This window comes from Candidatus Accumulibacter sp. ACC012 (assembly GCF_907163155.1).
GTDB lineage: Bacteria > Pseudomonadota > Gammaproteobacteria > Burkholderiales > Rhodocyclaceae > Accumulibacter > Accumulibacter delftensis.
Map to the genome: position 1 here is coordinate 742,415 of NZ_CAJQUC010000003.1, position 112,475 is coordinate 854,889.

The window sequence follows — 112,475 nt, forward strand, 5'->3', positions numbered from 1 at the left end:
CGCTGGCGGCCTGTTGCCGACCCGCTGCGGGCAGCGCGGGTGGCGCGCCTGTGCCCGCTGACTGGCGCAAGCGATTGGGCGAGCCTGCAGCAGGAAGCCACGTATCAGGCTGGCGTCAAGGCAGCGCGACAGCTGTCGGCCTGACGCTGAAGCGAAAACAGGTAGCCGCAGCCGAAGCGAGTTGCCGGCTGCCGAATGCTGGTTACGGCTAGCGGACGCGCGAGCGGTACTCGTTGCTGCGAGTGTCAATTTCGATCTTGTCGCCGATCTCGACAAAGGCCGGGACCGGCAGCTCGAAACCGGTCGCCAGGCGGGCCGGTTTCATCACCTTGCCCGAAGTGTCGCCTTTTACCGCCGGCTCGGTATACACCACTTCGCGAACGACGCTGCTCGGCAGGTCGACCGAGATTGCCTTGTTGTTGTAGAACACCGCCTCGCACGGCATGCCGTCTTCGAGATAGTTGAGCGCGTCGCTCAGGCAGTCGGCTTCGATTTCGTACGGGTTGTACTCGGCGTCCATGAAAACGTAGAGCGGATCGGCAAAGTACGAGTAGCTGACTTCCTTGCGCTCGAGCTGGATGACGTCGAACTTGTCGTCGGCGCGATAGACGGTCTCGCTGGGGGAGTCGGTGAGCAGATTTTTCATCTTCATCTTGACTACCGACGCGTTGCGGCCGGATTTGACGTAGTCGGACTTCAATACCACCATTGGGTCATTGCCGACCATGAAGACGTTGCCGGTGCGAAGCTCTTGTGCGGTTTTCATTGGACGTTCCAGAAAACTGTTGGGGGAAACCCGAAATTATAGACTGGAACGGGCAAAGCGCAGCAGACGAGTGCTCAAATCATCCTCACTGGCGAGTCCTTCCTGCCAGCGCTTTGCGTGCTCGCGCAAGGTCGGCAGACAAGACGCGAAGCGCCACCAGTGGGCGGCGTCGACGTGCCCCGCGCTCCATGCATGCCAGAATTCGCGCACTGCGCTGGCGCTCGCTGTCGGCAGGTCGGTGCAGTAGAGGTCCAGGAAAGCGTCGAGCTTGGCGATGTGCGCCGCCGCCTGCTGCGGGTAGATGTGCCAGACCATTGGCCGTGCCGCCCACTGCGCACGCAGGAAAGAATCTTCACCGCGGACGAAATTGAGGTCGCAGAGCCACAGCAGGCGGTCGTAAAGGTCTTGTTCGAGGAACGGCAGGATGCGGATTTCAAGCGCGCCACGCCGCAGCAACGCGCCGGCCTTGAGTGGCTGGCCGGCGTAGCTTTCGATGGCCGGCAGCGCGCGCGATAGTGACGCCAGGCAGCAGACAGGCATCGGCGCCTCTTGCCAGAGCAGCAAGAGGTCCTTGATGGCTGGATTCTCGTAGGCGAACAGCGAGACCAGCAGACTGCCGACGGGTGGCGGCGCGCCGCCCGTCTGGCGCCAGAGTGCGGCCTGCTGCTCGGCGCTGGCGGCGAACTGCTGCCGGCGAGCCAGCAGGTCGCGCTCGCGCAGCAGACCGCCGGTATCACGGGAGAAGCCCGGAAAGAAGAAGGACTTGTTGAGCGGCAGGCGCGGGTGGGGCGAGGGCAGTGTGTGAAAGCCAGGCACCCAGGCTTCCGCGCTCAGATAGTCGAGGTTGATCCATACCGGCCTTGGTGATTGCTGCGCCATGGCGGCGATGAAGGCTTCGGGAATTCGGCAGGCGAAAGTTTCCAGTACCGCGTGCGCGGGGAGCGGGGTGACGAACGGCGTCTCCCAGCGGCGGATTTCGACGCCTTGCAGCTCCTGCATCGACAGCCCTGGGTCCACTTCCGGGCGCAGTGCCCGGAAAACCTCCAGTTCATCGACCCACAAGCGCACGTGCAACTGCCGCTCGCTGCGCAACTGCCTGGCCAGACGCCAGCAGATGCCAATATCGCCAAAATTGTCGATGACCTGGCAGAAGATGTCCCAGTCGGGTCGAGAGGATGTGTTTGGCATGGCGGCAAGTGCTGCGAGTGGTACGAGTGTTAGGGGCGGAGCGGCCCCCCATGAGGCGCAAGGGTGGCGGCTGTGGGGGCAGGGCCGGCGCGCGTGATAACATCGAAAAGGCCCCCCGTTCGTCACCCCTCGTCACCCCTCGCCATCCTACTCCTAAGCCAGCCGGCGGCTGCCGCGAATGCCAATGCAAGCCCCTTTCGACGCAAAATCTCTGCTCGCCACCTTGACCGAACTGCCCGGCGTCTATCGGATGATCGACCTGGCCGGTGTCGTACTCTATGTCGGCAAGGCAAAAAACCTCAAGAAGCGCGTCGCGTCTTATTTTCGTGATCATCACCCGAGTCCGCGCATCGCGCTGATGGTCGCGCAAATTGCCGCTGTCGAGACGACGGTGACGCGATCGGAGGCGGAAGCGCTGCTCCTCGAAAACAATCTCATCAAGAGCCTGGCGCCGCGCTACAACATTCTTTTTCGGGACGACAAGTCCTACCCCTACATCGTTCTGACGCGCGACCGCTACCAGCGCCTGGGCTTTTACCGTGGCGCAACCGACAAGCGGGCCGACTATTTCGGTCCCTTTCCTTCGTCGCAAGCGGTGCGTCAGAGCATCCACCTCTTGCAGAAAATGTTTCGCCTGCGCACTTGCGAAAACCCGGTGTTCAACAACCGCTCACGGCCCTGCCTGCTCTATCAGATCAAGCGCTGTTCGGGGCCCTGCGTCGGCCTGATAGCGCCTGAGCGCTATGCCGCAGACGTCGAGATGGCGACGATGTTCCTGCAGGGCCGCCAGCAGGACGTCATCGGGCGCCTGTCGGCAGCCATGGATCAGGCGGCAGAAAGTCTGGCGTTCGAACAGGCGGCGATCTGTCGCGATCAGATCCAGGCCTTGCGGCAGGTGCAGGACAAACAGTATGTCGACAGCGGCAAGGGTGGCGATGTGGACGTCGTCGTCGCCGTTGCAGAGGGCGGCATGCTGTGCGTCAATCTGGCGATGGTGCGTGCCGGGCGCCATCTCGGCGACCGGCCTCAATTTCCCAGCAACGCAGCCGATTCGTCGCCGCGCGAAGCGCTGAGTGCTTTTCTCGCGCAGCACTACGTCGCCCACCCCGTTCCGTCGCGCCTTCTGGTCAACCTGCCGCCGGCTGATGAGGAGCTTGCCGACTGGCTCGGTGAAATGGCTGGCCGGCCGGTCAGAGTCATGCAGCCGCGGCTGACGATGCAGCGCATCTGGATAGAAATGGCCGAGCAGAACGCACGCCTGGCCATTACCGCACGCCGTAGTGCGCTGTCGCGGCAGGGCGAACGCCTGGAAGCGCTCCGCGCGGCGCTGGGTCTCGAAGTCGAGGCGGGCAAGGAAGCGCGTATCGAGTGCTTCGACATCAGTCATACGCAGGGCGAGTCGACGGTCGCCGCCTGCGTCGTCTATCAGGGAGGCGGTATGCGCAAGTCGGACTATCGTCGCTTCAATATCCAGGACATCCAGCCCGGCGACGACTACGCGGCCATCCGTCAGGCGGTATCACGTCGCTACGCCAAGCTTCTGACCAGTGACGGCGCCGTCCCGACATTGATTCTGATCGACGGCGGCAGCGGTCAGGTCAGTTCGGCAGTTTCGGCACTTGCCGAGCTTGGCCTGACCCATCTTCCGCTGCTGGGCGTCGCCAAGGGAGAGGCGCGCAAGCCGGGACTCGAAACGCTAATTTTCGCAGATGGCCGCGAGCCGTTACAATTGCCCGCTGAACATCCCGCACTGCATCTGATCCAGGAAGTCCGCGACGAGGCACATCGTTTCGCCGTCTCCGGCCACCGCGCCAGGCGCGGCAAGGCGGCGCACTCTTCGCGACTCGAAGACATTGGCGGCATCGGGCCGAAGCGTCGCAAAGGCTTGATTTCCCGTTTTGGCGGCTTGCAAGGCATTTCTGATGCCGGGATTGACCAACTTACCGCCGTTCCAGGGATCAGCCGGGAACTCGCCGAGAAAATCTACGCAGCGTTGCACTGATGCCACTCAACATACCGATTCTATTGACCTGGCTGCGGATCATCCTGATCCCGCTGCTTATCGCCATCTACTACGTGCCCGAGTCGTGGGTGCAGTTTGTCGGGCGCGATCTGGCCGCGACAGTGGTGTTCCTGGTCGCCGCGGTAACCGACTGGCTCGACGGCTATCTGGCGCGTCGTTGGCAGCAGACCTCGGCTTTCGGCGCCTTTCTCGACCCGGTCGCCGATAAACTGATGGTCGCCGCGGCGCTGATTGTGCTGGTGCAACTGGGCCGCCTCGACGCCATCCTGGCGGCGATCATCATCGGTCGCGAAATTACCATCTCCGCCTTGCGCGAATGGATGGCGCAGATCGGCGCCCATCGCAGTATCGCGGTTTCGATGATCGGCAAGATCAAGACCACCGCGCAGATGATGGCCATCCCATTTCTGCTCTATTACGCGCCCCTCGACGGCTTCGACGTCTTCCAGGCCGGCACCTGGCTGATCTACATCGCTGCCGTGCTCACCCTGTGGTCGATGGGTTATTATATGCGCATGGCCTGGCCGCACCTGATCGAAGAGGACAAAAAGCGCTAGCCGCGAGGCCGACTGCGGCGCCAACACGCCGGCGACGAGCAGCAGATTGTGCGCCAGGCATTGACAGGTTCAGGTAGGCCTTTATAATGCGCCTTCGCTTCATGCGGGAGTAGCTCAGTTGGTAGAGCGATACCTTGCCAAGGTATAGGTCGAGAGTTCGAGACTCTTCTCCCGCTCCACATTTTCTGCCGAGTGGCCTGTTTTTTCGCCCTCAACGGCAGTTCCTGCCATCAGGCAGGCACGGCGCGATAGCAAAGCGGTTATGCACCGGATTGCAAATCCGTTCAGCCCGGTTCGACTCCGGGTCGCGCCTCCATAGAAAGCTATCAAAATCAATCGGTTAAAACCCGGCACCAGGGAGGAATTGGTGCCGCGATTGATTCAAATGGGCTGGTAGCTGCTTCATGCTACCTCGCCTGGGTAGCGCTGCGACCCTAAAACGATTGTGCAGGGCGTGTAGCTCAGTGTAATTGCCCTCATGAACTGACGGCGCGGTCACGCGAGCCTGAACGCCGAGGGCAGGCGTCGGACAAGCCTTAACCTCAGAGGTCATTCACCTCGCCGCGTCGATCCGCGCGAACGACCGGCAGCATCGTGGGGGAGTCGTCGAACCGGTCACGAAAAGACACGAATCCACCGTGAACGTCCGGAACGGTTCGTATAAACCACCGCTCAGACCTTTCTACCCACCGACAGCCCGCGAGAGATCGGCGACGTCCAAGCGGTATTGGGAGAGCATTGATCGTCGAACTGGCGTCAACTCGGGTAGCTGAAGAGACGATGGAACGTCTCCAGAAAAAACTGGCTTCCCCAGGCTGCTGCATCACCGTCGCAGGCCGTCGGCAAAGAGAATTTCTTGATTGACTTCGGCCATGGCGGTTAAGGATACTTCCGGACGTGACTTTGGCGTACGCTTTGTCAGGTCATCATTCAACCAACGGTCAAGGGGCCATGAACATGCCAGAGGAAAACGGGTCGTCGCTTCACGACGATCATCTTTCGGAGAAACACGACGACCCATTGATACGGGGATTGCATCGAGTCATCCGTCAAGCGATTCGCTTGCTGGCCGTCCTGATGACGATGGTAATCCTGTGGTGCGTTGCCGATGTGGTGCTGGAGCTCTACAAGGGGTTGTCAAGCCCGCCGGTGCTGCTTCTTGACCTCAACGATATTTTCGTCGTCTTTGCGGCCTTTCTGGCAGTGCTGATCGCCATCGAAATCCTGGTCAATATCACCCTCTATCTACGCGACGACGTCATCCACGTCCAGCTTGTCGTAGCGACTGCACTGATGGCCATCGCCCGTAAGGTGATCGTGCTTGACCTGAGCACCTTGCAGGCCGAATATCTCTACGGCATGGCAGCTATCCTGCTGGCGCTCGGTGTTACCTACTGGCTGGTTTCTTCGCAGCCCAAGAAGTGAGAGCACGGGGGCAAGTGCTTCGCGACGGCTAACGGACGGTCGCGGATGGTGCCGACTTACTGGATGCGGGCGGACATCGCGCAGGTGTTTTACCGGCTGCGCAGGCACAGGCGCCACTCGCCAGACCACCGCAACTGCCACGCGGTGGCGGACCGCCGAAGAACATGCCGAGTGAAAGCCCCAGTCCGGCCAGTACAATCACGGCCAGCGTCGCGGCCATGATCGGCCAAAAGGTATTGAGAAGCGTCATGTTGCTCCCTTGCGGCGCCTGTGGCGCTGCTCAGCCACCGAAATCGTCGAGCAGGATGCTTTCGCGTGCGACGCCGAGATCGGTCAGCATCCTTGTCACCGCACTGTTCATCATCGGCGGACCACAAAGGTAGTACTCGCAGTCCTCCGGCGCCGGATGGTTGTTCAGGTAATCGTCGAGCAAGACTTGATGGATGAAGCCAGTGCGGCCCTGCCAATGGTCGCTCGGCAGCGGATCCGATAGCGCCAGGTGCCAAGTGAAATTGCTGTTGTCGCGGCTCAATTGCTCGAACTCCTCGACGTAGAATGCTTCGCGCAGGGACCGTGCGCCATACCAGAAGGCGATTCGGCGCTTGCTCCCTCGGCGCTTGAGCAGGTCGAAAATGTGCGAGCGTAGCGGTGCCATGCCGGCACCGCCGCCGATGTAGATCATCTCGGCGTCGGTCTCGCGGGCGTGGAATTCTCCGAAGGGGCCGTAGAGCGTCACCCTATCGCCGGGTTTGCGGCCGAATACCCAGGACGACATCTTGCCCGGCGGAATGTCGTTTCTGCCGGGCGGTGGCGTGGCGATACGGATGTTGAATTTGATTAGCCCCTTCTCTTGCGGATAGTTGGCCATCGAATAGGCGCGTATCGTCGATTCGCCTACGTGCGAAACATAGCGCCAGAGATCCAGGCGATCCCAGTCTTCGCGGTATTCCGGGGCGACATCGATGTCGGCGTAGCGTTGCTCGTGCGGGGGGCATTCGAGCTGCATGTAGCTGCCGGCGCGAAAGCTCACCGCCTCGCCGTCGGGCATGGCCAGGGTCAGTTCCTTGATGAAGGTGGCTACGTTGTCGTTGGCGATCACCCGACAGTCCCAGCGCCGAACACCGAAGACCGACTCCGGAACTCGGATGCTCATATCCTGGCGAACGGGCAACTGGCACGAGAGACGCCAGCCCTCGCGTTCCTGCCGACGAGTGAAATGCCCGCGCTCGGTCGGCGTCATGTCTCCGCCACCGGCCTCGACCAGGCATTTGCACTGGGCACAGGTGCCACCGCCGCCACAGGCCGACGAGAGGAAGAGATTCTGGCTGGCCAGCGTCTGCAAGAGCTTGCCGCCGACCGGGACGAGCAAGGTACGCTGGCCATTGACCTCCAGCCGCACGTCGCCGCTGGGGACCAGTCGCTGCCGTGCCAGCAGGATGACCGCCACCAGAAGGAGCACGGTGCCGGTGAAGACAGTGATGGCCAGCGTGATTTCGGCAAGCATGGAGGGCAGTCCTCAAAGCTTGATGCCGGCAAAGGACATGAAGCCCAGCGACATCAATCCAATGGTGATGAAAGTAATGCCGAGACCAGAGAGACCGGCGGGCGGATCGCTGTACTTGAGCTTTTCGCGAATACCGGCGAGCAGTGCGATGGCCAGCGCCCAGGAAAACCCCGAAGCGAGTCCATAGACCGCGCTCTCGGCAAAATCGTAATCGCGCTCGACCATGAATAGCGTGCCGCCGAGGATTGCGCAATTGACGGTGATCAGCGGCAGGAAAACGCCGAGCGCGTTGTAGAGTGCCGGCACATAGCGGTCGAGCAGCATTTCGAGGATTTGTACCAATGCGGCGATGACGCCGATGTAGGTCAGCAGGCCGAGGAAGGCAAGATCGCTTTCGGGCAGGCCAACCCAGGCCAGGGCGCCTTCGCGGAGCACGTGCGTGTAGATCAGGTTGTTAACCGGCACAGTGATCGTCTGGACGAGCATCACTGCGATCCCGAGTCCGATTGCCGTCTCGACCTTCTTCGAGATGGCTATGAAGGTGCACATGCCGAGAAAGAAGGCCAGCGCCATGTTTTCGACGAAAACCGCGCGGACAAAGAGAGCCAGTAGATGTTCCATCTCAGCGGACCCTGGAATTGCTGTTCGGGAGGCTCATGGTTCTTGTTCGCGCACCTGTGGTGCCATACGGAAGGCCGGCGATTCGACCTGCTCCGGCTTCCAGCTGCGCAGTGCCCAGATAAACAAACCGATCAGGAAAAAGGCGGAGGGTGGCAAAAGGAGCAGGCCGTTCGGCAAATACCAGCCACCGTCGGCGACGGTAGGCAGTACCCGGTAACCGATCAGCGTGCCGCTGCCAAAGAGCTCGCGGGTGATACCCAGGGCAATGAGTAGCGCGCTGTAACCCAGCCCGTTGCCGATGCCATCCAGGAAAGACGGCCATGGCGGGTTCTGCATGGCAAAGGCTTCGGCGCGGCCCATGACGATGCAGTTGGTGATGATCAGCCCGACGAACACGGACAGCTGCTTGGCCAACTCGAAGGCGACCGCACGCAGTACCTGATCGACGACGATGACCAGAGAGGCAATGATGACCACCTGCACGATCATGCGGATAGCCCCGGGGATCTGGTGGCGGAGCAGCGAGATGAAGAGGTTCGCGAAGGCGGTCACCAGCGTCAGGGCCACGGACATGACGAGCGCCGTCTTGAGGTTCGCCGTCACCGCCAGCGCCGAGCAAATGCCGAGGATCTGCAAGGCAATTGGGTTGTTGTCGAAGACCGGGGCGAAAAGTACGGTGAGCGCACGCGGTTTCGTTGCCGAAGTGCCGGTATTCACGATTCAACTCCCTCTTGTCGCAGACGTTTCAGATAGGGGCCGTAGCCCTGCGGACCGAGCCAGAAGCGAATCATGTTGTTGACGCCATTGCTGGTAAGCGTCGCGCCAGCCAGCGCGTCGACGCGCCATCTCGAATCCTGGTTGTCGCCACTGGCCTTGCCGACGCGCAGCCGCAGCTGCCCGTCGCTATCGAAAAGGCGCTTGCCTGGCCAAAGCGCCTTCCAGCGCGGGTTGTCGACTTCTCCGCCCAAGCCCGGCGTTTCAGCGTGCTGATAAAAACGCAGCCCGAGGACGGTATTGAGGTCGGCGTCGACGGCGAGAAAGCCGTACAGGGTCGACCACAGGCCATAGCCGCGCACGGGCAGGATCAGCGCCTCGACGCGCTCGCCCTTCATCAGCTTATAGACCACTGCGTAGCGCTCGCGCCGCTGGATGCCGGCGATGTCCTCGCTACGCGACAGTGCTCGTGAGAGCGCCGGATCGGTGGCGGCGCGGGCGCCCTCCCAGGTCAGTGGGTCGAAATTGTCGTGGCCTGGTGGGGAAGCGATGTAGGCGCCGGTGTTCAGATCGACGAGGCGCGGCGTGATGCGTTCGCGAAAGCGTTCGCCGACCTCGGTGGCCGACAGCGCACGATCGTGCAGACCGACGATCGCCAGCAGGTGACGCTCGCGGTCGACGCGGCGATTTTCCAGCTGCATCGACTTCAAGCCCACCGCCGTCCCGGCGACGACCATTGAACAAACCAGGCTGACCAGCAGCGCGATGCGCAGAACGGCGAGCGGCGTTTCCCTAAGGGCAGGCATCACGTTGCTCCCGGCGACGAATGTTGGCGCGCACGACGGCGTAGTCGATCAGCGGCGCACACAGGTTGGCGAACAGGATGGCGAGCATGATTCCCTCCGGAAAGGCGGGATTGACGACCCGTATCAGGACCGCCATCACGCCGATCAGGGCACCGAAGATCCACTTGCCGGCGTTGGTCATGGCTGCGGAAACCGGGTCCGTGGCCATGAAGAACATGCCGAAAGCGAAGCCGCCAATCACCAGATGCCAGTACCAGGGCATGGCGAACATCGGGTTGTCGGACGAGCCAACAAGGTTGAGCAGCGAACTCATCGCCACCATGCCCAGGAAGACACCGAGCACGATGCAACGCCGCTGGCGACGAGCAGGCCACCGCCCACGAGAATCAGCAGCGTGCTGGTTTCGCCGATTGAACCGGGAATGACCCCGAGGAAGGCAGCCGACCAGCTGTAGCCAGCTGCACCGATGCCGTCGGCACCGGACTGCGCGGCGATGGCCAGTGGCGTGGCGCCGGTGTAAGCATCGATCACCGTCCACACCGCGTCGCCGGACGACTGTGCCGGGTAGGCGAAGTACAGAAAGGCGCGCCCGGTGAGCGCCGGATTGAGGAAGTTCTTGCCGGTACCGCCGAAGACCTCTTTTCCGATGACTACGCCGAAGCTGATGCCCAGCGCCACCTGCCAGAGTGGGATCGACGGCGGTAGGGTCAGCGCGAAGAGCACCGAGGTGACGAAGAAACCCTCGTTGACCTCGTGCCGGCGGATGCTCGCAAAGAGCACCTCCCAGAAGCCGCCGACAATAAAAGTGACTGCGTAGATCGGGAGAAAGCACGCCGCACCGTAGACCAGATTGTCCCATGCCGACGACGGGTCGAAGCCGGCCATCAGTCCGATCAGCGACAGCCGCCACCCGTCTTGCGCCGATAGCAGCGCTGGCTGTGCCGCCAGGATTTGGTTGGCCTGGAAACCGATGTTCCACATACCGAAGAAAAGTGCCGGCAGGGTGCACGCCCAGGTCATGATCATGATGCGCTTGAGGTCGATGCCGTCGCGCACGTGGGCCGTGGTGCGGGTCACCGAAGCCGGCCGGTAGAAGAAGGTATCGACGGCCTCGTAGAGCGCGTACCACTTTTCGTGGCGCGCGCCGGGCGCGACATGTGGTTCGATGCGGTCGAGCAGTTCGCGCAGTCCCATCACTCAGCCCTCCTTGGCGATACGCGTCAGCACATCACGCAGGATGGGACCGTATTCATACTTGCCAGGGCAGACGTAGGTGCACAAGGCGAGGTCCTCTTCGTCGAGTTCCAGGCAGCCGAGACTCTGTGCCATTTCCGTATCGCCGACGATCAGCGCGCGCAGCAGTTGCGTGGGCAGGATGTCCAGCGGCATGACCGCCTCGTAACTGCCGACCGGCACCATTGCCCGTGGACTGCCCTGGGTACTCGTGGTCAAGGCCAGCGGGCGACGGCCAAACAGGCTGGAGGTGAACACGCGCAGTGCCGAATGCTTGTTCACCCCGGCTCGCAGATAGTGCATGAACTCGCGGTCGTCGCCCTCCGGCAGCACGCTGACCTGCAGATGCAGGCCGCCGAGGAAGGTGTTCGGCGCACTGACCGTGCGCCCACCGAGCAGTGAACCCGAGACGATGCGCTGGCGACCGGGGTGGAGCGAGCCGGCCGTCAGCGCCAGCAGGTCGGCGCCGGGTAGGGTACGCAACAGGCGTGGTGAAACGACCCCTGGTCCGGCCAGCGAGACGATTCGTTCGTACCACGGGCGACCGCTGGCAAACAGGCGGCCAATGGCAATGCAGCTCTGGTAATGCAGATGCCAGACCGTGCGCGTGGCACTTGCCGGATCGAGATAATGGATGTGGGTTCCAGGCAGCCCTGCCGGATGTGGGCCAGCAAAAGCCGCGCAGTGCACATTGGTGAGTCCGGCCGCGGCGTCGGCGGCTGGCGAACGCCCATCGCCAGCCGCCGGAACGGCGACGAAAACCCGTGCCAGCCGCGACAAGGCGATGATGCCGCGGCGGAAATCGTCGGCATATGCGGCAATGATCAATGCCGGATCGGCTGCCAGCGGGTGGGTGTCGAGCGCGGTCACGAAGATGGAACGTGGCGTCGCGTCTGCCGCCGGCAACAGGCTGTAGGGGCGCGTCCGCAGGGCTGTCCATAGCCCCGAGGTCAAGAGCTGAGCGCGCACGACCGTCGCATCGAGCACGGCCAGTTCGGCGTCTTCGCGCGCTGGTCCCAACGCCGGACCCTCGCTTGCGCGGGCATCGGTTTCCAGCACCAAGGCCTGAAAGACACGTTGTGCGCCGCGCCGGATCTCCGCTACGGTGGCCGCGCATGGTGCGGTGAACACCACTCCCGGGCGATCCTTGCCCGAGAACAGCACCTGCCCGGCTTCGACCCGCTCACCCTCGCGAACGGCAAGGGAAGGTCGAAGGCCGTGGCAATCGGCACCAAGCAAAGCCACTGCAGGCGGAAAGAAAACAGCACCGGGGATTTGCTGCGCTGGCTCGCCCGCGACAGGTATTTCCAGTCCTCGCCGAATTTTCGTGATCGCTTGATCGAAGCCGTGACCGGCGTCTTTCTTGCCCATTGTGCTGTTCAGTCAATCAGGCTTCAGCCACCTGAGCCGGCGCTGGAACGAGCGGCGACAAGTGCTTCGCCTCGCGTACCTCGATGTGTGTCACCCGCTGCAGCTCGAGCCCCCAGCGACTCATGGCCTGCGATATCAGAATGGCTTCTCCGGAGTTGAGGCTGCCGTCCGCATTGACGATGTCGACGATCGCGGTCAAGGCCTTCTTTTGCAGTTCAGGCGACTGAATGTCATCCAGCAGGTGATCAACCAACTGTAAATCGAGCTCGATCTGTCCGATATTCGGCGCGCGGGCAGTTTGCATGAGGTCATTACAGAATTCATGTATTACTCGCTCAAGGGTTTCGGCGGGGAGGCCGAGATTCTCGCGCAGTTCGTGTTTTTCGAGTGCCGCGACTTCGCTGTGGTCGAGCGCGCCGTCAGCGAGCAGGGCCAGGGCGACGATCCGTGCCATGGCTTCCGCACTATCGATGGGATAATTCCGCATTCTTTTCTCCTTGTTGGAACGGTCAAAGGGTTTTTTTTTGGCCGGTAAAAGACTTCTCGGCCAGAACAAAGTTCCGTTGTGCATGACAGCGACTTGCGCCACTGCACAAGCGGTCACGGCTGGCTGGCGTAGCGTCAAATGGTCATGAAAGCCTCCGGGCGATTGAGAAAAACCTCACTGGAGCTTCAACCAGATCTCGTTGCGGCGCAGGAACCACGGCATGAAAGGAGGGTTGTAGCGCGCCAGGACAGGCTCTCCGAGCCAGCCCACGTTTGCCGTACGCAAGACGGTTTCGAGTTCGGCGAGGTGCTCATCGTAATTGGCCTGGGTCCAGAAGCCCGAGTAGCGAATCACCGCGACGGTGCTTGCTGGCACTTCGCGCAGTTGCACCCGCGCATCGTCCGGTTCTGGCGCCAGGTCGAGCGTCACCTCGCTGGGCAATACGAACTGTACGCGATAGCCACCCGGGGCAGCGGCCTGGGTCACCGGTGCGGTCATTTCGAGTCGCATAGGCTCTGGTGCCTGGGTCACCGGTGCGGTCATGGCGAACTTCGTCGAGCCCTTGTTCTTGCCGAAGATATAGCCGGCAAGGATGGGGAACGCTTCACTGCCTGCGTCTTCGGCCGGCGTGTTGATGATCACCTCCGCTACAACATACGGCGCGTAGCGCCGGATCTCTATTTCGCCGATCTTTCGCTCGACTTCATAAGAGGGTTCCTCGATGGCGCTCGACAGGCTCGGTACGGCTGCGATGGCCAGGGAAAGCAAGAGCTTGCGCATGGTAGTCAGTCCAGCAGGGGTAGCGACCGGGCGCCGAGCGGCTGACCCGGAACACGCCCGCGTTGATTGTTGATAGGTCCGCATCGCCTCGCAGCTCATCGCAGCGGTCGCGCAGACCGCGACAGACCATGGCTTCGGCGCCGGTAGGCCTTCTCCAGTTCCATCGCCAGATAGATCGTCAGTCCGACAGCAATGATCGGTAACCAGTCGAAAGCCGCAATCGGCGCGGTGTGGAACAGGCGGTTGAACAGTGGCAGGTAGGTGAATGCGAGCTGGGCGAGCATCATGGTGCTGATGCCGGCCCAGATCCACGGGTTGCTCAGCAAGCCGAGGTGGAACATCGACCAGCGCAGCGAGCGGCAGTTGAGCAGGTAGAAGGACTGCCCGACGGCAAACACGTTGACCGCGATGGTGCGCGCCTGATCTTCACTGGCGCCGCGGAGCAGGGACCACTCGAACAGCCCGAAGGCGCCGACCAGAAGCATCACGCCGACCATCGCGATACGCAGCGCCAGTTCGCCATTCAGGATCGGCGAGCCGGGAGCGCGCGGCGGACGGCTCATGAGATGCGGTTCCTTCGGCTCGAAGGCCAGTGCCAGCCCGAGGAAGACCGCCGTAGTCATGTTGATCCACAGCGCCTGCACGGGCAGGACCGGCAGCGGTTGGGCGAGCAGCACGGCGACGACGATTACCAGTCCCTGGCCGGCGTTGGTCGCCAGGATCCAGGTGATGAACTTGGTCAGATTGTCGAAGACCCCTCGTCCTTCTTCGACGGCGGCGGCGATGGTGGCGAAGTTGTCGTCGGTGAGCACCATGTCCGCGGCTTCCTTGGCCACCTCCGTGCCGGTGATTCCCATCGCCACGCCGATGTTTGCCCGACGCAGGGCGGGTGCGTCATTGACCCCGTCGCCGGTCATCGCCACCACCTCGCCGCGCGTTTGCAGCGCCTGCACGAGGCGCAGCTTCTGCTCGGGAGTGACGCGCGCGAACACCGCCGTATCGTTCGCCGCAGCGGTCAATTCGCTGTCGGAGAGGGTCGCCAGTTGGGTGCCGGTCAGCGCCGCCGGAGCAGTGCCCGGAGTGGCGCGCTGATCGAGGCCAATCTGGCCGGCGATGGCGGCTGCGGTGACTGCATGGTCGCCGGTGATCATCTTGACGCGAATGCCGGCGTCGCGACACGCAGCGACTGCCCTGATCGCTTCCTCGCGTGGCGGGTCGATCATTCCCTGCAGGCCGACGAAGGTCATTTCCTCGGCCAGGTCCGGATGGTCGAGCGTCTCCTGATCCTTGCTCGCCGGCCGCTGGGCGAAAGCGAGCACGCGCAGCCCGGCCGCGGCCATTGCCTCCACCTGTGCGAGCACCACCTCGGGCTCGAGCGGCACCGTCTGTGCCCCGCCGTCCAGCGCGCCGTTGCAGCGCGCCAGCACGCTCTCCACCGAGCCCTTCATGTAAATCATTCGCGACCCGCCGGCGTGCAGGCTGGCCATGTACTGATGCTGCGATTCGAACGGCACTGCATCGAGGCGAGGCGCGCCGGCCAGGGCCTCCTGGGTATCCAGGCCGGCCTTGCGCGCCGCTACCAGCAGCGCACCCTCGGTGGGGTCGCCCTCGACCTGCCAGTGGCCATCCTTTTCCCGTAGCAGCGAGTCGTTGCAGAGCAGGCCGGCGCGTAGCAGCGCCAGCAGGGCGGGATGATTGCCGGGTTCGACGGCCAGCCCGTTCTGCTGCAGGCTGCCTTCAGGGCCGTAGCCCACGCCGCTCAGGTCGAATTGAGCGCCCCCCGCAAACAGCTTCTGTACGGTCATCTCGTTGCGTGTCAGGGTGCCGGTCTTGTCCGAACAGATCACGGTCGTGCTGCCCAGTGTCTCAACCGCGGGCAGGCGGCGGATGATCGCGTGCCGTTGCGCCATGCGCCCGACGCCGATGGCCAGGGTGATGGTGAGCACCGCCGGCAGACCCTCCGGGATCATCGCCACCGCCAGTGCGACGGTCGCCATGAACATCGCTACCCAGGATTCCCCATGCATGAGTCCGACCACGAAGGTCAAGGCTGCCAGGGCGAGGATGACGTAGAGCAGGTAGTGGCTGAAGCGCCCGACCTGTCGCGTCAGCGGCGTATCGAGCTGCTGCGTGCCGGCAATCAGACCCGAGATGTTGCCGATCTCGGTGTCGTCGCCAATGGCGGTCACCACTCCGGTCGCCGTGCCGTAGGTCACCAATGTCGACGTGTAGGCCATGTTGCGGCGATCGGCAAGCGCCGTGTCGTTCGCCAGTTCGCCAGCCTGCTTGGCGACCGGCACCGATTCGCCGGTCAGAGCGGACTCGTCGACCTGCAGGTCGCGGACCTGCAACAGGCGCAGGTCTGCCGGAACCTTGTCGCCGGAAACCAGCATGACCAGATCGCCCGGAACGAGGTCGCGAGCGTTGATCCGCTGTTTGTTCCCGGCGCGCAGGACCGTAGCCTCGGTGGTCAGCGCGCGCGAAAGCGCTGCAAGGGCGTTCAAGGCCTTGTTTTCCTGAGCGAAGCCAAGAACTGCGTTGAGCAGGACCACGGCGAAGATCACAGCCGCATCGACATAACCGCCCAGAGCCAGCTTGACCACGATCGCAGCCACCAAAATGTACACCAGCGCCTGGTTGAACTGTTGGAGAAAGCGCTGCAGAGGGCTCTTGCCCTTGGCTGGGGTCAGGGCGTTGGCGCCGAATCGTTCCTGGCGCCCGGCGACTTCGAATTGATCGAGCCCGCCTTCGCCACTGGTATCGAGCAGGTCGATCACCTCGCTTGCCGGCAGATGGTGCCAGTGTTTCTCCAAGAGGTCTTGCACTGCTTTTACTCCTGTACGATTGGTTTTGCAGTCGCGCGTACGAGCTGAGCTCCTGGAAGCACAGCCACGCACAGGATGCGCCCATGATTGGAAGTAGGATTTTTTATTTTATATGTCTAGGACAAAGAATAGACAAAAAGTTCAGAAGTCGCAAGTGAAGGCGGTTTTTGGTGCTGGTCGAGCGCTTGAAGGCTCGACAGGCATCGGAATGGAACTTCAGGACGCATGCTCGCTTTGCGTCACCAGATCAAGCAGGCGCGAACGATGCCTTGTGCGCCGCTTCGCGCTCGGCGCTATCAAATGCCAGGCTGCTGGAGTGAAGACGACAAGCCAAAACTGGGAACCCGGATCAGGGGGGGCGCCGCTATGGCGACAATTCACGTAGCAGTTGGCCGGCTCGCTCATTCGCCGACCCAGGTCAGCAAGGCTGCCCAAGCTTTCTCCCGCGGCTTGCGTGATGCTGCTGTGGTTCCTCGTACGCCTTGCTCTTGGCCCTCCGCCGGCTCCCTCGCTTTCCGACTCGTCATCGGGGTTCGGGTAGCAATGGAACAGCCGACCGAGTTGAGAGCTGGGCAGGCGCGTCGAATGGCGGTCATGCTCAAGAACCCTCTCTTTCCTCGCTGGGGATGACGCCAAGCCATACTGGCGTCTGGGATTCATTTGTCTGAAAGACGCTGCCGCCACCGGAAGGCGGCGCTGCCTCGGTGAAGGCGTTGATCACGACTTGATGAGTGACCAGAATCACCGGCTGGCCATCGACGGGCAAGCTGGCGAGAAACGCTCGCAAGGCGTCGAGAGTTTTTCGGCGATCGTCCGGCCGTGCAAAAAAGGAATTCAACGCCGGCAAGGACTCTACCGGCCCAAGGTTCAGTAGGCGGGCCGTTTCCAGCGCGCGGCACCACTGGCTTGAAAAGATCCTCGCATTGGTCAGGCCGACCGCCCGCAGACGGGCGCCCAACTGTCGTGCCTGAGCCCGGCCACTGGCATCGAGATTGCGTTGGGTGGAACAATCGCCGATGACGAAATTTGGCGGATCGCCGAACCCCGGCGCGTTGGCATGCCGCAGCATGAGCGCACGGCCCGGCTTGGCAAGTTCGTCGAGCGGCACTGCAGGGTCATCGCCCCGCGCCGCAAAGGACCAAGACATGAACACAAGCGACAGGACGAGCAGCGTGCGCATTCTCCTCCTTCCTTCAGTCGACAGGTTCGATAGCGCGTAGATCGAGCTTGAACGGAGGGACCCATCTGTCGATCGGCGATCAGACGGCCGACTTGACCATCCGGTGTTTCGCTGCCGGTTCATGGCGGCACCTGCCTCGACGCGTAATGCAGGAACAAGGCGCGAATATCCACTCGTGCCTTCAGCTTTGCCGCCAGCAGATAAAGACCGCCTGCCTTGCGGTGCAAGAACAGGGCGTCCGCCGGTGGCGTATGCCAGGAATCCCTTTCAGCGCTCAATGCCAGAGCGGCGTCGCGGATTCGCGCTGGCAGATCCGAGTTACCGAAATCGTAGGCACCGGCGTAGCGCAAGGGTTCGCAGGCGTGCATGAAGACATCCAGGACGAGGTGCCGCTGCCGTTCCCCGATATCGGCCCGGAAATACCCGATGGCGCTGGCGGCCACGCTCATTTCCTGCCGGTTTCCGCCGACGGCACCCTCCAGCAGCCGGCGATAGGCGTCAACGATGGCTGCTGGGTAGGGGCGGGTGGCGCCAAAGTCGAGCAGAATCAATTGCCGGGTGGCGTTGTTGTAGCGGTAATTGGCGAAATTGGGGTCGGTCTGGATCAATCGGAATTCGAAAATTTCCCGGAAAAGAAGCCTGAACAGCAGTCCTGCCACACGATCTCGCTCTGCTTGCGGGGCATGCAGCAGAGATTCGACCGGCACGCCGCCCATGCCAGACATGACCAGGACGCTCTCCGTCGTCAGGTCAGCGTGCACCTCGGGCAGCATGAACTCGGGCGCGTCGGCAAGCAGTCCGGCGTAGCGGCCGAGCAAGGCCGCCTCGCCGAGATAATCCGCTTCGGCGTGCAACTGACGTTTCGCCTCCAGTAGCAGTGGCCCGATCTCGATGCCGCGCGGCAGCAGGCCCGAAACGCGCAGCAAGGTCGCGACATTGTCGATATCGCTGTCGATACTTCGGCGAACACCGGGGTACTGGACTTTTATGGCCAGGCGTCGCCCGTCCTTCGTTTCCGCCAGGTGGACCTGTCCGATCGATGCTGCCGCCACCGGAGTGAAGGAGAACCGCCGGAATCGACGGTCCCAGCCCATTCCCCAGTTGGCATCGAGTACACTCACCAGCTGGCTCATCGGCATGGCTTTGGCGTCCGAGCGCAAGCTGGCGAGGATATCGCCAAACTCGGGCGGCAACAGCTCGCCTGCATCCATGGACAACAATTGCCCAAGCTTCATCGCTGCACCGCGCAAGCGGGCAAGCTGATCGGCAATACGGTAGGCGTTCTCAGGCGTCAGCAGCAAGTCGCCAATGCGCGGACGCTTGCCCTGGGCTAACTGCCGCGTCCCTTCTGCCAGCATACTGCCGGCAACACCGCTGGCGAGAACACCCAGCCGGGCAAGCCTGGACCACCGTCCGCCGGGAACGGCCGAGGTGCTTGCGTCGCGTTTGCTTCGCTCATCGTCGAGCATGTGGCCTCGCTTTCCATCTGATCCGACAGTTGCCCGGAACACTTGGCGAACAATTCTTCAGAACGAAGCCGGCTGCCGGCAACCGGGAGAATCCGGGGTTTCCGAATCCTCAAGGGGATAGGCGTCCGCCACATAAGCGGGACCTTTCATCACCATGACGATGAATGCAGCAATCGCTACCGTGAGCACCGCCGTCCAGTGCAGGACGACGATACCGAGCGCAAGAATGTCGACCATCTGGAGGCCAGTCGAGGCTTCCACCGCATCCCATTCGCCGAGAAAAATTCTCGCCGCAAGCGACGGCAGGGACAGAAGCAGCGTGCCAAAAACGAGCACCCGGGGTAATAGGCGGAGCACGTCGCGCTCCCGACCAGCAGGCGTCTGCACGAATCCCGGAAGTCGGTCGAAGGCGTTCATCGTGGCTCCTTTGCTCGATGGGTTTTGAACGATTACCAGGTTTCAGCGAAAGCACCTGCGGTCAGGCAAAGGCAGGCCACGCTAGTCAGCCGGAAGCGCAACGGCAGGTACCAGGCCGGCAAATGGCTGCTGGCGATCAGAAATCTATCCTGCCAGTAGTGGGACAGAAACCCGGTCACCAAAAGAATGCTAGCCAGCATCGGCGAGAACAGAAACGCCGACCAGGCGATAAGCGCCGGGACGACACTCCAGACGAAGCACCACGTCCGCTGACTTGCGCTGAGATCGGTCAAAGTCATGGCGAATCCCCAATGCAGGGCACCGACGAAGGTCAGGATCACCGCGCCGTAGGCAATCAGCGCATCGCTCCAGAGCTTTGCGTGGTGCGGGTCGACGAGGCTGGCGGGGGCCAGGACGAGAAACGGCAGCAGTCCTCCGTAAGCGAGCCAGGCAACGCCGCGCGGCATGGGATTGGGCAGTGAGTGGTCCATCGCGTCCTACCGGACCAACGGTCGAATGCTGGAAAAGCCGGCATCCATCGACCACACCTGGCCGGTCACCCGGGCAGCCTTGTCCGAGAGCAGCCAGACCATCAGTTCGGCCAGTTCGTCGGGGGAACCAATACCCGGTAAGGGGTACTGGCGAGCCGCCGCGTCGCGGCCCATCGCGGTACCGAGAATGGCGGTGGAGGCTGGCGTGTCCATGATGCCGGGGGCGACGGCATTGATGCGGATGCCATTGCTTTCGTAGGTCGCCGCCGCGCTGCGTACCAGTCCTTCGACGCCGGCTTTCGCTGCCGCAACCGCCTCGTGATTCGGAGTGCCAATCCGCGCTGCAGCCGACGAGACCAGCACCGCCGCTCCGGGGCCCTTGGCATCGCGCAAGGCGCCGACAAAGGCGGCCAGCGTATGGAAGGCGCTGATCAGATTGGCGTTGAGGCAGGCAGCGAAGTCGACCTCGGACATGCGATGCAGCGCGCCCAAGCGGATGTTGCCGACGCAGTGCGCGAATGCCGTGGGCAGCATTTGATGTGCTTTGGCGACCTCGAAAATGTGGCGCGATCCGGCAACGCTGGAGCAATCAGCGACCACCTGAACGTGGCTGTCCCCGTAGCTGCGGGTCAAGCGCTCACCCTCCCGGCTGGTCACCAGCAGTTTCCAGCCTGCCTCTGACAGTCTGGTCGCCACCGATTGACCCAGTCCGCCTGACGCTCCAGTAATCAGGGCTACTTTTTCCATGGTATCTCTTCTCCAGTTTCACCGGCTTTTTGGGAGGCGACTCCCCTGAGCGCCGCCGAGAGCATCCGTTTGAGCGATCGAAAGATATTTTGTGTTAGACAAAAAAGAAAAATGTAGATCACAAATCCCCGTCGTTTAGCGTATATTACGCATCAGACTTTCGGTTGTCCAGGACAAAAATGAAAAAGGCAGTGAAACCATCTTCCGCACCCGGATCCGAGGTGCAGGCGTTTGCTTCACAGGCTGCTCGCCGCCTCAACCCGAAGAAACTGCGGCTCAGCAAGTGGACGGCTGCTTCCCCGTATGGCAAGGAAAGGCACTTCATGGTTACCGAGGTGATTCAGCCCGGGCAGCCGGCTACCCGCATTGAAACCATCGTTCTGGAAGCCGTGTATTCTGGGCGATTGTTTTCGCTATCCTGGCGTGATCTAAGCGATGGCCGGCAGTGGCTGCAAGGCTGGCAATGACTTGTGCCGGGAAGAATCCACGCACCGGCTCGTCCGACCGATGATTGACAAAAAAACATGCGTCCGACTGTCCATCTTGCGCTGATCGGTGCCGGTATCGCCGGCCTGGCCTGCGCCACAGCACTTCAACGGGCTGGCCTCGAAGTCAGTCTGTTCGACAAGAGTCGCGGCCCCGGTGGGCGCATGAGCACCCGTCGGGGCGCCGACTGGCAATGCGATCACGGTGCCCAGTATTTCACTGCTCGCGACCCCGCCTTCCGCGCCGAAGTGGCGCGCTGGCAGCGCGCCGGGGTCGCAGGCGTCTGGGAACCAAGGCTGGGGACGTTTGATGGAGCTTCGCCGCAAGGACGCGAGTCGACCGTCGAGCGCTTTGTCGGTGTGCCTGCCATGACGGCGCCTGCCCGTTATCTGGCCAGCGCACTGGCCGTGCACGCACTAACGAACATTGAGCAACTGAGGCAGCAGACGCACGGCTGGCAGATCCTTTCGGCTGAGCAAGGCTGGCTGGAGACGCGCTTCACTGCCGTTCTGCTGGCCGTACCTGCGCCGCAGGCGGTACCGCTATTGCAGCAGGCGGCCCCCGAGCTGGCGGCACTGGCCGGCAGCGCTGTGATGCGCGGTTGTTGGGCACTGATGCTGCGTTTTGCTGCGCCGGTCGACCTGCCCTTCGATGCCGCCTTCGTCAATCAGGGCCCACTGCGCTGGATCGCCCGCAACAGCAGCAAGCCGAGCCGCCGCGGCGAGGAAACCTGGCTCCTGCACGCATGCGCAGACTGGACTGAGGCGCATCTGGAGGAAGGTTCCGAGAGCGTCGCCGCAGCCCTGCTGTCTGCCTTTGGCCAACTCGGCGGTCCGGCGCCACAGGATTGGACTGTGCACCGCTGGCGTTACGCCGACACCGAACCGGCTCTCCACGAGGTTTGCGCCTGGCGTCCGGACATTGGACTGGGCCTTTGCGGAGACTGGCTCAACGGCGGCAAAGTGGAGGGTGCCTGGCTCAGTGGCCAGGCGCTGGCCGAACAGGCGTTGCGGTCGTTCGCTCGATGCTGACGGCCGGACCTGGTCAGATGCGGCCTGGCACGATGACCAGTCGATCATGTTGACGCCCCAGGACCTATGCCAGGGCAGCCGGCTTTGGCAGGAAATTGCATGAGTCCCGGCACAACCCTTCGGCTGATTCTCGGGGACCAGCTCAATCCACAGCACACTTGGTTCGAGCAACAGCGCGACGACGTGCTGTACGTCTTCATGGAAATGCGCCAGGAAACCGACTACGTGCTGCACCACGCGCAAAAAATCATCGCCATCTTTGCCGCGATGCGCGACCTGGCCCGTCAGTTGCGTGCGGCCGGACACTGCGTGCACTACCTGGCGATCGATGATCCGCACAACCGGCAAGCGCTGCCGGACAACCTAGATGCGCTGATGGTTCGGTTCCGCGTTCGGGCCTTCGAATACCAGGCCCCCGACGAATGGCGACTCGACGCGCAACTGGCCGACTATGGGCGGCGTCAATCCATCCCCACCAGAATGGTGGAAAGCGAGCACTTTTATACTCTTCGCGACGAGGCAGCGCGGCTATTTCCGGGACGTAAGCAATGGCTGATGGAGCGCTTTTACCGCCACATGCGGGTGCAACATCGCATACTGATCGATGGTGATAGCCGACCCGTCGGCGGTCAATGGAACTTCGACCACGACAACCGCAAGCCCTGGCCAGGGCTACCGTCCGAACCCGCAGACTTGCGGGCGTCTCACGACCATTCAGCGCTCTGGCAGACGATCGTCGCCGCAGGCGTCAGCAGCTTCGGCGAGGCCAACGCGGCACAGTTGGCCTGGCCGCTCAATCGCGCCGAAGCCTTGCAGCAACTTGACGCCTTCATCGCGAGGGCGCTGCCGCACTTCGGCGACTTTCAGGACGCGATGAGCCATCGCGCCTGGCGAATGTTTCACTCGCTCTTGTCATTTGCACTCAACACCAAGATGCTCGGCCCGCGCGAGGTCGTTGCCAGGGTAGACGCCTCCTGGCGCGCGGGGCGGGTATCACTGGCAACTGCCGAGGGCTTCATCCGGCAGATCATCGGCTGGCGCGAGTACATTCGTGGCTTCTACTGGGCGCACATGCCGGAGTATGTCGAGAACAACATATTCGGCCACGTCCGGTCGCTGCCGGAATGGTTCTGGGACGGTCAGACCAGGATGCGCTGTCTTGCACTCGCCATTGGCCAGTCTCTCGAACAGGCCTACGCCCACCACATCCAGCGACTGATGGTGATCGGCAACTTTGCGCTGCTGGCCGGCCTCGACCCCTCTGGCGTGCATCGTTGGTATCTCGGTGTCTATGTCGACGCTTTCGAATGGGTCGAACTCCCCAACACCATCGGCATGAGCCAGTTCGCCGACGGCGGACTCCTGGCCACCAAGCCGTACGTATCCAGCGCCGCCTACATCGATCGCATGAGTGACTACTGCAAGGGCTGTCATTACGACAAGAAGCTGCGTACCGGCGAGCGAGCCTGCCCCTACAACTCGCTCTACTGGGACTTCTTTGCGCGCAACGCTGGAAAACTCTCGACAAATCCGCGTCTCGGCATGGTCTATCGGCAGTTGGCGAAGATGGATGAGGCGACGCGAGGTTCGTTACAGGAGCATGCAGACGAGCTACGCCGCTCGCTGGATCGCCTGTGATCTTTCATCCCGATGGCTGGCGACCACGGCAAGGAGATCCCGCAACGCTCCGATCTTCGCGGCACCGGGCCTGGCGTCGTGATTCCCGAGTTGCGGGCCGGACCTTCCTTGTCATGCCATGCCATACTGGCCCACTTCTAACTTTGGGGAAGGCCTTGCGAATCGTTCGAAAAAACACCGGATTTTTGATTGCGAGCCTGGCGATACTGCTCAGTGGATGTGCCTCGGATGCGCCGAAGCCCCACGCCAGCGATGCTTCCGACAGCATCGCTCCGCACCTGGCCTGCACGCTCTCCAGCAACTGTGCCAACTCTCTGGGCACTGGCAGCCTGGTGCCGCTGCGCTATACAGGCACCCCCGCGCAGGCCATGGCAATGCTGCAAGCCACGCTGAAAACCTTCCCCGAGGCAACAATCGTGCACAGTGAAAATCTTGCGCTGGAAGTGATCTTCACCACGCCCGTTGGCTTCAGGGACCAGGTCAATTTCAGGATCGACGCGGCGATGCAGCGCATTGACTTTCGATCACGGTCGTTGTTCGGGTTTTTCGATTGGGGTAAAAACCGTTCGCGGATGCAGGAATTCGCTGTTCGCTTCGAGCGTGCGAGCGAGCGCTGATGGCCCGCTATTCGAAACCGGCGTCGAACCCGGCTTTTTTTACGGAATGGAAGCGATGAGCACAGATGTCGAGATGCAGAGGGTTCTGACGGACCTGTTTCAGGCGCAACGTTTCGCGGTGTTGGCGACCGATGACCACGGGCAGCCTTTCACCAGCCTGATGGCGTTTGTGGCCTCCGCCGATTTGCAGCAACTGGTCGTTCTGAGCGATAGGACGACGTGCAAGTTCGCCAACCTTGCGGCCAATTGTCGGGTCGCCATGCTGATCGACAACCGTGAGAACAAGGGCTCTGATACCAGGGATTCCGTGGCGGTAACCGCCATCGGAAAGGCACAGGAAGCGGGCCCTGGTGAACGCGCTCCTCTGCTCGAGTTGTTCCTCGCCTGCCACCCCTATCTGGCCGAGTTTGCAGCCTCTCCGACTTGTGCTGTTGTCCGGGTGAAGGTCGATTCGTACCTTCTTGTTTCCAGTTTTCAGAAGGTTGTCGAATGGCGCACCGGAGACTGATACCGTCGGTCGACTCGCGGCAGATTCGCAACTTCGGGGCAAGGCAACGGTCGATTGGAGTCGTCAAACCACCTTTGTTGGCCGTGAGGTCCCGCCATGAAATCTCTCAAGCTTCACATGCCAGCTGTCGCAACTGACAACGCGACACCCGCATCCAGCAGGCCGTTGATCAGAATCACAGCCGCCGCCGGTACCGCACTGTTGGTGCTCGTCCTGGCGTCGCCTCACCTCGCGGCCCAGGTGGTAGAGGTGCCGGTGGCCGTGCCCGCCGTTAACGCGTTGACGGAGAGTGCAGCTGAAGCGGGCACTACGAAGATCGTTACCCGTGATTTCGACTGGTTCGATAGGGCTCGCAACCGCGCCGTTCCGGTTCGCTTGTATCTTCCGGCCCAGACGGCGCCGGCGCAGAGACTGCCTCTGGTGGTTTTCTCGCACGGCATGGGCGGATCGCGGCGGGGCTACAGTTACCTTGGCGCGTACTGGGCCAGTCACGGCTATGCCAGTCTGCATCTGCAGCATGTTGGCAGCGACCGTTCGCTGTGGAGCGGTAACATCTTCGGCCTCGTCGGACGCCTGCAGGGGGCGGCCCAGGAAGAGGAGGCGATCGCTCGCGTCGAGGACCTGCGTTTCGCGCTGGACCAGGTTCTCGCCGATCAAGAACTGGGCTCGAGAATCGACGCCAAGCGCATAGTTGGCGCCGGCCATTCGTACGGCGCCAATACCGTTATGCTGGCCCTGGGTGCGCGCATCCTGCGCCAGGATCGCATCATTGACCTTTTCGAGCCGCGTCTCAGCGCGGCCGTTCTGCTTTCAGCACCGCCCTTCTACGGTGAAAGCAACATGGCTGGAATTCTCGCCGAGATCAGTGTGCCGACACTGCACATTACGGCGACTGAAGACATCATCCGCATTCCGGGCTACTACTCGGGGGTTGCGGACAGGATCGCTGTTTTCGACGCCATGCCTGGCGCCCACAAGGTTCTTGCCGTATTCGACGGCGGATCGCACAGCATGTTCACCGATCGTAATCGCACCGGCGGCGTCGCTCTCAATTCGTTGGTGAAGGCCGCGACAAGGGAGCTGTCGGTCGCTTTCTTCGAGAGTGCGCTGGGCGGCAGCAATGTGGCGCTGCGCAACTGGCCTGCACGCCACGACAGTATTCTCGCCAAGTTCCTTACCCCGGGCTACTAGGCCTTGCGTCGACGTGCTATCCCCTCTTGCTGACCGGATGCCGTGTGCCTCGCTTCGAATTCGAGCGTGTCAACCGCATCCCGATCGTCGCGCTCAATTGCGATGCCAAACAGACCCACGCCATTGGCGTTAGGCGCCAGAGGCCGCTCAAAAGCGCGAGCGTGAAGGCTTCGGCCTGGCGGCGCCGACTGGCGAGGCTCGGCAGCACTGCGAACACGGGCTGAGCAATAGCCGTGCACAATCGAGTCTATGATTATAATTGATTGGAACAATGCCCCAGGCCGTCCTAGACTTGGATCGTCTGGTGGACATACGGGTGATTCTGCAGGCAGACCCGTTGGCTGCGCTTCGTTTGTTGATCGGTGCCCAAACTCCAGATTGAATCGGGTAGTCAATTTCAAACATCCAAAGGAGAGAACCATGTCAACCGAAGCAAAGTGCCCGTTCGCGGGCGGCGCTGGCAGCCACACTGTCTCCGGAACATCGACCAACGCAGGCTGGTGGCCCAAGCAACTGAACCTCAAGATGCTGCACCAGCAGTCGTCAAAGTCCAATCCCATGGGCGAGGCGTTCAATTACGCCGAGGAATTCAAGAGCCTTGATCTGGATGCCGTCGTCAAGGATCTCCATGCGTTGATGTCCGATTCGCAGGACTGGTGGCCGGCGGACTATGGCCACTACGGGCCGTTCTTCGTCCGCATGACCTGGCATGCTGCGGGCACCTACCGCATCGCGGACGGTCGCGGCGGTGCAGGCACCGGCGCGCAGCGCTTCGCCCCGCTCAACAGTTGGCCGGACAACGGCAACCTCGACAAGGCGCGCCGCCTGCTCTGGCCGATCAAGCAAAAGTATGGCCGCAAGCTGTCCTGGGCCGACCTGATCGTCCTCACCGGCAACGTGGCGATGGATTCGATGGGCTTCAAGACCTTCGGTTTCGGCGCTGGTCGACCGGACATCTGGGAACCGGAGGACCATATCTACTGGGGCCCGGAAACCACCTGGCTGGGGGACGAGCGCTACACGGGCGACCGTGAGCTTGACAGGCCGCTTGGCGCCGTTCAGATGGGCCTGATCTACGTCAATCCCGAAGGCCCGAACGGCAGGCCGGATCCTCTTGCCTCGGCGCGCGACATCCGGGAGACCTTTGCCAGAATGGCGATGGACGACTACGAGACCGTTGCGCTCACCGCCGGCGGTCACACCTTCGGCAAGGCCCACGGTGCCGGCGACGCCGCCCACGTCGGTCGCGAACCGGAAGGCGCAGGCATTGAGGAGCAGGGCCTGGGCTGGACAAGCAGCTTCGGCTCCGGCAAGGGCGGGGACGCGATCACGAGCGGTATCGAAGGCGCCTGGACCCCCAACCCGATCCAGTGGGATGGCGGTTACTTCGAGACCCTGTTCGGCTACGAATGGGAGCTGACCAAGAGCCCGGCTGGCGCCCACCAGTGGCAGCCCAGGGACCCGGCTGCGGCGACCACCGTGCCGGATGCCCATGATCCGGCCAAACGGCACGCGCCGATGATGACCACTGCGGACATGGCGATGCGCATGGACCCGGCCTACGAGAAGATCTCGCGCCACTTCATGCAGAACCCGGAGGAGTTCGCCGATGCCTTCGCCCGCGCCTGGTTCAAGCTGACCCACCGCGACATGGGCCCGCGCGCGCGCTACCTCGGCAAGCTGGTGCCGAAGGAAGCGTTGATCTGGCAGGACCCGATCCCTGCCGTCGACCATGCGCTGGTCGATGAGCAGGACATTGCGGCGCTGAAGGCCAGGATCCTCGCCTGCGGTCTGTCCATTTCCCAACTGGTCACGACCGCCTGGGCGTCGGCGTCCAGCTTCCGCGGCAGCGACAAGCGTGGCGGCGCCAACGGCGCGCGCATCCGCCTCGCGCCACAGAAAGATTGGGAGGTCAACCAGCCCGCTGATCTGGCGAAGGTGCTGCCGTCGCTAGAGGCCATCCAGAAAGCGTTCAACGGCGCGCAGTCCGGCGGCAAGAAGATCTCGCTGGCCGACCTTATTGTGCTTGGCGGCTGCGCAGCCATCGAGGCGGCAGCGACGAAAGCCGGCCACGAAGTAAAGGTTCCCTTCTCGCCGGGGCGCATGGACGCGTCTCAGGAGCAGACCGATGCAGACTCGTTCGCCATACTGGAGCCGACCGCAGACGGGTTCCGCAACTACGTCCGCAATGGGCACGAGGGATCGGCGGCCGAGTTGCTGGTGGATCGGGCAAACCTGCTGACACTGACCGCTCCGGAGATGACGGTTCTCGTCGGCGGCATGCGCGCGCTGGGTGCAAACGCCGGGAAGTCCAAACACGGTGTCTTCACCAAACGCCCCGAAGCCTTGACCAATGACTTCTTCGTCAATCTCCTCGACATGAACACCAAGTGGCAGAAGTCCGCCACCTCTGAAGGCGTCTTGGAGGGGCGTGATCGGGCGACGGGCGACCTGAAATGGACGGGCACGATCGTTGATCTCGTCTTCGGTTCGAACTCCCAGCTCCGGGCCCTCGCAGAAGTCTATGCGTGCAGCGATTCGCAGCCGGCGTTCATGGGTGATTTTGTGGCAGCCTGGAACAAGGTGATGAACCTCGATCGCTTCGACCTTGCATGACTTCAGAGAACAGATCCCGGACGTTCTCTGCCGCGCAGCCACGACCTGGAATCGGGCTATCCCGGACCGGGTAGAGGCCGCGCGAATGCCAGCCGGGGACTGTTCAAGGAAAAGAGATGCAATGGCACTCTCGTGAGTAGATAGGCTCCCATCACGCGGCGTCCTTTGCAAACTTTTTGCATGAACCCCATGAAACTCATCTGAAATCCGCTTCGTTCAGCAGCGGTGTTTGCCCCACGATGGGCAATGACAACTCTTCTTACCTTGACCCGCCCTAGCAGCCTGTCGGACTAACGGTCATGACATGGCGAGATACCCCGGATCATGAAAGTCATGACCGTTTTCCTCTCTTCCCCGACCCTTCTGCCGCGAGGGGAGAAGGGAGATTCGTGAGTCGCTTGCGCGACTTTCACATTAACAATGAATCGCGCCAGGTGATCCTGGTTCAGCCAGTCGTCTACCGACGGCGGTAGCAAGCAGATGGTCGGTCTGGCGGTCAGCGACGATAAACTTGGCCATGTGACGACTCGGTTGCTCGAAGAGATATGATTATATCATGCACGGATCTGGCGCCGGGAAAGTCCGACAGGCTGCTAGAGACGGCGCTACGCGGGCGAGTAGCGTTTCGCTTCATCAGTCGAAACGACCTACGGCGCGACGTCAGCTTCGTGGAACTCGCACGCCAGACCAACCGCTTCGCCAACGTCCTGCAGCGACTCGGCGTCGGCAAGGGCGAGCGCCTGTTCATTCTGGCCGGTCGGGTGCCGGACCTGTACACAGCGCTGATCGGCGCGCTGAACAACGGCAGCGTGGTCTCGCCGCTGTTCTCCGCCTTTGGTCCCGAGCCGATACGCACGCGCATGGCCATCGGCGAGGGCAGGGTGCTGCTGACCAGCGAGTCCCTGTTTCGGCGCAAGGTGGCCGGCATTCTCGGCCAACTGCCGGCGCTCGAGCACATTCTGCTGATCGGCGACGATGGCGGCCGGACCGACGTTCCCGGAGCCCTCGATCTGGCGACACTGATGGAGCAGGCCACGGATGACTGCGCGTCGTTCCAACCTCGGGCGAGGACATGGCCTTGCTGCATTTCACCAGCGGCACCACTGGCGCACCCAAGGCCGCGATACATGTCCACGCGGCGGCAATTGCCCACTATGCGACTAGCAAGTCGGGCATCGATGCCCGCCTGATGCGCAGGCGCGCAGGCGGCGGCATCGAAGAGGCCATTGCTGACGACGTCGAGGGAGAGCTTGCCCTGCGGGTCGGCTGGCCGTCGATGTTCCGCGGCTATCTCGGGCAGGAGGAGCGCTACCGCAAGTGCTTTTCCGGCGACCATTACCTGACCGGCGATCTGGTCAGGCGAGACGCAGAGGGCTGCTTCTGGTTCGTCGGCCGCGTCGATGACCTGATCAAGTTGGCCGGACACCTGATCGGCCCATTCGAGGTCGAGAGCGTCCTGATGGAGCATCCGGCCGTTGCCGAAGCCGGAGTCATTCGCAAGCCCGATCCGATGGCCGGCGCCGTGGTCAGGGCCTTCGTCTTGCTCAACCCGGCATTCGGCGAGAGCGAGTCCTTGCGCATGGAACTGCTCGGCCACGCATGCAGGCGCCTGGGCGCCGTCGTGGCGCCGAAGGAGATCGCGTTTTTGTCGACCCTGCCGCGTACGCGCAGCGGCAAGATCCTGCGCCGCCTCCTGAAGACGCGCGAGCTTGGACTGCCCGAGGGCGACACCTCGGCGCTGGGCGACTCGGGGTGAGCGCGCTTCGGGCAAGTCCGGCGCAATCCAGTGCGCACGACGTCAATCCGCACGCGCCACTTTGAAGCCGGCGAAGGACTGATTCACGGGCATCAGCTCAAGGCGGTTGATGTTTAGGTGCGGTGGCAACTCAGCGACCCACAGCATCGCGGCTGCGATATCGTCACCCGTCATTGGCGCGGCGCCATGGTAGAGCGCGTCTGACGCGGCCTGGTTTCCACCCGTACGCACCAGGGTGAACTCTGTTTCGACCATGCCAGGCTCTATGGAAGTCACACGAACGCCTGTGCCGTGTAGGTCGCAACGCAGCCCAAGTGAAAACTGCTCGACGAAAGCCTTGGTGCCACCATAGACGTTCCCGCCGGGATAGGGATAGGTGGCCGCGACTGACGACAGGTTGATGATGGCGCCCCGCCGGGAGACCAAACCAGGAAGCAGCTTATGGGTCAGCGATGCGAGCGCGGTCACGTTGGTGTCGATCATGGTCTTCCACTGCGCGAAATCTGCCTGCTGAGCAGGCGACGTCCCAAGCGCGAGGCCCGCATTGTTGATCAGCAGATCAATGTCGCGAAAGCCCTCGGGTAGCCTCGCGAGCGCCGCGTCGCGCGCGATTTCGTCGCAAACGTCGAAGACGGCAGGATGCAGCCTGTCGGCCCCGAGTGCGGCCAGAAGCGCATCAAGCCGCTCCACGCGGCGGCCCGTCGCGACGACACGCCAGCCCGCGGCGACGAACGCGACCGCAGCGGACTTGCCAATTCCGGCGCTTGCACCGGTTATGAGAACGGTTTTGGTCATGATATTCCTTTCCCCGGCGACGCCAAAGGGCGCGCGCTGAGTGGTTTGAAGGCTTGCTACTGAGATACGGTAACCGCAGTCTGCCTCTGCAAGAGGCACTTCACGGCGGTATCGATCATTCTGTCCCACGCGTAGACACGCAGCTTTGGTACGGGCGCGATCGTCATCCGTTCTTCCTTGTTGATCTTGACGCTTATCCAACCGAACGCGCTCCTGGCGCGTTTGACCACGATTTCTCGATCTCCAGCAGAGTCCGCTAGGGCTCTGCCGTGCTGCGGGCGCCGAGAATTACGTGATGCCGGCAACGATCTCACCAAAACGGCGTCGACGCCCGCTTCGGTATCTTCATCTTCCGCTCGCGAAGTCACTGAATTTTACGCCGCCCTTGGAAGGCTGAATTTCGGGGACGTTGCTGGTCAGAATATAGGCGATGCATTTCTTGATGTTGGAGAAAATGGTGCGCCCCTCCTCGATGGCTTGCACGATGGTCGCAAAGTTGTCGTCCATCGGCGCCATGTCCGCCGCCTCTTTCGCCACCTCGCTACCGGATACGCCGCCGTTCAGCGCTGGAGAACTGGCGGCGGCGCGCCGTCGCCACGCACCTGCTTGAGGTTGGCACCAATGTTCGTACCATACAACTTTTTCTCGGGCACCGCCGTCTGGCCATCACCTCGCGGTACCTGAAGGTGACCCGCAGCACGGTTTGCGCCACGACCAATCCCTTTGACCCGTTGCCCAAGGTGGCGGAGCTTCCACCCCTGACACCGACGCCGCCGGCTCATTTCTGAGGCCGGCGTTGCGCGCCACCGGGCTCGAACTGGCGGACATCTTTCGTCAGGCCGGGCCCCGCTATCGCGAGGACCACGCTGGCACACTCAGCCGTGGGCAGCATCGCGTCATGAGCGCGATCGAGCGTTGCCGCACGGCCGCTCTCGGCGGACATGTCAAACGGTGTGACGCCTGCGGTCACCTGCCCATTTCCCTCAACGAATGTATGCCACGCCCCATCGACTCAAGGGATCGCCGCGAGCGTTGGCGAACACCTCCGGCGTTGAGAGGGCACCTCGCACCGCCAACCATTCCGGTAGTGCGGCGGCGGCTGGTTTCCATAACGGCAATGCTCGCTCTCGACGGCCCTTGCCAAGCACACGGACACTGGCCGACTGCGCGCCCACATCGGCAATGTGCAGGCCCGTCAACTCTGACGCCCACAGGCCAGCACACACCCCCAGATGCAGCATTGCCCGATCCCGCACTCCGTCGCGGGTAGTCGGGTCAGGCGCATCGAGCAAGGCCTGAACCTCCTCTTTGTCGAAATGCGCAACCAGCCGTGTATCGGTCCGCTTGAACGGTATCGCAAGGACGCGGCGGACTTGTTCGAGCGCTGCCGGTTCGCGATGTTGGAGGAAGCGGAAGAATGATCGAATGGCCGCCAAGCGGACATTGCGCGTCTGCGCCGTGTTGCCGCGGTCGACCTCCAGGTGCCCCAAAAAAGCTGCGATCAACGCCGCGTCGAGTTGGTCCAGCCGAAGGGCCGACGGCGCAACCTTGAGCTTGAACGCGGCAAACTCGAACAAGGCCTGGAAACTGCAGGCGTAGGAGTCACAGGTGTGTTCGCTCGCGCCGCGCTGCTTACTCAGGTGATCGCGCAAGAACGCTTCGATGTGCGGGGCGATCAGCTCATCGCTGCTCCCCCGACAAGAACCTCTCACCGGCGGCAGCAATATCCACGAGCAACTCGGCAGTCGCCTGCAAGTACCAGTACGTCGCATCGATGTTCACGTGCCCGAGATAAGTCGCCAACGCCACCATCTGCTGTCCGATGCCTTGACGACCCGCTGGCGCTGACTCCAACGCTCTGACGGCGAACGTGTGCCTCAGCTCCTGCAGCCTCGGTCGGTGCCGGCGAGCTGCGTTTCTTTAATGTGAAAGTCGCGCAAGCGACTCACGAAACTCCCTTCTCCCCTTGCGGGAGAAGGGGCAGGGGAAGAGGGAAACGGTCATGACTTTCATGATTTGGGGTGTCTCCACGTGTCATGACCGTTAAAGCACTCGAACCGCTTCGGGTTCCGCGTGCGTTTGTCCGCTATCTGGCTCCGGTGCGACAGGCCGAGTGGGTGGTCTACGCCAAGCCGCCGTTTGGCGGCCCCGAGAACGTCCTCGAGTATCTCGGTCGCTTTACCCACCGGGTGGCCATCGCCAATAATCGGCTGACCGACTTTGCCGATGGCATGGTCTGCTTTCGCTGGGAGGATTACCGCCACGAGTCGCGGCAGAAGGTGAGGCGTCTCGACGAACAGGAGTTCATCCGCCGTTTCTTGCTGCATGTGCTACCCGACGGATTTCAACGGATCCGGCATTACGGCCTCTTGGCCAATCGCCATCGGGCCATCAAACCGGCCCGCTGCCGGCAGCTGCTCGCTGAACCTGCGCCGGTGTTCGAGAAGCCCGATACGCCGCTCGACTACCGCGACCGTTATCAGCTGCTTACGGGGAAGTCGCTGCGTTGACTGCCCGAAGTGCGGATGTGGACACATGCTTTGCATTGAAACCTTCCAACCGGGCACTTTGCCACGGGGAGCGCCCCACCAAGGCCGGCCCCAAAAGTCGGGCTTTTGCTTTCCGGCTTCCGGAAATCGCCTGCTAAGCAGCTGAGCGCAATCCAAAATCAGCGCCGCCAAAAAAACTCCGCGCGGTGCCGGGCCGGCTCTGCCCTGTCTGCCGCTGGTTCGGGATCAGAACATCACACCCCTGGCGACGATGCCATTGACGCCCTGACGCCAAGGACCTAGCATGGCCGGCCGGTTGCTTCCGGCGATGATTCTTCCGGAGACGCCCATGGATGTGGCGACAAACGATGCTGACCAGCGGGTCCGCCATTTCCGGCAGATCCTGATGTGGCCTTTGCAACTGATGCCGCTGGCCGAGGGCGGACCTTTCCAGAACCATAGTCAGCTGCTCGATCGGACCGATGCCGGCAACCCGTGGCGGGAACTGGCCGACGAGTTCAGCGGCGACCCCGAACAGTTTCACGAGCGCCATTACAGCGAGTTCGTGACCTTCCTGCCTTACGTCCAGCGCTTTCTCTACGGCGAAGGCGATGGCCAGAAAGGGAGCAATGCGCGCGACGGCGAATCGCCGATCCGCATCTTCCGTCGCCACGACGTGGCCAAAGTGCGCATGTACTACAAGGACCGCGACGAGCCGATCGATTTCGACATCGCGCACCTCGACCTCTATTTCTTCTACGACATCGAGGTGCTCATCCTGGTCGTCGAGATTTTCGCCGACGACCTCGAACTACGGCAGGTGCACGACACCCTGTACCGCTTCGGGCGGGCCTATCCGCCGTCCTGGGATGACGATGGCAGCGGTAGCCACTGCCTGAAGCGCAGCGAATGGATGGCGCCGGATGGCCGGGTGCTGGCCGCTTCAGACTACGAAAAACGCAGCAAGTACCTCACTTTCGTCTCGCGCTTTCGCGTTCCGTGCATCTCGTCCCATTGGGAGTTCCTGCTCCGGCCACTGGTGCTGCATCACTCCGACGAGGAAGGCCTGGTGCGCTACCGGCAGCTCGAGTATCACCGCATGCCGCTCCTCGCCTACCTGGCGATGGACGACCCGCGCGCCCTCAGCCGTGACGACTTTGCCCGTCTGGTGTTGGTCACCGGACCGGGGAAAATTGGCGCGCCGCCTGCTTCCGAGCTGCCGCTTGACGGTTTCGAAGCACGCTACTGCTACGACCGCTACTGGCACCCGCAAGCCGAGCAGCCAGGGAGCCGCCAGCTCTCCTGCGGGCACGCGGTAGTCATGGTCGGCAGTGCCCGCGACGCCTACTTCTGCGGCCTGGAGGACGGCCTGCTTGGGCAGTTTCGCCACCAGTTCTTCCTGCTGGCCTTGATTCCGCACTTTCACAAGGCTGCCTTGCTGATGCTCTCCGATCGCCTGGTGACAGCGCTCAATCACCTCCGCATCGGCCAGGCCGAGTCGGTCAAGGAATTCAAGCGTGCCATTCGGCAGATCCTCGAAGTCTTTCTGCGCTTCACCCATCGCTACTGGTTCTACGAGATTTCCGACCAGGCCCAGGCTCGCTCGATGTTCAGGCTGACCAGAAAACACCTGGGCACCGAGCGCCTGTATACCGAATTACGCGAGGAAATTCATGACATGAGCCAGTACCTCGACAGCGACAGCCTGCGCCGGCAGTCCAATACGGTCGTCCGCCTGACCGTGGTGACCACCGCCGGCCTGATCGCGACGATCACCACCGGCGTTCTTGGAATGAACCTGCTCGACGCCACGCACGTCCCCTTCGCCGACCGCCTGGCGCTGTTTGCGCTGGTCGCCGTGCCGTCGGCGCTACTCACCGGTTTTGCCATCGCCAAGTCGAAGGCACTCTCGGAGTTTCTCGAAGCGCTGTCCGACGAACGTCTCTCGCCGCGCGCCAAACTCGCCACGCTGACGGCCGTCTGGCGACGGCCGCGCCCACCCGCCGGCGGCTGAGCGGCGGGCTCTCGTCGGTCACGGCCAGGTTCGAACAATCGCTGCAACCCTCAGTCGGCGTGGTAGGTGGCGTTGATGGGAGTGCGCCCGTCGGGTCAGTTGCGTGATCTTGCGCTGTGCACCCTCTCCCGCTAGGGAAGTGGGGCTATTGGTGCTGTCGAGGGGAGTGCTGCGCTTCGTCGAAGCTGCGAGTCGCGCTGAAGAGGTGATGGCAGCCGGCGAGTCCGGCGTGTACCGTGGTATTTGGCGAACGCGTAGAATCACATTTGCACGAACGACATTGTCGGGTTCGCGCCCGCGTGAGGGAGTAGCCTGCGCCGTGGCAACGCTGAATGGGCGCAGGCAGAAATAGAGAGAGGTCTTGATGAATGATTTGTCACGTTCGCTGATTGCCGGTGTGGTCCTCGTGGGCCTCGCCGGAAGTGCTTACCTGTGGTGGCAGCAACGGCAAGAAGGACAAGCCGCAGCGCTGGCTCCGCTGGTGGCGCCAAATACACGCGCGGTGGAAGCGGTGGCGCCGGAGCCAGCGCCCGTACCGCTTCACCATGCCATCGAAGAGATCACGCCGCCGCTTGCGGAGCCTCTGCCGCCCTTGACGGATAGCGGCAGTGAAGTGAGTGACGCGCTGGTGGCCCTGCTGGGCCGCGAGCAGGTGCTGTCTTTCGTGGACGCCAGCGGTTTTGCGCAGCGCGTGGTGGCGACGGTCGATAGCCTGGCCCGTGGCCATGCGGCCTCACGCCTGTGGCCGGTGCATCCCGCACCCGGACGTTTTCAGGTCGTCGAGCGTGACGGCGCGACCTACATTGCCGACGACAACCGCGAGCGTTATAAAGCTTTCGTGCGTTTCGCATCGGCCATCGATACCGAGGCTGCGGTGGCCTTGTACCTGCGCATCTACCCCTTGCTGCAAAAGGCGTATGAAGACCTCGGCTATCCGGGCAAGTACTTCAACAACCGGCTGATCGAAGTGATCGACCAGTTGCTGGCGACTCCTGATCTGCTGAAGCCAGTTCGCCTGAGCCTGGTCGAAGTGAAGGGGCCGGGCGAGACGCCGTCGCCCTGGTTGCGATACGAATACGCGGACCCGGCGCTTGAGGCGCTCCCTGCGGGCCAGAAAATCCTGCTGCGCATGGGGCCGGGGAATGCTGGCGAGTTGAAGGCCAAGTTGCGCCAGTTCCGTCAGCGCGTTGCCAGCAGCGGCGTGACCGGCTAACGGTCATGACATGTCGAGACACCCCTGATGATGAAAGCCATGACCATTTTCCCTCCACTTGCAGTGCGCATTCCGGCTTGCACGCCGGAATCGTTCGCCGAGCGGGGAGTATGCTCCCCGAATTCCCCGCCTCACCCCCCGGCCCTTCTCCCGCGAGGGGCGAAGGGAGTTTCGTGAGTCGCTTGCGCGACTTTCACATTAACGCGCGGTAGCGGTTCAGGTCACTCTGCGGCCGGCCGGTCGGCAATCGGCGAGAAGGCGATTCCTTTGCCGGGCTTGAATCCCAGGCCCGTGGCAAGCGGCAGCAGCAGGTGACCATTGACGATCAGCGGTGGCGCGCCGGTATCTGCCGCTAACCATTGCGAGGTCGCCAGACCATGCGCCAGCTGATTGCCAATGGCGGCTGCGAGATGCGCGGCCGCCGTTACCCCGCAGGCGCTTTCCACGCTGCTGGTGACGACGCAATCCAGACCCGCAGCGAGCGCGCGCTGCGCGAGCCGGAACGCGGGCAGCAGGCCGCCGCAACGTGTCGGTTTGATCACCAGCCGGCGTACGGCTGACCTGCCCAGGAGGTGCTCGGCGTCGAGCAGCTCTGCCGATTCGTCGATGGCGATGGCGATCTTCGTTTGCGCTTGCAGGCTTAGCAGTCGCTCCAGGCTCGGCTCGGCGAGGGGTTCTTCGAGCATCTCGATCGGCATGTCGGCGCAGTGGCGCAGGAAGCGTTCGGCAGCCGTGCTGCTCCACGCGCGATTGGCGTCGAGTCGCAACTGAATGCCCGGCGGCAGGAGCGCGGTGACGCGTCGCAGGTGTTCGATTTCGTGGTCGATCGAGGCCACGCCGACCTTGAGCTTGAGTACACCGAAACCCGCGTTGCACGCGCTGCGTACGCTTTCGTCGGCAAGCCGGTCGATGCTGCCCAGCGCGGCGTTCACCGCCACCGCGGCGACTGCGGTAGCCGTTTCGAAGCCTTGCTGAGTGGTGCGCAGGTAGGTGGCGAGTGACAGTCCGGCGGCCTGGGCGGCGAGGTCGAGCAGCGCCATTTCGACCCCCAGGCGCGCAGCCGGCGCGTCACCGGGGGCGGGGCCGATGGCCTGGAGAGCGTCGCTTGCCTGCATGCCGAGCACGCGTCGTGCCTGCGCACATAGCCGCGATGCGGCGGCAGCGAGGGTTTCCGCAGCGCCTCCCGGTAGCGGCGCACAATCGCCGTAGCCACTCGCGCCGCTGGCGCTATCGAGGCGCAGCAGCCAGCCTTCGCGCTCGCTGAAGCCGCCGGCCGCGGTCTGCCAGCTGGCGCGCAAGGGCAGTCGATAGTGGTGGACGGCGGCGCTAGTGATCTTCATCGCTTGAAAGAAACGTTCAGCAACAGCAGAAGCTGCCACTGGACGCCGCATCGCGCTACGGGCGTTGCCGATATTTCGAGAAGTCCGGCGCCCGTTTTTCGAGCCAGGCGTTACGTCCTTCCTGGCCTTCCTCGGTCATGTAGAACAGGCCGGTGGCGTTGCCGGCGAGTTCCTGGATTCCCGCCAGGCCGTCGGTGTCGGCGTTGAAGCCGGCCTTGATCATGCGCAGCGCCATCGGCGACAGCTTGAGCATGTCGCGGCACCAGCGCACGGTCTCTTCCTCGAGTTCGGCGAGCGGCACGACGGTATTCACCAAGCCCATGGCCAGCGCCGCCGCGGCGTCGTACTGGCGGCAGAGCAGCCAGATTTCCTTGGCCCGTTTCATGCCGATGGTGCGCGCCATGAGGCCGGCGCCGAGGCCAGCGTCGAAACTGCCGACGCGCGGGCCGGTCTGCCCGAAGCGGGCATTGTCGGCGGCAATCGTCAGGTCGCAGACCAGGTGCAGGACGTGCCCGCCGCCGATGGCGTAACCGGCAACCATTGCCACCACCGGTTTCGGGCAACGGCGAATCTGCATCTGCAGGTCGAGGACGTTGAGATGCGGCATGCCCGCCTCATCATGGTAGCCGCCGTCGTCGCCGCGTACGGTCTGATCGCCGCCCGCGCAGAAAGCTTCGTGTCCGGCACCGCTCAGGATGATCACCCCGACCTGCGGATCGAACTGCGCCTGGTGGGTGGCGTCGATCAGTTGGGAGACTGTTTCCGGTCGAAAGGCATTGCGTCGTTCGGGCCGATTGATGACAATGCTGGCGATGCCTTCGGCGAATTCGTAGCGAATATCGGAGTAGGCCTTGCTGGCGGCACGTGGCTGCCAGTCGAGAGCGGGGCGGATCATGGGGACAATTTCCTCGGCAAGGGGGACGGCGGGCAGTATAGCCGCTGCCAAATAGCAAATAGCAAATAGCAAATAGCAATTGCCACCTACCCAATCACGATGGAGCGTTGGCAGGTTAATGTGTAAGTCGCGCAAGCGACTCACGAAACTCCCTTCTCCCCTCGCGGGAGAAGGGTCTGGGGAAGAGGGGGAACGGTCATGGCTTTCATGATTCGGGGTATCTCGACATGTCATGACCGTTAGCACGCGGCGCCGCCTGGCAAGCTGAGCGCTTCCGGGGCCCATCTTTTTCGCGGCGGGAGAGAGAGATGCATCGCAGGATACTGGCAGGTGATCGACTGATCGCGGCTTTCCTCATCGGCTGCGTGCTGTTCAATTATCCCCTACTGTCGCTGTTCGACCGGCCGAGCGAGATCTTCGGCATTCCGCTGGTTTATGCCTACATTTTTGCTGCCTGGGCGCTGGTCATTGCCTTGATGGCCTGGGCCGTCGAACGGCGCTTCAAGTAGGCGGCGGCGATGCTCGAAGCGCCGGTACTGATTACTGTCTCGCTGCTCTATCTGGGGCTGCTGTTTGCGGTGGCCTGGTGGGGCGACAAGCGCGCCGATCAGGGACGCTCGCTGATCGCCAGTCCGACCATCTACGCCCTGTCGATGGCCGTTTACTGCACGACCTGGACTTTCTACGGCAGTGTCGGGCGTGCTGCCGTTTCGGGAATCGGCTTTCTGCCCGTTTACCTGGGGCCGACGCTGGTCATGGGGCTCGGCTGGATCGTGCTGCTGAAAATGATTCGCATCGTCAAGGCAAACCGCATCACCTCGATTGCCGATTTCATTTCCTCCCGTTATGGCAAGAGTCATGGGCTCGGCGGCCTGGTGACGATCATCGCCGTGGTGGGCATCATTCCCTACATCTCGCTGCAGCTCAAGGCGGTCTCGAACACCGTCAGCCTGCTCTTCAGCTATCCGGAAATCGTCATGCCGCACCGCAGTGCGACGATGTCCGTAGGGGCAGACATCAGCTTCTACATTGCCTTGATCCTGGCCGCCTTTACCATCGTCTTCGGTACCCGCCATCTCGACGCTACCGAACGCCACGAAGGAATGGTGGCGGCGATTGCTCTGGAATCGGTGGTCAAGCTGGTCGCCTTCCTGGCCGTCGGAGTATTCGTGACCTACGGCGTTTTCGACGGTTTCGGCGATATTTTTGACCGCGTCGCGGAGCAGCAGGAACTGCAAAAGCTGATGACTGCGATTCCCTCCGGGGCGGGTTATAGCGGCTGGTTTTCGCTGGTCGTGCTGTCCGGTCTGGCGTTTCTCTTCCTGCCGCGCCAGTTCCAGGTCGCCGTCGTCGAGAACGTCAATGAGGCGCACCTGAAGCGGGCGGCATGGTTGTTTCCCCTATACCTGCTGTTGATCAATATTTTCGTATTGCCGATCGCGCTGGGCGGCCTGCTGCACTTCGCCGGACAAGGGGTTGACGCCGATACCTTGGTGCTCACCTTCCCGATGTCACAGCGCCAGGAAGGGCTGACGCTGCTGGCCTTCATTGGCGGCCTGTCATCGGCCACCGGCATGGTCATCGTCGAAACCATCGCCTTGTCGACCATGGTCTGCAACGACCTGGTGATGCCGATGCTGCTGCGCCACAAGCGGGCCGCGCTGGTCGAGTCGAAAGACCTCTCGGGCTTGCTGCTCGCCATCCGGCGTGGCGCCATCGTGGTCATCCTGCTGCTCGGTTACCTCTACTTTCGGCTGGCAGGCGAGGCTTATGCGCTGGTCGCCATCGGCCTCATCAGTTTTGCGGCGGTGGCGCAGTTTGCGCCGGCGCTGATCGGCGGCATGTACTGGCGCGGCGGTACGCGCGGTGGCGCGCTGGCCGGTCTGACGGCCGGTTTTCTGGTCTGGGCCTACACTTTGCTGTTGCCGTCGTTTGCGAAATCCGGTTGGCTTCCAGGTGATTTTCTCGCGCAAGGATTTTTCGGGATCGAGCTCTTGCGGCCGCAGCAGTTGTTTGGTCTCACCGGGATCGACGAAATCTCGCACTGCCTGTTCTGGAGTTTTTTCGCGAATATTGGTGCCTACGTCGCGGTATCCTTGCTGCGCCCGCCGATGGTCGCCGAGGCGACACAGGCGACCCTGTTCGTCGATGCGCTATCGGAAACCGGGCAGGGTGGGGCCGTGCTCTGGCGTGGCCGGGCGCAGGTCAGTGATCTGCAGGAGCTGGTCGGGCGCTTTCTTGGCCCAAGTCGTGCGCAATCGGCTTTTGCCGGTTTCGCGCGCCGCAACGGTCGCGACGGCGACTCAAAGCCCGAGGCCGATGCCAGGCTGGTGCAGTTCGCCGAATCCCTGTTGGCCGGCGCGATTGGCAGTGCTTCGGCGCGGGTGATGGTCGCCTCGGTGGCCAAGGAAGAGCCGCTGAGTATCGAGGAAGTGATGCATATCCTCGACGAAGCGTCACAGTTGCGCACCTACAGTCGTGAACTCGAGCGCAAGTCACGCGAGCTGACGGCGGCGACGCTGGAGTTGCGGGAGGCGAACGAGCGCCTGCAGGAGCTCGACCGTGTCAAGGACGACATCATGTCGTCGGTAACCCACGAACTGCGCACGCCGCTGACGTCGATCCGTGCTTTCTCGGAACTCTTGCGCGACGATCCGAAGATGCATCTCGCCGATCGCGTGCGCTTCCTGGGCTTGATCGTCAGCGAGGCCGAGCGTTTGACGCGGCTGATCAACCAGACGCTCGACCTGGCGAAAATCGAGTCCGGGCGAGCCGACTGGAACGGCTGCGAACTCGATCTGAAAGAGGTCGTCGAACAGTCGATCGCTGCTACCAGTCAGCTGGTGCACGAGAAAGAGGCGCACATCGAGGTCGATCTGCCCGATAATCTACCGCTGATTCTTGCCGATCGGGATCGATTGATCCAGGTGATGCTGAATCTGCTTTCCAATGCGGTGAAGTTCCTGACGCCGGGCAGTGGCCTGATTCGCGTGACCCTGAGTCGGCGGGACGATGGCCTGCAAGTCAGCGTTGCCGACAACGGACCGGGGATTCGCCCGGAAGATCAGCAACTGGTTTTCGAAAAGTTTCGTCAGGTCGGCGATACGATGACCGCCAAGCCATCGGGCACCGGCCTTGGGCTACCGATCAGCCGGCGTATCGTGGAACACTTCGGTGGCGAGCTGTGGGTTGAAAGCGTCCCGGGCGAGGGTGCCACATTTCGTTTCACCTTGCCTTTTGCACCTGTGCAGCCGCCAGCGGCGGCACCAGCAGAGTAGTCCATTAATCTAAAAGTCGCGCCAGCGTCGCACGAATCTCCCTCCTCCCCGCGCGGGAGAGGGGTCGGGGAAGAGGGGGGAACGGTCATGACTTTCATGATCGGGGGTATCTCGACAAGTCATGACCGTTAGCGTAGTTATTTATGAGCGGAGTGTTGATGAGCACGAAAATACTGATTGCCGACGACGAGCAAAACATTGTCATTTCGATCGAGTTTCTGCTGCGCCGGGAGGGTTTCGAGGTGCTGGTCGCCGGCGACGGCGAAGAGGCTCTGGCGAAAGTGCGTGCCGAGAAGCCCGATCTCGTTCTGCTCGACGTCATGATGCCCAAGATGAATGGCTTCGACGTCTGCCAGGCCTTGCGCGCTGACCCCGAGCTCAGCGCTACGCGCATTCTGATGCTCACTGCCAAAGGGCGCGACACGGAAGTCAGCAAAGGCCTCGGACTTGGCGCCGACGGCTACATGACCAAGCCCTTCTCGACCAAAGAGTTGCTCGCCGAGGTGCGCAAGCTCCTGGAGACGTAGATGAAGGCCACGCGCCAGCTGTGCAGGGCCGCGCTGTTGGCCGGTCTGTTCGTGCTTGCCGTGGTGCTCGCGGCGGCGACCCTGATGTGGGTCACCGAAGCCGATGGCCGCGCTGGCGGCTGGTCCGCCGAAGGCAGGATCTTCGTCCTGCTCTTGCTGACCCTGGCCGGGGCGGGGGGCGCCTACCTGGTGATCGCCGGCTGGTATGCACGCTACGTCAATGGGCCACTGCGCATGGCCGAGGACTTGGCGGCGGTGGCTACCCACAGTGGCCTGCGTTTGCCCGAGCAGGTAACGCCCGAATTGCGCACTCTGGGGCAGGCGGCAAATCAACTGCTGGCCGCACGCGACGCGCTCGAGCGCGATGTCGCCGAGCGCGTGCGCGAAGCACGCGCTTCGCTCGAGGAGGAGCGCAGCCGTCTGGCTGCGCTGATGGCCGATCTGAGCCAGAGCGTTGTGGTCTGCAATCTGGATGGCCGCGTGCTGCTCTACAACCAACGCGCCAAGCAGGAGCTTTCTGCCGGGCCTGACGGCAGTAATGGCGAATTGCTTGGCCTGGGGCGTTCGATTTACACGGTTTTCGATCGGGCGCTGATCGAGCATGCGCTGGAACGTTTGCAGTCGGCCAGTCGCGATGCGGGCGGCGAGGCCGGTGTGGACCGCAAGAAACTCCTCGGCTCGGCGCAGTTCGTTACCGCCACCCGTGCCGGACGCTTGCTTCGCGCGCACATGTCGCCGGTCCTGGGTAGCGACGGACAGCCCGGCGCGCAGGTCGCCGGCCTGTCGATTACCGGCTTCGTGCTCGTTCTCGACGACGTGACGAGCACCAACGAGCGGCATGCGCGCCGCGACGCCCTGATCCAGTCACTGATCGAAGGCGGGCGCGGGCCCCTGGGGAGCTTGCGCGCGGCAGCCGAAATGCTCTCCGATTTTTCCGATATGCCAGCCCAGCAGCGTGATCGCTTTCTCGGCGTGATTCGCGACGAGGCCAGTGTGCTGTCGACGCAGTTCGAGACAGCGGCGGCAGCTTTTTCGAACGATCTGCGCGAGCGCTGGCTGCTTGAGGAAATCCTCGGCGCCGAGCTCGTCGAAGTCGCTGCACGCCGCATCGCCGAGCGCGGCAACGCCGGGCAGCACAAGCTGGCGGTCAAGTCCGAGCAAATCGATGACGGCCTGTGGCTACGCGTAGACAGCTTCGGACTCCTGCAAGCCCTGAGCTATCTGGCCCTGCGTTTGCAGGACGAGTACGAGGTGCGCGAAGTGCGCCTGTCCTTGCAACGCAGCGGTCACCTCGCCCAGCTCGATTTGTACTGGACCGGCACCTTCCTGAACAATGAAGCGGCCATGATCTGGTTGCAGGACCCGATGAATATCGGTAGCGAAAGCTCGCCGCTGAGCGTCGTCGATGTCATCGAGCGCTGTAACGGCGAGATCTGGTTCCAGCGCGAGCGTGTCTCGCATCGGGCTTTCTTCCGGACCATGCTGCCGGCGGCGGAGGCGCCCAAGGATCTGCCGCGGGCGATCATTTCCGCGGCCGAAGGCGAACGTCCCGAGTTTTATGACTTCGATATCTTCCACTGGTCGGGAGGCAGCCACGAACTCGACGATCGACCGCTGGCGGAGCTTTCGTACACCGTTTTCGATACCGAAACGACCGGTCTGGAGCCTTCTGCCGGCGACGAGATCATCCAGATCGGTGCGACGCGCATCGTCAATCGTCGCCTCCTGCGTCACGAGTGCTTCGATCAACTGGTCGACCCGAAGCGCCCGTTGTCGCAACAATCCGTCAAGGTGCACGGCATCACCCGCGAAATGCTCACCGGACAGCCGGTGATCGCGACCGTCCTGCCGACCTTCCATGCTTTTTGTGCCGACACCGTCCTGGTCGGTCACAACGCCGCTTTCGACATGCGTTTCCTGCAATTGAAGGAGCGGCAAAGCGGCGTGCGCTTCGATCACCCGGTGCTCGATACCTTGCTGCTTTCGGCGGTCTTGCAGCCCAACCAGAACACGCACCGCCTGGAGGCAATCGCCGAGCGCCTTGGCGTCTCGGTGTTCGGACGCCATACCGCGCTCGGCGATGCAATGGTGACCGGCGAAGTCTTTCTGAAGATGTTGCCCTTGCTTGCTGAAATGGGCATCACGACGCTGCGCCAAGCGCGCGAAGCCAGTGAGAGAACCTACCATGCCCGACTCCGCTACTGAGCAGACGGCACGCGTCACCCCGTTTTCGCCGTATGTCGGACTGCGCCATCTGGTGCGCAGTCAGCCCTTGATGGTCGGCCCGTCGACCAGCGTGCGCGAGACGCTACAGCTACTCGACAAGACGCACGGCGATGCGGTGGTAGTGGTCGACGAGGGCAGCCGGGTAGCGCTGGGCATCATCACCCTGCACGACGTCGTGCGCCGCGTGGCCATTGAAGCCTGCGATCTGAATGCGCCGATCGCGGCGGTGATGACCGGCGGCCTGATTACCGTGCCGGCGGACAGCACGGCCCACCAGGCCAGCGTGGTCATGGTGCGGCGCGGGGTGCACCATTTGGTGCTTACCGAGGCGGACGGCAGCTACTTCAACCTCGTTTCGCAGACCGATCTGTACACTCTGCCGGGCGCGCAGGGCACCGATCTCGTCAAAGCAATTCTGGCGGCACGCGACCTGCCGACGCTGGTCCACCTGGCTGCCGAGATCCGCGCACTGGTCGGGCGTCTGGTCGCCGAGCGGGTCAGCGCCGATGCGCTCTGCAATCGCCTCTCGTCGCTCAACGATCTGCTCACCCTGCAGGTCATCGAACTGGTCGCCGGGAAGCACGAGCTGCCCTACGTCCAATGGTGCTGGCTGGTTTTTGGTTCCGAGGGGCGGCTCGAGCAGACCCTGGCTACCGACCAGGACAATGGCCTGATCTTCGCCGCCGACTCGGACGAGCAGGCGGCGCATCTGCGCAACGCTTTCCTGCCTTTCGCCCGGGCGGTGAACGAGGCCCTCGACGCCTGTGGTTTTCCGCTATGCAAGGGCGATATCATGGCCAGTAACCGGCAGTGGTGTTTGTCTGCCGACGAATGGCGAACAGCCTTTTCAGGCTGGCTGGAAAGCCCGCAACCGGAGGCTTTGCTCAATGCGAGCATCTTCTTCGATTTGCGCGGCCTGTATGGGCAGGAGTCGCTGGCCAACGACTTGCGTAGCTGGCTGCTGGCGCGGGCGCACAGTTACCCGATTTTCCTGCGCGCGATGGTCGAGAACACGCTCAACTGGGAGTCGCCGCTGAACTGGTGGAAGGGGTTCCGAACCGATCTTGACAAGGAGTTCCCGAACACCATCGATCTCAAGAAGCATGGTTCACGCCCCTTGGTGGACGCCGCGCGGGTTTACGCGTTGGCCCGCCAGATTCCTGATACCAACACTGCCGAGCGCCTGCGCGTGACCGGCGAGCAGATCGGCGCTGGTGTCCACGAAATGGCGGCGCTGATCGACGCCTTTCAGCACATCCAGCGTCTCCGGCTCCAGCAGCAGGTCAGTGGCGCCGCCGACGCCGTTTCCAATCGTGTCGTGCCCGACGAACTGCACGAACTGGATCGCCTGATCCTCAAGGAAGCGCTCAAGCAGATCGGCTATTTGCAGAAGCGCTTGGTGCGCGAGTACGCCCCGGAATAGAGGCTGGCGGCAGCGCTTGCGCCGGAGCAGATGGGCTGCTGGAAAGGATGCGGGCGGGGAAACGCGGCCGCCGAGCGTTCAGGCTTGCGTGCGGGCGCGGAAGTTGGCCGGTACCGGCGCCACTTTGCGGGCCGCATAGTCGAAGAAGACGATTCCGGTCTTGCCGCGCGCGACTTCACGTTGGCTGAGTTTCTCATGCATGCGCCACAGCAGGTCGCAGCCCTTGCTGCCAAAATCGCCGGCGCTCATGCCAACGACCATCACTTCACCGTGAAAGGCTTCGGACTTGTACTGCACGGCCGCGTCGGCGACGACGATGCCCACCCCCTCGACGTTCAGCTCGGTATAGTCCAGAGACATGAAAAACCGCGCGCGGGCCTCGGAAACCAGGGACAACAACAAGGCATTGTCGAGGTGGCCGGCATAGTTCATGTGGCTGAGATAGAGCGTGATCTCGGTCGAGTACGCGAAATGCTCGGGGATGTCGATCTTGATTCTGGGCATGGTGGGGTCCGTCGTGGCTGGTTGGTTCCGGAGGCCGATCGTACGTCAATCCGCCGGCTCCTGTCACCGCTGGCCGCGGCCAGCGGTGAAGAGGGGAAGAGCTGAGCCCCCAAGCAGGTGCCTGCCTAAATCCCGAACCGTCGCCCCACCAAAAGCCAAACTCCCCTCCCCCCTCGCGGGGGAGGGGTTGGGGGAGAGGGGGCTCAGAGGGGACGCAGAGAGCAGGTTCGCTTGGCCAGCTTCAGAAGCCAGCCCTGGCATCCACCCGGAGTGTGTTCACAAACTTCTCGAATCCTCTTGCTGTCGCATCGAGCACTTTGTCGGCGAAGGTGGCGATGAAGTCGGAGAGGGCGGCATTGCGTTCCCGGGTGGCACGTTCGACGATCATCGTCATCTGTTCGTGGCTGAGGGGGGTTTTCATTTTACTTTCTGTTCCTGTACTGTTTTGGACTATCGTGAGTCTGGTATAAGAGCGGTGTAAGGTTTTGTCTGCGCTTGCCTGGCGGCCAAAAATCAAACGAAGGCCGACGTATCGAAACCCTTGGGATGGCTGCCTTCGCTGCTCAGGTGGTAGCCACTCTGCTTCGGCGCGGTCGTTTGCGGGGTGTCCTGCTTGCCTTTTTCCAGCCAGTCGAGCAGCCTGTGCATGGCGGTGGCGATGTGTCTGCCAACGGCGAGACTACGTTCCTTGCGTGCGCGTTCAATGATCACTGCGATCTGGTCATGGTTGAGGTTGGTTTTCATTTGGGGTTCCTTCTGTCCTTGCGTTGTTCCCGGTTTCCGAGAGTTCGCCGTAACTTTATTTGTTGGCGGCTGCGCCGGCAAACGATCAAATGTCAGCCGATGCGTGAAAAAATCTCACCTATATGACTTACCGCCTGCCACCCCTGAGTTCGCTGCGCGCTTTCGAAGCGGCGGCTCGCCACCTCAGTTTCAAAGACGCGGCCGCCGAGCTGTCGGTGACGCCGACGGCGATCAGCCACCAGATCCGTGGTCTCGAGGAATACCTGGACTGTCTGCTCTTCAAGCGGCTGACGCGCGCCCTGGAACTGACGCGCGAAGGTCGGGCGATGCTCCCCAAGGTGCGCGAGGGACTGGAGTGCTTCGCCGCCGCGATCGAGAGCACACATCAGGTGGTTTTCGGCGGACGCCTGGTGGTGACTTCACCGCCGGCTTTTGCGGCGCGTTGGCTGCTCCGTCATCTGCCCGAATTCACTGCCGGGCATCCCGAGATCAAGCTGCGCATGGCGACCTCGCTGGATACTATCGACACCGGTGAGGCCTCGCATCTCTCGGGCCTTGCCAGTGTCGATGTGCGTGACGACAAGACCGAAACCTTTATCCGCTATGGCAATGGGCACTATGACGGCTGCCGCGTCGACCGGCTCTTTGCGCCGGCGTACACCGCCGTCTGTAGCCCGTTGCTGCTGAAGGGAATGCGGCCTTTGAACGTACCGGCCGACCTGCGCCGTCACAATCTTCTCCACCACGAAGATGAAGCTCACCTGGATCTCGACCAGCCCGCCCTGGCGACCTGGGACCAATGGTTGCAGGTCGCCGGCGTCACTGGCATCGATTCCGACGGCGGTACGCAGATCAGTGACCCCGGGCTGCTCCTCTCGGCAGCGATCGACGGCGTTGGCGTTGCGCTGGCGTCCAAGCAGCTCATCGAGGCAGAAGTGGCTGCCGGCCGTCTGGTGATGCCTTTCGACATCGTCATCCGCCCGGCACAGGCCTATTACCTGGTCGTCCCTGAAGCGGTCGCCGAGCGCACGGTGGTTACTGCCTTCCGGAAATGGCTGCTCAAGGAGGCGGCGAAGGTGCGCGAGGGATAGAGCTCAAGAAGCGCTGAGCATCATTGGCGCGTCGTCCGCTACGGTCGCCTCGGCTGCCGGCAGTGCGACTGTGGTGGCGGCCGCTTTGCTGCCTGGCTTGGTGCTTGCCGCGGCTTTCTTTGCCGTCGGCGCGTCACCGCTGCCGGTCAGCTTGCGCACTTCGGTGGACAGCTGAGTGAGCCCTTCCGCAAGCTGTTCGACATCGCCCTTGCTGGCCAGGAGCATGGAATGCAGAGGCCGTAGCAGTCGATCTCTGAGCAGCTGTTCGCCACGGTCGATGCTTTCCGTGGCCGTGCTGACCAATTCGGCCGAGCTTTCCTTGATCTGCCGACGTGCTTTGGGTCGCAATGCCTTGCCTTCTTCGAGCAGCGTTTCGAAGGCCTGGGCACCGGTCCTGGTAGCCAGGGAATAGGCGCCAAGGCCAAAAAGCCAGAACTTGCGCACAGATTCCTGGGCGCTGCTAATCCGTTGCGCGTTGCCACCTTGATCAACCAAGGTTGTCTTTGTCTTGCTCATTTTGTTTCTCCTTTATCCAACTGGAACTGAGAGTTTCTGCAACTGCCCGTGCAGCTGACGAAATGAAGTCTAGCGACGATCACTAGAGCACACACACTAAATGCCTGGGTGTTTTCTTCTAAAGTGCAGGCCTTTCGATGTTGTATCCTTGGCAGTCGACGTGGTTGCAGCCGGTCGCAGCCGGCCACCGCTGACCGTCGGGACCCGCTCGCCGCTGGCCGCAAGCTGCCGATCGCAGCTGCGCGCTCTCGCCGCTACGGATTCTCATCTCGCCGCATAGAGCACGAACAAAGAAAGGTGTCTCGATGAACAAACTCTCCTTGCTCGATCTCGCTTTCTTTGTCGCCGAGTCGGAGGCCAGCCCGAAACACGTCGGCGGGCTGATGATCTACAAGCGACCGGCCAGGTCGCCGGCCAGCTTTGTCGCCGATCTTTATCAGGAACTGCTCGCTTTCGACGACGTCCAGCCGCCGTTCAACCGCATCATCCATTTCTCGCTGACCGGCATGCCGACCTGGCAGGAAAGCGAGGCCGTCGACCTCCAGCAACACCTCTTCTTCCACAAGCTGCGCCGGGGCAAGAACGGCCGGCAGGAGCTTTATCAGCTCGTTTCCGAACTGCATCAGCCGATGCTCGAGCGCTCGCGGCCGCTATGGGAACTACATCTCATCGAGGGCTTGAGCGAACGGCGTTTTGCCATCTACGTCAAGATGCATCATGCCAGTGCGGATGGCGTGACCATGGTGCGCTGGGCCGCGGATTCGCTGGCCTCGTCGGCGAGTGATCGCGAACTGCGGCCGCTGTGGTCGACTCCCCGTGGCCCGGCCGACAAGAAACAGAAGCGGCTTAAAGAGAAGATGACGCAGTCCCTGCTCGGCGACCTCTCGGGTGCTGGCACGCGCCTGCTGGGAATCGCTCGTCTGGCCGCGATGCTGGCGCTGGAAGGGGTCAAGCTGACCAAGAACGCCATTTCCTTGCCTTTCGTCGCCGACGGCAACACGCCGCTGACCGGGCAGGTGACCGCGGGTCGGCAGTTTGCGACGGCCAGCGTGAGCATGGTGCGCGTCAAGGAAGTCTGTGCCCGGACGCGGTCGACGCTGAACCACGTCGCCCTGACCTGTCTCGATGGCGCTTTGCACCGCTATCTACACGATGAGGGCGTCGAGCTGAAGAGGCCAATCACCACTCAGATGCCGGTCAACCTGCGCAAGGAAGGGGAGAGTGGTACCGGCAACAAGATCGGCATCATCCCGGTCGAGCTTTCGCCGCCAACCGACGACCCTTACGTTCGCCTGCGCAACATCGGTTTTTCCTTGCGCAATGTGCGTTCGATGATCGACAGCGTCACGCCTGACGCGATCGAGTCCTACACGCTGATCACCGGCGTCGTCGCGCAGCTGGCCGAGATGCTGGGGCTCAGCAAGCGCCTGCCACCGATCGGCAATACCCTGGTCTCCAACATCCCCGGGCCGCCCGAGTTTCTGTACCTCAAGGGCGCTAGAATGGAAGAGCTGCATCCGATCAGTACGCTGCCGGCCGGAAATCTGCTCAACATCACCCTCTTCAGCTATGCCGGACAGCTTTTCTTCGGCCTGATTGCCAGCGACGAATTGCCGAACCTCGAGCGTTTGGGTCGCTACGTCGGCGAAGCATTCAGCGAACTCGAACAATCGGTTTTCGACGCCCATCAGACGCTTTCCTGAGGGGGGCTGGCCGCATCGCTGACTGCTCTCCCGCCCTCGCCAACGCAGCGCCGCGCCTTGGGCGCTTTTCGACAGCTTGGCGCAGGAAATCAGGGCGAAAAAAGACCGGGCATTGCACCCGGTCAAAAGCTCGGCTTCCGCCTTGCTGCGGGGCCAGAATCGGCCCTCACCATGCCCTTGCTACGTCGCAGTAGACCAGTTGATACGCGATTCCGAGCATGACACCACGGATGTGGAGTCGTTTATTGACCACTGGAAAAGCTACGTAGAAATACCGAAGCCTGTTTGCCCAGAGCCGCCAGTTCCGCCTCGAATTCTTCGTATGGCAGGTCCGTCAGTTCCGGTAAGCGGCGCTCGGCCTTGTGCCGCCGCTCTGCCACTTTTTCTGGCGGGCCGACGTCGCGCATGCGGCGGTCGCTTGCACTGCGAGTTCTCTGTTTTCTCATTGACTGAATGCCTGCTGTTCGTGTTCGGGAAGTGATGGACGAAAGATAGCGCTGGCTCGCTACCGGGTGTGTGAGCAATTTCACGGCCTCAACAAATCAGTGCCCTTGAGCGGCCGCCTGGGTGCGGCGAGCGGGATCCGGAAAAGCTGCTAGCATGCGAGCGTCGCCAGCATCGGCGCCGCACCGACCTCCATCTCCAGCACTGACGCAAGCCCGTGAATGACGTGAAAGAGAAATGAACGACCTGTTTGCCGAGCATCATTCCGACGCGCCGCTCGCCGAGCGCTTGCGTCCACGCAGCTTGTCGGAGGTGATCGGACAGGCGCATCTGCTCGCTGCCGGCAAGCCGCTGGAGATGGCTTTCCGTTCCCGGCAGTTGCACAGCATGATCCTCTGGGGCCCGCCCGGGGTCGGCAAGACGACCCTGGCGCGGCTGATGGCGGACGCTTTCGACGCTGACTTCATGGCCCTGTCCGCGGTCTTCTCGGGGGTCAAGGAAATTCGTGAGGCCGTCGCGCGCGCCGAGTTGACGCGCGCCCGCAACGGACGCCGCACGATCCTCTTCGTCGATGAAGTCCACCGTTTCAACAAGGCGCAGCAGGACGCTTTCCTGCCCTACGTGGAAGGCGGGCTGTTGACTTTTGTCGGCGCGACCACTGAAAACCCGTCCTTCGAGGTGAACTCGGCGTTGCTCTCGCGCGCCGCGGTCTATGTGCTGCAACCGCTCTCGGCCGAGGAGATCGGGCAACTCCTCGAACGCGCGCGCGCGCAGGTGCTGCCCGATCACGAGTTTGACGACGACGCCCGCGCACGCCTGGTCGGTCTCGCCGACGGTGACGCGCGACGCCTGCTCAACCACCTCGAACAGATTGCCACTGCCGCGTCGACTGCCGGGGTGACGACGATCGATGGCGCTTTCGTCGACACCACCGTGGCGCAGAGCTTGCGTCGTTTCGACAAGGGAGGCGACGCTTTCTACGATCAGATTTCGGCGCTGCACAAGGCCGTGCGCGGTTCGTCTCCCGACGCCGCGCTGTACTGGTTCTGCCGCATGCTCGACGGTGGCGCCGACCCGCGCTACCTGGCGCGGCGCATTGTGCGCATGGCCTGGGAAGACATCGGCCTGGCCGATCCGCGCGCGGCGCGCATCGCACTCGACGCCGCCGAGACTTTCGAGCGCCTCGGCTCCCCGGAAGGCGAGCTGGCGCTTGCCGAAGCGCTGCTCTACCTGGCGATGGCGGCCAAGTCGAACGCTGCCTACCTCGCGTATAATGCGGCGCGGAGTTTCATCGCCGCTGACGGGTCCCGGCCGGTGCCGGTGCATCTGCGCAACGCGCCGACGCGACTGATGAAGAATCTCGGCTACGGCAAGGACTACCGCTACGCCCACGACCAGACCGACGCCTACGCCGCCGGCGAGAATTATTTTCCGGACGGCATGCCGGCGGTCGAGTGGTACCGACCGGTCGAGCGTGGCCTCGAGATCCGGATCGGCGAGAAGCTGGCACAGCTGCGCGAGCTCGACCGCCGGGCGAAAGAAAAGCAGCACACGAAACAAAAGCAGGAAAAGAACGACCAGCACGACCAGCACGACCAGCACGACAAGCACGAAAAGTAGGACCAGGCCGACCGGCCGACCACAACATCGTTCCGCTCGCGCGCAGCCGTCCGCCGGACCTGCGGTAGCAGTGGAAGAGGGCGGATCGCGCCGCGCGATCGCCAAGCTGAGGACTGAGCATGCTCGACATCCAACACCTGCGCAGCGACATCGATGCCCTTGCCGAACGCCTGGCAAGGCGCGGTTTCGTACTCGACAAAGCGACTTTCCAGAACCTCGAAAGTGAGCGCAAGACCCTGCAGACCCGCACCCAGGACTTGCAGGCCAGCCGCAACAGCCTCTCCAAGCAGGTCGGTATGCTCAAGGGCCGCGGTGAAGACGCCGCGCCGGTGATGGCGCAGGTGGCGGCGCTGAAGAGCGAACTGGACGCCAACGAAGTCCGCCTCGGCGAGCTGCTCAAGGAACTCGATGCCTTCCTGGCGCTGCTGCCCAACCTGCCCGACGAGAGCGTGCCGATCGGAAAATCCGAAGCCGACAACGTCGAAGTCAAATGCTGGGGGGCGCCACGGGCCTTTGACTTTGTCGTCAAGGATCACGTCGACCTCGGCGAAGCGCTCGGCCAGCTGGACTTCGCCACCGCCGCGAAAATCGCTGGCACGCGCTTTTCCCTGATGCGCGGACAGCTGGCCCGTCTGCACCGCGCACTCGCCCAGTTCATGCTCGATACGCATACCATCGAGCATGATTACGTTGAAGTGTACGCGCCGTACCTGGTCAACGCCGCCAGCCTGCTCGGCACCGGACAGTTGCCGAAATTCGAAGAAGATCTATTCAAGATCCTGCGCGCCGACGCCGAGCCGCTGTACCTCATCCCGACCGCCGAAGTGCCGGTCACCAACATCGTGCGTGGCGAAATCCTCGCCGCCGACGCACTGCCGCTCAAGCTCGTCTGCCATACGCCGTGTTTTCGCTCCGAAGCCGGTTCCTACGGTCGCGACACGCGCGGCATGATTCGCCAACACCAGTTCGACAAGGTCGAGCTGGTGCAGATCGTCGCTCCCGAAGCCTCGCTGGCGGCGCACGAAGAGCTCACCGGCCACGCCGAAACGATCCTCGAACTGCTCGATCTACCGTACCGGCGCGTCACCTTGTGCAGCGGCGACATGGGCTTTTCGGCGACCAAGACCTACGACCTGGAAGTCTGGTTGCCGGCGCAGAACGCCTATCGCGAGATCTCCTCGTGCTCCAACTTCGGCGCCTTCCAGGCCCGCCGCATGCAGGCCCGCTACCGCAATGAGCGCAACCGGACCGAACTGGTGCACACCCTCAACGGCTCGGGTCTGGCCGTCGGACGGACGTTGGTGGCGATCATGGAAAACTTCCAGCATGCCGACGGCAGCATCAGCGTTCCGGCCGTCCTGCGCTCCTACATGGGCGGACTGGAGCGCATCGGCGCGACGTGATCGGGCCAGGCGGCGAGCGCCAATAGCGCGTTTCCCGTGGTGTGCAAGAATATTGCCCTTGGCGCGTCATCCAGCACTTCTTGTGCTAACATTGCGCCCCGTCGGAGAGGTGGCAGAGTGGCCGAATGTACCTGACTCGAAATCAGGCGTAGGTGTGAGCCTACCGAGGGTTCGAATCCCTCCCTCTCCGCCAGTAAATGGCTGATTAAGATTGTGTTTTGTATTTGTGGTTGCTAGTTTTCGTCATACGAAAATCTCGCATTTTCCGCAACTTGCGGAAACGATTTCCGCAACCCAGGCTACCTCGTTGGCCGCACGCGCTTGCCAACACGTTGGTAGACGACCTTCGTAATCTGCTTGTCGGTGTGCCCGAGCAAGTCACTGGCGTGATCCAGAGCCATCTCGCTTGCGGCCTTCGGGCGCGCATCGCGGAACTGGAACTGTCGGATACGAGCAGCGAGGCGTTGGTCACCAGATTCTTCGACCTGGACCGCCGCGGCGTTTCGAGCCGCGGTGAACCGCAAGCGCAGCATCCCCGGTGTGAGCCTCTTTCCATCCGGCGTTGCCAATAACCATAGGCTGCGTACCGTGCGCGCTCCGATACGATCCAAGAGCCGCCCCAGCTCCGTTCGGGTACCGGTATCCTGGTCTGTCAACATGATCGCCAAGCGCTTTGAGGTTTTTCCCTGCTGAACGGTGAGTGCGTCTTCCACGATGTCCCGCCGGGTGAAGCGCAGCACGTCGCCAGGGCGCTGTCCGCTGAGATAAGCAAGGTCCATGGCATCCTGCAGTTCGATGGCGGCGCGGTTTCGCACCGCTTTCCAGACTTCATCGTCAGCGTAGAAGTCGCGCGGTGCTTCCTTGTTCTTTGCCACACCCGCGCAGGGATTCGTCTTCGCTGTATATCCCCATTCGCGCGCCTTGTTGAAGATGTGGGAGAACAGTGCAAGCTCACGGTTTGCGGCGACCGTCGCGGGCTTGGCTGGGACGACTGTGCCGTTCTTGAGCGTCCTCGCCCGTGTCATTCGGGCGTCCCTGTACTGTGCGATATGCTGTGGAGTGATGGCGTCAATCGGGGCAGTGTCGAAAACCGAACGTAACTTTGCGAGTTCGAGCTGGTTGCTCGCTTGGGTTTTCGGTGCCTTGTCGGGGATGACTTCCCGTGCGTATCGGTCGAAGGCAATGCGCATTATTCCAGTTTCAACCGGGGCTGGACGGCACTCCAGCTCCGCCCACTTGCGCTTCGCCTCATTGATTTCGGTGCCGAGGGGGATTTCCTTGCGGTTCCCCGCGTCATCCCGTCCGTCGTAGTAGTACCCTTCCCACCGTTTACCGCTCGCCAGCGTCCGCACTCTACGGAGCATGCGGGGTGGCAGGTCTCGGGCTGAGGATTTCGGGCGCATTAGAATAGAATACTCGGACTACCGGATACTTGAGAAGTCCGGCAGCCATCCCCCTGTCGTAGCCAAGGTCGCGGGGCTGATCCCGGTGAGCTTCAGCCTAGTGTACAAGCGCCCGACAATGGGATTGCCGGCCTTTGTTTTGTGGAAAGTCCATGCGTTGTCGGTAAGCCACTGAATCTGGTCCGATCGTCGTCCGCAGCCGGTTATCTCGGCTACTTCACCCGGGCTCAGAACTTCGCTAGAAAGAGGCATCTCGAAAACGGCGGCCATCGGTCGATTGCTATGTCAGTCTGGGTTCGACGTTGCTGCAGTCGCGGGATCCGACGTGGGGGGGCGTGCGGACGATTCGGCTGCGGTACGCCAAGTTGCTGCCGAGTTTCAGTACCCATCTATTGCGCACTGAGGCAGTCGGAAGCTTCCTCAAGTTCTCAACGCCCCTAGTAATACAAGGGTTCATTTGCTCAGCGTCGATTAGCGCAATGCGCGGGCGAGCGTTGTACAGAGCACTCGGGATGTGTTGGGGGTACGCACCACGGCTGAGGTCACCGCGAAGAACAAATTGCAGTGAGTGACAACGGTATGGCAATGGTCGGTCAGTCAGTGGGAGCGCCATGTCGTCAATCAGAACCGAGTTTTTGCGGGGCTGACGAGAACCAATACCCCGCTCGAACCGCACGCGATAACCGCGTGTCCGTGAAACCGCCGGTACTGCACCTAGTCGTCCTCCGGTGGGTTTTTACCCGCGACTTCCGCCGCCAGATCGCGATCCTGCCCAACTCTGGCCGTGCCCGACTCATCCGCCATCTCCCCCGTCTCCTTCCGCCGTGCCGCCAGCACCGCACGCGTAGCGAGCTGCCGGATCTGTCCGGCCAGCCGCAAAATCCGCCGCTTCCATTCATAGACACCGCGCGCGTATTGGCTGTCGGTGATGACGCATGACAGCCAGAGCGCATCCAGGTGGGCCATCATTGCGTCAAACTCGCGGATGATCGCCAGGTACTTGATCGCGCGCGGCGAGGTGATCTGCACATCGATGGTCTTGGCACTGGTGTAGCCGATCGCAGTCTCGATGCCATTGCCCTCGGCCACTTCCTTCAGCCGCAGCGACTCCTTGCGAATCTCCTCCAGGGTCTGGTCGATCTGAGTATCGACCAGGGCATCGACTTCCTGCGCCTGCTCTTCGCTCCCGATGAATCGCAAGACCACACTCAACGAGAACAGCGCGTTGGCGCACATCTCGTAGCCACGGTCGAAGATCTGCTGCGCGTGCAGCGAATTGAGCAAGGTCTTCTGCGTCAGGTAGGGCCGGCTGTTGTCCTGCCGGACCGACGGAATGTGCGTCGAATCGTTCCTCTGTCGCTGTGCCATCTGCCGTCTCCCGGAGTGTCGATCAACGCCAGCGTATCGCTTGCTCCGCGATGGCGACCTTCGAAAAGCGCCCAGAAGCGACGCATTTCAAACTCCTGCGAGGACCGTGGCGGCAGAGAATTCAGCCATCTCTCGTTCCGTCTATGACGATCGAAGTGAAGGTAGCTGGCCTTCTTCATAAACAGCATTCTCTCCAACCCCCGGCGGGGTAGCCCCGTCAGGATACGGCGGCGTCCCTGCCTTCCTTGTCAGGAGGCCATATGCCCTCGTTGAACAGAGTCACCCTCATCGGCCATCTCGGCGCCGACCCCGAGGTTCGCTACACCCAGAACCGAGAAGCGATCGCCACGATCCGGATCGCGACCACAGAGATCAGCAAGGACAAGTCGTCCGGTGAACGCAAGGAAACCACCGAATGGCACCGCGTGGTCTTCTTCAACCGTACGGCCGAAGTCGTCGGCGAGTACCTCAGGAAGGGCTCCCCGATCTACGTCGAAGGTCGCATCCAGACCCGAAAGTGGCAGGACAGCGCAGGTCAGGATCGCTACGTCGTCGAGATCATCGCCAGCGAAATGCAGATGCTCGGTGCTCGTCCATCGGCGAAGGACGTCAAGGCATCGGGTTCCGTCCCTCGTCGCGCCGACACGGGCTCGTCTGATGAGCCAAGCAGTACAGCTGTCGACGAGTTGCCGGTCATGGATCCGTTCTGAGCAGATCGTGACTTCTTTCCCCCACCGGGCGGTCATTGTCCCGGACCGGGAGCCGACTGCCCTCCACCTCAGGAGGTTTGCTCATGGAACGTGTCATTCTCGTCCTCGCCATGCTGGCAGGGCTTCACTTGCTTCTGTCGTTTCTCCGTTGCTCGGCACAAGGCCTCAAGAGCTTCTTGAACCGTAAACCCGAAGCGACGGCAGCGTCCGAGCCGGTGAAGGTCACCAGCACCCATTGGCAGCAATACGACCGACCGGCTTACCAGCGCCGGACCGGGATCGACATCGATTCCGCCAAGAGCGGTGAGGCTTCGTTTGAAGTGATCGCCTGAACGCTCATTCCCCTGCGGGGCATCGCCTCCGCGTCAGGGGAGGGATGCCTTTTTTTCTTTCTAGGAGGCATCTCATGGCACTCGTTCTTCTTTCTTGCTGCATCACCGGCTGGATCATCAGCCGCCCGATTGTTCGCGCGCTGGGGCTCTGACCATGGCTTCCGACCCTGCGCACGATCACGTCGTGCAATCCAATCCGCTTCTCGTTCGGCTTTTTGCGGCGCTCTCGATGAATCGTGCCTGCGATCTCCACCAGAGACTCCAGGCAGGACGCACCGACCCGGAAACCCGCCAGATGCTCCGACGGGCTCTGATCCTCTCGAGTCAAGAACAAGCAGCGAACTGAACCACGCCCCGGCTTGCCGGGGCTTTCCCGAGTGCGTTTGCAAAGCGCCCTCCGGAAAGCAGCCTTTGATCGAGCGATTCTTCGCCCGAGCAAGTCGCGGTAGCTGGCCGCACGAAACAAACAGCATTTTCATCCACCCAGCCGGGGGCGTCATCTCCGGAAGGGGCTGGTGACTCCGGCATTTTTCTTCTGGAGGCACCATGGACGTCAGCCATCCTGGCCTGCTGCGCATGCCGGCCAAGCAATACCACGCGGATCAATCGATCGGCCATTCGGGAATCATCAAACTGCTCAAGAGCCCAGCGCATTTGCGCGAAGCCCTCGATCATCCGTCGCCACCCACGCCGGCGATGGCGTTTGGCACCGCGGTTCACACCCACGTCCTCGAACCGGATCGTTTTTTCGAAGAGTTTGCGGTGGTCGAGAAGTTTGATCGCCGCACCAAGGAAGGCAAGGAAGCCGCCGCCCGCTTCGAACAGGAGAATCAGGGCAAAACCCTGATCACTTCCGACGACCTGGCGAATCTAACCCGACTGCGCGCCGCCGTTCACGCGCACGAGGGGAGCGGCCCGCCTCTTCTCGAAGGGAGAAGCCGAGTTGTCGGCGTTCTGGACAGACTCGCTCACCGGATCTCCTGTCGCTGTCGTCCGGACTGGTTCAACGGGACGGCCGTGGCGGATCTCAAGAGCTGTGTCGATGCCAGCAGCCGCGGCTTTTCTCGCGCCATCGCCAACCTCGGCTACGACATTCAAGCGGCGTTCTACGTCGATGGAATGAAAGCCGTGACCGGCACTGGAGCTGCCCTTTCTCTTCGTCGCCGTCGAGAAAGGAGGCTCCCCATGCCGTAGCGCTTTACCGGGCTGACCCGAAATCATCGAGGTCGGTCGCAAGAAGTATCGGGCAGCACTACAGCTTCTGAAGTGGTGCCAGGATGCCGGAAGCTGGCCGGCTTACCAGCCCGGGGGTGAGATCGAATTGATCTCGCTCCCGCGTTGGGCAGCCAACACCGACGCTTTCGAGTTCGACGCCGCCTGATCGGCGGCCATTCTTAGTTTATCGACCCCGGCGGGGAGACCAGTCCCCGCTCCGGGAGGCATGGTGTCTCCGCCATTTGTATTTGGAGGAAACCATGTCTCAAACCTTGCAGTAACATCCACAGCGCCCGTCAGGGGAATACCGACCAGCGTGGTGTCTTTTCCAGCGATGCTGGAGCGATTCAAGGGCGAAATCGCCCGTGCGCTGCCCAAGCATCTGAGCGCCGAGCGCATGGCGCGGATCGCACTGACTGCATTTCGCATGAATCCGAAGCTGTCTGAAGTGGATCCACGCAGTGTCGTCGCGGCGGTCATCCAGTCTTGCCAGCTCGGTCTGCAAATCGGCCTGATGGGCGAAGCGCATCTCGTCGTGTTCGGTAGCCAGTGCCAGTTGATTCCCGGCTATCAGGGGCTCGTGAAACTCGCGCGCAACAGCGGCAGCGTGCAGGACATCTATGCGCACGAAGTGCGGATCAACGACAAGTTCGACATCGTCCTGGGCCTCAACCGTTCCTTGATACACGAGCCGTTGAAGAAGAACGGCTTCCCGGCGTCCGACGACGAGCGTGGAGCGATCGCCGGTTTCTATGCCGTGGCGGTGTTCAATGGATGGCTCACGCACCTTCCACGCCTTGTCGAAGGAGCAGGTCGAGTGGGTACGTGACCACTCCCGCGGCTACCAGATGGCGAAGAAGAACCGAAAGGAGAGTCCGTGGGACACGCATTTCGTCCCGATGGGCCTCAAGACGGCCATTCGCCGCCTGTGCAATCTGCTGCCGAAATCGCCCGAGCTGGCCATGGCACTGGCCATGGACGAACTCAACGAACGTGGTAAGACCCAGAACATCGGGATGGCCGAGGCGATCGACGGCTCCTGGGCTCCGGTCATCGACGACGAGTCGAGTGAATCGAAGGCTAAGGAGACGGGGCGGGCGACCAGAAGTCCGGTCGTGAAGGTGGCAAACCGCCGCTCGATGTGCTCCTCACCAGCATCAGCCAGGCCGCATCCGTTGATGACCTCGACGAACGCTACGCCCAGGCCGAAGATGCCGCCGACGACGGCGATCTTGAGCAGTTGCTTCGTGCCTATCGCAGTCGTAAGGCGGCGTTGACGGATACGGCTTCGCCGGCCAGTGCGATTGTCGGTGTAGCGAAATAGGCGCCCCGCGAGGAAGTGATCGCGCTGTCTCTATCCATAGCTGATGGACTGCGACTAGCACGACGGGCGTCGGTTCGCACCGAGCGAGCAGCAACACTTTGCGAAGGAGTCCCGTGGGCTGACGATGACCTCGTCAGGCTCCACAGGCGCCTGCTGCACAAGTCGCTGCGCGCTCTATTCGATTCGAGGGTCTGCGCCGCCACACAGGTGGAGATCCTCGACTGGCTGCTGTCCCCGAAGGATTGCTCGAACGCCTTCTCGTACCACGCGTGCTGCGCGCTTTCTGGCCTCGATCCCGAAGTGATTCGGGATCGGGTGCTGGAACGCTACCGGCGACGCGATGCCCGATAAACCCCCGGCGGAAGCGCCGGGCTTTCCGCAGAGGGTTGATGCAGCCTTTTGCAGAAAGCGGATTCTGGACCCATCCGTCGGACGGGACCTGAAAGGCGGTAGCTGGCCGCTACAAACAAACAGCATTCCTACCACCCCACGCGGGGGCGCGAGCCTCCAGCGAGGCATGGCGTCTTTCGCACGATTCACGGAGGCGTCATGACAAAAGTACCCCGGAGTGCCGTCTATCGGTCCTTCATCAACCCGGACGAGCGCGGCAGCTTCTCCGCCGACGTCCGTAACCCGCGTAAACGAACCATTTTCGAGATCCACGGATTTCAGATCTTCGAGGACGGTTGGATGCGGCACCGCCGCGACCTCGACGGACTGAAGCAGTACCTCGTCGATCTGGGACTCATGAACCGCGACGACGACCTCGCAATGGGTCAATAGCGCACGCGCGAGGTGTCGCGAGGCTGCAAGTTTGCAGCGAAGCCGTGGCGCCTGGCGAGAGTCGGCGCGCCATGACCCATGTTGTTGATTCCACCCTTCCGGGGACACCCCCCGGAAGGGGTACGTGTCTCCGGCTTTTCAAGGAGACCCACGTGAAACTCACTCAACTCGCCCAGACCACTCTGTGGCTGCCGGGCTTTACTCCTCAAGATTCGCAAGCAGTACTCGCTGCATGTCCGACGGCGGAGATCATCGCTTTTCCGTTCGTCGAACCAACGTGCTCTTCGGCACCGGCAACGGGGCCGGCTCGCAGTCCCTGGGACCCACTCGACCCTACGCTGCATGCGAGTCTTCGTGGTGACGTCGCCAAGTTCGAAGCGAACCTGGCGGCCATCGCGCTCCTCTCTCGCCTGGCCGCAGAGAACCGCGCTGCCCACGACGACGAGCGCGCCATCCTCAACCGGTTCACCGGATGGGGCGGCATTCCCAAGGCGTTCAATCCCGATCAGGACGATCGGGCGTGGAAGGCGAGAGCCCAATCCCTGCCCGATGTGTTGGGCGAAGATTACGAAAGCGCCAAGGCGAGTGTCGTCAACGCCCACTTCACGGAAGTCTTCGTGATCGAGGCGATGTGGCGCGCCGTTCGCCGGTTGGGTTTTCGGGGCGGTCGTGTGCTGGAACCCTCTGCGGGCGTCGGCTACTTCATCGGGGCGATGCCAAGAGATTTGGCCGCCACCTCGGAAGTGACGGCTGTCGAGATCGATCGCGTGTCGTCGCGCATCCTGTCGAGCCTGTATGCTCCTCATGGCGTGCGGACCTTCGCGGTCGGTTTCGAGAAAGCGCGTTTGCCGAAGGACTGGTACGACCTCGTGATCTCGAACGTTCCCTTCGGGAACTACCCGGTGCCCGAGGACCGCAATGTGCCGTATGCCAACTTCCTCATCCACGACTACTTCTTTGCTCGCGCTCTGGAGGTGACTCGCCCCGGTGGACTGGTGGCTTTCATCACCTCGGCCGGGACGCTCGACAAGGGCGATGACCGGGCACGGCGCCATATCAGTGACCGGGCCCGATTCCTCGGCGCGATTCGTTTACCGTCCGGCACGTTCTCGCAGATTGCCAACACGGACGTCACGACCGATATCGTCTTCCTCCAGAAACTGGCGGAGGGTGAGCAGGCCGCCGGCGACTGGATCGGCGTCAGCGAAGCCCCGCCGTCGATGTGTGACACGGATCGACGCCTGTTCATCTCGAGTTGGTATGTCGACCATCCGGACCTGCTGATCGGTCGCATGGGGCTCAAGTCGAATGGCTTCGGTCCGGCCAATGCGGCGATCTTTGACGGTGATGTGAGCAGCGCATTGACAGAACGCGTTGCCCGCTTGCCCGAGGACGTGTATCTCCCTCGTGCCGTCGAGAACCTGTTGTCGATGCCGCGGGAGCACCTTGTCGTTGCACCGGAGTTCGTCAAGCCCGGCGCGTACTGCCTGACCCCGGATGGCCGCCTGGCCATCTCGGAAGGCGATGCGTTGCGGGTCATCGACGCGACGGTATCAACCGCCCGGCGGATTCGTGGCTTGATGGCGATTCGCGATGCGGCACGCCGGCTCTTGCACCTACAGCCCGTCACGGCGGACGATGGTCGACTCGGCGAACACCGGGCCGCCCTGAACACCGCCTACGATACCTTCGTGGCGCAACACGGCATTCTCCACGCGATGGTCAACAAGCGGGCGTTCAAGGGGGATCCGGATCTGCCGCTGCTGCTCTCGCTCGAAGACTTCGATCGGGAAAGCGGCACGGCCGTGAAGGCGGACCTCTTCTCCCGCAGAACGGTGGGCGCGGTCCGCAAGGTGGAGCGCTGTTCGTCAGCCGACGAAGCGCTGCTGGTCTCCCTGCACGAAGCCGGACGCGTCGATCCGACGCGGATGGCGTCCTTGCTGGGGCTGGCGGTCGAGCAGTTTCTCCCGGACCTGGCGGGTCGTGGCCTGATCTTTCTCGATCCGCAATCCGGCGACTGGGAAACCGCCGATGCCTATCTCTCCGGCAACGTGCGTAACAAGCTGGCGATGGCGGAAACGGCCGGGGAAGCCTATCTCCCCAACGTCGAAGCCCTGCAGGCGGTCATCCCGACGGACCTGGGGCCGGGTGAAATCGATGCCCGGATTGGCTCGACCTGGATCCCCTCGCGTGACTACGGCGCATTCCTCGAGCATCTCCTGGAATGCGAGGGTTGCACGGTGGAGTTCAGCGCCGAGGCCGGTGCGTGGAACATCAACGTGCCATGGCCAGGCGAACGCTCGGTCGCCTCGACGCAAACCTACGGCACCCGGCGCATGACGGCGGGTGAGCTGTTCCTGATCAGCCTGAACCAGACGGTTCCGACCATTCGGGACCGGGATCCGGTCACCGAGCGGTCTGTCGTGAACCCGCAGGAAACCCTCGTCGCCAGGGAAAAGCAGCAGGCACTCAAGGAGCAGTTCCGATCCTGGGTGTTCGCCGATCCCGAGCGGTGCGAGCGGCTGGTCAGGCGCTACAACGACCAGTTCAACGCGGTGCGATTGCGGGCGTTCGACGGTTCAGGGCTCTCTTTACCGGGGTTCTCCGAGGTGTACGCGCTTCATCGGCACCAGAAGGACGCCATCTGGCGAATCGTCTCCAGCGGGGTGAGTACTCTGCTGGCGCACGTCGTCGGTGCCGGCAAGACCCTGACCATGGTCTGCGCCGGCATGGAGTTGCGCCGCCTCGGCCGGGCCAGCAAGCCGTGCTACGTGGTGCCCAACCACATGCTGGAGCAGTTCGCGACGGAGTTCTTGCGCGCCTATCCGGGGGCCAACCTCCTGATGGCCAGCAAGGACGACCTGGCCGGTGACCAACGCCGGACGCTACTTTCCCGGATTGCCACCGGCGACTGGGATGCCGTGCTGATTACCCATGCCTCTTTCGAGAGGATCAAGATGAGCGACGCCGCGATGGCGTCGTTCATCAAAGCGCGTGTCCACGAAATCGAGCGTGCCATCCGGGCCTCGACATCGGAGCAGCGGGGGAATCGGATCGTCAAGGAGTTGGAGCGGGCCAAGAAGGTCTGGCTCGCCAGGCTGGAGAAGCTGTCGGCTCGTTCGAAAAAGGATGACCTGCTCACGTTCGAGGAACTGGGCATCGACTACCTGTTTGTCGACGAGGCTCACTACTTCAAGAACCTGTACCGCTTCACCAAAATGACGCGGGTTGCCGGTTTGCCAAACAGCCACTCCGAGCGTGCCTTCGATCTGTTCGTGAAGACGCGCCATGTGATGGGCGAGCAGGGTGGCCGTTCGGGGGTGGTATTCGCGACCGGGACACCGGTTTCGAACTCGATGGCCGAGATGTGGACCATGCAACGCTACTTGCAGCCGGCGACGCTGGACGCCCATCAGCTGTCGCAGTTCGACACCTGGGCGGGCAACTTCGGGGAATCGGTTACGGCGCTGGAGTTGTCGCCGGATGGGAGTGGCTATCGCATGAACACGCGTTTCGCGCGCTTCGTCAATTTACCGGAGCTGATGACCCTGTTCCGGGAAGTGGCCGATATCCGCACCGCCGAAATGCTGCAGCTGCCGGTACCCAGGCACCATCTGGAAACCATCGCCGCCAAGCCCAGCGCGGAACTGAAGGCCTTCGTGACGACGCTGGTCACGCGGGCGAAAGCGATCCGCAACGGCCAGGTCATGCCCAGCGAAGACAACATGCTGGCGGTGACCAACGACAGCCGCAAGGCTGCGTTGGACATGCGACTGGTCGATCCTGCCAGCCGGGAAGATCCGGACAGCAAGCTCAATCAGTGTGCGGACAGGGTCCATGCGATATGGCGGGAAACCGCAGCGTTCCGCGGTACACAGGTGGTCTTCTGCGATCTCGGCACGCCGACGGACGATGGACGGTTCAGTGTCTATCCCGTCATTCGGGCCAAGCTCGTCGAGCGGGGGGTCCCGTCAGAGGAGGTGGCCTTCATCCACGACTATGACAGCGATGCCGCCAAGGCAGAACTGTTCCAGTCGGTGAGGAAAGGGCGGGTTCGTATCCTCCTGGGCAGCACCCTGAAGATGGGGGTGGGCACCAACGTCCAGACCCGACTGGCGGCCTTGCACCACCTGGACGCCCCTTGGCGACCGGCCGATGTGGAACAGCGGGAGGGACGCATCATTCGCCAGGGCAACCTGAACGAAGAAGTGCGGATCGTTCGCTATGTCACCGAGGCCTCGTTCGACGCCTACCTCTGGCAGACCCTCGAAACCAAGGCACGTTTTATCGCCCAGGTGATGCGCGGGGACACCGGGATGCGCAGTGCGGAGGACGTAGAACTGGCGGCGCTATCCTATGCCGAGGTGAAAGCCCTGGCATCGGGCAACCCGCTGGTGATGGAGAAGGCAGGCATCGATGCCGAAGTGACGAAGCTTGGTTTTCTGAAATCCCAATGGGACAACCAGCGATGGTCGAACCAGCAGGAGTCGGCGACCTTGCCCGGCAGAATCGCGAAGATCCGGGAACGGATCGGATCGATCGAAGCGGACCTCGCAGATCGGATCGATGTACGGGGTAAGCACTTCAGCATGGTGATCGACGGCCAGCACTATACCGATCGAACAGCGGCGGGAGAGGCACTCCAACGGCACTACCTCGAAGCCAGAAGCCGAAATGTCGGCTGGAAGGCTGTGCGAGAAGAGCGGTCGGTGGGGCAGTTTGCCGGTTTCGATCTCGATCTCTCGATTCCTGCAGCATCGGACGATAGTCCTTGTTTCGTCCTGAAAGGCCGACGCGCCTATGCGGCTCATCATTCCGACACCCCGCAAGGGATGCTCAGGGTGATCGAGAACGTGGCCAACAGTCTGGCAGGACGACTGTCTGACGCGAACGACGATTTGGCCCGAGCAGAAAAGCGCTTGGCGGACATCCTCATAGAGTTGGCGAAGCCCTTTGACAAGGCGGCGCGGCTGACGAGTTTGCGGTTGCGTCAACGCGAGATCAATGCCGCTCTCGATCTCGACAAGGGACACGCCGGCGGGATGGAAGCCGAAGCCGCCGTTTGACGGGAACGTCCATCAACCCCCCGGGAATCCCCTGCCAGTTTCGGCAGCGGGTTCCCGGTTTTTTTTGTTGGCATTGACGAGCGCTGGCGTGATCGCCGCCGACCTTTCACCTGATCGGATGGATTTCCCCACTGCAACTTCATCAGCGCGCGGACTGCCTGGCCCGTTCCCGCCCGTGCGCAAGCACTTTGTCGTATCTCTACAAGTGACAAGCCTTGCCGTCTCGACCGCACTGGGGGGCGCGTAGGCGGAGCAGGGCCGCGAGCTTGATTTCGCGGACGAGCGTCGGGTTGTCACCCGAAGCGGACAATCGGAAAAAGGTACCCTTCGTCTGCTCATCGGCCAAAGCGGCCGTTGGCGCCGCATGGCGCGGACGGCCGGAATAGCGCCTTGACCGGACGTACAGGGAATACATTGCGCCGAACGGCTGCTTCGACTTTTCGGCCGTCATCAACGCGGTATCGCGCAGCCAGGTTGCCTATCTATTCGAGCTGGCCAGCGATCTGGATGAGCAGGTTTCCCACATGATGGCCAATCTGGAAGAGGTACAGGCAACGCTATCGCAATTGACGGCGCTGTACCCAGACAGCTTGTGCCATGGAGGCCTGGACGGCGACGAATGATGGCTGGCCGCCCCTACTCTGGCCCATCAAGCGTCAGGTCGCCACGGCGGATCGCATCGCCAACCACAAGGGACGCAATCCGCAGGAACGCGCCTCCCTGAAAAAGCGCCTGCTGCGCAAGCGGATGAGCAAATGAAGCTCCCGCTTACTCCAAGGTGGAGGCCGGTGTGGTGACACAACTGCTTGTTCTGCCCCAGATTGACGGAATTTTCTGGGGTTCCGGCTTACAACCTCGACATGCACGCGTGACGGATCGCCGCTGGAGGCGCGACTACGGCGCTCGGTAGCGTGGTCTGCGTGGCGCTGTCAGAGGGCTGAAGGGTTGTCGGATGCCTGTCCTGAACTTCATTCCAGTTTCCATGGCTTTGATTCTTGTAGATCAGTTGATGAAGTTGGCGCGTCGATTAGCGCATATTGAAGAGCTCCTGATGAAAGTCCCTCGTCGCAAGACCATGTGCGATCAGGTCTGCACGCACGGACTGACCGAAGGCCGCCGGGCCGCAGAACCAGAAACTGGCGGATTTCCAGCTGGGAAACATCTCGCGCAGACGGTCGCCACTCAGCCGCCGGTCCTTCTCGTCGACCAGAACATGTAGATTGACGTTGGCAGCATTGGCGTCCGCTTCCAGCAATTCCAGCGCTTCCGGTTCAAGTTCCTTGACGCAATGGATGAGGTCGATCGATTTCGTGCCAGGAGTCATGGCCAGTTCCTTCATCCGCGCGATGAAGGGCGTGATGCCAATGCCACCACCGATCCACACTTGGCGACGCTTCCCGTCCTCGAACGTGAACCGACCGTAGGGACCTTCCACCGTCACGGCGTCGCCCGCCTTGATCCGCTTGGGCAGGATGTCGGTGTAGTCGCCGAGACCCTTGCTGATGATCATCAACTTGCGCGTTGCAGGATCCCAGGCCGAGGCCAGGGTGAAAGGGTGTTTGCCTTCCCGGCGGTCGAAGCTGACGAAGGCGAACTGGCCGCCGTCATGTCCCTTCCAGCCGTCGTCCAGTTGGATGTGGATTTCCGTGACGCCCATTGCCGGGAACGTTCGCACTGCTTCGATCGTGCCGGACACTCTGCGGCTGCGCCCGATCTGGCGGGTCAGGGCGAGGACTGCTGAAACGACTCCCCCGATCATCAAGAGCAAGGTCACCATGCCGACCGGTTGCAGCCATGCGTCGAAGCGCATCAGCACCATGCCGTGGAACACCAGGACCAGATAGGCGATGGCGATCAGCGTGTGGGTGGTTACGAAAAACTTGTACGGGAAGCGCTTGATCAGCGCAATCGCGATCAGCACCACCGCAGCGTAGAACGCCCACTCGCCAATCGTCTCAGCCAATTCACGTTGGCTGTTGAAGAAGGTCTGGATGGCGCCCAGATCCACCTCACCAGCGGGCGGCTTGCTCCGGCTGCGACGCTCCATCAAGCCAAGACCGACCATCCATTTCGGCCCGTTGGCTGCCACCCAGTGGAGCACCGAAGTGACCAAGGCGGCGATGCCCAACCATTTATGCAGCCTGTAGGACTTGTCGAGGCCATCCAGCCACGACTCCAGCCATTTGGCGCGGGTCGCCAGGATCATCGCCACGCTCATGGCGCCGATGCTGAGAACGCCCGAATACTGGACGAGCAGATTGCGCACCGCAATGAAGGTCAAGCTGTCTGGCAAGTCGGCATTCGTCAGCGCCCACAGGAGCGTCAGCCCGATCAGTATGGACCAGAGAGATATCTTGATGTTTTTCATGGTTTTTCCACCAATTGATTCGTCCGCTCCTCGAATAGAGGTTGATCGCGGATACTGGAGGTTTGAGCCGTCATGCGGCGCGTCGTGTCCATGGAGCACCGCACCCGGTGCCGGGCAGGCCATTCCCTTGCTGTCGTCAAGACAGCGGGGTTGTGCCGTCTCGGGGACAGGCAATGGCGTCTGAGCAAGCGCTGTGCTGGCGGCGGGAAAAGACGGTATGAAGCTGAGCACGCGTCGTACTTTCATGATCGGTTGGCGCATCAGTTGCTTTCACAACACGGTTAGTTAGAATCGTGATAGTATCAATCAGAACTATTCATGTAAAGGGGCAGTGGTGATTCGTAATCCGGCAAAAATCCATCCTTTCCTGCACGCGGCGACTCTGATGGAGAAGCGGGTGACTGCATTGCTGAGAGCGTCCGGCGTGCGCCATCGTCAGGGCCTGATCCTGGACGCCTTGCATCGCATCGGGCCGACATCGCAAAGGCATCTGGCGAAGGAATTCGATATTTCACCGGGAAGCATGAGTTCCATGACGGATCGGCTGCTTGCCTTGGGGTTCATCACACGAAACACGAACGTGGATGATCGACGCAGTGACGTTCTGGAGCTGACACCGAATGGCCTGGCGATGCTGACGGTTGTTCTGGATGTCTGGCAGGGCGCTGACGAGAGTATTGAAACGGCGCTAGGCCCGACGAAAGCCGCGCAGTTCTTCGCACTCGCTGCCGAACTCTGTAATGCTCAGGGTGGCCGGGCGCCCCAACATGAAGACGCCTGAAGTCGCCGAGTGCTGATGAACCTTGCCTGTCTGCCTGTGGGTGACGGCCGCGCTCGGCTGCAAGGCGAACTGCAGCCACCATCCCCGCCGCATGGCCTCAGCAGCCAACCCATCCGTACCGTGACACCGCCCCCTCGCCAACAAGAAGTAGTGCTCCCATGACATCTCCGATCTTGGCCCGAGACCCACTCGCTCCTTGCCTGCTCTCCGCCCTGGCGTCGCTTGCCATGGTGGCTTGCGGAGGCACTGATGACCGCCGCACGCTACCGGCTGCGCGAACCATCTGGGGCACGACGGCAGGCGATGCAAGTGTCAGCATCGCCTGATTGCGCAAGCGCTGGCTCGCCGCCGGCCGCCGCGTCGCCGTCGACTACGGCCACGACAAGCTGGCCGCCGATGCCAAGCTTCATCAATGGCATTCACGCTGTCGATCTAACGGCGGCAAGTACTGGTCATGACCCGTTCGACGATTCGCACGATCGCCGCGACGGCCTGGCTGTTGACGGCGGCCGGTTGCGCCTCGGTGGCACCGATCGCAGCACCGCCGCAGGCGGTCGAGGTGCCCGCGCAGTGGGCCGCCGGCATCGACGCCACGGCGGCCACGCCCGGCCCGCTCGCGCAATGGTGGCAGCGGTTTGGCGATGCGCAGCTGTCGCGCCTCGTGGAGCGCGCGCTGCAGGCCAACACCAGCGTGAACAGCGCCCAGGCCGCGCTGCGCCAGGCGCGCGCGCTGCGCGATGTCACCGCGGCCGGCCTGTTGCCGACGCTCGACGGTTCGGCCAGCGCGCAGCGCATCCGGCACCGGCTCGGGCAGCACCAAGAGCACGGTCCAATACCTTTCTAGCGGGGCTCGACGCGAGCTGGGAGCTCGACGTCTTCGGCGGCCAGCGCAGCGCCCTGCAGGCCGACGAGGCCAGCGCGCTGGCCAGCGCCGCCAGCCTGGGCGACGTGCAGGTGTCCGTCGCCGCCGAGGTCGCGCTCGACTACATCGCGCTGCGCAACGCTCAGGCGCTCCTGGCCATCGCACGAGAGAACCTGGCGAGCCAGCGCGAGACGCTGCAGATCACGCAGTGGCGCCTGCAGGCTGGACTCGTCACCTCGCTCGACGTCGAACAGGCGCGCACCTCGGCCGAGCAGACGGCCGCGCTGTTGCCTGCCTTGCAGAAGACCGTGGACCAGACGTCGCACGCGCTGTCGGTTTTGGTCGGGCAGGCGCCGTCCGCCTTGTCGGCCGAGCTCGGCTGCCGCCAGCCCGGTGCCGGCCGCGCCCGACGACCTGGCGCTCGCTTTTCCGGCCGAGACCCTGCGCCAGCGCGCCGATGTCCGCGCCGCCGAATTTGAGTGGAGTGCGGCGCGCGCCCGCGTCAGCCAGGCCGAAGCCGCGCGCTGGCCGAGCTTTTCGCTCGGCGGCTCACTGGGCTTGGTCTCGCTCACGCTCGGATCGCTGGTCGACGGCAGCTCGCTCGTGAGCAGCGTGCTGGGCAGCGTCAGCGGGTCGCTGTTCGACGGCGGCGCAGCGCGCGCGCAGGTCGGCGCGCAGCAAGCCGCGCTCGAGCAGTCGCTGCAGGATTACCGCTCCGTCGTGCTCGTTGCCCTGAAGGATGTCGAAGATGCGCTGGTCGCCCTGCGCAGCGACCGCGAGCGGCTGGCGCACCTGAAGGATGCCGCCGACGCGGCCACCAATGCGGCGACGCTGGCGCGCCAGCAGTACGCCAGCGGGCTGGTCGATTTTCAGACCGTTCTGCAGACGCAGCGCACGCAGCTCGGCGCCCAGGGCGACGTGGCCAGCAGCCAGCGCCGACGTCAGCAGCGACCACGTGCGCCTGTACAAGGCCCTGGGCGGCGGCTGGACGCCCGATAGTGCGATCCGTCGCCGCCGTCGCCACCACGCAAGCGACGGTCCGCCAGGCGACCTCCTCCGCTGCGCACTGACACCCGCGGCCACTCTCTACGATCACTTCACACCGACCCGCCATGAGCCAGAAGAACGCCACCCCTCCCGCCGACCTGCAAACCCTGCTGGGTGAGGACCATCCGCCGCGCTGGTGGCAGCGCGGCTCGCTCTGGTTCGCTCTTGGCGCCCTGCTGGATCGTGGCCGGCGGTGTCTATTACTGGCAGGCGCAAAGCGCCGGCAAGGCCGCGCCCACCTACGTGACCGCCGAACTGCGCATGGGCAGTCCTCACGCTTAGCGTGTCGGCCAACGGCACGCTACAGCCGACGCGCTCGGTCAACGTCGGCAGTGAACTGTCGGGCACGGTCGAGCGCGTGCTGGTGGACGTGAACGACCAGGTCAAGGCCGGCCAGGTGATGGTGGAGCTGGACGCGTCGAAGTTCAGCGATCAGGTGACCCGCTCGCGCGCCTCGCTTGCCGCCGCGCGGGCACTGGTCGCGCAAAGCAAAGCCACCGTCGCCGAATCGCGCGCCAGCCTTGCGCGCCTGGACGGACGTCTTCAAGCTCTCGGGCGGCAAGGTGCCTTCGGCCAGCGAGCTCGACAGTGCGCGCGCCGGCGCTGGCCCGCGCCGTGGCCACCGAATCGAGTGCTGCCGCCAACGTCGGCGTGGCCAAAGCCACCCTCTCAACGGATGAAACCAACCTCGCCAAAGCCTCGATCCGCTCGCCCCTCGACGGGGTGGTGCTCAGCCGCTCGGTGGATCCGGGCAACGCGGTGGCCGCCTCGCTGCAGGCCGTCACTCTGTTTGCCGTGGCCGAGGACCTGACCCAGTTGCAGCTCGAAGCCAGCGTGGACGAGGCCGACGTGGGCGCTGTGAAGGTGGGGCAAAAAGCCAGCTTCACCGTCAGCGCCTACCCCTCGCGCCGTTTCCCGGCCACGATCCGCCGCGTGGCCTATGGCTCGACCACCACCAACAACGTGGTGACCTATGTGGCCACGCTCGATGTGAACAACAGCGACCTCAGTCTGCGCCCCGGCATGACGGCCGTGGCCACCATCGTGGCCACCGAGCGCGATGGCGTGCTTCTCGTGCCCAACACTGCGCTGCGCTTCTCGCCCACCGCAGCAGCCGCAGCGAGCAAGTCCTCCGGGAGTAGCAGCATCCTGTCCAAGATAATGCCGCGCCCGCCGAGGAGTAGCAGCACCAAAGTGGCCGGCAGCGAGAGCAAGGCCCCTGGCACGCGCCAGATCTGGGTGCTGCAGGGAGGCCAGCCGGTTGCCATGCAGGTGCAGAACTGGCATCAGCGACGGCCGCATGACCGAGGTCAGCGGCGAGAGCCTCACAGCCCGGCATGGCCGTCATCACCGACCAGCGCAGCGCAAGCGCCGCACCATGAATCAGCCGGCCACTCCAGCCACGGGGCAGCCGGGGCCTGCTCCGCTAATCCGTCTGCGCGGGATCACCAAGGTCTACGGCACAGGCCAAACGGCGTTCCAGGCGCTCAAAGGCGTGGATCTGGACATCCAGAAGGGTGACTTTGTGGCCATCATGGGCCCAGCGGTTCGGGCAAGTCCACGGCCATGAACACGCTGGGCTGCCTGGACACACCCACCACCGGCACCTATGAGTTCGAGGGCGTGCAGGTGCAATCGCTCAGCCGCGACGAGCGGGCCCGCTTGCGCCGGCGCTACCTCGGCTTCGTGTTCCAGGGCTTCAATCTGCTGGCCCGCACCTCGGCACAGGAAAACGTCGAGCTGCCACTGATCTACCGCGGCGAGCCCGCCGCGCAGCGCCATGCCATGGCCGCGCGCGCGCTCGAACAGGTCGGCCTCAAAGGGTGGGAACACCACACGCCGGGAGAACTCTCGGGCGGGCAGCAGCAGCGCGTGGCGATCGCGCGCGCCATCGTCACGGAGCCCGCCGTGCTGCTCGCCGACGAGCCCACCGGCAACCTCGACACCGCCCGCAGCAAGGAGATCATGGAGCTACTCTGGCACCTGAACGCCGACCAGGGCATCACCGTGCTGATGGTGACGCACGAGGCCGAGATGGCCGCCTACGCGCGGCGCATCGTGCGCTTCGTGGACGGCAGTGGTGTAAAGCGACGAGCGCAACCCTGACCCGGTCGGGCTCCAGGCGGGACACGTTGCGACGGTCATGGGAGCCGGCTGACCATGTGGCTCAACACCCTCCTGCTCGCGCTGCGTTCGATCCGGCGCAACCTGATGCGCTCGTTCCTCACCATCCTGGGCATCGTGATCGGCGTGAGCGCGGTGATCACGATGGTCACGGTGGGCAATGGCGCCACCGTGTCCGTGCAAAACCAGATCTCGGGGCTGGGCACCAACCTCTTGCAGATTCGACCGGGCCAGCGCATGGGTCCGGGCAGCGGTGGTTCCAGCGCGCCCTTCTTCAAGGACAGCGACTGCCGAGGCCATCGCCACCCAGATCGGTGGCGTCGCGGCCGCTGCCCCCCAATCGCGCTCGTCGGGCACGCTGGTGGCCAATGGCCGCAACTGGAGCAGCACGATCACCGGCAGCACGAACGAGTGGCTCACCATCGGCAACTGGACCCTGGCCCAGGGGCGCGAGTTTTCCGACGCCGAGCAGCGCGCCGGTGCGGCGGTCTGCATGATCGGCGAAACCGTACGGCGAGAACTGTTCGGCAGCAGCCCCGCGCTGGGCGAGTCGCTGCGCGTGAAGCTGATCAGCTGCGAGGTCATCGCCGTGCTCGGCTCCAAGGGCCAGGGCTCGTTCGGCAACGACCAGGACGACCTGGTCTTCATCCCGATCAAGACCCTGCAGCGCCGCATCACCGGCAATACCCAGGTCAACGACTTGCTCGTGTCCATGGCCGATGGCAGCGACACCGACACGCGTCAAGGCCAGCATGACCCAGTTGCTTCGCGAGCGTCGCAAGCTCGCTGACACCGATGAAGATAACTTCAACGTGCTCGACACCAAACAGCTGGCCGACACACTCTCGGGCACCACCAAGGTGATGACCACGCTTCTGGGTGCCGTGGCCGCGGTGAGCCTGCTGGTGGGCGGCATCGGCATCATGAACATCATGCTGGTGAGCGTGACAGAGCGCACCAGGGAAATCGGCTTGCGCCTGGCCATCGGCGCGCTGGAGCGCGAGGTGCTGCTGCAGTTCCTGATCGAGGCCGTGGTGCTTGCCGCGCTGGGCGGGGCGATCGGCATCGTGCTGGCCATCGGTGCCTCGATCGGTCTTTCGGATTTGATGAATGTGCCCTACGTGTTCAACCCCGGGGTCAACCTGCTGAGCTTCGTCTTCTCGGCCGGCATCGGCGTGCTGTTCGGCTACTTCCCAGGCCCGCCGGGCGGCACGGCTGAACCCGATCGATGCGCTGCGGCATGAATGAGCTTTCTGAAAGCCCACATGAAGCCGATCCAACTGAGTTGTACCCGAAGGGTAGCGATCCTCGTGAGGCACTGAAGGCCTGGCATTTCATGCTGGGCTTATCTGTTTTTGTTCTGGTCTGGCTGCGCCTGCTGGTGGCGCGCATGGCTGGATCCGACCCCCTAACTGAGCCGGATCTTCCGAAGTGGCAGAAGTCATCGGCCAAGTTTATGCACTTTGCGCTGTACTTCTTGATGATTGGTATGCCGCTGGGAGGATGGCTACTTCTCGGCGCAGCAGGAAAGCCGATCCCGTTCTTCGGTCTGGAGCTGCCAGCGCTCGTCGGCGAAAGCAAAAGCCTGGCAACGCTGATCAAGGAGATACATGAGGTCGGCGGCACGGTGGGTTACTTCCTCATCGGCTTCCATGCCGCTGCTACTTTGCTTCACCACTACGTTCTTCGGGATAACACGCTACGGCGGATAGTTCCGAACCAGAATTGAGCCGCTACCCGAGACAGATTAGTCCGCGCCCCCGCCCGTGGTTTTGCCGACCACTAGCTGCGATGACGCAGGCTTCCGCGGAAGCGCGCCAAGCATGTGCGTGATCTCGCATCACTCGCCATTCCTTCATAAACGGCCCCGAAAAAGTCAAACTACTACTGCCACTCCGGCAGAACCGGGAGATTTCCAGAAAGGGTTTAACCCTGCATTTCGCTGACGGTCTGGCGAAAACGTAGCAGCGCAGCGCTGAAGAACAGGGCTCCGATGGCCGCGGTGGCGACGAATTCTTTCCACACGATGGAAAAACCTGCATCTCTGAAAAGAATGGCCTGGGCCAGACTGACGAAATGCGTCGATGGTGAAAAGAACATCACTCTCTGGATCAGCGCCGGCATGCTCTCAAAGGGCGTGTTGCTGCCCGAGAGCAGATTCATGGCGATGAAAACGGGCATTGCCAGGAGTGCGAACTGCGGCATCGAGCGCGCCAGCGTCGCGAGAAAGATCCCCAGAGAAGTCACCGAGAAGAGGTAAATAACTTCCCCAACGACGAACAGCGGTATCGACCCGGTGATCGGCACCTGCAGCACACCCTGCACCATCAGCCACAGCGACAGGCTGGCGGCGACAGCGACCACCAGAGCATTCGCCCAGATCTTGGCGAGCATGATCTCGGTGGGACCGAGCGGCATCACCAGCAGGTGTTCGATGGTCCCGTGTTCGCGTTCGCGGATCAGTGCGGCGCCGCTGAGAAAGATCGCCAGCAGGGTCGTGTTATTGACCACCTGCATGACTGCGACGAACCACGGCGACTCGCGATTGGGGTTGAACTTGGAGCGCGTAACCAGCGTGATTGACTCGGCGGCGGACGATGTCGCGAAGCCGGCGAGTTCCTGGCGCAGAACATTCTGGATGTGATTGGCACCGCTACCGGCCTGGATCATCGCCGTCGCATCGACGTTGACCTGGACCGTCGGCCGTCGACCGCGCTCCAGATCCGCCTGGAAGCGCGGCGGGATGTCAATGACGAAGGTGTAGGTCCCGCTATCCATGGCGGTGTCGATCTGCTGCACGCTGATTGCTACCGGCGGCAGGAAGTAAGGCGGAAGCAGCGCATCCTGGACACGCCTCGAGAGCGGCGAGCCGTCTTCGTCGACTACCGCCACCGAGGCGTTGATCAAGTCCATTTGCGTCCCCTTTGACGGGGCGTAGACCGCGTAGGTGAAGAAGTAGATGATCAGGGCCACCAGGACGAAGTCATAGCGCAGGCTAATCAGTTCCTTGAGACCCAGGCGGTAGATGTTTTCGAGATGGCGGCGCATCGTCAATCGTCCTGTGTTTTCAGGAAGATCAGGCTGAGCAGAAGGTAAGCAAGGACGATCATCGCCAAGGCAACGAAATTGACCGCGAGATCGCCGAAGCTCAGTCCCTTGGTGAAGGTGCCGATGCTGATGCGCTGGAAATAGGTGCTTGGAAAGAGCATCCCCATGATCCTGGCGCCACCCGACAGCGACGACACCGGTGTGAACAGCCCCGAGAACTGGATCACCGGCAGCATGATCAGCACGGCTGTACCGAACAAGGCAGCGATCTGAGTCTTGACGAACGACGAGATCAGGACGCCGAAGCCGGTGGTGGCCATGACATAGAGCAGCGCACCGGCGGTCAACGCGATGGCGCTGCCCTTGACCGGTACCTGGAAGAGCAGCAGCGCCAGAAGCAGCAGGCTGAGATAACTGACAAAGCCGATCACCGCGTACGGCAACTGCTTGCCGAGGAGAAATTCCAGGCCGCTGACCGGGGTGGCGTAGAGATTGGTGATCGAGCCCATCTCTTTTTCGCGCACCACGCCGACCGCAGTCATCATTGCCGGAATCAAGGCGAGCATCATCATGATCATTCCGGGCACCATCGCATAGACGCTCTTGAAGTCCTGGTTGTACCGGAAACGCGTCTCGACGTTGGCCGGCAGGAAGTCCGGTATCACGCCGGTCGTGCGTTGCCCCAGTCGCCCGAGGTAGGCGAGATGCACGCCCTCGACGTAGCCGCGAACGGTTTCGGCGGTGAAGGGCGCGGCGCCATCAATCCATATCCCGACCTCGACCGGGCGACCACGCAAGATGCTCTCGCCGAATTCCGGCGGGATCTCGATGGCCACCCGCAGTTTGCCGCTTCGCATGCGCTGCTCCAGATCCGCATGGTCTGTGAGGGCGGGCAACTCGCGAAAGTAGCGCGATCCGGAATAGTTCTCGAGATAGGCACGACTCTCGGGGGTCCGATCCTGGTCGAGGACCGCATACGACTGGTTTTCAACGTCAAACGAGATGCCATAGCCGAAGGCAATCATGAGCACGATTGGTCCGAGCAAGGCGAAAGCGAGGCGAATCGGATCACGCCAGATCTCCGTCGCTTCACGACGCGCATAAGCCCACCAGCGACGCGAACTGAACACAGGAATCCGGCTTGCCGCGGGTGGCGCCGGCTTGTTCTCGATCGCTGCCGGCGCTGGAATCACAGCAGCGGACTTCGTGCCAGCCGCTTCTTCGAGGTAGGCGATGAACGCCTCCTCCAGCGTGCCGGCATTGCGGGCGCGGGTGATCTCCTCGGGAGATCCCTGTGCCAGGACCCGCCCGGCATGCATCAGCGAAATGCGATCGCAGCGCTGCGCCTCGTTCATGAAATGCGTGGAGATGAAAATCGTCACCCCTTCCTGGCGCGACAGCTCGACCAGCAAGCGCCAGAAAGCGTCGCGCGCCACCGGATCAACCCCCGAAGTCGGTTCGTCGAGAATCAGCATCTCGGGGCCGTGAATGACCGCCACCGCCAGCGACAGGCGCTGGCGTATGCCCAGCGGCAGACCCTCGGTGCGCTGCTCGACGTAATCGTGCAAGCCGAAGCGGTCGACCATCTCCGCTACCCGCGAAGCGATGCGCGCTTTCGGCAAGTGAAACAGTCGCGCGTGCAGCTCGAGGTTTTGACGGACCGTGAGCTCGGTGTACAGTGAAAAGGCCTGCGACATGTAGCCGACGCGCTTGCGGGTGTCGGTATCTTTGGCATCGACCGGGCGTCCGAACAGCAGGGCCTTGCCTTCGGTGGCCGGCAGGAGCCCGGTGAGCATCTTCATGGTCGTCGTCTTGCCACAACCGTTGGAGCCGAGAAAGCCGAAGATCTCGCCGCGCTCGATACGGAAGCCCACGTGGTCGACGGCGGTGAATTCGCCGAATCGCCGCGTCAACTGCTCGGCCTCGATCGCCGGAAGGGCATCGCCAGGTGGTCGCGGTGGAATCACCAGGGCCCGATGATCGCGGCGCTTTTCCTCCGGCAGCAGCGAGACGAAAGCGTCCTCGAGGGTCCCAGTGACGGTAGCTGCCTTGAGCTCTGCCGGGCTGCCGGTGGCCAGGACGGTGCCGGCGTCCATCGCTACCAGCCAGTCGAAGGCTTCCGCCTCATCCATGTAGGCGGTTGCCACAAGCACGCTCATCGCCGGTCGCCGCGCCCGGATATGTTCGATCAGCTGCCAGAACTGACGCCGAGAGAGTGGATCGACGCCGGTCGTCGGCTCGTCCAGAATCAGCAACTCGGGGTCGTGAATCAGCGCGCAACAGAGCCCCAGTTTCTGCTTCATGCCGCCGGAGAGCTTACCGGCGGGGCGGTCGGCAAACGCTGCCAGGCCGGTGCTGTTCAACAATTCGTCGATCCGCCAGGCGCGTTCGTCTGCCGACTGACCAAACAGACGGCCGAAGAAATCGACGTTTTCGAACACCGACAGCGTCGCGTAGAGGTTCTTTCCCAGACCCTGCGGCATGTAGGCAATGCGAGGACAGAGCCGGCGGCGGTGACGCCGATCGGCGATGTCGCAACCCAGCACTTCGACGCTGCCGGACTGGATCTTGCGCGTCCCCGAGAGCAGCGCCAGGAGACTCGACTTGCCGACGCCGTCGGGGCCGATGAAACCGACCATGCGTGCCGCCGGGATCGCCAAGTCAATCACGTCGAGTGCCAGAACGCTGCCGTGGCGATAACTGAGGGCCGACAGCAGCGCCACCGAGGGGGGCGCCGGGGTCATTGCGGCAACTTCACCTGCAGCTGTTCGGGCCATTGCGCGGCGGCGTCGAGAGTCACGTAAGCGACCCCAGGGAGGCCCGTCTTGACCTGCGTGCGGTACTTCCGGAGTACTTCCTGATCGATCTGTGCCTTGCAGCGGAAGACCAGTTTCTGGCGCTCGCTACTCGTCTCCACGGCCTTGGGCGTGAACTGCGCTGCACTATCGACAAAGCTGATCTTCGCCGGGATCACGTATTGCGGTATGGCGTCGAGCACCAGCCGGACCTCGGCGCCGATAGCCACCTTGCCGGCGACGGTCGTCGGCAGGAAGAAGCTCATGTACACGTCGGAGAGGTCGAGCACAGTCAGCACCTTGCCGCCGGCCGGCAACACTTCACCGGGCTCGGCTGTCCGGTACTGGACGCGGCCACCGCGCGGCGTTTTGAGCGTGGCGTCGTCGATGTCGGTGCGGATTTTGTCGGCGGCTGCTTTCGCCGCCTCTATTGAAGCTCTTGATTCCGCCACCTGCGATTGCGACGCGGCGATCGCCGACTGCGTCTCCAGGGTCTGCGACTGGGCGGCCTCGATTGCCGCCTCGGCCTCGGCGACCTTGGAACGTGCCGCATCGAGTGCCGCCCTGGCTACCTGCAACCGGGTCTTGTCCGCGGACAGCCGTTGTGCGCTGATGAAACCCTTGGCCACCAGTTCTTCGGAGCGCTTCAGCTCACCCTCGGCAAAGACCACTTCACTTTCACTCTGCGCCACCATCGCCAGGGCGGTGAGTCTCGCCTGACGCCGTTGCGCGACCAGCGCGGTTGCGCTGCCCTTGGCTTCGTGCTTTTGCGCGGCGATCGCCAGCGCCGTCGAACTGGCACTTTCCGCCTGCTTCACCTTGGCTAGCAATTGGTGGAGTTCGGCCTCCAACGCCTGTGTATCCATGCGCGCGACGACCTCTCCGGGCTCGACGAAATCACCTTCCTTGACCAGCACTTCCTGTAATCGTCCAGCGGAGCGGGTCGCGATGTCCACTTCCGTGGCCTCAATTCGCCCATTGCCAGCCACGAAGCCTTCCGGCAGAGCGGCCGGCTCGAGTCGCTGCCAGAAGTAGGTAGCGACGACGATGACGATCACGACAAGACCAAGAGAAAGGAGTCCGCGCCGAAGCTTGCTGTTCATGACTGGATATTCCGGGGGGTGATCAGTGAAATGGGGGACTGGGGGTGATCAGTGCACGGGCTGTTGGGCGGCGATGCAGGCCAAGTTGGACGCCAGAAACGGCCGCCAGGCGATGCCCGTCCAAGGCGCATTTTAACGCCGCGAGACCAACCAGCGTCGTTTCCGGGTTCGCAGGAGCGACGTGCTGGGAAAGTCGCAGCGCAACTGCGGGTGGAAAGGGGCGTTTTCGTGCGGAGCAACCGCCGCATGATCGAACGCGATTGGATGTGCACTCGTTGCCACCAGCGCGGTTCCCGGGTGATGAGCGTCGTCATCGAGCGGCTCCTCAAGAACGCCTCTCTATTCGATCTGGTGCGAGACAAGTCGGCGGGTCAGGTCTCGGCCAATACCGGACGGTCGGCCAGTAGCGTCGCATGCGTGCGAATCCCCCTTTGCCGTACCATGGCCCAAGGTCAGCTCTCGGCCAGGAGGATAGGGCGAGGGAGCGATGATCACCATCCTCTCCATCTATCCGCTCGGCCTATGCCGCCGTTGTCAAGACCGATGGCGATAGCCGGTTTCATGGTTCTGGCGTTCCCGTGTCTTGGTTGCCAAGTTCAAGCTCACTCCTGGCAGCCGCGGCAAGCGCTTGGTACTTGGCGCGGAATGCGTCAAGCGTGTCCTCTTCGATCTCCTCCAGATCGAGTAGCGCATTGTGTGCGCCCTTGGTCGCTCTGATCAGTTCGTCGAGCTTCACCTGAATGGCTTCCGTGTCCCTGTTCTGCGTGTTTTGGATCAAGAACACCATTAAGAACGTGATGATGGTCGTGCCCGTGTTGATCACCAGTTGCCACGTATCACTGAACCTGAACATAGGGCCCGTGACTACCCAAACGGCAATGACTCCCACCGCAAGTGTGAAGACTCGCGGGCGCCCGCAGAAGTGAGAAGCGCCTTTTGCAAACTTCGTGTACCAAGAAGCTCTAGCCATGGAACGGACCTCGTTTCAGGTGTTGTTACTGCGAACGGTCAAGTCTTGGTTGCGGCTGGGCAATGCGATGTAGGTCAGCGGCTGGGAATCCCCTCCCGGTAGCCATTGACCACAGGCCAGCTATCGAGTCATGCTGGCGTGACCGTCCTCGCCCGCCCGGCTACTCATGGCATCGCCAGAAACGCAAGCTACCGGCGCAGTTCGCCTGCCGCATCGGGGTTTGACGCTTCAACACGATTCGGGATCGCGCGTTGTGAAGCGTCCTACAGGGGCCGCGCGACATGCACCGTATCCGGCTCGTCCCAGTCACGATGCGGGGTGAAACCCAACTGCCGCGCGAATTTCAGCATCCGGTGATTGGTCGCCAGGATGATTCCCTCCATGCTCGTCAGGCCACGTGCGCGAGCCGTATCCATCAGCGTCGCCATGAGGATTCCCGCGACCCCCGAACCCTGCCAGGCGTCGTCGACGGCGACGGCGAACTCGCAACTCGCGCCATTCGGATCGACGATGTAGCGGGCCACGCCGATTTCCGTCTCCTTCCCATCCTGCGGCAGCGTTGCTACGAAGGCCATGTGCTTGTCGTAATCGACATCGGTCAGGTAACGCAGCTTGGTCGTCGGCAGTTCGTTCAATGTCACCATGAAGCGCGAGTAGCGCGACTCGGGCGACAGATGGCGCACGAAGTCGGCCTCGATCGACGCGTCGTCCGCGTTGATCGGGCGAATCGTCACTTCGCTGCCGTCGAACAGGTAGCGTTTACGAACCAACTCGGCGGGATATCTGGCCATGGTCATCGTCAGCCGGGCGAATGCGGTGCGGGTCTGGCGCCGAGGTAGGCCACGATCGCGTTCAAGGTTTGCACCTTGCCGTAGTCGGACTCCGGGATATCGACGCGAAACTTTTCGCGCAATGCGAGGATGACGTTGAGCCAGTCCATGGAATCGAGATCGATCTGGTTGCGCAGGGGTTTGTCCGCCTCGATGCGCTCGGCATCAAGCTCGGGGGCGATGGTGCGCACGACGGAGAGTACGGCGGCGCGAAGTTCCTGGTCATTCATGGTGCTTACGCTCCAGTAAACACTGCTCGGCGACCGGCCGCACGGTACAACATCGGAAATCCTGAGCGGCGCTCAGAGACTGAGTCGCGCCCAAAATGCAGTTTGTTACCGCTGCCAGTCGCAGCGGTCCTCGAAAATGGCGTTGGCGGTTTTTCTCGCCTTGCTGGTCATCGTTACGGCAGACAGCCCATCGACGCCTGGTGGCACGGCGCCTTCGGTGGCATGCTTCAGCCATACTACACAAGCATTCCCCCTGCGCAAACTGTCGCGCGTCTAAACTGACGCTGTAGCCATCATCGACGGAGCCGTTCGCCAAGATGCACCCAGAATTCATCCGCAAGTCGCCACAGGAATGGCGTGTGCCGCCGCATCTCGCGGATTGGCAACGCGAGCACGCGTGTTTCTCGTGGCCGGCTGTGCGCCAGGAACTCACCGGCGCGGCGCAGGGCGAACTCAATATCGGCCGTCTGGCGGTGGATCGGCACCTGGCGACGGCGGTACGCGGGCGAGTAGCGTTTCGCTTCATCAGTCGAAACGACGTACGGCGCGACGTCAGCTTCGAGGAACTCGCACGCCAGACCAACCGCTTTGCCAACGTGCTGCAGCGACTCGGCGTCGGCAAGGGCGAGCGCCTGTTCATTCTGGCAGGTCGGGTGCCGGACCTGTACACGGCGCTGATCGGCGCACTGAAGAACGGCAGCGTGGTCTCGCCGCTGTTCTCCGCCTTTGGTCCCGAGCCGATACGCACGCGCATGGCCATCGGCGAAGGCAAGGTGCTGCTGACCAGCGAGTCCCTGTTTCGTCGCAAGGTGGCCGGCATTCTCGGCCAACTGCCGGCGCTCGAGCACATCCTGCTGATTGGCGACGATGGTGGCCGGACCAACGTCCCCGGAACCCTCGATCTGGCGACACTGATGGAGCAGGCCACGGATGATTTCGCGGCCGTTCCCACCTCGGGCGAGGACATGGCCTTGCTGCATTTCACCAGCGGCACCACGGGCGCACCCAAGGCCGCGATTCATGTCCACGCGGCGGCCATTGCCCACTATGCGACCAGCAAGTACGCGCTCGATCTGCATGAACAGGACTTGTTCTGGTGTACCGCCGATCCGGGATGGGTCACCGGCACTTCATACGGCATCATCGCGCCGCTGCTGCACGGCGTGACGAGCCTGGTCGACGAGGCCGACTTCGACGCCGGGCGCTGGTACCGCTTGCTGCAGGAGCACCGGGTCAGCGTCTGGTACACGGCGCCGACGGCGATCCGCATGCTGATGAAGGGCGGCGCGGAACTCGCCCGGCAGTACCGCTACCCGGAGCTGCGTTTTATCGCCAGCGTCGGCGAGCCGCTCAATCCGGAGGCCGTGTGGTGGGAGCAGCAGGTGCTGGGGCTGCCAATCCACGACAACTGGTGGCAGACCGAGACCGGCGCCATCATGATCGCCAACGTCCTGGCCATGGACATCAAGCCCGGCTCGATGGGCAAACCCTTGCCGGGCATCGATGCCCGCCTGATGCGTAGGCACGCAGGTGGCGGCATCGAAGAGGTCATTGCTGACGACGTCGAGGGAGAGCTAGCGCTTCGGGTCGGCTGGCCGTCGATGTTCCGCGGCTATCTCGGGCAGGAGGAGCGCTACCGCAAGTGCTTTGCCGGCGACTATTACCTGACCGGTGACCTGGTCAGGCGAGACGCGGAGGGCTACTTCTGGTTCGTCGGCCGCGTCGATGACCTGATCAAGTCGGCCGGACACCTGATCGGGCCATTCGAGGTCGAGAGCGTCCTGATGGAGCATCCGGCCGTTGCCGAAGCCGGGGTCATCGGCAAGCCCGATCCCGTGGCCGGCGAGGTGGTCAAGGCCTTCGTCTTGCTCAAACCGGGTTTCGGCGAGAGCGAGTCGCTGCGCATGGAACTGCTCGGCCACGCACGCAAACGCCTGGGCGCCGTCGTGGCGCCGAAGGAGATCGCGTTTGTGTCGACCCTGCCGCGTACGCGCAGCGGCAAGATCCTGCGCCGCCTCCTGAAGACGCGCGAGCTTGGACTGCCCGAGGGCGACAGCTCGGTGCTGGACGACTCGGGGTGAGCGCGCTTCGGCGCAGACCCGCTTTCTCGGTCAGCCCGGCAGCGCAGCACGCGAGCGCGATCAGCGAGTCGATCCTCTCCTGCGTGCGAGCCACCCGCGCGGCGAGTTTGGCGTGTTTTCTGGCGTCTTCGGGAAAGCGTTTACGCCGACAGAGCAGGCGTCCCTGCTCCGAATGCGAGCCTTTCGCATGACTTCCTGACGTCAGTAATGGCTCAGGGAGCCGACGTTCAGGGCAGCCAGAGAGCTGTCGAAAGCTCTGCATAAGGGTCGAAAGGGTGAGTAGCGTTCTTCAGGAAGCGGTCGCCCAGGGTCGCCGGTCCAGACTATTTTGGCGAAGGCTGTCGAACGGCGGCAATGCGAAGTACACCATGACACTCATGGCGCATTACCCCAACGACCGCTCTGGCCGATCAGCGACCACAGAACCGACAGGGCTGCGGTCTTCTTTGAAGCCGAGACCTGCCGTTCAAAACCCTCCGTTCTGCGCTGGTGCAATGGCGGGGGTCGTAGTGGAGGCTACGCAAGGAGACCATGACTTGCGCGGGGTCGCCCTCGTGCCGCGTCTAGCGCTATTCCCGCCATTTCTTCCGGTTGTGCCTGTGCCGCGGCTTTGTGGCTGGCGGCCTGGATGCGCTGGGGGAAATGAGCAGTCGTTCTGTTTCCTGGACGACAAACTCGGCGTATCTTCACCACATTGCAGGAAGCATTTGTGTTCGCCAGGCGTGAAAAGTGCGCTTTCGACGGCAGCCGCGCGATGACGCAGCGGCGGTGGTCTTGTTCGTCGCCGGCCCCGGGTGCGGCGAGTTCCTGGCCCCCTGTCAGCCCGAACCCTCCTTTCCACTGCGCCATGAGAAGCTCGTCAATGAAAACCATCGTTTAATGAACCCAGCCGCCCGCATCACCATCATCGGCGCCGGCTTCGGTGCGCTCTCCAGCGTGCTTGAAATCCGCCGCCGCGATGCCAACGTCGAGATCACCCTGATCGCACCGCGCGCAGAATTGCACTACCTCCCCGGTATCATCTGGATTCCCTACGGCCTGCGCACGCGCGAACAGCTGATCGTGCCGTTGGCCAACTTCTTCAAGCGCATGCAGGTGCGACACGTAGCCGCCGAGGTGACAGGCCTACGCGACGGTGGTCGGGTCGTCGAGACCACGACGGGCGAGGTCGGCAACGATGCGCTCGTGATCGCCAGTGGCGGGCGCTTCATCAAGAAGCTGCCAGGTATCGAGCACGCCATCACACCCTGCGAAGGGATTGCTGCGGCCGAAAAGATCCGTGACCGCCTGCGCGCCATGCCAGGCGGCACCATCGCCGTGGGTTTTGGCGGCAACCCCAACGAACCCGGAGCGGTGCGCGGCGGCCCGATGTTCGAGTTCCTCTTCGGCATCGACGAGCAGCTCAAACGCGAAGGCCGGCGGGAGAAGTTCGAGCTCGTGTTTTTCAATCCGTCGATGGAACCGGGCCAGCGCCTCGGCCCGAAAGCAGTGAAGTACCTGCTGGCGGAAATGGCGAAGCGCGGCATTCGCACCCACCTCGGCCACAAGATGCAGCGCTTCGAGGCCGACCGGGTGGTCACCGAAGGCCGCGAGTTCGCGGCCGACCTGATCCTCTTCATGCCCGGTATGACCGGCAACCACTGGTTCGATCAGACCGAGCTGGCGCGTTCGCCCGGTGGCCTGCTGCAGGCCGATGCGCAGTGCCGCGTCGTCGGCACGCAGAATATCTATGTGGTCGGCGATTCCGGCAGTTTTCCTGGCCCCGAGTGGATGCCCAAGCAGGCCCACATGGCCGACCTGCAGGCTGCCGCCGCGGCCGAAAACCTGCTCGCGGGCCTGCGCGGACAGACGCCCAGCGCCACCTTCAAGGTCGAACTGATCTGCATCATCGACGCCATCGACCGCGGTACGCTGGTGTTTCGCAATCCCCGGCGCCAGATCATCCTGCCCTCGTCGCTGCTGTTCCATTGGGCCAAGCGCTTCTTCGAAGGTCTGTACCTGAGGAGATACCGATGAACAATCAGAGGAGCGCGATCGCCGTCACACCATGCAGCCCAGCGTGGAACGCGACAGGCCCTCAGCGCTACTGCCCATCCACCGTTTTCAGGCGACGGTAGAGAGTCCGTTCTGACAGGCCAAGGTGGCTGGCGAGCGCTTTCCGGCTGCCTTTGAAGTGGCGTACCACTTCCTCGAACGACACCGAATGGCTATCGGGGAAGTCGTGCTTCGCTGGCGGCGGGATCTTCGGCTGAAGTCCGCAATGGGCTGGGCCGCCGCCAACTCCAGTGGCAAGGTGCTGCAGATGTATTTCATCGCCATCGCAGAGCAGGCAAGCGCGTTCGAGAATGTTGCGCAGTTCGCGCACATTGCCCGGATAGTGGTAGCCGCGCAGCCAGGCGGCCGCCTCCGGTGACAGGCGGCTGCGGAGGTGACCACCAGAGACGCGATCGAGCAAGGTCTCTGCCAGTAGCAGGACATCATCACCGCGCTGGCGCAACGGCGGCAGGTGATCGGGAAGATATTCAGCCGGTAGAACAAGTCCTGCCGGAAAAGACCTTCGCTCACCATTTCAGGTCAGTGGACGATGGGTGGCGGAGACCACCCGGACTTCGGCCTTGCGCAGCTCCGGGGAACCCACCCGACGATAGGTGCCGGTTTCCAGTAGCCGCAACAGCTTGACCTGGATCGAGAGCGGGATATCGCCCAGTTCGTCGAGAAACAGCGTGCCGCCCGACGCCGCCTCGACCAGCCCGGTCGTTCGTGTCGTCGCACCGGTGAAGGCACCGCGCTCATGGCCAAACAAGGCGCTTTCGAACAGCGTTTCCGGCAATCCCGAGCAATCAACGGCAACGAAGGGGTGTTTGGCGCGCCGGCTGAGCTGATGGATGGCATTGGCGACCAGTTCCTTGCCGGTACCCGACTCCCCCTGCAGCAACACGGAGGCGTCCGAAGGCGCCACCCGTGCGACCAGTTCCATCATCTTCAGGAAGGCTGGCGAACGACCGATCAAACCCTGTACGTCACCCAGACTGGGTGCTCCCGGCAAGGGCTCCAGCTTCTCGACGTAATAAACGATTGCGCCGCTGGCGTCGCGGATCGGCGACAGCTCAATGTTTTCGAAGCTCTCGCCGCGCGACGTGTAATGGAGATGCAGCACGCGCTCGCGCTGGCCTGATTGCAGGCTGCGCTGTAGCGGACACGACTCGCCCGCCTGGTCGCAGGGCACCGTGTATCGATGCGACACCTCGAAGCACTTGCGGCCAACGACCTCTATTTGATCGACCCAGTTGGCTCGATAAGCCGCGTTTGCGGCCAGGATCCGATAGTCGCGGTCACACAGGATGTGCGGTTCGGGAAAGGTCTCCAGGAACGAAACCAGTTCTGCCAAGGATGCTTGATCGACTGCCATGGATGTCACCCGTTCTGCCATATCCGCCAACTCGACTGCCAAATACTGCCATATCGGCAAGAGCCTGGCAAAAAAAATCGTCAGCGTTTGGGCGGGCAGACTCGCAAGTCATTGTTTTTTTGTCGTTCGTTCTCTTGCTTGAAGGCTGGCACGAATCTTGATAAGTGTTCACTGATATTGGCTCCTTTCAGTCGGTAGAAAAATCAGCGAGACCGGCGACCGGAGAATAGACCACTTACCATGGGAAATCAACATGAACCAAATTGTCTGCCAAGGCGAATCATTCGTCGTCACCGACAGTCCGGCTCGTCGGCGGTGGCTGCTGGCTACCGCCGGACTCGGCGGCGCGCTGGCATTGACAGCAGTCGTTCCTTTCGTCGCCAGCCTGCTGCCTTCCGAACGGGCAAAGGCCGCCGGCGCCCGGTGGAAGTCGACATCGGCACGCTTGCGCCCGGCGAAATGATGGTCTGTCGAATGCGCGGCAAACCGGTATGGATTCTGCACCGTACGCCAGAAAATGCTCGCCTCTCTCGAGAACGCCGAAGCGAGGCTCGCCGATCCAGGCTCGAACGTAGCGCAGCAACCGAACTACGCGCACAACCAGCAGCGCTCCCTCAAGCCGGAATACCTCGTCGCGGTTGGCATCTGCACCCATCTCGGCTGTTCGCCAAGCAAGGCTTTCGAGGCTGGCGACCCGGCGCTGGGTGCGGACTGGCCCGGCGGCTTCCTCTGCCCCTGCCACGGATCGACCTTCGATTTCGCCGGCCGCGTCTTCAAGGACAAACCTGCGCCGACCAACCTGGAGATTCCACCACACAATTACCTCACCGACAGCCGCCTGCTGATCGGCAGCGACACACGCGGGCAAGCCTGACCGGCTGAGAGCCGATGACACGGCGTTTCGCCACAGCATGCGGCCGCTTCGCCCTGACGCTACAAAACGGATATGAAAGGAGAAATCATGCAAATCGCCGTCACCAGCCAGAACCGCAAGACAATTACCGAGCACGCCGGCAAGTGCCGCAAGTTCTGGATTTACGAGGTTGAAAAGGGCGTGCTGACCGGCAAACGCCTCGTCGAGATTGGTATCGAACAGAGCTTGCACGCCAGCGCCGCGCAGCTTGCCGAACCGCTGGCCGGAACGAATACGCTGATTACCCGCGGCATGGGCCCCGGCCTCTATGAACGCCTGATGCAGAGCGGGATCCTTCCCGTGGTGACGATAGAGGAAGATCCCGATGCCGCCGTGTCCGCCATGCTCAGCAATACCCTCAGCCGACTGCCCGTTGCGCGGCGGATTGATCTTGCCTGCCATGAGCACGGCCATTTCTCCCACATCGCGAGGCAAAGCCCATGACCACCACAACTCCGACCCTTGACATTGGCGCCCTGAAGCGCCTGCGAATTCTCTGCGTCTCGGAAACCGGCTGGTTCGATACGGCCACTGTCTTCGACGACATTCGCACCGCTGGCGGTGCTCAGACTGATCAATACGCCATCCCGTGGCCGCCGTTCGGATCACTGCACGCCGAAAACGCCGCCGGCTTTTCGGCGCTGCTGGAAGCCGAGGCACTCGATGGCAGCGTGCGCCGCCTGCTCTTCGATACCGGTTGGAACCCCGACTGGATGGACCGCCGCTTCGCCGAAGAGGGCATCGACCGCCTGCTGCAGGAGCGCAAGATCGAGGCCTTGATCGTCAGCCACGAGCATTTCGATCATTTCTGGGGGATTGGCTCGACGCTCAAGCACTGTCCAGGATATTCCGATCTACCTGCCGGAAGGCTTCCATCCGGCCGGCCTGGCATTCATCCAGCCAGCAGGGTCACACCGGAAGAGTGATCACCGTGTCCACCGAGCAACCGCTGGTACTGCTTCCGGGTCCTGGCTCTGGCCAGTTTTCCGATGAGTACGCTGCTTGCAGGTGCACGGCGAGAACGTCCTCTATGCCAATCTGAAGAACCAGGGTTTGACGATGATCACCGGCTGCGGCCACGGCGGAGTCCTCAACTTGCTCGACTACGCGCGTCGTACCTTCGCCGGAGGCGAGCACATCCATGCGATCTATGGCGGGCTGCATCTGTCGCCCCTGGAAGATTGGGACAAGCAGCGGGATGACATCGTCAAGGCGCTCGGTGGCTATGGCATTGCCAAGATAGGTTGCAACCATTGCACCGGCCGCACGGCCGTCGAGAAGATGCTGGCCAGCGGCTTGCCGGTACAGCGGGGAACGGCCCGAAACGGCTCTCAGACGGATTCGTTCCTGGGCAACGGAGACGTGCTCGAACTCGGGGACGAGGTCACAGCGAAGCTATAGGGTGTCGCTTGGGATCCGCCAAGACCAGCGCCATGAGCCGCGCCATCACGGTGCCACGCTGTCTTGCCGAGTGACGCCGGCTTACGCGTCCCTGAACAACGCTTCCAGCCATCGCAAATCTTCGTTCAACCACTCTGGATGGCAATCCCGCATGCCCCTGAAGGGAACGTCGACCCCTTGCTTGTGCAGTTCCTCTTGCAGGATGCGCATCAGAACGCCCGACTCCACCGCAAGGCGGCCGGGATCAGCCGTGCCGCACTGCAGATGAACGGCACAACCCGGGCTCTGCGGATTCCCCCCGAGGATGGCCAGCAATCGACAGCCATTGTTCTGGTAGTCCCGAAGGGTGTTGGCCAGGTCCCGGCTGATCACCAGACAGCACTGGCAGCCCGCTGGGGTATCGAGCACGTCGCGGATGGATTTTCCCGGCGGCCTCTGGCGCGCAAGCCCCAAAAAACGCATCTCCGGACAGGGAATCTGGACGATACCCACGTCGTATCGCAGACAGAGTCTGAGGACGGCTTTGTTGACGGCCGGGTAGCTGGCGGCGCCGGCATCGCGGGCATTCTGATTGAGGGAGCATTCGATGACAGCGACCAGTCTTCGACTCCGCCCGTCGCGGGGAGCGAAACCCAGCGCCATGGCTATTTTATTGACTACGGACATTTTCACATCGGCGGGTTGATCGGCGGTGCAGGGCTGTCTGCTTCGGCGTTCGCCCTGCAGTGTAGCCGTTCTGGACAACGGACCGCCACCGCTACAAGTCACTGGACATTTAGGTGGTTACACCGTCGCCTTCTCGCTCGCACAGAACTGCGGCACATTCACTGGCCGCGCGCCGAAACCCGGCGTGTGGCTTCATACCACATTCGGAACCACCATGACTCTTCGACGCATCCATACCCTGCACCGGCCGGCTGCCGGCCGGACACTTCTTCCGCCACTGATTTTCGTTCATGGCGGCTACGCCACGGCGCGCTGTTGGGACGAGTATTTTCTGCCCTATTTCAACCACCGAGGATTCGACTGCCATGCGCTGGACCTTTCCGGCCATGGCGACAGCGAGGGCCGCGAGCGGCTTGACCGGTTCGGAATCGACGATTATGTCGAGGATCTGACACAGGTCGCACGGCAACTGTCTGCACCGGCAGTCTTCATCGGTCATTCGATGAGCACGGTCGTCGTCGAACGTTTTCTCGAACAGAACACAGCGCGCGCAGCGATCCTCATGGCCCCGGTCCCTCCCGGGGGCATACTCGGCGCATCGATGAAAATTGCCCTGACCCAACCCGCTTTCTTCAGCGAACAGCTTCACCCTGCCGGCGGCGAGCAAAGCGCGCGCACGATGCGCGGCGTGTACTACTCACGCGAGACCGAGATCGACGATCTGATGCGCTTCGCCGCTTGGTTCCAGTCCGAGTCCCGCCGCGCCATCCTGGACCTGTCACTGCTGGCGATGCGCCTTGGCAGGCGCCGGCCGGCGCTGCCGGTTCTGGTCGTCGGAGGCGAGGCGGACGCGGTCTTCCCGCCTGCTCTGCTGGGCCTGACTGCCTTGCGCTGGCAAGCCGAAGCGGCGGTGATCCCGGCTGCGGGCCATACGCTGATGCTCGATGCACATTGGCAAGCGGCCGCCGACAACATGGCTGACTGGCTCGCCCGGATGCTGCCAGGCGCGACCGCGCAAGCGCGTGATTGACAGAGATTCTCAGGGGGCTCGGAATGTTGCCATGGATAGTCGGATTCAGCTTATTGGGCAGCGTCGGGGCTGTGGGTGGCGCGGCCTTGTTTCTGTTGTTTCCCGAAGGCATCCGAAGAGGTCTCGTCCCGTGCCTGATCAGCTATGCGACGGGCACACTACTCGGCGCGGCTTTCCTTGGCATGATTCCCGCAGCCCTGAAACAGGCACCGGCAATTGCCGTCAGCGCGACAGTACTGGCCGGTATGGTGCTGTTCTTCATACTGGAGAAGCTTGTGCTCTGGCGCCATTGTCACGACAGTGGCTGCGAGGTGCATGGCCGCGCTGCGCCGCTTATCCTGATCGGCGACGCTTTCCACAACTTCGTCGACGGCATGGTGATCGCCGCAGCCTTCCTGACTTCGATTCCCCTGGGGATCGCCGCGGCGCTGGCCGTGATCGCGCACGAGATACCGCAGGAGGTCGGCGATTTCGCGATCCTGTTGGACAGTGGTTATGGCCGCCGGAAGGCGCTGCTGCTCAATGGCCTTTCATCAGCCAGCACGCTGCCCGGCGCTGTCCTGGCCTATTTCTGGCTCGGTGAAATGGGCGCCGCGGTGCCCTATATTCTGGCGCTTTCAGCCGCGAGCTTTATCTACATCGCCGCGGCCGACCTCATTCCGGGCCTACACCGACAGGTGAGCCCCTACCGCTTCGGTGCGTCAGCTGGTGCTGCTGCTCGCGGGCATCGCTACCATCGCCATTTTTCACCACGGAGGATGACTCGTGAACGACCTGTCCGAAGCAGAAATCCATGCCTTGAACGAGGCACTCGACGATGAATACCGCGCCTGGGCAACATACGACCAAGTGATTGCCGACTTCGGCAACGTGCGCCCGTTCACCAACATCCGGGCGGCCGAAGCGCGCCATATCGAGGCGCTGTGCGCGCTGTTCGGTCACTACCGACTGCCCGTTCCCGGGAATCCCTGGAACCTGGAAACCGTTACGCGCTACGCCAGCCTGCAGGAAGCGTGCGAAGCGGGCGTGGTCGCCGAGATCGCCAACGGAGAAATGTATGATCGACTGCTGAAGGTGATCCAGCACCAGGACATTGTTGCCGTATTGCGTCAATCTCCAGGACGCTTCGCAGCAGCGACACCTGGCTGCGTTTCGACGTTGTGCGCAACGTTCTGCGGGTTACGGACGTCGGGGACCTCGACCCAGCCGATAGCAGGACTCTGGCGCGGCACGCTTGCAGCACGACGACGATCACCGACCAGGCAACACCCGAGAGTGCCGTTGCGCGCTTGATCACATACTCTCGGGGTGCGACCACGGCTACCAGAAAGTCCTGCTGCCGACAACGACGGTTGAACGGCGATGGCTGGTTACGGCTACTTGTGCGCGATCGGCTTGTCGGTGAAGACGTAATCCTTCAGTTCCTTCGAAAACGCTTGATCCTTGCGACGGATCCACTCCAACACCATCGAGGCATGCTCTTTTTCCTCGTCTCTATTGTGTTCGAGAATCGCCTTCAGGTCTTGATCCTTGCAGGCATCTGCACGTTGGTTGTACCAATCGACTGCCTCAAGCTCCTCCATTAGAGACACGATTGCTCGATGCATGTCGCGCGTTTCATCAGGATAGTTCTTCAACGGGTTCGTGGTAGCCAACACTTGACATGGACGTTTCCTCTCCGGTTGAGGTGCCCTTGGTTTTTCGTATTCCAAAGGGTGGTGGGTCATGCTACCTGTCTTTCCTGGTGCTGGGTACCTGACGCGCAGCGCATGAACAAAGTGTTCGCCTGCACTGGCGTGTCGGGAACAGCCTGCACTGGTGCATGGATGTGGTCTTTGGCGACGATCAGATGCGGGCTTGCACCGATTATGCCGCGCACAACTTGGCTGTCCTGCGCCAGTTCGTCTTGAATCTCCTCCGCCTTCCCCCGGTGAAGCGCAAGGGTGGCCTCAAGACTCAGCGCCTTATCGCCGCTACTTCCGATTCCTTCCGTGCCGAGCTCCTGGGTCTTTTATAAGATTCATGCGATTGTCCTGTCCTACCTGTAGGCGGTTTGTTGAGCTGAGGGATCTCGCCAGCGGAGTCCGAGGCCATTTCTCTCGTCGTAAAGCGCAGGCCCGCCTGAAGGTCGGGGGCCACTCTTGCTGATCTGAGATGCGACAAGATGCCACACGACGATTGGTCGCTGGCCGGGCATACTTGGGATAGCCGTAGTCGTGATTACCGACGATCGAATGTTTCCACCCGCTTTCCACGGAGGTAGGTATGCAGTTCTTCAAGACTGTCTTGATGGCCCTGGCGCTGATCGTTTCCGGTTTGTCGAACCCGTTTTCGCCGGGGATAAGGATCCCTTGTTCATCGCTTTATCGAGCGATGCGACACGGCGGGTTGGCCACGTTCTGCATTTTGCCGAGCTTCAACGCGCCAGAGGACACTCGTTGACGATTTGGCTGAACGAGAGCGGCATCCTTCTCGCGTCCAGGAAGTACACGGAGAAGCATGCCGATCATCAAGCGGCGCTCGCCGAACTGATGAGCAAGGGTGCGACGGTATTGATATGCCACTACTGCATGCAGCAATTCGACGTCGAAGCGTCGGACTTGTTGCCGGGCTTCAAGATCGGCAGCCCGGATCTGCTTGGTAACGCCTTGTTCAAGGACGACACCAAGACCTTGTCGTGGTGAGCGCCTGACCACGAGCCATCGGTTCTGGCACTGCATCGACCAGCGCCGGTGAAGAAAGGAGAGAAGAAAGGGACTGGGCGGGATGCGAATGACAGGCGCAGTCTGAAACCTTCCGCCATGCCTGTCGAAGCTCCGGCCGCGACGAGGCGGCATTCAGCCAGCACGGCCGGCTCACTATCGGCAAGGTACGCGATGAGAACACGACTCACCGGCTTGGCTTCGGGTCTTGCGCCTGATCTGCCTGCTCACTGTCGCCGCTGTCTATTGCTCGCCAGTCGCTGCCGATGCGTCGCTGTGGATCGACCACGACGCCGCGGCGAACGGCAGGTGCATTTGTACTTCTTCTGGACCTCGGAGCTGCCCGCATTGCCAGGCGGCGACTCCGTTCGTCGAGGCGCTGTCGGCCCGCTATCCATGGTTGCTGGTGCACAGTGGCGACGTCAGCAGCGACGCGGAAGCGGCCAAGGCGTATGTCGCCATGGCGGAGGCTCTGAGTCAAGAAGCGAGTAGCGTTCCAGCCTTTATCTTCTGTGGCCGCATGACCGTCGGTTTCGATCGGCCGGAAGGAACCGGGCACGCGCTGGAGGAAGGACTGCGCTTGTGTCGCGAAACGGGCATGCCGGCAACGTTTGAGCCCGCTGCGGCAATGGCGCGGGTGCCGAGTGTCGATCTCCCGTTGCTCGGCAGGGTGACGGCCGAGCAGCTGTCGTTGCCAGTTTTCACCCTGATCATCGCCGGACTCGATGCTTTTAATCCCTGCGCCTTCTTTGTGCTCCTATTCCTGCTTTCGCTGCTCGTCCATGCGGGCAGCCGCCGACGCATGCTGTTTCATCGGCGCCGTCTTCCTCTCCTTCTCGGGCCTGATCTACTTCGTGTTCATGGCCGCCTGGCTGAACGCTTTCCGCTGGCTGGGCGAGATCGCGATGGTTACGACGGTGGCAGGGATGCTGGCGATAATCATCGCGCTGATCAACATCAAGGACTATTTCTGGTTCAAGAAGGGGATCTCGCTGAGCATCTCCGACACGGCCAAGCCCAGGCTCTACCAGCACGTGCGCGGGCTGCTGCGGGCGGACAGCATGCCGGCGCTGACGCTCGGCACGGTTGCCCTGGCGGTGGCGGCGAATTCCTATGAGCTGCTGTGTACCGCCGGATTCCCGATGGTCTATACGCGGCTGCTGACCCTGTCTGACTTGTCCCCCTGGCAGCACTACGCCTATCTGGGACTCTACAATCTGGTCTATGTGATGCCGCTGATGATCATCACCCTGGTGTTCACCTGGACCCTCGGCTCGCGCAAGATGTCCGAGAGCGAAGGGCGGTTCCTCAAACTGCTTTCCGGCAGCATGATGCTGGGACTGGGCGTTCTGCTGCTTGTTGCACCGGCGGCGCTCAACGATCTGCGCGTGGCACTGGCCTTGCTGGCCGGCGCGCTTGGTGGTTCATGGCTGGTGCACCGGCTGATGTGTTCTCGAAAATCGTTCTCGATCTAGTCGCCGCCAAAGGGCGCGTTTCGAGAACGTCTGCCTTAGCGTGCCTTGTTGTCCGTTTTCCGAGCGGAAAGAGCGGTTGCCAGGGGCAGGAACAGCGTCAGCGGAGAGTCGGGCAAAGCGATAAATCCATGATGCCGGTAGAAGGCCACTGCCGCCTCGTCTTTACCGTCTACCATCAGGGCATAAGCAGCGATCTCCGAGCGAGCGGCACGGTCGAGCGCATCGGCCAGTAGCGCACCGCCTAGACCTTGCCCCTTGAATCCCTGATCGACGGCCAAGCGGCCCATGCGTACCGCTGGCACGGTCGGGTAGCGCGGTAGCTTCTTGCCGGTGCTGGCCGGAAGATCGGCGAGCAACAGGCTTGCCGACGCCAAGGTGTAGTAGCCCGCGATGCGGTGCCCCTCAGCCAACGCGACAAAACAGGCGGCAACGCGTCGGCGAACATCCTGAGTGACGTGTTCCCGCAAGTAGCGGTCTAGCGGCTCGGAAGTACTGTTGAACTTCGTTCGGTCATGTGTCGCATCGAGCGGCGCGAGCCGGAACGGCGCGCTATTCACTCAGCGCGCAGCAGCTTGCTACGACGAGCGAAAGCACGTTCCAGGGCCGGCGACGGCTGAGGTGGCGACAGCAGCGCCTGAGCAAAGCACTCCTGATCGGCCATGGACAGGCGGATAACTTCGGCTTGCTCGATGGCGCGTTGTGCTGCGTCTTGAACGGCGGTGATCACGAAGTCGGTCATGGTCCGCCCCTGAAGTTCAGCAGCGCGCTTGAGCATCGAATGCAGATCGGTGCTGATCCTGGCTTCGAGGCGGGCGGTAGAAATGGCTGCGGGCATAGTCTTGTCCTCCTGACGATGAGAGTACGGCAGCCTGCCGTACTCGTCAATTTACCTTATCGTACGATTTTTCCCGTTTCGTGAGCAGATTCCATTGTTGAGCCCGTTAAAGCCGTCAGTTCAGCGAAGAACGTCGCGGTGTTCATGGCCGCCAGCTTCTCGGCGACAGCGGTCGCCACGAACTGGTGTTAGCATGAGTCAGCAACACGAAATTGATGGATTCCGGGTCGAATGCGAACGGCTTGCGGTTGCGCGCCGGTGCCTCGCGCCTGCCCTGCACCATGCCGCAGTCACCAGGAGCGCGTGTCTGCGGTCTCAGCCAAGTAGCACGAACCGGTTACTTCGCAGGGCTGCGCCGCGCCGAGAAAGGTGATGTTCATCTTGTTTCTCCACCCGCTGGAGCGATCCGTTCCGGGCTGTTTGTCGCCAGCCTGTCGAGCAGGTCATGCATGACACGATTGATGGCATCGAACCGGCTTGCGTCCGCAAGGATTTCCTGCGGCATCTGGATGTAGCGGCCTTGGACGAGTTCGTTGGCGCCGTGAGCGATTAGCTGTTGTGCGCTGTCCAGGGTCGTTTCCAGGTGAAACTGCAAGCCGACCACCCGCCCGTCGTAGACGAAGGCCTGGTTCGCGCAGCCGGCGCTGCGAGCGGCACGCACCGCGCCGGTCGGAATGTCGTAGGTGTCGCCATGCCAGTGGAACACATCGATTTGCCGTGGGAAGGCTTCAAACAGGCCGTCGCCAGAGACGGCCTCCGTCTTTTCGACCGGAAACCAGCCGATCTCCTTGTCGGCGTTGGCGCAGACCCTTGCGCCAAGCACATCGGCAACCAACTGCGCCCCGAGGCAGATGCCGAGCACGCGCCGGCCGGCGGCGATGGCCCGTTCGATGAAGCGCTTCTCGTTCACCAGCCAGGGGTAGTCAGCCTCTTCGTAAATGTTCATGGGGCCGCCCAACACCACCAGCAGATCCACCGTGTGGATGCCTGGCAGGGGATCGCCACGGTAGAGGCGCGTTGCGCCGAGTGCGTGCCCACCGCGCCGAATCCACTCCTCGATGCTTCCGAGTCCTTCGAACGGCACGTGCTGCAGATAATGGATGTTCATCGCGTTCCTCCTTGTCCCGCGCTGACGTTCCGGCGCGCCTGTTTCTCACCTAGGGTCAGGTTTGAGCCGGTCATATACGAGGGGGTATGAAACCGGCTGCCCTTCCGAAACCTGTGCCACGGAGGAGATGACGAGTTGTCCATTCCCGCCATCGCTCTGGTAGCTCTGGACGAATTTCTTTTCGAGTGTCGTCATCTCGACCACCACCACGGCGTCTTCCCAGCCCGCGACGGCCACCCGCTGCTGCAGTCCGCCGCTGGCGGAAACGCTGGCGCCGCGAAAATCGTTGAAGAGGCGCTGACGTCAATCGCTCTCGTCGGCGATCAGCAGCCTCGGATCCTGATGGATGACCTCGAGACCCTGCTCGGCGAGCCACACCGAGTTCCTGCCTTCGCCATCGGCGAGCGACAGCGCCCTTTGTCCGTCCTGCAGCAGTCTTGCTCGGTGTGCCAGGAAGCGGTTCTGTGCCAAACAAATATTGTTCGCCAGCTTCGTGGTAACGATTGCGCCACATCGCTTCCGGACTCATTGAACGAATATCCCCGGTCATCGATCGTTGTGCTGAAACCCACAGCGCAGCATCCCAGAATGGTTTCTGCAGCCATCCGTGGCAGCAGCGAGCACGCCGCGTCTTCGCGCTTGCCGCGCTGGAAATTACCTCTCGGGCACTTCGATATAGTGCGCGGCGAGCCACTCACGATCAAGTTCCCAGCGCGCGTCCTTGATACCGGGCTGCGCGAGGACGATCGCGCGCGCTTCAGCCTGTACTTCGCCGAGCAGCGTTTGCGCGGCAGATGAACGCCGGATCGTTGGCATTCCTTGGTATCGATTTCCGGATAGAGAACGGCCAGCGCCTTGAACGCCGGTACCTGGACGTTGCGCGGCGTACTGATGAACGCCGTTTCGCCAGTGACTTTCAGGATCCGGAACTGGTAGGGGTAGCTCTTCAGCTTCGCGCTGCCCTGCGCAGCAATGACTGCCGTCAGCTGGCGAGAACGCGAATCGGGGCGCGGATTACCCAGTCGAGGCCAACGAGCAACAGCAGGATGATGATTATCCAGTAGCGCCTCTTCACCTTACATCTCCTATTGTTGGTTACGAGAGTTCTTTGCCGTGTCGGTCGGCAAGTGGTCTTGTGGCACCGTCCAGAAAGTCGATCACCGTTTCGAAGTGGCGCTCCATTTCCGCGTACTGATCGTGGCTGCCAGGGATCAGCAGCAAGCGTACCCGCTCATCACGGCGCCTGGCGAAAATTTCCTGCGCTTCGCTGACCGGTACCGTTTCGTCGTTTGTGCCGTGTACGAGCAGCACCGGGCAGCTTGCCGCGCGGATGGTGTGGCAGGGTGCGATGTCCGCAAAACGCTGGCCGATGACGTGCTGGACGTAGTACAGAATGTAGGCCCCCAGCGGCCAATAGGGAATCCGCCTGCGCTTTCAGCCAGCGCCGCATGATCGCTGCCGGATCGGCGAAAGCGGCCAGCGTCACGGCGGCGACCAGGTCCTGTCGTTGGCTGGCGAGCAGCAAAGCCGCCGCCGCCCCTACGGAATGCCCGATGACACCAACTCGGCTGTGCATCGACTTCCGCCTGGGCGCGCAAGCCAATCCACCGCGTGCGCCAGATCTTCGGCAAAGCGCGGCAGTGAAGCAAAGCTGTCGCCATCGCTGCGGCCGTGGCTGCGTGCGTCGAAGAAGAGCAGTGCGTAGCCTGCCCCGTGCAGGGGTTTGGCCAGCGGCAACATCATTTCGGCGTTGCCACCCCAGCCATGCAGGATTGCCAGTGCCGGTGCGCATTCGCCGGCCGGGATGAACCATCCGAACAGAGTCTTTCCGCGCACGCTGGAGATCGCCACCTGGCGCCACGGCAGTCCGTCGGGAACCCCGCTTTCGGCAACGCGCGGCGCGGCCAGGCTGCGGCGAATTAGGTGATTGATGGTGAGCAGGGCGACGACCGCGACCGACAGCATGGCGAGCGCCGTAGAGATGCCTCCCCAGGTGCTTGCATCACGCATACTGGACGGCGCTCCCCGATTGCCAGACCGCATTGCCGCCGACGGCCGGGCTAGCCGACTTCAATCGCTTCGTCAGGGTTGGCAACTTGCGCCTGCCGCATAACGTAGGACGGGGACAGGTGGGAGTTCTCCCCTAAAGTTCCGGAATTAAACATATCATATATCAGATGTTGCTAATAGGGTTTAGGTCGTTTCGTGTGGAATGGGCAAAAGCCGGGCGAATGGTGAGGCGGGCAAATGGGTGAGCTTTCCAGCAATGAGGTAGGCCATGGCGATGAAATTTTCGACGCGGCGATAGCCGCGTGCCCGAGCGCGCGCTTCCTGAAGGGCTCGATTCATCGCTTCGACGCGGCCGTTGTGCTTGCCTGCCTGGAAACCGTTGAGAACGCCAGGAAGATGCTTGGTGATCGTTCTGCCGAGGCGTTTAAAGGGTTCGAGTCGGCACCGACTGGCCCAGCTGAGCCAGCGCTTCAGCAGCGGCTGCGCTTCATCAGGCGTGTCGGCTGTGATGTAGATGGCGCGCAGCGCCTGCTTGATTCGCCAGGCCCGTGCCGTCTTGAGGTTCGAGCGCTGCAACCAGTGCATGGTCTCGGTTTGCTTGACCGTCCAGTCGGCGGGTTTCTTGTGCAGCCCCCAGCGCGTGCCCTTGAGTTCGGGTGCGGTTTTGACCTCCGCACGTCGCACCTCGTCCAGAGCCGTGCTGCTCAGAGCAACGACGTGGAAGCGGTCGAAACAGACCTCGGCGCCTGGAAAGTGCTCGGACGCGCCGGCCTGGAACGAGCCGCTCATGTCCATGCTGACATGGGTGATCGCGGTCGGCTGACCACCATGCTCGGTAAGGTCGCTGGCGAACTTCCCGAGCGTGGCCTTGTCCCGGCCCGGCGTCGCAAACAGCAAGCGTTGTGCATCGAGATCATAAAAAACAGAGACGTACGTCTGGCCGCGCTTGCTCGCGGTCTCATCAACGCCGATGGCGCGAACCGCTGCGTGACTCTCCCGGGCACGCGCTTGGCGCACATGATGGTCGATCACGCGCCACAGCCTGCGACTGCGCACACGCAGCAGCCGACCCGCCGCCAGGACCGACATGGTCGGTGCCAACATCAGCGTCAAAGCCTCAAACAGAAGCGTGAAGCGACTGCCTTCACGCGCCCAGGGCACGGCGATCTGCGTCACCTTGCGACAACCGGCACAGGCCACTCGCGGCACCTCGGCGTGCAGGTGCGCTTCGAACTGGAAGAAATCCAGATGGCGCCAAGAGCGCGCCAAGCGGTCGTGAAGCGGCTGCGCCGCTGCCCCACAAGCCGGGCAGGCATAACTGGCTGCGCCAAACCTGACCTGGAAATCGATCCGTCCGGACTCTGGCTTGAAGATGACTTCATCGACTTGCCAAGGAGCCACGAGACCCAGAGCCTGGGTGAACAGCGTTTCAATCATCGGGAACCGGTCGCAAAAGGAAAGGCCGCCATTGTCCTCCATGCCGAGGGCGGCAGACTGCCTTCCTCGGCCCGGAGGAAGCGTAAGCGAGCGGGCCGCGATGTAAAGGGTTCGGCTGCGCCCGGACTGCGTCCGCCCTTGACATCACCGCTCGCTCAAAACGTCAAACCCGTCGTCCGTTCCACACGAAACGACATAGACCCTGCTAATAGTGCACCAACGCCGCGCCATCTGACAAAGTAGAATTTGAGCTCCCCCCGAAATTTAGTCTGCCAAGGGTGAGAGGTAGAAGTCAATCACTTTTGCAATGAAAGATGGAGATACCGGCACCCGCATACACGCCGGAGTTCAATGATGGTCTGCAATGCAGGGTGGCGGAGAGGTAACGATGCGCGTTCGCTGGGAGACGAGTACCAGGTACTACGAGGTCCGCTTGGTGCGTGACCTGCTTCAGGATTGGGTGCTGATCGTCGCCAGGGGCGGCAAGACCAATCGTCTTGGTGCGCTCCGGACTCTCTTCGTATCGAGCGAAGCGGAAGGCATGAAGATAATCGAGACCATGGAGAAGGTCAGAATTCGCCGCGGGTACGTTCGGGTGCCTGTTTAGCCGTCCGGACCCTTCGCGTGAGCGCAAGCCTTGCCACTGTGTGTTTCACACCGGCGGTCGTGCGATGCCGGTTGCCCACACAAATCGAGGAGATCATCCCGACCTTCCGGCGGATTTATCACATCCGCGACGGGCGCACTTACCAGGGGTAGAACAAGCAGTTGTGTCACCAGCCTCCACCTTGGAGCAAGCGGGAGCTTCATTTGCTCATCCACTTGCGCAGCAGGCGCTTTTTTAGGGAGGCGCGTTCCTGCGGATTGCGTCCCTTGTGGTTGGCGATGCGATCCGCCGTTGTGACCGGACGCTTGATGGGCCAGAGTAGGGGCGGCCAGCCATCATTCGTCGCCGTCCAGGCCTCCATGGCACAAGCTGTCTGGGTACAGCGCCGTCAATTGCGATAGCGTTGCCTGTACCTCTTCCAGATTGGCCATCATGTGGGAAACCTGCTCATCCAGATCGCTGGCCAGCTCGAATAGATAGGCAACCTGGCTGCGCGATACCGCGTTGATGACGGCCGAAAAGTCGAAGCAGCCGTTCGGCGCAATGTATTCCTGTACGTCCGGTCAAGGCGCTATTCCGGCCGTCCGCGCCATTTGCCGTCAACGGCCGCTCTGGCCGACAACCAGACGCAGGGCGCCCCTTTCCGAATGCCCGCTTCGCTGATTGTCGTCGCTCTGCCGGCGCTCATCGCCGCCAAGTATTGCCGCCAAATTTGCGCGGTTCGACGCCACAGGATGGGTCAGCACAGAATCGAGGACGAGAAAGCATTGCGCAAGCAGGACCGGCGCCAGACCTCGGCGACCGACGGGACCGATCGCCCAGACTGGAGCACCCCGGTATTCCGCTACACCTCCAAGGTGAGCCGCCAAGTCCTGCGGTTCTTCAAGCACTGTTTTCACAAACCCGCCTTCCAGGCGCTCTATGAGGCCCAGCTGAGGCCATTGTTGTGGCATACCTATGAGGCGGCCGGACACCGTTGCGTTGGTGGCTTGGGCGATGAGGAAGTACAGACGGCTGAAGGGCCACAAGATACGGGCGAGCAGGTTTCTCGAACAGCTTTCCGAGAAGAAGCCGTATCTCTTCGTGCATTGGCAGAAAAGGCATGGCCGGTGCGTTTGCTTGATGGGAGCGGTGTGAATCGAGAGGTTCACGCACCGTTCTGCGAGAGGCCGGGGGTGCAATTCCTCCGGCCGACTTGCCAGGCGAAAGCCTGTCTTCTAGTCGACGCGAATTCCCCGCATCCCGGAGTCAGGCACCGAGAAGGTCAGTGCTGGGCACTCGATCGTCCCGGATGAATGGCATCAGAACATGTGCTGACCGCCGTTGATCGAGATATTGGCGCCGGTGACGAAGGCCGCCTCTTCGGATGCCAGATAGGCCACCAGGCCGGCGACCTCTTCCGGCTTGCCCAGTCGCGATTGCGGGATCTGTGGCAGGATCTTCGAATCGAGCACTTCCTGCGGGATCGCCATGACCATCCTGGTGCCGATGTAGCCGGGGGAGATGGTATTCACGGTGACGCCTTTCTTGGCCACCTCCAGTGCGAGCGCCTTGGTAAACCCGTGCATGCCCGACTTCGCTGCGGCGTAGTTGGTCTGCCCGAAAGCTCCCTTGGTGCCGTTGACCGAAGAGATGTTGATGATGCGTCCCCAGCCGCGATCGGTCATGCCGTCCATCACCTGCTTGGTGACGTTGAACGTCGAATCGAGGTTTGTATGGATAACGGCATCCCAATCCGCCTTGGTCATCTTCTTGAAGGTCATGTCGCGCGTGATGCCGGCGTTGTTGACCAGGACGTCGACCGGACCGAGGTCCTTCGTGATCTCGTCCACGCACGCCTTGCACGAGTCAAAATCGCAGACGTCGCATGGGTAGGCCTTGAAGCCGTAGCCCATGTCGTTCATTTTCCGCAGCCACTCTGTGGCCGTCTTGTTGCTCGGGCTGAAAGTCGTCACCACCTTGTCGCCCAAGGCAGCCAACTTGATGCAGATCGCTTCGCCGAGACCACCCATTCCGCCTGTAACAAGCGCTATTCGCTGCATATGCGTCTCCTCTCCGAGATTGAGCCGAGGGCTGTTGTCCACGACTTGGCACACCCTTTGACTTTGCCCGATCACCTCTTGGGGTTCTTGCAGGAGGCTCCTGACAACGCCTTGATGCGCAATCATTCCGGCATCCCGACGATGTCTCCGATTTCAGTGCAGGCGCGGCACCCTGGCGCTTCACCCCGGGAAGCATTTCCTGCGGCATTACACTCTACCGCGGGAGCAGCGTGAGGCTTCTGCTGATTTCCATGTGGCCAAAGTCAGGATGTGAATGCTGCTAACCGAACCATGCCAGAAGTTGCCGTCCGCGTCCGCCTTTTTTTTGCCCTGACCTCGCCAGAAGCGGTTTTGCCGCGCAAGTCTCACCCGGGGACTACCGGGCGCGGCGCGTGCCGGGCGAATTCGTGGCTGTGGCGGTAACGGCGCGCATGCTGCGTAGGCACCAAAGCAGGTGAGGTGCAATCGTCTTGCGGCTGTCGCAGAAGGGATCGAGACGGCGAAGCCGGCCGCGCGGGGGCTTCGGGAGATCGCTTCCCATCCGCAGCAGAGGCGAGCAGCCTCACATGATACGAAACTGCATCGTCACGCGTTCATCCTTCCAGATGTCGTCCGGGCTGATCGAGTTGCGGTTGAACTTGAACGAGACATCGGCCTTGCGGAACGCCTCGTAGACCAGTTCAGAGCAGATGTACTTGCGGTCCCGGTTCTTGCGGCCGCCGCGCCGGAAGAGAATGCGCATCGCGATGCGCAGGATCTCCCAGCTGTCGTAAGGCCTGGTGAGTTCATCCATGGGGTTAATGGTCGCAGCTGGCGCCTCTATCTAGCAGCCTGTCGGACTTCCGTCGTGTTATGATGTATGGGTTTTCAATATCTTGCGGAACACGTCAATGGCGTTTCACCCGATAGACCGAGGCACCGACTTTCTGCTGCCGCCGTCGGTACAGGACTGGCTGCCGGAAGCGCACTTGGCGCGCTACGTCGTGGAGGTCGTTGAGCAACTCGATCTGTCAGCGCTGGAACGCGCGTATGCAGGGGCCGGCAGTGTCGCGTATCACCCGGCGACGCTGCTGTCGTTGCTGATCTACGGCTATGCCACGGCGACCTTCTCCAGCCGCAAGATTGAACGCGCCACGTATGACTCGCTGGCGTTCCGCTTCATTGCCTGCAACCGGCATCCGGATCACGATACGCTGGCCAACTTCAGAAAGCGCTTCGGCGAGGAGTTTCAATCGGCCTTTGTGCAGGTGCTGCAGATCGCACGTGAGAACCAGTTGGCCAAATTTGGCACGGTCAGCCTGGACGGGACCAAGATCCACGCCAACGCCAGTCGGCACAGCGCCTTGTCGTACGCTCATGCCGAGAAGATCGAGGCCCAGCTCAAAGCCGAAGTGCAAGAACTCATGACGCTTGCCGAGGCGGCGGATCAGTCCTCGCTGCCGGACGGCGTGAAGCTGCCTGACGAGATCTGCCGCCGGGAAAACCGGCTGGCCGCGATCGCCGCCGCCAAGGCCACGATTGAAGCCCGTGCGGCAGAACGCTTCCAGCACGAGCAGGCGGCATACGAAGCCAAGCTCGCTGCCCGTGCCGAGAAGGAAGCAGCCCGCGGAAAGAAATCCGGAGGCAAGCCGCCGCAGCCGCCGCAAGCCGGTCCGGCGTGCCGACGATCAGGTTAACCTGACCGATGAAGAGTCGCGCATCATGCCCCGCCCCGGTGGCGGATTCGAACAGAGCTTCAACGCCCAGGCCGCAGTCGATACCGAGTCGATGCTCATTCTTGCCACACACGTCACGCAGGCGAGCAACGACAAGCAACAGATTGAGCCCATGTTGGAGAAGATCGCGGCCAATCCCGCGGGCTTGAATCAGCCCGAGACCTTGCTCGCCGATACGGGTTACTACAGCGAGCAGAACGTCAAGGCGTGCGTCGTAGCGAACATCACGCCGCTGATCGCTCGCCAGCGCGACGAACATCATCCGAATTGGCGAGATCGTTTCAGCGAACCTGCGGCGCTGGCCGACGACGCTTCCGCCGTCCAGGCGATGGCGCACCGGCTCAAGACCCGCGCCGGGCGTGCTGCCTACGCGCTGCGCAAGCAGACCGTCGAACCGGTGTTCGGCATCATCAAGTCGGTGATGGGTTTCGGCAGTTTCTGCTGCGCGGACTCGACAACGTGTGCAACGAATGGACGCTCGTTTGCCTGGCGTGGAACTTGAAGCGCATGGCCGTATTGCGTCCTCAGTGAGGAGAACCCTTGGGAATCGGCTGCGTTGCGTGCGAAAAAGCCTCAAAAACCGCTTTTAACCTCGTCTGTCGTCTCGCATCGCGAAAATTATGCCGCCCCGCAGGTCGGAGTCCGACAGGCTGCTAGACTACGGTGACACCACCTTCGACCCTTTGGGAAGGCATTGGGTAGATGATGAGCAGCCGCTCATCAGCGCACCAAACGCCCTGGCTTGGTTGCGCTTACTGCAAGCCTGCGAGATGGATGTACTGCCGCCCCCGGAAGTCGTCGCGTCGATCTCGGAGTGGCGCATACCAAGCCAGAAACTTGAAGAAATCCCACCGCATTTCCTGCGTGCCGTCTGGAAGTCTGCTGTTGCCGCGCAATACGAATGGCTACCGCTTGCGGAATTTGTCCGGCGGGAGGTCCTTCCTGTAAGCGAATGGTTATTTGGCAGTGGAGCGCACATTGATGCCGATCCGGCCCTGTTCAAGTCTGCCTGGTCTGCGTTGCTTCGTCGTGCAACCGCGTTAGCTGAGCAGAAAAGCCGGCCGGCGGGATGTGCTGCCCCATGAGTCAGGACGAATGGAACCCCTACATCCGCCGCGTAGAATGGCGCCAATACGAATTCTTGGCTCTAACGACGGCAGCGCAGCTTAAGGAGGAAGGCACCGCGATGAATCACTGCGTTGGTGATTACGACGAGAAGTGCCGCTCCGGCATCGCACGAATCTACTCGGTTTGCGAAAGAATGAGCGGCAAGCATGTCGCCACGTATTCACTACAACTCGTCACGTATGGTTCAGGCGGTTACGTCTGGGAGCATGGGCAGGTTAAAGGCTCCCGCAATTCCGACATTTCACCGGACCCCTTGACAGCGGTCGACGCGGTGCTGCGGTCGTATCTCGAATTGCCCTTCTCGCGTTTCCAGATTCCGGAGCCGCTCGCTTGGGACGAAAGTGCTTATCTAATCCCCATCTGAACAGTTTTTGCCGCGACGCAGGTTCTGTGCCGAAGTCTCTTGGACGGCACTCAGGCCGACGAGCGGGCCAACTGCCAACAGCGCTGGGCGACCGATTCCGGATTGGTTACCTGCCGTTCGCGCTCTTCGATTCCTACGTCCGGTCAAGGCTCCCATGCCGGCCGTCCGCGCCATGAGCCGCCAACGGCCGCTCAGGCCGAGTTGCTGTCCGCGAGTAGCCGTGTCGGATGACTGCTCGAAGCTGAAAGCGGTCGCCACCAATTGCCTGAAGCTGGTGTTTTCAGCCTTGCCTGCCAGGTCGATCTGGGCCTCTTTCCTTGCAATAACCATCGCAACGTCTAGGATAAAGTGGTGCCGGGCCCCCCGGGTTTTCAAGGAGAAAAAATGGGCAACATCACTCGCTTTGACCCTGACGATACCTTCGACGATCTCTTCCGCGGCTTCTGGATGCGTCCGGTTCGCGCTAGCGGACAACAGGACATCCAGATCAAGCTCGATGTCAAGGAAGACGACAAGGCCTACACGGTGCATGCCGAAATACCGGGTGTGAAAAAGGAGGATATTCACGTCACCATTGACGGTGGCCAGGTGTCGATCAGCGCTGAAACCAAGAAAGAAAAAGAGGTCAAAGAGGGCACCAAAGTGCTGCGCAGCGAACGCTACTACGGCAAGGTTTCGCGTTCATTTGCATTGGGCCAGGATGTCGACGAGAGCAAGTCGGAAGCGCACTACAAGGACGGTGTTCTCGAGTTGTCGTTGCCCAAGAAGACCGTTTCCTACCACTCGGAAACTGACCTATCACGTAGGCGTTGAACGCGACAGTTATCGCCAGCGACGGATCAAGCGGCGCGGGACTCATCAGAGACATCGGTCCGGTGAGCCCTCCCGGTAAATGCCCTACCGTTGCGGCCTCGCTCAGGCGACTTTGATGGTGTGAACTTTCGCCGTGCCAGGGCTCCGCTTTGATCAACTCGATCCTCAGGACGCCCCCTTCGTAGGTCGCTTTCGAGGCGTCAGCCAGTACTCGAACCGGCAGGGGCACGACGCGGCGGAAACTGCCATAGGCACACTGCAGCATTCGATAGCGGCCTTCGGTCGTTTCCCGCTCGAAGTGCTTCTCACCGGAAACGACCAGAACGTCGTCGCGAATTTCGACCTTCATCGCCTGCTTGTCCATGCCTGGCACTTCCAGACGTACCACCAAGCGTTTGTCGTCCTCGAACATATTGCTCCCCAGCATCGCCCAGCCACGAGTTGGCAAGTAGTAGGCGTCATCGACCTCGGTCTGTGCCGGCAAGCTTGACTTCTCCCCTGATGTGAAGTGGGTAAGGGCTCCGGAGGCAGAGCGGGTGAGATGTCGCCAGCCTTCGGCCAAGTTCTGCCACAGAGAGCCGACGCCCTCTTTTATGGATTCGATACTCATGTTTGACCTCCGCGTCTGGTGCGCTTGAAGTGCTTGAAAAGAGGAGTGCCGCGGCTGCAGATGCGTATCCTCCGGTATATCCAGCGCGACGGCGGAGGTGTCTTCGATGACCTCCGTGGGCGGATCAGGGCCGCGTCGCTTCAATGGTCAGTTTATGGCAGCGCTCGCGGTTTTCAAGTCCCTACTGACAAAATAGCGTCTGTCTTCATGTTGCAGGAACAACCGATGGCGATCAGGCCGAACGAGGCGCTGGCGGCGCCTACGATGATGACTTGAACGGCGAGCAACAAGCGACCGCGTGGGCGCCTTCAACCTCGCCAGGAGCGCGCGCGATGAGAGTTTTCCAAATTCAGGACGACTGGGGTATGGACCATCTGCAGTTGGCCAGTCGGCGCGATCCGCAGCCCGGGCCGGGGCAGGTGTTGCTGCGGATGAAGGCGGCTTCGCTGAACTACCGCGACCTGGTCGTACCGAATCGCGGCTACGGGTCGTTACCGGGAACACTGCCGCTGATTCCGATTTCCGACGGTGTCGGCGAAGTCGTCGAGGTCGGTGTAGGGGTAAGCCGGGTGCGCGTCGGCGATCGCGCATGCCCCTGCTTTCTACCAGGGCTGGCTGGCCGGCGCCCCCGATCTCGATCGGCTGACACAGACGCTTGGCGGGCCGGTCCGACGGGATGATGGCCGATCTCGTGTGCCTGCCCGAAAGCGGCGTCGTCAAGGTGCCCGCTCATCTCGCCGACGAGCAGGCGGCGACGTTGCCCTGCGCGGCGCTTACTGCGTGGAGCGCGGTCGTCACCTACGACACGCTCGGCCCCGGATCGCGCGTACTGGTGCAGGGAAGCGGCGGTGTGGCGCTATTCGCGCTGCAGTTCGCGAAGCTACTCGGCGCGCACGTGACGGCTATTTCATCGAGCGATGCGAAGCTGAAACGCGCGCAAGCACTTGGCGCGGATGCCGGATCAATTACGTGACGACGCCGGAATGGGCTAGGCCGGCGCGAGCGATCACCGGCGGGCGCGGCTTCGATCACATCGTCGAACTGGGTGGCGAGAAGACCTTGCCGCAATCCTTGCGCTGCATCAAGCCGGGTGGCACGCTGTCGATGATCGGCGTATTGTCCGGGTCGAGCCTGGCTGCGCCACTCGGGCTGGTGGTGACGCGCCAGATCCGCCTGCAGGGGATCACGGTCGGCCATCGCGACGGTTTCGAGGCAATGCTGCGGGCGATCGAGCAGCATCGGCTGCAGCGGTGGTCGACCGCGCCTTTGCCTTCGAAGAACTCAAGGAAGCGATGGGCTGGCTGAAGAGCGGCGCCCATTTCGGAAAGATCTGCATCCGGCATTGACGGTGCGAGTGGTCGCCGGTCAGCCGCGGCTGACCCCGGCCTGCGCGATCGGCGATTGTCGAAGGAGAATTTGATGTCCCGCGCTGCTCAGCCACACTCCCTACATATCTCCTATCCCGAGGAGCTGCACGCCAGGACCGTGCAGCTTCTGGATACGCTCGAGCATGCCGAAGACCCGACGGTGCACAGCGGGGAGCTAGGTGACTGGTGGTAGAACTGACCAACAGTGGCATGGACTACTGCTTTCTCAAGCCACTCCTGCTGGCCAAGGTCGGCTTCGTCATACAGCAGTCGGCCAATCTCGGGTAGCTGGCGCCACCCGGATCATGGCGCCAATGATCCGCAACATCATTGCGCGGTTGGACAGGCGCCAGTTATTGGTCGTTGGCGACCTATATCCGGCGCCTGATGGGTACGCGGCGTGCTCGCTAGCAACCTTACATGGAGTCAGCTAACGAAACGGGAAAAATCGCACGCTAAGGGGGAGCGGCCCGTAGGCGTCGGATGGCCGCGCTCGGCAGCCGGCCAGGAAGAAGCATCGCGTCGCCAGAAAACCAGCGCGCTCGAACGGCGGATTACTGATGGGTAACGAGCCGCTTCTCTTTACCAACCGCTGGCCCTGGCCTGGTCAGAGCCTCGGACGATCAAGCCTCTTGGTCGATCATTGAGACGGGGTCTTCCAGTGGTTCCAGGTGGGTCGTTACGTGAGCGCGTGGCAAGAAGTGATGGATCTCGACCTCGATGCGCTCCGCCCAAGTGTGGCCTTCCTGTACCGTCCACTTCCCCGTACCAAAACGTGCAAGACGAACGAAGTGTACGACTGCCTGACTGGCGAGTGCGCAAGGCATGGAAATCCAGCCCCTGGTCGCGATACCCCGCCAGTAGCGTTTGGATCTGCTCAAGTTTTTCCAATCGGTAGCGATACATCCATCAGACCGGCGGCGAACGCCGCATTAGCTGCAAACCGGTCCAGACGATGTTCACCGCAACGAGCAAGGCGATGACCAGGATCCACCCAAAGCCAAGCCGGGTCAACCAGACCAGGCCGACGCCGGCAATGACGCCCGCCGAGGTCCACACATCGGTCATCAGTGATGCGCATCGGCTTCCAGAGTAATGGAATTGTGCTCTCGGCCCACGGTCATCAAAATCCTCGCGGTTGCCAGATTGATCACCGAGGCGACCACAGAAACGCAGTAACCCGATCCCCACATCTTCGAAGCGACTGGGGATTCCATAGGCGAAGACTTGGCCGTATCAGGCCATGCTGACGGCGCCAACTAGGAGCAGCACCCTCAAAAGCGCTGAGAAATATTCAGCCTTTCTGGAGCCGTAGGTGTGATTGTCTTCCGCGTGGACGCGCGCGCCGCCGCCAAGTCAGGCATCCAGAGCGCCAGCACGCCCCTGCGAGGTTCCGAATGCTCCATGGCATCCGACAATAGCCCGACCGAACCCGGTCAGCCACCACGCCAAGCCTGTCAGCAGAATGTGGGCAACAGCCGCCGCGAATGGACAGCCATGCGTGCGTCCAGCGACGGGGAAGTGCTTCAGCGCTTTTCCAATTACTCGGTTCTTTCACGATGATGTTGTGCCACAGCCGTAAGCGCTCGTGCCTGCGGGCACAGGACACCAGATCAGTCATCGTCATCGTGACCTTGCGACCACGCGTTTTCCCGTCCTTCTTGCCGTCTCGTTCGCCGCCGCGGCCTCTGATGTCATGCTCCGTCGGCGCTTCGGTGACACTCGACGCAA

At 62.4% G+C, this 112,475-nt stretch carries 101 protein-coding genes, 3 tRNA genes and 16 pseudogenes (1 of these 120 cut by a window edge); 66 read left to right on the top strand and 54 right to left on the bottom strand.

Annotated elements, in window-relative coordinates; genetic code table 11:
- On the top strand, positions 1-144 hold the end of the coding sequence (gene nagZ / locus QZ648_RS06665) for a beta-N-acetylhexosaminidase (RefSeq protein ID WP_211203752.1). The gene continues 849 nt to the left of window position 1, outside the view; only the last 144 of its 993 coding nucleotides appear in the window; its start codon lies off the left edge, out of view; it ends in the stop codon at positions 142-144.
- A gap of 64 nt (positions 145-208) precedes the next feature.
- Here the strand turns inward: nagZ and efp are convergent, their stop codons facing one another.
- A complete protein-coding gene (gene efp / locus QZ648_RS06670; protein ID WP_169067034.1) occupies positions 209-766 on the bottom strand; it encodes an elongation factor P in 558 nt (185 codons plus the stop codon).
- A gap of 36 nt (positions 767-802) precedes the next feature.
- Positions 803-1,954, bottom strand: a complete 1,152-nt coding sequence (gene earP, locus QZ648_RS06675) for an elongation factor P maturation arginine rhamnosyltransferase EarP (protein WP_169067035.1) — start codon at positions 1,952-1,954, stop codon at positions 803-805.
- Positions 1,955-2,138: 184 nt separating this feature from the next.
- Between earP and uvrC the strand changes: the two genes are divergently transcribed.
- The 5 genes from uvrC (at position 2,139) to QZ648_RS06700 (ending at position 5,959) form a co-directional block, all read left to right on the top strand.
- Positions 2,139-3,956: an excinuclease ABC subunit UvrC gene (uvrC, locus tag QZ648_RS06680; RefSeq protein ID WP_169067036.1), complete on the top strand. Its 1,818-nt coding sequence runs from the start codon at positions 2,139-2,141 to the stop codon at positions 3,954-3,956.
- The gene (gene pgsA, locus QZ648_RS06685) at positions 3,956-4,534 is read left to right on the top strand and encodes a CDP-diacylglycerol--glycerol-3-phosphate 3-phosphatidyltransferase (protein ID WP_291996478.1); all 579 of its coding nucleotides are present in this window, start codon (positions 3,956-3,958) and stop codon (positions 4,532-4,534) included. The genes uvrC and pgsA overlap by 1 nt, the downstream gene beginning before the upstream one ends.
- 103 nt (positions 4,535-4,637) lie before the next feature.
- A tRNA-Gly gene (locus tag QZ648_RS06690) sits at positions 4,638-4,713 on the top strand.
- A 63-nt stretch (positions 4,714-4,776) separates the two neighbouring features.
- Positions 4,777-4,850: transfer RNA gene (locus QZ648_RS06695), tRNA-Cys, on the top strand.
- Positions 4,851-5,491: 641 nt separating this feature from the next.
- Positions 5,492-5,959: a phosphate-starvation-inducible PsiE family protein gene (locus tag QZ648_RS06700; protein WP_169066310.1), complete on the top strand. Its 468-nt coding sequence runs from the start codon at positions 5,492-5,494 to the stop codon at positions 5,957-5,959.
- A gap of 280 nt (positions 5,960-6,239) precedes the next feature.
- On the opposite strand, the gene nqrF is transcribed toward QZ648_RS06700, so the two are convergent.
- From nqrF to QZ648_RS06770, 14 genes and pseudogenes are all read right to left on the bottom strand, one after another.
- Positions 6,240-7,463: an NADH:ubiquinone reductase (Na(+)-transporting) subunit F gene (nqrF, locus tag QZ648_RS06705; protein WP_291996479.1), complete on the bottom strand. Its 1,224-nt coding sequence runs from the start codon at positions 7,461-7,463 to the stop codon at positions 6,240-6,242.
- A 12-nt stretch (positions 7,464-7,475) separates the two neighbouring features.
- On the bottom strand, positions 7,476-8,084 hold the full coding sequence (nqrE, locus tag QZ648_RS06710; RefSeq protein ID WP_169066272.1) for an NADH:ubiquinone reductase (Na(+)-transporting) subunit E: 609 nt from the start codon (positions 8,082-8,084) through the stop codon (positions 7,476-7,478).
- A gap of 33 nt (positions 8,085-8,117) precedes the next feature.
- Positions 8,118-8,801: an NADH:ubiquinone reductase (Na(+)-transporting) subunit D gene (locus QZ648_RS06715; protein WP_291996480.1), complete on the bottom strand. Its 684-nt coding sequence runs from the start codon at positions 8,799-8,801 to the stop codon at positions 8,118-8,120.
- Complete coding sequence (locus tag QZ648_RS06720; RefSeq protein WP_291996481.1) at positions 8,798-9,604, bottom strand: Na(+)-translocating NADH-quinone reductase subunit C; 807 nt, start codon at positions 9,602-9,604, stop codon at positions 8,798-8,800. The genes QZ648_RS06715 and QZ648_RS06720 overlap by 4 nt, the downstream gene beginning before the upstream one ends.
- Positions 9,591-10,798, bottom strand: a pseudogene (locus tag QZ648_RS06725) (NADH:ubiquinone reductase (Na(+)-transporting) subunit B). Before QZ648_RS06725 ends, QZ648_RS06720 begins: the two are co-directional and overlap by 14 nt.
- A gap of 3 nt (positions 10,799-10,801) precedes the next feature.
- Entirely contained in the window at positions 10,802-12,169 is a 1,368-nt protein-coding gene (locus QZ648_RS06730; protein WP_291996554.1) for a Na(+)-translocating NADH-quinone reductase subunit A, read from the bottom strand.
- A 55-nt stretch (positions 12,170-12,224) separates the two neighbouring features.
- Positions 12,225-12,695: a TerB family tellurite resistance protein gene (locus QZ648_RS06735; protein WP_169066313.1), complete on the bottom strand. Its 471-nt coding sequence runs from the start codon at positions 12,693-12,695 to the stop codon at positions 12,225-12,227.
- A gap of 174 nt (positions 12,696-12,869) precedes the next feature.
- Complete coding sequence (locus QZ648_RS06740; RefSeq protein WP_169066275.1) at positions 12,870-13,475, bottom strand: heme-binding protein; 606 nt, start codon at positions 13,473-13,475, stop codon at positions 12,870-12,872.
- A 95-nt stretch (positions 13,476-13,570) separates the two neighbouring features.
- Complete coding sequence (locus tag QZ648_RS06745; RefSeq protein ID WP_169066276.1) at positions 13,571-16,300, bottom strand: cation-transporting P-type ATPase; 2,730 nt, start codon at positions 16,298-16,300, stop codon at positions 13,571-13,573.
- A gap of 598 nt (positions 16,301-16,898) precedes the next feature.
- Entirely contained in the window at positions 16,899-17,480 is a 582-nt protein-coding gene (locus QZ648_RS06750; RefSeq protein WP_291996482.1) for a histidine phosphatase family protein, read from the bottom strand.
- 119 nt (positions 17,481-17,599) lie between these two features.
- Complete coding sequence (locus tag QZ648_RS06755; protein ID WP_291996483.1) at positions 17,600-18,949, bottom strand: AarF/ABC1/UbiB kinase family protein; 1,350 nt, start codon at positions 18,947-18,949, stop codon at positions 17,600-17,602.
- 57 nt (positions 18,950-19,006) lie between these two features.
- Positions 19,007-19,366, bottom strand: a complete 360-nt coding sequence (locus tag QZ648_RS06760) for a hypothetical protein (protein ID WP_169066278.1) — start codon at positions 19,364-19,366, stop codon at positions 19,007-19,009.
- 32 nt (positions 19,367-19,398) lie between these two features.
- Positions 19,399-19,857, bottom strand: coding sequence for a DUF3429 domain-containing protein (locus tag QZ648_RS06765; RefSeq protein WP_291996484.1), 459 nt, complete (start codon positions 19,855-19,857; stop codon positions 19,399-19,401).
- Between the two features lie 6 nt (positions 19,858-19,863).
- Positions 19,864-20,604, bottom strand: coding sequence for an SDR family oxidoreductase (locus QZ648_RS06770; RefSeq protein ID WP_291996485.1), 741 nt, complete (start codon positions 20,602-20,604; stop codon positions 19,864-19,866).
- Between the two features lie 179 nt (positions 20,605-20,783).
- Between QZ648_RS06770 and QZ648_RS06775 the strand changes: the two genes are divergently transcribed.
- The 8 genes and pseudogenes from QZ648_RS06775 to QZ648_RS06810 form a co-directional block, all read left to right on the top strand.
- Positions 20,784-21,071 carry a TIGR02450 family Trp-rich protein gene (locus tag QZ648_RS06775; protein WP_366144069.1) on the top strand — a complete coding sequence of 96 codons (288 nt, stop codon included), beginning with the start codon at positions 20,784-20,786 and terminating at the stop codon, positions 21,069-21,071.
- Positions 21,072-21,128: 57 nt separating this feature from the next.
- Positions 21,129-22,121 (top strand): NAD(P)-binding protein, encoded by a 993-nt coding sequence (locus QZ648_RS06780; RefSeq protein WP_291996486.1) that lies wholly within the window; start codon positions 21,129-21,131, stop codon positions 22,119-22,121.
- 99 nt (positions 22,122-22,220) lie between these two features.
- Positions 22,221-23,759, top strand: a complete 1,539-nt coding sequence (locus QZ648_RS06785; RefSeq protein WP_291996487.1) for a cryptochrome/photolyase family protein — start codon at positions 22,221-22,223, stop codon at positions 23,757-23,759.
- Positions 23,760-23,914: 155 nt separating this feature from the next.
- Positions 23,915-24,376: a DUF1499 domain-containing protein gene (locus tag QZ648_RS06790; protein ID WP_291996488.1), complete on the top strand. Its 462-nt coding sequence runs from the start codon at positions 23,915-23,917 to the stop codon at positions 24,374-24,376.
- 55 nt (positions 24,377-24,431) lie between these two features.
- On the top strand, positions 24,432-24,884 hold the full coding sequence (locus QZ648_RS06795) for a pyridoxamine 5'-phosphate oxidase family protein (protein WP_169066283.1): 453 nt from the start codon (positions 24,432-24,434) through the stop codon (positions 24,882-24,884).
- A 165-nt stretch (positions 24,885-25,049) separates the two neighbouring features.
- Positions 25,050-26,075, top strand: a complete 1,026-nt coding sequence (locus tag QZ648_RS06800) for an acetylhydrolase (RefSeq protein ID WP_248595332.1) — start codon at positions 25,050-25,052, stop codon at positions 26,073-26,075.
- Positions 26,076-26,495: 420 nt separating this feature from the next.
- Entirely contained in the window at positions 26,496-28,691 is a 2,196-nt protein-coding gene (katG, locus tag QZ648_RS06805) for a catalase/peroxidase HPI (RefSeq protein ID WP_291996489.1), read from the top strand.
- A gap of 608 nt (positions 28,692-29,299) precedes the next feature.
- Positions 29,300-30,447 (top strand): annotated as a pseudogene (locus QZ648_RS06810) (AMP-binding protein); the annotation flags it as partial.
- Between the two features lie 42 nt (positions 30,448-30,489).
- Here QZ648_RS06810 and QZ648_RS06815 read toward each other — a convergent pair.
- Together QZ648_RS06815 and QZ648_RS06820 are read right to left on the bottom strand one after the other, a co-directional pair.
- On the bottom strand, positions 30,490-31,242 hold the full coding sequence (locus tag QZ648_RS06815) for an SDR family NAD(P)-dependent oxidoreductase (RefSeq protein ID WP_169066286.1): 753 nt from the start codon (positions 31,240-31,242) through the stop codon (positions 30,490-30,492).
- Positions 31,243-31,587: 345 nt separating this feature from the next.
- Positions 31,588-31,758, bottom strand: coding sequence for a hypothetical protein (locus QZ648_RS06820; protein WP_291996490.1), 171 nt, complete (start codon positions 31,756-31,758; stop codon positions 31,588-31,590).
- A gap of 50 nt (positions 31,759-31,808) precedes the next feature.
- Here QZ648_RS06820 and QZ648_RS06825 point away from each other — a divergent pair, with 50 nt between their 5' ends.
- Positions 31,809-32,030, top strand: coding sequence for a tyrosine-type recombinase/integrase (locus QZ648_RS06825; RefSeq protein WP_211203696.1), 222 nt, complete (start codon positions 31,809-31,811; stop codon positions 32,028-32,030).
- 8 nt (positions 32,031-32,038) lie between these two features.
- Positions 32,039-32,212, top strand: a pseudogene (locus QZ648_RS06830) (transposase zinc-binding domain-containing protein); the annotation flags it as partial.
- 13 nt (positions 32,213-32,225) lie between these two features.
- On the opposite strand, the gene QZ648_RS06835 reads toward QZ648_RS06830, so the two are convergent.
- Positions 32,226-32,966, bottom strand: a complete 741-nt coding sequence (locus QZ648_RS06835) for a tyrosine-type recombinase/integrase (RefSeq protein ID WP_291996491.1) — start codon at positions 32,964-32,966, stop codon at positions 32,226-32,228.
- 354 nt (positions 32,967-33,320) lie between these two features.
- On the opposite strand from QZ648_RS06835, the pseudogene QZ648_RS06840 reads away from it, so the two are divergent.
- The 3 genes and pseudogenes from QZ648_RS06840 to QZ648_RS06850 form a co-directional block, all read left to right on the top strand.
- Positions 33,321-33,897, top strand: a pseudogene (locus tag QZ648_RS06840) (transposase); the annotation flags it as partial.
- A gap of 183 nt (positions 33,898-34,080) precedes the next feature.
- Positions 34,081-35,745, top strand: coding sequence for a hypothetical protein (locus tag QZ648_RS06845; RefSeq protein ID WP_169066290.1), 1,665 nt, complete (start codon positions 34,081-34,083; stop codon positions 35,743-35,745).
- Positions 35,746-36,109: 364 nt separating this feature from the next.
- Positions 36,110-36,958 carry a DUF3014 domain-containing protein gene (locus tag QZ648_RS06850; RefSeq protein ID WP_169066291.1) on the top strand — a complete coding sequence of 283 codons (849 nt, stop codon included), beginning with the start codon at positions 36,110-36,112 and terminating at the stop codon, positions 36,956-36,958.
- 221 nt (positions 36,959-37,179) lie between these two features.
- Here the strand turns inward: QZ648_RS06850 and menC are convergent, their stop codons facing one another.
- Positions 37,180-38,298: an o-succinylbenzoate synthase gene (gene menC, locus QZ648_RS06855; RefSeq protein WP_169066292.1), complete on the bottom strand. Its 1,119-nt coding sequence runs from the start codon at positions 38,296-38,298 to the stop codon at positions 37,180-37,182.
- A 55-nt stretch (positions 38,299-38,353) separates the two neighbouring features.
- Positions 38,354-39,193, bottom strand: a complete 840-nt coding sequence (menB, locus tag QZ648_RS06860; protein WP_169066293.1) for a 1,4-dihydroxy-2-naphthoyl-CoA synthase — start codon at positions 39,191-39,193, stop codon at positions 38,354-38,356.
- 308 nt (positions 39,194-39,501) lie between these two features.
- Here menB and QZ648_RS06865 point away from each other — a divergent pair, with 308 nt between their 5' ends.
- The 5 genes from QZ648_RS06865 (at position 39,502) to QZ648_RS06885 (ending at position 46,647) form a co-directional block, all read left to right on the top strand.
- Positions 39,502-39,702 (top strand): hypothetical protein, encoded by a 201-nt coding sequence (locus QZ648_RS06865; RefSeq protein ID WP_169066294.1) that lies wholly within the window; start codon positions 39,502-39,504, stop codon positions 39,700-39,702.
- A gap of 9 nt (positions 39,703-39,711) precedes the next feature.
- Positions 39,712-42,471 (top strand): sensor histidine kinase, encoded by a 2,760-nt coding sequence (locus tag QZ648_RS06870; RefSeq protein ID WP_291996492.1) that lies wholly within the window; start codon positions 39,712-39,714, stop codon positions 42,469-42,471.
- 158 nt (positions 42,472-42,629) lie between these two features.
- Positions 42,630-42,998 (top strand): response regulator, encoded by a 369-nt coding sequence (locus QZ648_RS06875; protein ID WP_169066295.1) that lies wholly within the window; start codon positions 42,630-42,632, stop codon positions 42,996-42,998.
- Complete coding sequence (locus QZ648_RS06880) at positions 42,999-45,203, top strand: exonuclease domain-containing protein (protein ID WP_169066296.1); 2,205 nt, start codon at positions 42,999-43,001, stop codon at positions 45,201-45,203. It abuts the gene before it with no gap.
- Positions 45,184-46,647 carry a DUF294 nucleotidyltransferase-like domain-containing protein gene (locus QZ648_RS06885; protein ID WP_169066297.1) on the top strand — a complete coding sequence of 488 codons (1,464 nt, stop codon included), beginning with the start codon at positions 45,184-45,186 and terminating at the stop codon, positions 46,645-46,647. The genes QZ648_RS06880 and QZ648_RS06885 overlap by 20 nt, the downstream gene beginning before the upstream one ends.
- A 78-nt stretch (positions 46,648-46,725) precedes the next feature.
- Here QZ648_RS06885 and QZ648_RS06890 read toward each other — a convergent pair whose 3' ends face one another.
- The 3 genes from QZ648_RS06890 to QZ648_RS06900 all read right to left on the bottom strand — a co-directional run bounded on the left by QZ648_RS06890 (position 46,726) and on the right by QZ648_RS06900 (position 47,895).
- The gene (locus tag QZ648_RS06890) at positions 46,726-47,151 is read right to left on the bottom strand and encodes a thioesterase family protein (protein ID WP_169066298.1); all 426 of its coding nucleotides are present in this window, start codon (positions 47,149-47,151) and stop codon (positions 46,726-46,728) included.
- Positions 47,152-47,392: 241 nt separating this feature from the next.
- Complete coding sequence (locus QZ648_RS06895; protein WP_169066299.1) at positions 47,393-47,572, bottom strand: hypothetical protein; 180 nt, start codon at positions 47,570-47,572, stop codon at positions 47,393-47,395.
- 92 nt (positions 47,573-47,664) lie between these two features.
- Entirely contained in the window at positions 47,665-47,895 is a 231-nt protein-coding gene (locus QZ648_RS06900; protein WP_169066300.1) for a hypothetical protein, read from the bottom strand.
- A gap of 122 nt (positions 47,896-48,017) precedes the next feature.
- Here QZ648_RS06900 and gcvA point away from each other — a divergent pair, with 122 nt between their 5' ends.
- A complete protein-coding gene (gene gcvA / locus QZ648_RS06905; protein WP_169066301.1) occupies positions 48,018-48,986 on the top strand; it encodes a transcriptional regulator GcvA in 969 nt (322 codons plus the stop codon).
- 3 nt (positions 48,987-48,989) lie between these two features.
- Here gcvA and QZ648_RS06910 read toward each other — a convergent pair whose 3' ends face one another.
- Positions 48,990-49,502, bottom strand: coding sequence for a phasin family protein (locus QZ648_RS06910; RefSeq protein WP_169066302.1), 513 nt, complete (start codon positions 49,500-49,502; stop codon positions 48,990-48,992).
- Positions 49,503-49,807: 305 nt separating this feature from the next.
- Here QZ648_RS06910 and QZ648_RS06915 point away from each other — a divergent pair, with 305 nt between their 5' ends.
- Entirely contained in the window at positions 49,808-51,205 is a 1,398-nt protein-coding gene (locus QZ648_RS06915; RefSeq protein ID WP_169066303.1) for a wax ester/triacylglycerol synthase family O-acyltransferase, read from the top strand.
- 242 nt (positions 51,206-51,447) lie between these two features.
- Here QZ648_RS06915 and QZ648_RS06920 read toward each other — a convergent pair whose 3' ends face one another.
- A complete protein-coding gene (locus tag QZ648_RS06920; RefSeq protein WP_291996493.1) occupies positions 51,448-51,612 on the bottom strand; it encodes a hypothetical protein in 165 nt (54 codons plus the stop codon).
- Between the two features lie 274 nt (positions 51,613-51,886).
- Between QZ648_RS06920 and QZ648_RS06925 the strand changes: the two genes are divergently transcribed.
- The 3 genes from QZ648_RS06925 (at position 51,887) to QZ648_RS06935 (ending at position 54,865) form a co-directional block, all read left to right on the top strand.
- Positions 51,887-53,269: a replication-associated recombination protein A gene (locus QZ648_RS06925; protein WP_169066305.1), complete on the top strand. Its 1,383-nt coding sequence runs from the start codon at positions 51,887-51,889 to the stop codon at positions 53,267-53,269.
- A gap of 119 nt (positions 53,270-53,388) precedes the next feature.
- Positions 53,389-54,672, top strand: coding sequence for a serine--tRNA ligase (serS, locus tag QZ648_RS06930; RefSeq protein ID WP_291996494.1), 1,284 nt, complete (start codon positions 53,389-53,391; stop codon positions 54,670-54,672).
- 103 nt (positions 54,673-54,775) lie between these two features.
- A tRNA-Ser gene (locus tag QZ648_RS06935) sits at positions 54,776-54,865 on the top strand.
- 106 nt (positions 54,866-54,971) lie between these two features.
- Here QZ648_RS06935 and QZ648_RS06940 read toward each other — a convergent pair.
- The 3 genes from QZ648_RS06940 to QZ648_RS06950 form a co-directional block, all read right to left on the bottom strand.
- Positions 54,972-56,075, bottom strand: coding sequence for a tyrosine-type recombinase/integrase (locus QZ648_RS06940; RefSeq protein WP_169066307.1), 1,104 nt, complete (start codon positions 56,073-56,075; stop codon positions 54,972-54,974).
- A gap of 18 nt (positions 56,076-56,093) precedes the next feature.
- Positions 56,094-56,345 (bottom strand): DUF4224 domain-containing protein, encoded by a 252-nt coding sequence (locus QZ648_RS06945; RefSeq protein ID WP_336511643.1) that lies wholly within the window; start codon positions 56,343-56,345, stop codon positions 56,094-56,096.
- 444 nt (positions 56,346-56,789) lie between these two features.
- Positions 56,790-57,443: a hypothetical protein gene (locus QZ648_RS06950; protein ID WP_291996495.1), complete on the bottom strand. Its 654-nt coding sequence runs from the start codon at positions 57,441-57,443 to the stop codon at positions 56,790-56,792.
- A gap of 260 nt (positions 57,444-57,703) precedes the next feature.
- Between QZ648_RS06950 and ssb the strand changes: the two genes are divergently transcribed.
- From ssb to QZ648_RS06990, 8 genes are all read left to right on the top strand, one after another.
- Complete coding sequence (gene ssb / locus QZ648_RS06955; protein ID WP_291996496.1) at positions 57,704-58,153, top strand: single-stranded DNA-binding protein; 450 nt, start codon at positions 57,704-57,706, stop codon at positions 58,151-58,153.
- An 83-nt stretch (positions 58,154-58,236) separates the two neighbouring features.
- Entirely contained in the window at positions 58,237-58,485 is a 249-nt protein-coding gene (locus QZ648_RS06960; protein WP_291996497.1) for a hypothetical protein, read from the top strand.
- A 546-nt stretch (positions 58,486-59,031) separates the two neighbouring features.
- Positions 59,032-59,679 carry a PD-(D/E)XK nuclease-like domain-containing protein gene (locus QZ648_RS06965; RefSeq protein ID WP_291996498.1) on the top strand — a complete coding sequence of 216 codons (648 nt, stop codon included), beginning with the start codon at positions 59,032-59,034 and terminating at the stop codon, positions 59,677-59,679.
- 247 nt (positions 59,680-59,926) lie between these two features.
- Positions 59,927-60,529 carry a recombinase RecT gene (locus QZ648_RS06970; protein WP_291996499.1) on the top strand — a complete coding sequence of 201 codons (603 nt, stop codon included), beginning with the start codon at positions 59,927-59,929 and terminating at the stop codon, positions 60,527-60,529.
- Positions 60,471-60,977 carry a recombinase RecT gene (locus QZ648_RS06975; protein WP_291996500.1) on the top strand — a complete coding sequence of 169 codons (507 nt, stop codon included), beginning with the start codon at positions 60,471-60,473 and terminating at the stop codon, positions 60,975-60,977. Before QZ648_RS06970 ends, QZ648_RS06975 begins: the two co-directional genes overlap by 59 nt.
- A 596-nt stretch (positions 60,978-61,573) precedes the next feature.
- Positions 61,574-61,807, top strand: coding sequence for a hypothetical protein (locus QZ648_RS06980; protein WP_291996501.1), 234 nt, complete (start codon positions 61,574-61,576; stop codon positions 61,805-61,807).
- Positions 61,808-61,959: 152 nt separating this feature from the next.
- A complete protein-coding gene (locus QZ648_RS06985; protein ID WP_291996502.1) occupies positions 61,960-66,873 on the top strand; it encodes a DEAD/DEAH box helicase family protein in 4,914 nt (1,637 codons plus the stop codon).
- Positions 66,874-67,470: 597 nt separating this feature from the next.
- Positions 67,471-67,632, top strand: coding sequence for a hypothetical protein (locus tag QZ648_RS06990; RefSeq protein ID WP_291996562.1), 162 nt, complete (start codon positions 67,471-67,473; stop codon positions 67,630-67,632).
- A 268-nt stretch (positions 67,633-67,900) separates the two neighbouring features.
- Here the strand turns inward: QZ648_RS06990 and QZ648_RS06995 are convergent, their stop codons facing one another.
- Entirely contained in the window at positions 67,901-69,502 is a 1,602-nt protein-coding gene (locus QZ648_RS06995; RefSeq protein WP_366144070.1) for a ferric reductase-like transmembrane domain-containing protein, read from the bottom strand.
- A 73-nt stretch (positions 69,503-69,575) separates the two neighbouring features.
- Between QZ648_RS06995 and QZ648_RS07000 the strand changes: the two genes are divergently transcribed.
- From QZ648_RS07000 to QZ648_RS07040, 9 genes and pseudogenes are all read left to right on the top strand, one after another.
- Positions 69,576-70,022: a MarR family winged helix-turn-helix transcriptional regulator gene (locus tag QZ648_RS07000; protein ID WP_291996503.1), complete on the top strand. Its 447-nt coding sequence runs from the start codon at positions 69,576-69,578 to the stop codon at positions 70,020-70,022.
- A 326-nt stretch (positions 70,023-70,348) separates the two neighbouring features.
- The gene (locus QZ648_RS07005; protein WP_291996504.1) at positions 70,349-70,480 is read left to right on the top strand and encodes a hypothetical protein; all 132 of its coding nucleotides are present in this window, start codon (positions 70,349-70,351) and stop codon (positions 70,478-70,480) included.
- Positions 70,477-70,866 carry a TolC family protein gene (locus tag QZ648_RS07010; protein WP_291996505.1) on the top strand — a complete coding sequence of 130 codons (390 nt, stop codon included), beginning with the start codon at positions 70,477-70,479 and terminating at the stop codon, positions 70,864-70,866. Before QZ648_RS07005 ends, QZ648_RS07010 begins: the two co-directional genes overlap by 4 nt.
- Before the next feature lie 53 nt (positions 70,867-70,919).
- Complete coding sequence (locus QZ648_RS07015; protein WP_366144078.1) at positions 70,920-71,363, top strand: TolC family protein; 444 nt, start codon at positions 70,920-70,922, stop codon at positions 71,361-71,363.
- Complete coding sequence (locus tag QZ648_RS07020) at positions 71,278-71,883, top strand: TolC family protein (protein ID WP_291996506.1); 606 nt, start codon at positions 71,278-71,280, stop codon at positions 71,881-71,883. The genes QZ648_RS07015 and QZ648_RS07020 overlap by 86 nt, the downstream gene beginning before the upstream one ends.
- Positions 71,884-71,996: 113 nt before the next feature.
- Positions 71,997-73,313: pseudogene (locus QZ648_RS07025) on the top strand (efflux RND transporter periplasmic adaptor subunit).
- Positions 73,310-74,017, top strand: a pseudogene (locus tag QZ648_RS07030) (ABC transporter ATP-binding protein). Before QZ648_RS07025 ends, QZ648_RS07030 begins: the two co-directional pseudogenes overlap by 4 nt.
- A gap of 74 nt (positions 74,018-74,091) precedes the next feature.
- Positions 74,092-75,303 (top strand): annotated as a pseudogene (locus QZ648_RS07035) (ABC transporter permease).
- Positions 75,296-75,784 (top strand): cytochrome b, encoded by a 489-nt coding sequence (locus QZ648_RS07040; RefSeq protein WP_291996507.1) that lies wholly within the window; start codon positions 75,296-75,298, stop codon positions 75,782-75,784. Before QZ648_RS07035 ends, QZ648_RS07040 begins: the two are co-directional and overlap by 8 nt.
- A 197-nt stretch (positions 75,785-75,981) precedes the next feature.
- On the opposite strand, the gene QZ648_RS07045 is transcribed toward QZ648_RS07040, so the two are convergent.
- The 6 genes from QZ648_RS07045 to QZ648_RS07070 all read right to left on the bottom strand — a co-directional run bounded on the left by QZ648_RS07045 (position 75,982) and on the right by QZ648_RS07070 (position 83,031).
- Positions 75,982-77,103 carry an ABC transporter permease gene (locus QZ648_RS07045; protein WP_291862939.1) on the bottom strand — a complete coding sequence of 374 codons (1,122 nt, stop codon included), beginning with the start codon at positions 77,101-77,103 and terminating at the stop codon, positions 75,982-75,984.
- Positions 77,104-77,105: 2 nt separating this feature from the next.
- Positions 77,106-79,847: a ribosome-associated ATPase/putative transporter RbbA gene (gene rbbA, locus QZ648_RS07050; RefSeq protein WP_291996508.1), complete on the bottom strand. Its 2,742-nt coding sequence runs from the start codon at positions 79,845-79,847 to the stop codon at positions 77,106-77,108.
- Entirely contained in the window at positions 79,844-81,001 is a 1,158-nt protein-coding gene (locus QZ648_RS07055; protein WP_291996509.1) for an HlyD family efflux transporter periplasmic adaptor subunit, read from the bottom strand. The genes rbbA and QZ648_RS07055 overlap by 4 nt, the downstream gene beginning before the upstream one ends.
- Before the next feature lie 559 nt (positions 81,002-81,560).
- Positions 81,561-81,971: a low affinity iron permease family protein gene (locus QZ648_RS07060; protein ID WP_291996510.1), complete on the bottom strand. Its 411-nt coding sequence runs from the start codon at positions 81,969-81,971 to the stop codon at positions 81,561-81,563.
- A gap of 263 nt (positions 81,972-82,234) precedes the next feature.
- Positions 82,235-82,762: a GNAT family N-acetyltransferase gene (locus QZ648_RS07065; protein WP_291996511.1), complete on the bottom strand. Its 528-nt coding sequence runs from the start codon at positions 82,760-82,762 to the stop codon at positions 82,235-82,237.
- An 8-nt stretch (positions 82,763-82,770) separates the two neighbouring features.
- On the bottom strand, positions 82,771-83,031 hold the full coding sequence (locus QZ648_RS07070) for an acyl carrier protein (RefSeq protein ID WP_034909832.1): 261 nt from the start codon (positions 83,029-83,031) through the stop codon (positions 82,771-82,773).
- Between the two features lie 317 nt (positions 83,032-83,348).
- On the opposite strand from QZ648_RS07070, the gene acsA reads away from it, so the two are divergent.
- Positions 83,349-85,112: an acetate--CoA ligase gene (gene acsA / locus QZ648_RS07075; RefSeq protein ID WP_291996512.1), complete on the top strand. Its 1,764-nt coding sequence runs from the start codon at positions 83,349-83,351 to the stop codon at positions 85,110-85,112.
- Positions 85,113-85,991: 879 nt separating this feature from the next.
- The gene (locus QZ648_RS07080; RefSeq protein ID WP_291996557.1) at positions 85,992-87,128 is read left to right on the top strand and encodes an FAD-dependent oxidoreductase; all 1,137 of its coding nucleotides are present in this window, start codon (positions 85,992-85,994) and stop codon (positions 87,126-87,128) included.
- 67 nt (positions 87,129-87,195) lie between these two features.
- Here the strand turns inward: QZ648_RS07080 and QZ648_RS07085 are convergent.
- A pseudogene (locus QZ648_RS07085) lies at positions 87,196-88,521 on the bottom strand (sigma-54-dependent Fis family transcriptional regulator).
- A 253-nt stretch (positions 88,522-88,774) separates the two neighbouring features.
- On the opposite strand from QZ648_RS07085, the pseudogene petA reads away from it, so the two are divergent.
- The 4 genes and pseudogenes from petA to QZ648_RS07105 all read left to right on the top strand — a co-directional run bounded on the left by petA (position 88,775) and on the right by QZ648_RS07105 (position 90,835).
- Positions 88,775-89,395: pseudogene (gene petA, locus QZ648_RS07090) on the top strand (ubiquinol-cytochrome c reductase iron-sulfur subunit).
- 87 nt (positions 89,396-89,482) lie between these two features.
- Entirely contained in the window at positions 89,483-89,878 is a 396-nt protein-coding gene (locus QZ648_RS07095; RefSeq protein WP_291996513.1) for a NifB/NifX family molybdenum-iron cluster-binding protein, read from the top strand.
- Positions 89,875-90,360: an MBL fold metallo-hydrolase gene (locus tag QZ648_RS07100; protein ID WP_291996514.1), complete on the top strand. Its 486-nt coding sequence runs from the start codon at positions 89,875-89,877 to the stop codon at positions 90,358-90,360. Before QZ648_RS07095 ends, QZ648_RS07100 begins: the two co-directional genes overlap by 4 nt.
- A gap of 76 nt (positions 90,361-90,436) precedes the next feature.
- The gene (locus tag QZ648_RS07105) at positions 90,437-90,835 is read left to right on the top strand and encodes a hypothetical protein (RefSeq protein ID WP_291996515.1); all 399 of its coding nucleotides are present in this window, start codon (positions 90,437-90,439) and stop codon (positions 90,833-90,835) included.
- A gap of 81 nt (positions 90,836-90,916) precedes the next feature.
- Here QZ648_RS07105 and QZ648_RS07110 read toward each other — a convergent pair whose 3' ends face one another.
- Entirely contained in the window at positions 90,917-91,477 is a 561-nt protein-coding gene (locus tag QZ648_RS07110) for a hypothetical protein (RefSeq protein WP_291996516.1), read from the bottom strand.
- A gap of 238 nt (positions 91,478-91,715) precedes the next feature.
- Here QZ648_RS07110 and QZ648_RS07115 point away from each other — a divergent pair, with 238 nt between their 5' ends.
- The 3 genes from QZ648_RS07115 to QZ648_RS07125 all read left to right on the top strand — a co-directional run bounded on the left by QZ648_RS07115 (position 91,716) and on the right by QZ648_RS07125 (position 93,824).
- The gene (locus tag QZ648_RS07115) at positions 91,716-92,531 is read left to right on the top strand and encodes an alpha/beta fold hydrolase (protein WP_291996517.1); all 816 of its coding nucleotides are present in this window, start codon (positions 91,716-91,718) and stop codon (positions 92,529-92,531) included.
- A gap of 182 nt (positions 92,532-92,713) precedes the next feature.
- Positions 92,714-93,352: a ZIP family metal transporter gene (locus QZ648_RS07120; protein ID WP_366144072.1), complete on the top strand. Its 639-nt coding sequence runs from the start codon at positions 92,714-92,716 to the stop codon at positions 93,350-93,352.
- Entirely contained in the window at positions 93,297-93,824 is a 528-nt protein-coding gene (locus QZ648_RS07125) for a DUF2202 domain-containing protein (RefSeq protein WP_291996518.1), read from the top strand. The genes QZ648_RS07120 and QZ648_RS07125 overlap by 56 nt, the downstream gene beginning before the upstream one ends.
- Positions 93,825-93,907: 83 nt before the next feature.
- On the opposite strand, the pseudogene QZ648_RS07130 reads toward QZ648_RS07125, so the two are convergent.
- Positions 93,908-94,196: pseudogene (locus tag QZ648_RS07130) on the bottom strand (ferritin-like domain-containing protein).
- A gap of 89 nt (positions 94,197-94,285) precedes the next feature.
- Here QZ648_RS07130 and QZ648_RS07135 point away from each other — a divergent pair.
- The 4 genes and pseudogenes from QZ648_RS07135 to QZ648_RS07150 all read left to right on the top strand — a co-directional run.
- Positions 94,286-94,548: pseudogene (locus QZ648_RS07135) on the top strand (ISAs1 family transposase); the annotation flags it as partial.
- A 248-nt stretch (positions 94,549-94,796) separates the two neighbouring features.
- Positions 94,797-94,973 carry a hypothetical protein gene (locus QZ648_RS07140; RefSeq protein WP_291996519.1) on the top strand — a complete coding sequence of 59 codons (177 nt, stop codon included), beginning with the start codon at positions 94,797-94,799 and terminating at the stop codon, positions 94,971-94,973.
- Positions 94,970-95,215 carry a DsrE family protein gene (locus QZ648_RS07145; RefSeq protein WP_291996520.1) on the top strand — a complete coding sequence of 82 codons (246 nt, stop codon included), beginning with the start codon at positions 94,970-94,972 and terminating at the stop codon, positions 95,213-95,215. The genes QZ648_RS07140 and QZ648_RS07145 overlap by 4 nt, the downstream gene beginning before the upstream one ends.
- A gap of 800 nt (positions 95,216-96,015) precedes the next feature.
- Positions 96,016-96,708: a hypothetical protein gene (locus QZ648_RS07150; protein WP_291996521.1), complete on the top strand. Its 693-nt coding sequence runs from the start codon at positions 96,016-96,018 to the stop codon at positions 96,706-96,708.
- Between the two features lie 35 nt (positions 96,709-96,743).
- Here QZ648_RS07150 and QZ648_RS07155 read toward each other — a convergent pair whose 3' ends face one another.
- The 9 genes and pseudogenes from QZ648_RS07155 to QZ648_RS07195 form a co-directional block, all read right to left on the bottom strand.
- Entirely contained in the window at positions 96,744-97,265 is a 522-nt protein-coding gene (locus QZ648_RS07155; protein WP_291996522.1) for a GNAT family N-acetyltransferase, read from the bottom strand.
- A complete protein-coding gene (locus tag QZ648_RS07160) occupies positions 97,262-97,543 on the bottom strand; it encodes a DUF1778 domain-containing protein (protein WP_291994677.1) in 282 nt (93 codons plus the stop codon). The genes QZ648_RS07155 and QZ648_RS07160 overlap by 4 nt, the downstream gene beginning before the upstream one ends.
- A 187-nt stretch (positions 97,544-97,730) precedes the next feature.
- A pseudogene (locus tag QZ648_RS07165) lies at positions 97,731-97,923 on the bottom strand (MBL fold metallo-hydrolase); the annotation flags it as partial.
- A complete protein-coding gene (locus QZ648_RS07170) occupies positions 97,920-98,651 on the bottom strand; it encodes a type 1 glutamine amidotransferase (protein ID WP_291996523.1) in 732 nt (243 codons plus the stop codon). The pseudogene QZ648_RS07165 and the gene QZ648_RS07170, both read right to left, overlap by 4 nt.
- Before the next feature lie 348 nt (positions 98,652-98,999).
- Positions 99,000-99,180 (bottom strand): annotated as a pseudogene (locus tag QZ648_RS07175) (SAM-dependent methyltransferase); the annotation flags it as partial.
- 125 nt (positions 99,181-99,305) lie between these two features.
- Complete coding sequence (locus QZ648_RS07180) at positions 99,306-99,467, bottom strand: hypothetical protein (protein WP_291996524.1); 162 nt, start codon at positions 99,465-99,467, stop codon at positions 99,306-99,308.
- A gap of 279 nt (positions 99,468-99,746) precedes the next feature.
- Positions 99,747-100,073 carry an alpha/beta hydrolase gene (locus QZ648_RS07185; RefSeq protein ID WP_366144079.1) on the bottom strand — a complete coding sequence of 109 codons (327 nt, stop codon included), beginning with the start codon at positions 100,071-100,073 and terminating at the stop codon, positions 99,747-99,749.
- A 117-nt stretch (positions 100,074-100,190) separates the two neighbouring features.
- The gene (locus tag QZ648_RS07190) at positions 100,191-100,661 is read right to left on the bottom strand and encodes a CocE/NonD family hydrolase (protein ID WP_291996525.1); all 471 of its coding nucleotides are present in this window, start codon (positions 100,659-100,661) and stop codon (positions 100,191-100,193) included.
- A 183-nt stretch (positions 100,662-100,844) separates the two neighbouring features.
- A complete protein-coding gene (locus tag QZ648_RS07195) occupies positions 100,845-102,098 on the bottom strand; it encodes an ISL3 family transposase (protein ID WP_291996526.1) in 1,254 nt (417 codons plus the stop codon).
- A gap of 388 nt (positions 102,099-102,486) precedes the next feature.
- On the opposite strand from QZ648_RS07195, the gene QZ648_RS07200 reads away from it, so the two are divergent.
- The gene (locus QZ648_RS07200; RefSeq protein ID WP_042333599.1) at positions 102,487-102,705 is read left to right on the top strand and encodes a hypothetical protein; all 219 of its coding nucleotides are present in this window, start codon (positions 102,487-102,489) and stop codon (positions 102,703-102,705) included.
- 599 nt (positions 102,706-103,304) lie between these two features.
- Here the strand turns inward: QZ648_RS07200 and QZ648_RS07205 are convergent.
- From QZ648_RS07205 to QZ648_RS07215, 3 genes are all read right to left on the bottom strand, one after another.
- Positions 103,305-103,856: a hypothetical protein gene (locus tag QZ648_RS07205; protein WP_291996527.1), complete on the bottom strand. Its 552-nt coding sequence runs from the start codon at positions 103,854-103,856 to the stop codon at positions 103,305-103,307.
- A gap of 150 nt (positions 103,857-104,006) precedes the next feature.
- A complete protein-coding gene (phbB, locus tag QZ648_RS07210) occupies positions 104,007-104,747 on the bottom strand; it encodes an acetoacetyl-CoA reductase (protein ID WP_291996528.1) in 741 nt (246 codons plus the stop codon).
- Positions 104,748-105,309: 562 nt separating this feature from the next.
- A complete protein-coding gene (locus tag QZ648_RS07215; RefSeq protein ID WP_291996529.1) occupies positions 105,310-105,540 on the bottom strand; it encodes a hypothetical protein in 231 nt (76 codons plus the stop codon).
- Between the two features lie 97 nt (positions 105,541-105,637).
- On the opposite strand from QZ648_RS07215, the pseudogene QZ648_RS07220 reads away from it, so the two are divergent.
- The 4 genes and pseudogenes from QZ648_RS07220 to QZ648_RS07235 all read left to right on the top strand — a co-directional run bounded on the left by QZ648_RS07220 (position 105,638) and on the right by QZ648_RS07235 (position 108,767).
- Positions 105,638-106,993, top strand: a pseudogene (locus QZ648_RS07220) (IS1182 family transposase).
- 239 nt (positions 106,994-107,232) lie between these two features.
- Positions 107,233-107,547, top strand: a complete 315-nt coding sequence (locus tag QZ648_RS07225; protein ID WP_291996530.1) for a hypothetical protein — start codon at positions 107,233-107,235, stop codon at positions 107,545-107,547.
- Positions 107,544-107,954 carry a PcfJ domain-containing protein gene (locus QZ648_RS07230; protein ID WP_291996531.1) on the top strand — a complete coding sequence of 137 codons (411 nt, stop codon included), beginning with the start codon at positions 107,544-107,546 and terminating at the stop codon, positions 107,952-107,954. Before QZ648_RS07225 ends, QZ648_RS07230 begins: the two co-directional genes overlap by 4 nt.
- A 384-nt stretch (positions 107,955-108,338) precedes the next feature.
- Complete coding sequence (locus QZ648_RS07235; RefSeq protein ID WP_291996532.1) at positions 108,339-108,767, top strand: Hsp20 family protein; 429 nt, start codon at positions 108,339-108,341, stop codon at positions 108,765-108,767.
- A gap of 148 nt (positions 108,768-108,915) precedes the next feature.
- Here QZ648_RS07235 and QZ648_RS24845 read toward each other — a convergent pair.
- Positions 108,916-109,377, bottom strand: a pseudogene (locus QZ648_RS24845) (Hsp20/alpha crystallin family protein); the annotation flags it as partial.
- 332 nt (positions 109,378-109,709) lie between these two features.
- On the opposite strand from QZ648_RS24845, the pseudogene QZ648_RS07245 reads away from it, so the two are divergent.
- Together QZ648_RS07245 and QZ648_RS07250 are read left to right on the top strand one after the other, a co-directional pair.
- A pseudogene (locus QZ648_RS07245) lies at positions 109,710-110,723 on the top strand (NAD(P)-dependent alcohol dehydrogenase).
- 73 nt (positions 110,724-110,796) lie between these two features.
- A complete protein-coding gene (locus tag QZ648_RS07250; RefSeq protein ID WP_291996533.1) occupies positions 110,797-110,937 on the top strand; it encodes a hypothetical protein in 141 nt (46 codons plus the stop codon).
- Positions 110,938-111,367: 430 nt separating this feature from the next.
- On the opposite strand, the gene QZ648_RS07255 is transcribed toward QZ648_RS07250, so the two are convergent.
- Positions 111,368-111,571 (bottom strand): cation transporter dimerization domain-containing protein, encoded by a 204-nt coding sequence (locus QZ648_RS07255; RefSeq protein ID WP_291996559.1) that lies wholly within the window; start codon positions 111,569-111,571, stop codon positions 111,368-111,370.
- Between the two features lie 82 nt (positions 111,572-111,653).
- A complete protein-coding gene (locus QZ648_RS07260) occupies positions 111,654-111,812 on the bottom strand; it encodes a hypothetical protein (protein WP_291996534.1) in 159 nt (52 codons plus the stop codon).
- Between the last annotated feature and the right edge of the window lie 663 nt (positions 111,813-112,475).

Bases quoted from the DNA above. Each gene is read 5' to 3' on its own strand.
- efp (WP_169067034.1), bottom strand. From the start codon at position 766: ATGAAAACCGCACAAGAGCTTCGCACCGGCAACGTCTTCATGGTCGGC.
- earP (WP_169067035.1), bottom strand. From the start codon at position 1,954: ATGCCAAACACATCCTCTCGACCCGACTGGGACATCTTCTGCCAGGTC.
- uvrC (WP_169067036.1), top strand. From the start codon at position 2,139: ATGCAAGCCCCTTTCGACGCAAAATCTCTGCTCGCCACCTTGACCGAA.
- pgsA (WP_291996478.1), top strand. From the start codon at position 3,956: ATGCCACTCAACATACCGATTCTATTGACCTGGCTGCGGATCATCCTG.
- QZ648_RS06700 (WP_169066310.1), top strand. From the start codon at position 5,492: ATGCCAGAGGAAAACGGGTCGTCGCTTCACGACGATCATCTTTCGGAG.
- nqrF (WP_291996479.1), bottom strand. From the start codon at position 7,463: ATGCTTGCCGAAATCACGCTGGCCATCACTGTCTTCACCGGCACCGTG.
- nqrE (WP_169066272.1), bottom strand. From the start codon at position 8,084: ATGGAACATCTACTGGCTCTCTTTGTCCGCGCGGTTTTCGTCGAAAAC.
- QZ648_RS06720 (WP_291996481.1), bottom strand. From the start codon at position 9,604: ATGCCTGCCCTTAGGGAAACGCCGCTCGCCGTTCTGCGCATCGCGCTG.
- QZ648_RS06735 (WP_169066313.1), bottom strand. From the start codon at position 12,695: ATGCGGAATTATCCCATCGATAGTGCGGAAGCCATGGCACGGATCGTC.
- QZ648_RS06740 (WP_169066275.1), bottom strand. From the start codon at position 13,475: ATGCGCAAGCTCTTGCTTTCCCTGGCCATCGCAGCCGTACCGAGCCTG.
- QZ648_RS06750 (WP_291996482.1), bottom strand. From the start codon at position 17,480: ATGCGCACGCTGCTCGTCCTGTCGCTTGTGTTCATGTCTTGGTCCTTT.
- QZ648_RS06755 (WP_291996483.1), bottom strand. From the start codon at position 18,949: ATGCTCGACGATGAGCGAAGCAAACGCGACGCAAGCACCTCGGCCGTT.
- QZ648_RS06760 (WP_169066278.1), bottom strand. From the start codon at position 19,366: ATGAACGCCTTCGACCGACTTCCGGGATTCGTGCAGACGCCTGCTGGT.
- QZ648_RS06765 (WP_291996484.1), bottom strand. From the start codon at position 19,857: ATGGACCACTCACTGCCCAATCCCATGCCGCGCGGCGTTGCCTGGCTC.
- QZ648_RS06770 (WP_291996485.1), bottom strand. From the start codon at position 20,604: ATGGAAAAAGTAGCCCTGATTACTGGAGCGTCAGGCGGACTGGGTCAA.
- QZ648_RS06775 (WP_366144069.1), top strand. From the start codon at position 20,784: ATGAAAAAGGCAGTGAAACCATCTTCCGCACCCGGATCCGAGGTGCAG.
- QZ648_RS06780 (WP_291996486.1), top strand. From the start codon at position 21,129: ATGCGTCCGACTGTCCATCTTGCGCTGATCGGTGCCGGTATCGCCGGC.
- QZ648_RS06785 (WP_291996487.1), top strand. From the start codon at position 22,221: ATGAGTCCCGGCACAACCCTTCGGCTGATTCTCGGGGACCAGCTCAAT.
- QZ648_RS06795 (WP_169066283.1), top strand. From the start codon at position 24,432: ATGAGCACAGATGTCGAGATGCAGAGGGTTCTGACGGACCTGTTTCAG.
- katG (WP_291996489.1), top strand. From the start codon at position 26,496: ATGTCAACCGAAGCAAAGTGCCCGTTCGCGGGCGGCGCTGGCAGCCAC.
- QZ648_RS06815 (WP_169066286.1), bottom strand. From the start codon at position 31,242: ATGACCAAAACCGTTCTCATAACCGGTGCAAGCGCCGGAATTGGCAAG.
- QZ648_RS06820 (WP_291996490.1), bottom strand. From the start codon at position 31,758: ATGGCGCCGATGGACGACAACTTTGCGACCATCGTGCAAGCCATCGAG.
- QZ648_RS06845 (WP_169066290.1), top strand. From the start codon at position 34,081: ATGGATGTGGCGACAAACGATGCTGACCAGCGGGTCCGCCATTTCCGG.
- QZ648_RS06850 (WP_169066291.1), top strand. From the start codon at position 36,110: ATGAATGATTTGTCACGTTCGCTGATTGCCGGTGTGGTCCTCGTGGGC.
- menC (WP_169066292.1), bottom strand. From the start codon at position 38,298: ATGAAGATCACTAGCGCCGCCGTCCACCACTATCGACTGCCCTTGCGC.
- menB (WP_169066293.1), bottom strand. From the start codon at position 39,193: ATGATCCGCCCCGCTCTCGACTGGCAGCCACGTGCCGCCAGCAAGGCC.
- QZ648_RS06865 (WP_169066294.1), top strand. From the start codon at position 39,502: ATGCATCGCAGGATACTGGCAGGTGATCGACTGATCGCGGCTTTCCTC.
- QZ648_RS06870 (WP_291996492.1), top strand. From the start codon at position 39,712: ATGCTCGAAGCGCCGGTACTGATTACTGTCTCGCTGCTCTATCTGGGG.
- QZ648_RS06875 (WP_169066295.1), top strand. From the start codon at position 42,630: ATGAGCACGAAAATACTGATTGCCGACGACGAGCAAAACATTGTCATT.
- QZ648_RS06880 (WP_169066296.1), top strand. From the start codon at position 42,999: ATGAAGGCCACGCGCCAGCTGTGCAGGGCCGCGCTGTTGGCCGGTCTG.
- QZ648_RS06885 (WP_169066297.1), top strand. From the start codon at position 45,184: ATGCCCGACTCCGCTACTGAGCAGACGGCACGCGTCACCCCGTTTTCG.
- QZ648_RS06890 (WP_169066298.1), bottom strand. From the start codon at position 47,151: ATGCCCAGAATCAAGATCGACATCCCCGAGCATTTCGCGTACTCGACC.
- QZ648_RS06895 (WP_169066299.1), bottom strand. From the start codon at position 47,572: ATGAAAACCCCCCTCAGCCACGAACAGATGACGATGATCGTCGAACGT.
- QZ648_RS06900 (WP_169066300.1), bottom strand. From the start codon at position 47,895: ATGAAAACCAACCTCAACCATGACCAGATCGCAGTGATCATTGAACGC.
- gcvA (WP_169066301.1), top strand. From the start codon at position 48,018: ATGACTTACCGCCTGCCACCCCTGAGTTCGCTGCGCGCTTTCGAAGCG.
- QZ648_RS06910 (WP_169066302.1), bottom strand. From the start codon at position 49,502: ATGAGCAAGACAAAGACAACCTTGGTTGATCAAGGTGGCAACGCGCAA.
- QZ648_RS06915 (WP_169066303.1), top strand. From the start codon at position 49,808: ATGAACAAACTCTCCTTGCTCGATCTCGCTTTCTTTGTCGCCGAGTCG.
- QZ648_RS06920 (WP_291996493.1), bottom strand. From the start codon at position 51,612: ATGCGCGACGTCGGCCCGCCAGAAAAAGTGGCAGAGCGGCGGCACAAG.
- QZ648_RS06925 (WP_169066305.1), top strand. From the start codon at position 51,887: ATGAACGACCTGTTTGCCGAGCATCATTCCGACGCGCCGCTCGCCGAG.
- serS (WP_291996494.1), top strand. From the start codon at position 53,389: ATGCTCGACATCCAACACCTGCGCAGCGACATCGATGCCCTTGCCGAA.
- QZ648_RS06940 (WP_169066307.1), bottom strand. From the start codon at position 56,075: ATGCGCCCGAAATCCTCAGCCCGAGACCTGCCACCCCGCATGCTCCGT.
- QZ648_RS06945 (WP_336511643.1), bottom strand. From the start codon at position 56,345: ATGGCCGCCGTTTTCGAGATGCCTCTTTCTAGCGAAGTTCTGAGCCCG.
- QZ648_RS06950 (WP_291996495.1), bottom strand. From the start codon at position 57,443: ATGGCACAGCGACAGAGGAACGATTCGACGCACATTCCGTCGGTCCGG.
- ssb (WP_291996496.1), top strand. From the start codon at position 57,704: ATGCCCTCGTTGAACAGAGTCACCCTCATCGGCCATCTCGGCGCCGAC.
- QZ648_RS06960 (WP_291996497.1), top strand. From the start codon at position 58,237: ATGGAACGTGTCATTCTCGTCCTCGCCATGCTGGCAGGGCTTCACTTG.
- QZ648_RS06965 (WP_291996498.1), top strand. From the start codon at position 59,032: ATGGACGTCAGCCATCCTGGCCTGCTGCGCATGCCGGCCAAGCAATAC.
- QZ648_RS06970 (WP_291996499.1), top strand. From the start codon at position 59,927: ATGGTGTCTCCGCCATTTGTATTTGGAGGAAACCATGTCTCAAACCTT.
- QZ648_RS06975 (WP_291996500.1), top strand. From the start codon at position 60,471: ATGGATGGCTCACGCACCTTCCACGCCTTGTCGAAGGAGCAGGTCGAG.
- QZ648_RS06980 (WP_291996501.1), top strand. From the start codon at position 61,574: ATGACAAAAGTACCCCGGAGTGCCGTCTATCGGTCCTTCATCAACCCG.
- QZ648_RS06990 (WP_291996562.1), top strand. From the start codon at position 67,471: ATGGAGGCCTGGACGGCGACGAATGATGGCTGGCCGCCCCTACTCTGG.
- QZ648_RS06995 (WP_366144070.1), bottom strand. From the start codon at position 69,502: ATGCGCCAACCGATCATGAAAGTACGACGCGTGCTCAGCTTCATACCG.
- QZ648_RS07010 (WP_291996505.1), top strand. From the start codon at position 70,477: ATGACCCGTTCGACGATTCGCACGATCGCCGCGACGGCCTGGCTGTTG.
- QZ648_RS07040 (WP_291996507.1), top strand. From the start codon at position 75,296: ATGAATGAGCTTTCTGAAAGCCCACATGAAGCCGATCCAACTGAGTTG.
- QZ648_RS07045 (WP_291862939.1), bottom strand. From the start codon at position 77,103: ATGCGCCGCCATCTCGAAAACATCTACCGCCTGGGTCTCAAGGAACTG.
- rbbA (WP_291996508.1), bottom strand. From the start codon at position 79,847: ATGACCCCGGCGCCCCCCTCGGTGGCGCTGCTGTCGGCCCTCAGTTAT.
- QZ648_RS07055 (WP_291996509.1), bottom strand. From the start codon at position 81,001: ATGAACAGCAAGCTTCGGCGCGGACTCCTTTCTCTTGGTCTTGTCGTG.
- QZ648_RS07060 (WP_291996510.1), bottom strand. From the start codon at position 81,971: ATGGCTAGAGCTTCTTGGTACACGAAGTTTGCAAAAGGCGCTTCTCAC.
- QZ648_RS07065 (WP_291996511.1), bottom strand. From the start codon at position 82,762: ATGGCCAGATATCCCGCCGAGTTGGTTCGTAAACGCTACCTGTTCGAC.
- QZ648_RS07070 (WP_034909832.1), bottom strand. From the start codon at position 83,031: ATGAATGACCAGGAACTTCGCGCCGCCGTACTCTCCGTCGTGCGCACC.
- acsA (WP_291996512.1), top strand. From the start codon at position 83,349: ATGCACCCAGAATTCATCCGCAAGTCGCCACAGGAATGGCGTGTGCCG.
- QZ648_RS07080 (WP_291996557.1), top strand. From the start codon at position 85,992: ATGAACCCAGCCGCCCGCATCACCATCATCGGCGCCGGCTTCGGTGCG.
- QZ648_RS07095 (WP_291996513.1), top strand. From the start codon at position 89,483: ATGCAAATCGCCGTCACCAGCCAGAACCGCAAGACAATTACCGAGCAC.
- QZ648_RS07100 (WP_291996514.1), top strand. From the start codon at position 89,875: ATGACCACCACAACTCCGACCCTTGACATTGGCGCCCTGAAGCGCCTG.
- QZ648_RS07110 (WP_291996516.1), bottom strand. From the start codon at position 91,477: ATGGCGCTGGGTTTCGCTCCCCGCGACGGGCGGAGTCGAAGACTGGTC.
- QZ648_RS07115 (WP_291996517.1), top strand. From the start codon at position 91,716: ATGACTCTTCGACGCATCCATACCCTGCACCGGCCGGCTGCCGGCCGG.
- QZ648_RS07120 (WP_366144072.1), top strand. From the start codon at position 92,714: ATGATTCCCGCAGCCCTGAAACAGGCACCGGCAATTGCCGTCAGCGCG.
- QZ648_RS07140 (WP_291996519.1), top strand. From the start codon at position 94,797: ATGCAGTTCTTCAAGACTGTCTTGATGGCCCTGGCGCTGATCGTTTCC.
- QZ648_RS07150 (WP_291996521.1), top strand. From the start codon at position 96,016: ATGCGGGCAGCCGCCGACGCATGCTGTTTCATCGGCGCCGTCTTCCTC.
- QZ648_RS07160 (WP_291994677.1), bottom strand. From the start codon at position 97,543: ATGCCCGCAGCCATTTCTACCGCCCGCCTCGAAGCCAGGATCAGCACC.
- QZ648_RS07170 (WP_291996523.1), bottom strand. From the start codon at position 98,651: ATGAACATCCATTATCTGCAGCACGTGCCGTTCGAAGGACTCGGAAGC.
- QZ648_RS07180 (WP_291996524.1), bottom strand. From the start codon at position 99,467: ATGCCAACGATCCGGCGTTCATCTGCCGCGCAAACGCTGCTCGGCGAA.
- QZ648_RS07190 (WP_291996525.1), bottom strand. From the start codon at position 100,661: ATGCGTGATGCAAGCACCTGGGGAGGCATCTCTACGGCGCTCGCCATG.
- QZ648_RS07195 (WP_291996526.1), bottom strand. From the start codon at position 102,098: ATGATTGAAACGCTGTTCACCCAGGCTCTGGGTCTCGTGGCTCCTTGG.
- QZ648_RS07200 (WP_042333599.1), top strand. From the start codon at position 102,487: ATGCGCGTTCGCTGGGAGACGAGTACCAGGTACTACGAGGTCCGCTTG.
- phbB (WP_291996528.1), bottom strand. From the start codon at position 104,747: ATGCAGCGAATAGCGCTTGTTACAGGCGGAATGGGTGGTCTCGGCGAA.
- QZ648_RS07215 (WP_291996529.1), bottom strand. From the start codon at position 105,540: ATGGATGAACTCACCAGGCCTTACGACAGCTGGGAGATCCTGCGCATC.
- QZ648_RS07225 (WP_291996530.1), top strand. From the start codon at position 107,233: ATGGATGTACTGCCGCCCCCGGAAGTCGTCGCGTCGATCTCGGAGTGG.
- QZ648_RS07230 (WP_291996531.1), top strand. From the start codon at position 107,544: ATGAGTCAGGACGAATGGAACCCCTACATCCGCCGCGTAGAATGGCGC.
- QZ648_RS07235 (WP_291996532.1), top strand. From the start codon at position 108,339: ATGGGCAACATCACTCGCTTTGACCCTGACGATACCTTCGACGATCTC.
- QZ648_RS07250 (WP_291996533.1), top strand. From the start codon at position 110,797: ATGTCCCGCGCTGCTCAGCCACACTCCCTACATATCTCCTATCCCGAG.
- QZ648_RS07255 (WP_291996559.1), bottom strand. From the start codon at position 111,571: ATGCCTTGCGCACTCGCCAGTCAGGCAGTCGTACACTTCGTTCGTCTT.
- QZ648_RS07260 (WP_291996534.1), bottom strand. From the start codon at position 111,812: ATGACCGATGTGTGGACCTCGGCGGGCGTCATTGCCGGCGTCGGCCTG.